Raw genomic sequence first — 112,657 nt, 5'->3', positions numbered from 1 at the left:
CCGGGGCACGAGCCTCGCGGAGGCGGTCACCGAAGTCCCCGGCAAGCTCGCCTACCGTGTGACGGCGAGGGCCGGCGACGGGCCGGAGGCCGTGGCCCACGAGGAGCCGATCGAGGCCCGCTATCTGGGTTAGCAGCGGCCTCGCGGGGCTGGGCAACGGCGCACTGCTGGTGGTCTCGGCGCTGATCGTCCTGGTACTCGCATGGCTGCTGGCCATGATCGCCCGCCGCGTGCTCGGCGTGCCCGTCGGCTGGCCGCGCTCGATCGCCGTCGGCGTCCTGATGATCCTTTCCTTCGGCGCCATGGCGCAGTACCTGGCCGCGAGCGCGGATATCGGCGGAGTGGACGGCTCGGCAGTCAAGGTACCGGCCGCCGTCGTACTCATGTTCCTCACCCTCGCGGTGGTCTGGGTGTTCGCCCTCGGCGTCGCGATCCTCGTGGGGCTGGAAGTCGCCGTCCCCACCGGCTCGCTGCCGAAGCTGAGCAGCTTCTTCCGCGGCTGGCGCGCGCGGCGGCAGCGGACCCGGCGCTATGCGGAAGTGGTCGGCATAGCGATGCGGCACGGCCTCGGGTCGCAGCTGCGCGGGCTCAACCGCAACTCGCGGCACGAGAACGAGGAGGAGACGGCGCTCCACCTGCGCCTGGCGCTGAACGAGGCCGGCGTGACCTTCGTGAAGCTTGGCCAGATGCTGTCCACGCGCCGGGACCTGCTCTCCGAGCCCTACATCCGCGAGCTGTCGAAGCTGCAGACGCATGCGGAACCGGAGCCGTGGTCGGCCATCGAGCCGGCGATCCGGACCTACCTGGGCCGGGACCTGGACGAGGTCTTCGCCTGGGTCAATCCCGAGCCGCTCGCCTCGGCGTCGGTCGCCCAGGTGCACGAGGGCAGCCTGCTGTCCGGCCAGGTCGTGGTCCTGAAGGTCCAGCGGCCGCTGGCCCTGCGGCAGGTACGCCGGGACATGGACATCGTCCTGCGGATGGCGCACTGGCTGGACCGCTCCGCGCCCTGGGCGCGCACCATCGGCGTCAAGGGACTGGCCGAGGGCTTCGCCGCGTCGCTGCGCGAGGAGCTCAACTACCACGTGGAGCTGGAGAACATGCGCAGCGTCGGTGCGTCGCTGGCGGAGGCCGGCGCTGGAGACGTCCGCGTGCCGCATGCGTACGAAGAGTTCTCCGGCAGCCGCCTGCTGGTGATGGACAAGCTGGAGGGGCGGCCGATTTCGCACGCCCGCGGCGTCCTGTCCGGCATGACCGAGGAACGCCGGCATGAGGTGGCGACGAAGCTGCTTTCGGCGACGCTGACCCAGATTGTCGACTCCGGCGTCTTCCATGCGGACCTGCACCCGGGCAACATTTTCCTGCGTGACGACGGCGGGATCGGGCTGCTGGACTTCGGTTCCGTGGGGCGCCTGGACCCTTCGACCCGGCAGTCGCTCGGCACGCTGCTCTACGCAGTGGAGAAGGACGACAGCGTCGCCGCCACGGATGCGCTGATCGAGCTGCTGGACCGGCCCGAGGAGCTCAACGAGCGCGCGCTGGAGCGCGGCGTGGGCCAGTTGCTGACGCGGTACCGGACCGGCTTCGGCGGCCTCGGCAGCCGCAGCATGTTCACGGTGCTGCTGAACCTGCTGGTCCAGCACGGCTTCGCGGTCCCGCCGCAGATCGCCGCGGCCTTCCGGGCGCTGGCGGCGCTGGAAGGGACGCTCGGGCAGGTGTGCCCAGGGTTCGACGTCGTTGCAGCGGCGCGCGCGGAGGGCAGGCGCATGATGGCCCACCAGTTCCGGCCGGGAAACCTGAAGGACCAGCTCGAGAGCCGGGCCCTCCAGCTGCTGCCGCTGCTGGAGCGGATGCCCCGGCGGCTGAACAAGCTGACCGAGGACCTGGAGCAGGGCCGCTTCTCGATGAACATCCGGATGCTGGCCGACAGCCGGGACCGGCATTTCCTGGACACCCTCGTCCAGCAGGTGGTGGTGGCCCTGCTGGCCAGCGCGGCGACGCTGGGGGCCATCATCCTGATCGCGAGCGACACCGGGCCGATGCTGACCGAAAGTGTACGGATGCACGCGTTCTTTGGCTACACGCTGCTGTTCGCCGGCTTCGTCCTGTCCCTGCGGGCGGTGGCCCTGGTCTTCCGCCGCCATCCGGAAAACAGCGGCTAAGGTAATTGCGATGTCTGACCTGTACGAACTCACGGCCGTGGAGCAGCGGCAAGCGATCCGCCGCGGCGAGGTCGGCGCCCGCGAACTCACCGAGCACTACCTGGCCCGGATCGAGTCGCTCAATCCCGAGCTGGGCTCCTTCATCACGGTCACGGCGGAGAACGCCCTGGACCGGGCGCGGGCCGCGGACGAGTTCCAGGCGCACGGCGGGCAGCTGCGGCGGCTGCACGGGCTGCCGCTGGCCTTCAAGGACCTGACCGACGTGGCCGGCGTGAAGACCACGCACGGCAGCTGCGCCGTTGACCACGTGCCGGCGAGCTCCAACCACACCCTGGTGGAGGTGCTGGAGAGGGCCGGCGCGATCAGCCTGGGCAAGACACAGGTGCCCGAGTTTGGCCTGACCTCCTACAGCGAGAACCGGGTGGCCCCGCCGGCACGCAATCCGCTGGCACCGGCCACCAGCGCCGGCGGATCCTCGGGCGGCAGCGCGGCCGCCGTCGCCGCCGGCATGCTGCCCTTCGCCCCCGGTTCGGACGGGGGCGGATCCATCCGGATTCCCGCCGCCGCCACAGGGCTGGTGGGCCTCAAGCCCGGCCGTGCCCGGGTGCCGGCAGGCTCCTCCGGGGACGATCCCGGCCGTCTCGTGGTCGCCGGGCCGCTGGCGCGCACGGCCGAAGACGCCGGGCTGCTCCTGGATGCAATGGTTGACGAGCCCCTGGCCCGCTCCCAGTTCGGCCCGGAACCCGACTTCCTCGGCGCCGCCCGGCGGGCCGAGGGACGGTTCCGGATCGGGGCGAGCACACTCTCGCCCTTCGCCACCCGTTATCCGCTGTGGCTTGAACCGGAGGCCCAGGCCGCCTTCGACCGGGGCGCCGCCCTGCTGGCCGGACTCGGCCACGACGTGCTGGACACGGATTTCCGCTACGACAACCGCTACCCCGAGGCCTTCACGACGGCCTGGACCTCCAGCCTGGCGCACCTGCGGATCCCCGCCAGCCACGAACCGCAGCTCATGCCGCTGACCCGGGCCTTCCGCCGTCGTGCCCTGGGACGGAGCCCGGCCGAGCTGGACCAGGCCCTCGCCGTCCTCGCGAAGTTCCAGGAGGACACCATCGCGCAGTACTCGCGGTTCGACCTGGTGCTGACACCGGCCCTGGCCATGACCCCGCGTCCCGTCGGCTGGTACACCGAGCAGACGGCCGAGGTGGACTACATGCGCCAGTGCCAGTACTCGCCCTACAGCTCCATGGTCAACGTGTGCGGGCTGCCGGCGATCACCGTGCCCGTGCTCACCACCCCGGCAGGGCTCTCGATGGGCATCCAGCTGATCGGCCGGGCCGGATCGGAAGCACAGCTGCTGGCCGTCGCCGCGCAGCTGGAAACAACGCGCTGACGAGGGACGACTCCCTATCATTGGTGTCCGCGGGCAACCAAGAATATGACAATGAATGAACATCGGTGGCAAAATTGACCGAATGAGTCAAATTTCCCCGTCTACCCGCGTGTCACAAGCCGCGGGAGGCAAGACGTTCTTCGGGCACCCCCGAATGCTCGCCAACCTCTTCTCCGTGGAACTCTGGGAGCGCTTCTCCTTCTACGGAATGCAGGGCATTCTCCTGTACTACATGTACTTCTCGGTGGCCGAAGGCGGCCTCGGGATGGACGAAGGCCTGGCCACGGGACTGGTGGGCGCGTACGGCGGCGGCGTGTACCTCTCCAGCATCCTCGGCGCCTGGATTTCCGACCGGCTGCTCGGTGCGGAGAAGGTGCTCTTCTACTCGGGCATCATGATCATGTTCGGCCACATCGCGCTGGCCCTGGTCCCGGGCGCGGTCGGACTGGCCATCGGCCTCGTCCTCGTCGCCATCGGTTCCGGCGGGCTGAAGGCCACGGCCACCTCGCTGGTCGGCTCGCTGTATGCCGAGAAGGATGAGCGCCGCGACGCCGGCTTCTCCATCTTCTACATGGGCGTCAATATCGGCGGCCTGATCGGCCCGCTGCTCACCGGCCTGGCCCAGGTCAGCCTCGGCTTCCACTACGGCTTCGGCCTGGCCGCCCTCGGCATGGCCATCGGCCTCGGCCAGTACGCGCTGACCCGCAAGAACCTGCCGGAGGAGTCGCACTACGTCGCCAATCCCCTGCCGCGCAGCAAGTACGGCCGGATCGCCGCAGTGGCGATTGCCGCCGTCGTTGTCATTGTGCTGGCCGTGGCACTGGGCCTGGTCACCGCGGAGAACCTCGCCCCGATCATGGCGTGGCTGGCGATCATTGCCGCCGCCATCTACTTCGTGGTGATCCTGTCCAGCAAGCGGGTCACGCCCGTGGAGCGCGGCCGGGTCTACGCCTTCATCCCGCTCTTCATCGCGTCCGCCGCGTTCTGGGCGCTGTTCCAGCAGCAGTTCACCGTGGTGGCGCTGTACGCGGACAAGCAGCTGGACCGCACGCTGTTCGGCTGGGAAATGCCGGCCACCTGGGTGCAGTCGATCAACCCGGTCTTCATCATCATTTTCGCGGGCATCTTCGCCGCGATCTGGACCAAGCTCGGCCCCAAGCAGCCCGGTTCGCCGCTGAAGTTCGCGCTGGGCCTGGCCATCATGGGCCTGGCCTTCCTGGCGTTCATACCGCTGGCCGGCGGCGGCGCCAACAGCACCCCGCTGCTGGCCATGGTGGGCATCCTGTTCCTGTTCACGATGGCGGAGCTGTTCCTGTCCCCGACCGGCAGCTCCATCTCCACCAAGCTCGCCCCGGCGGCCTTCAAGACCCAGATGGTGGCGCTGTTCCTGCTCTCCATCTCGCTGGGCACCACGCTGGCCGGCATCCTCGCGGGCTACTACGATCCGGCCAACGAGGCACCGTATTTCGGCTTCATCGGCGTGACCGCCATGATCCTCGGCGCCGCCCTGGCCGTTGCGGCTCCGGCCATGAAGAAGATCATGGGCGGGGTCCGCTAGGTCCCCATAAACCGTAAAACAACGACGGCGGTCCAAGCCGGAAGCATCGCGTCTTCCGGCTTGGACCGCCTTGGTTTACGGGGCCGAAGGTCAGGATCCGGACATAGCGCCGAGGACGCCGATCATCAGCAACAGGGTCCACAGGCCAACCACCACGTAGCCCATGATGAGCCCGCCCAGCGCCATGCCGCGGCCCGCCGGCTCGCGGCCGAGCGCGATGTGGCCGAGCACGATCGCGGCGATCTGCGGCAGGAAGAGGAAGCCGAAGGTCACCACGCCGACGATGCCGCAGACCAGCGCACCGATGCTCAGGCCCTTCGGCTGGCTGTAACCGGGGCCGCCGTACGGGTCGTGCTGCGGTGCGCGCTGCATGCCGGGGCCGGGCTGGTAGGAATAGGGGCCGGCCCCGGGCGCGGGCTGGCCCTGCCGCCCGGCCTGCGGATCGGTGTACCAGTCCGGATGTTTGGGATCGTTGAACGGCGGATTCCTGTCCGCGCCCGCGCCTGACATGCTCTTTGCCCCCTCGTAACAGTGCTCCGGCACCCGCAGACCGGCGGGTACCGCTACCAGTCTAGGACCGCGCGGACGGGGCGGGCGCGGCGGTCACCGCGCCCGCCGGCTCTTTCGATCCGATCAAGGTCAGCAGCAGGCCTTGGCCGCAGGAACACCGGCTGCCTGATCGGTGCAGCAGGTCTGAGGTTCGGCGTGCGAAGTGGCGGAGAATGTCTGGCTGTCGGCCAGGACCGTGTAGATCTCCCACCGCTCGCCGTTCGGGGTGTTCCGGACCCAGAATTTGTCCTGCTTGGCGTAGCAGCAGGTGGTTTCGCGCTCATCGGTGGTGGCGAAGCCATCTTCTGCCAGCCGCTTCTGTTCGGCATTGACCGCGTTCGTGTCCTCGACTTCCACGCCGAGATGGTTGAGCGAGCCACCCTTGCCGGGGTTCTCGATGAGCACGAGTTTCAGTGGCGGCTGGGCCACGGCGAAGTTCGCGTAGCCGGGCCGGCGCTTGGCCGGCCCGGTGTCGAACAGCCGCGAGTAGAACGCGACGGACTCTTCAAGGTCATCGACGTTGAGCGCAAGCTGCAGGCGGGACATGACAACTCCTAGAGATAGATGGATGTCTATATCCCGCAGATTGCCACTCATATTGATCTCTGTCAATATTGATGAGTGTCTAAATCTCTTCTCGAACTGACTCCGGTTGAGGCGGTCGCCTGCTGCACGCCGATGACCCGTGAGCCGATGACGGCCGGGCAGGCGGAGCGGGTCTCCGGGCTGCTGAAGGCCCTGGCCGATCCGGTCCGGCTGCAACTGCTCTCTCTGGTTGCGTCCCACGAAGGCGGGGAGGCCTGCGTGTGCGACCTGACCGAGGCTTTCGACCTGTCCCAGCCAACGATCAGCCACCATTTGAAGGTGTTGCACCAGAGCGGGCTGCTGGAGCGCAGCAAGCGCGGCGTGTGGGTTTATTACAAGGCCCAGGCGGACGTCCTGGATTCGCTGGGGAAACTGATCTCCAGCGCGGGCGCATGAGCGGGTTGGCCCGGCGGGCCCTGGCCGAACTGGTCGGGACCGCGCTGCTCGTAGCCACCGTGGTCGGGTCGGGCATCGCTGCCAGCCGGCTCTCTCCCGATGACGTCGGCCTGCAGTTGCTCGAAAACGCCCTCGCCACGGGGGCGGTCCTGATCGCGCTGATCATCGCCCTGCAACCGGTCTCGGCGGCCTTCAACCCGGTCGTGACGCTGGCCGAACGATGGCTCGGCGTCATCGGCTGGCGTGAAGCCGGAGCACTGATCGCCGCCCAAATGGCCGGCGGCATCCTCGGCAGCGTGCTGGCCAATCTCATGTTCGAGCTGCCCGCGGTCACCATCGCGGCCACGGAGCGCACCGGGACGGGGCTGTGGCTGGCCGAAGCCGTGGCCACGGCCGGGCTGCTGCTGGTGATCTTCGGCGCCGCCCGTTCCGGCCGCAAGGACATGGTCGCCGTCGCCGTAGGCGGCTACATCACCGCCGCCTACTGGTTCACCAGTTCCACCAGCTTCGCCAACCCGGCCGTGACCGTCGCGCGGATGTTCTCGGACAGCTTTGCCGGCATCGCCCCGTCCTCCGTCCTGCCGTTCATTGCCATGCAACTGGCCGGCGGCGTCCTCGCCGCCGGACTGATCCGCCTCCTGTACCCGCACGCCGAACAGGCCGCTGCCGAAATCACCACCGAAGGACAGACCCGATGACCAGCAAGCCCAGCGTCCTCTTCGTCTGCGTGCACAACGCCGGCCGCTCCCAGATGGCCGCCGGCTACCTGCAGCACCTGGCCGGGGACCGCGTCACCGTGCTGTCGGCAGGCTCGGAACCCGGCAACCAGGTCAATCCTGTCGCCGTGCAGGCCATGGCCGAGGAAGGCATCGACATCAGCCGCGCCGTCCCGAAAATCCTCACCACGGGCGCCGTCCGGGAATCCGACGTCGTGATCACCATGGGCTGCGGCGACACCTGCCCCTACTTCCCGGGCAAGCGGTACGAGGACTGGGTCCTCGACGACCCGGCAGGCCAGGACATCGACATGGTCCGCGGCGTCCGCGACGACATCAAAAACCGGGTACAGGCCCTCATTCGCAGCCTGGACGCCTGAGCACCGGGGGCAGGAAGTTGCCCCGGTCTCACGGCCAGCCCGGCCGGGTCCAGTCCAGCCGCCGTCCCCGGACTCACACGGCGCTGAGCACCGGCCGGTCCGGCGCGGCTGCCAGCGCCGCCTCGAGCCCGGCCGCAAGGTCGGCGCGCAGGTCCGCGACGTCCTCCACGCCGACGGACAGCCGGACCAGGTCCGTCGGCACCGCCAGCTCCGTTCCGCGGACCGAGGCGTGCGTCATCTCGGAGCAGTAGCAGACCAGCGATTCCACCCCGCCGAGGCTTACGGAAAGCGCGAACAGCCGCGTGGACTCGGCAAATGTCCGGGCGGCGGCCTCGCCCGCGGCGAATTGCAGCGAGACGATCCCGCCAAAGCCGGACATCTGGCGGGCGGCCAGTTCATGCCCCGGGTGCTCGGGCAGACCCGGGTAGAGCACCTCGGCGATGCCGGGCTGGTCCCGCAGCCATCGGGCGAGGGCCAGGGCGTTGCTGCCGTGCCGCTCCATCCGCAGGCCCAGGGTCTTCAGCCCGCGCGCGGCCAGGTAACAGTCCTGCGGTCCGGCCACGGCGCCGCCGGCGAACTGCTGGTAGCCGACTGCCTCGGCCAAGGCCTTGCCGCGGAATGCCCGGTCCGCCACCACCACGGCGCCGCCGAGGACGTCCGAGTGCCCGCCGATGTACTTGGTGGTGGAGTGCACCACCACGTCGGCGCCCAAATCGAGCGGCCGCTGCAGGTAGGGCGACGCGAAGGTGTTGTCGACCACAAGGAGGGCCCCGGCGTCGTGCGCCACCCGGGCCCACCCGGCGAGGTCGGCGATCCCCAGCAGAGGGTTCGACGGCGTCTCCACCCAGAGCAGCGCCGTTTCGCCCGGTCGGACCGCCGCCGCAACCGCGTCCAGGTCCGTGATGTCCACTGCCGTGTTGGCCACGCCCCACGGCCCCAGCAGGTGGTTGACCAGCCGGTTGGTGCCGCCGTAGCCGTCCCCGCCGAGCACGATGTGGTCGCCCGGCCGCAGCAGCGCGCGGAGCAGGGCGTCCTCCGCGGCCAGGCCGGAGGCGAACGCGAAGCCCGCCGCGCCGTGTTCGAGCGCCGTCAGCTGTGCCTCGAAGCCGTTGCGGGTGGGGTTGGAACCGCGGCTGTACTCGTGCCCCGCGCGCAGCACGTTGATGCCGTCCTGCACGAAGGTCGAGGTCTGGTAGATCGGCGGAATCACGGCGCCGGTCAGCGGGTCCGGCTCCTGGCCGGCGTGGATGGCGGTGGTGTTGAATCCGGGCATGTCGGGCCTCCGTTCTTGCGTTTCGGTTCAGGCGTTGACGACGGCGGCCGGGGCACCGGAGGCCGGCAGGGTTGCGGTGAGCGGGTCCAGCGCCCGGGCCAGGTCGGCGACCAGGTCCGCGGCTGATTCCAGCCCGATCGAGAGCCGGATGGTGGCCTCGCCGATGCCCGCCGCGGCCCGCTGCCGGGGCGAGAGCCGGCAGTGTGTCATGGCCGCCGGGTGCGCCACCAGCGACCGCGTGTCCCCCACGTTGGCCACCAGTTTGAAGAGCCGCAGCCGGTCGATGAACGGCCCCACCTCGGCGGGGTCCGCGGCCAGGTCGAAGGAGAACACGCTGCCGGTGCCGCGCGGGAAGTCGCGGGCGGCCAGCGATGCCTGCAGATGCCCCGGCACCGAGGGGTGGTGCACCGCGGCGACGGCCGGATGCCCGGCCAGGAAGTCGGCCACCTCCCGCGTGTTCTCCCCGTGCCGCGCGACCCGGATGTCCAGCGTCTCGAGCCCCTGCAGGACCTGCGCCGCGTTGTACGGGGAGAGCGAGGGGCCGAGGTCGTGCAGGTACTTGCTGCGCGCCAGCGCCAGGTAGGCGCCGCGGCCGTGCCGCTCCCACAGGGTGTCCCCGCCGTAGCGGCGCTTGGGCCGGGTGAGCTGCGGCCATTTCTCCGGGTAGGCGGAGAAGTCGAACCGGCCGCCGTCCACCACCAGCCCCGCGAGCGAGGTGCCGTGTCCGCCGAGGAACTTGGTCGCCGAATGGACAACGACGTCGGCGCCCAGTTCCAGCGGCCGGTACAGCACCGGGGTGGCCAGCGTGTTGTCCACGACCAGCGGCACCCCGGCGCCGTGCGCGACGGCGGCAATCGCCGGCAGGTCCTGCAGCGTGGCCAGCGGATTCCCGATGGCCTCGGTCAGGAACGCCCTGGTCTGCGGACGCACCGCCGCGGCCCAGGCCCCCGCGTCGGCCGGATCGGCGAAGCTGACCTCGATCCCGAAGTCGCCGAACGTGTCCGTGAGCAGGTCCACGGTTCCGCCGTACAGCTTGGAGGAGGCGACCAGGTGCTGGCCGCCGCGCACCAGCGCCAGCAGGGCCACGGCGACGGCGGCCTGTCCCGTGGCCGTGGCCAGGGCACCCGTGCCGCCCTCCAGCGCCGCCACGCGCTGCTCCAGTACGGCCACGGTCGGGTTGCCGGTCCGAGTGTAGGTGAAGCCGGCCTCCTTCAATGCGAACATTCGCCGGGCCGATTCATAGTCGGGGAACTCGTAGGCCGCGCTCTGGTAGAGCGGCACCGTCACCGGCCGGTGCGGGGCCTGCGGTTCGTAGCCGGCATGGATCTGCGCGGTGGCGGTACCGCCGTCGGGAATGCTCATGGAAGGGGTTCCTCATCTGGACGCGGGGGCCGGGGCCGCTAGGCGCGGACGGCCAGGGTTTCGCGGGCAGCCTTCGCGGCGGCGACGACGTTGCGCAGGGACGCAGCGGTTTCCTCATAGCCGCGGGTCTTCAGCCCGCAGTCCGGATTAATCCACAGCTGGCGGACCGGGATCGCGGCCAGCGCGGTCTCGATCAGCCCGGCGATCTCCTCGCGGGAAGGAACCCGCGGCGAGTGGATGTCGTAGACGCCCGGGCCGATCCCGCGGCGGAACCCGAAGCCGGCCAGGTCGGCCACCACCTCGAGCCGCGAACGGGCGGCCTCGATGCTGGTCACGTCCGCGTCGAGGGCGGCGATCGCGGCGATGACCTCGCCGAACTCCGAGTAGCACAGGTGGGTGTGGATCTGGGTCGCGTCCGAAGCGCCCGAGGTGGCGAGCCGGAAGGCGCGGACCGACCAGTCGAGGTAGGCGGCTTGGTCCGCCGCGCGCAGCGGCAGCAGCTCGCGCAGGGCAGGTTCGTCCACCTGCACGATGCCGGTTCCCGCGGCCTCCAGGTCCGCAATCTCGTCGCGCAGGGCCAGGGCCACCTGGTTGGCCGTCTCCGCCAGCGGCTGGTCGTCGCGGACGAAGGACCAGGCGAGGATGGTGACCGGTCCGGTGAGCATGCCCTTCAGCGGCCGCCGGGTCAGCGACTGTGCATACCTGGTCCACGGAACGGTGAACGCCGCCGGCCGCGACACGTCGCCCCAGAGGATGGAGGGCCGGGTGCAGCGGGAGCCGTAGGACTGGACCCAGCCGTTGCCGGTGGCCGCGAAGCCGTCGAAGTTCTCGGCGAAGTACTGGACCATGTCGTTGCGCTCCGGCTCGCCGTGGACCAGCACGTCCAGCCCCAGCTCCTCCTGCAGCGCCACCACGCGGGCGATCTCCTCCTTGAGGAACTGCTCGTATTCCGCCTCGGTGATGCTGCCCTTCTGCGCGGCGGCACGGGCGCGCCGGACCTCGCCGGTCTGCGGGAAGGAGCCGATCGTGGTGGTCGGCAGGACGGGCAGTCCCAGCCTGGCCTGCTGCAGTTCGGCGCGGCGCTCGGCCGGGCCCCGGGTGAAGTCTGCCTCCCCCAGCGCCGCGGTGCGCTGCCGGACGGCCGGCGACACCACGCCGTCGTACTTGGCACGCGACCTCAGGGCCGCCTCCGCGTTCTGCAGTTCCGCGGCAATGGACGACCGGCCTTCGGCGAGTCCGCGGGCCAGCACTGCTGCCTCGCGCACCTTCTGGTCCGCGAAGGAGAGCCAGGCCGGCAGGTGCGCCGGCAGCACGGACTCGGCGGCAACATCGTGCGGCACGTGCAGCAGCGACGTGGAGGTGCCGACCGAGACGGCCGCGCCGGACTGCGCCTGCAGGTCCTCGAGCACGTCCAGCGAGGACAGCAGGTTGTTCCGCCACACGTTGCGGCCGTCCACGATGCCGGCAACGAAACGGGTGCCGCCGAGCGCCCGCAGCGCTTCGGCGGACGGCAGCGAACCGCGGACGAGGTCGGCGTGGACGGCTTCGACGCCGACGGCGGCCAGCACGGCCAGGGCCTCGCCGGCGCGGGCAGGGTCCCCCGCGGTGCCGTAGCCGGTGGTGACCAGCAGGGCCGGGCGCCCGTTCGCGTGGCGGCCCGGGGCCGCGACCGGGGCCTCGGCCAGCTTCCGGTAGACCTGCTCCACCAGTCCGCCGGGGGCGGCCAGCGCCGCGCCGGCGTCGGTGGAGAGGCCCGGCTCGTCGAGCTGCACCCACTCGGCGCCGGCCTCGGCCAGCTGGCCGAGGATCCCTACGTAGGCCGCGACGGCATCGTCGATCCGGGTCAGCGGGTCGAAGCCCGCGGGCGCGCCGTCCTCGGCCTTGGCGAGCAGCAGGTAGGTCACCGGGCCCACGAGGACCGGCCGCAGCACGGCGCCGCGGTCCTTCTGCCGGCGGACGATCCCGGCCAGCTGGTGGGCGACGGCGGCGAAGCAGGTCTCCGGGCCGATTTCCGGCACGAGGTAGTGGTAGTTCGTGTCGAACCACTTGGTCAGTTCCAGGGGCGGGCGTTCGCCGTCGCCGCGCGCCAGCACGAAGGACGCGGCGGTGCCGACGCCGCCGTCGCTGTCCGCGAGATCGGCGAAGCGGGACGGCAGCGCGCCGAGGGCGGCCGTGGTGTCGAGGACCTGGTCGTAGAGCGCGAAGTCGGCGGGGATGGAGGAGTCGGCGGCGTCCAGGCCGAGCTGGACCAGCCGCCGGACCGTCCGGTCCTGGACCTTGCGGGCCTCGAAGAGCAGGCCGTCCTCGTCGAGCCGGCCGCTCCAGTGGGCCTCGAGGGCCTTCTTCAGTTCGCGGTTGGGGCCGATTCGCGGGTAGCCCAGGATGGTGGCGGCGGGAAAGGTCTTGGCGGTCATGGTGTTCTCCTTTTCAGGCGGGTTCAGGCGGATACGGAAGCGGAAAGGGTACGGGTGGAGGGCAGGTCGAGCGCCTCGACCACCTCGACGGAGGCGCGCGCGTCGTTGAAGGTGTACAGGTGCAGGCCGGGCGCCCCCGCGTCCAGGGCAGCGCGCGCGAGTTCCGCGGCGGCGGCGACTCCGATCCGTCGCCGCTCGGCGTCGGAGGATGCCGTCTCCAGCCGGTGCAGCAGCGCCGGATCCGGACGGACACCTGTCATCACGGCCAGCCGCTCCAGCCGGCGCACGCTCGACATGGGGATCACCCCGGGAATGATCGGGATCGTCACGCCGGCCGCTCGGGCCGCCGCCACGAGGCGGACGTAGTGGGCCGGGTCGAAGTAGACCTGGCTGATCGCGAAGTCGGCCCCGGAGCGTTCCTTGGAGACAAGCACCTCGATGTCGTGCTCGAAGGACGGGGACTCCGGATGCCGGTTCGGATAGGCGGCCACCCCTATGGCCATCCGGCCCCCGGCCAGCGTCGCGGAATGCCGCCCCTCGACCCGCCGGATCAGCTCCACCAGGTAGCGGGCGAAGGGCAGGTCACCGCGGCAGGCCTGCGCATCGGCGGGCAGGTCCCCGCGCATGGCCAGCACGCCGCGCACGCCCAGCCCCACGAACTGGCAGACCAGCAGTTCCAGGCTGTCGCGGGTTTCCCCGACGCAGGTCAGGTGTGCCAGCGGCCGCAGCCTGGTGGCGCCCACCAGGTGCTCGATCAGCTGGATGGAGGCGCGGCGCCGCTCGGGCGTTCCGCTGTAGGTCACTGAAACATAGTCGGGATGGGTGCCGCCAAGCTCCTCGATGGCCCGAAGCACGGCGGCTTCGGCCTGCGCGTTGGCGGGCGGATACAGTTCGTAGGACAACGACGGCGGGACGGCTGTCCGTGCTGCCAGGGTCATGTACGCTCCTCGGTCCTGCCGACGGAGGGCGCCGCTGCGCTGCTGAAAGAACCAGCCGTTTTCCACACGGACAGGTCAAGGCCCTGGTGGTGTCGCTGGCGCGTCTCCATCGGTCCTGGCGGTAGCACCGTTCCGGTCCGTCTCCTCGCGGAGGCTTCCCGGATGGTTGCTGCGGCGTCAACGAGCCAGATCTCTCGGCCGCTCTGGATGGCTAATGCGTCCACTCTAGGAAGCCCGGGGGCGCGGAGGGCAAACCTGCACCGGATACGTCGAAGTGTTGCTCCCCGGCACGGAATGTTTCGTCACGAACCGCAAGTCCGCCGTCATCCGGCGCAATAAAGTTCCGGCCGCGGAAGCGGCCGAGCGCCGCGGCCGGCCGCCGGTTCAGGCGGGATTTACGACGGCGGACGCCAGGCCGGGATGCAGCTGAGCGCCGGTGAGCCAGGCCGTGAGCGACCGGTTGAACAGGCCAATGTCCTCGATGTTCCACTGGTGGTGCATGCCCGGCGCCATGGCCGTACGGATGCCGGGGATCTCCCGCGCGGCTATCGCGGCAGAATCTTTGATGAGCCGTGCGTCCTTGCCGCCGGTCACCAGCAGCAACGGAGCGGTGATACTGCGCAGCACCTCCACAGGAAAGGTGCCGAAGACCTCTGCGAAGATCCGGTCCCGGTTGTCCTTGGAGACGCCCAAGGCAGTCTCCACGAAGACCTCCAGGCCCTCGCCGGTGAGGCCGTAGCCCCGGCCCGCGCTTTTCCAGAACCACGGCTGGTCCCAGGCACGCAGCTGGAGGCGGGCCAGCAGACCCGTGGCCAGTCGGGGTGCGGTCAGCGGGGGCCCGGTAAGGAATCCGGAGCTGACCACGTCCGGATGCCGGCCGGCCAGCTGCAGCCCGACCACCGCTCCGAGCGAGAGGCCGACGATGTGTGCCCGGCCGCCGCGGGCACGGGCGCGGATGAGGTCCGCCAGCAGGCCGGCGGTCGCTGCCAGGCTTTCCCACCGCATATTCCGGCTGCCGCCGTACCCGGGGAAGTCCGGGACCAGGCAGTGGTAGTCCCGGACGGCCTCATGCTGCGGCTCCCACATCCATCCGGCGACATTGCCGCCGTGCAGGAAGAGAACGGTTTCCGGGCAATGGGAGTTCAGTTCCTGGCAGAACATTTCAGGCTGGGCCATCGTAGGCTCCTTTCCTGCCGGCCTTCACCGGCTGCACTCCGCCCTGGGCTTCCAATACCTTCAACAAGTTGCCGATCAGCCGGTCCAGCTGTTCCGCCAGCAGCCGCTCGTCAATGCCCTTTTCGACGTCCGCGAGGTCCCGGTCGAGGCCTTCCCACGCCGCGGCCACGAGCCGTTCGCCGGCCTCGGTCAGACTGATGAGGTGGGCGCGGGAATCTTCCGGATCCGTCACCACCGAGAGCAACCCCTGCTGCTTGAGCGCGCTGACGCGCTGGGTAATCGATGCCCGGCTGACGTCGAGCGCGGTGGCGAGCCGCTGCTGCGTGGCCGGCCCGACGACCTTGGAAATCAGCAGCACCAGGAACGGCGCGTACCGGATCCCGTGATGGGTCCGCAGGTAGTTGTCCGCCACGCGGTCGAGCAGCGCTGTGGCCTGGTGGAGCTTGAACGAGGCATACTGGGTGATTTCCATATTGTTAAGTACTTAACAATATTCCGTGCTAGGCGTCAACCCTCCGCAGCCGTAATGTTGTGAACTTCTGGTAACCGACGCGGCTCTCCCACTGTGATCTTTGGCATGCTTGGGACATGGCAAACCGTGCGGGCACAGTGGCCCAACCCAGCGACCTTGTTGACCTGACCGCGCTGCTCGACGCGTACTTCGACGTGAAGCCCGATCCGAAGGAGCCGACGCAGCGCGTGGCCTTCGGTACGTCGGGCCACCGCGGCAGCAGCCTGAAGGGTTCCTTCAACGAGGACCACATCGCCGCCATCACGCAGGCCATCGTGGAATACCGGGCCGGCCAGGGCATCGCCGGCCCGCTGTTCATGGGCAAGGACACGCATGCGCTCTCCGACCCGGCGCAGAACACGGCGCTGGAGGTCCTGGCCGCCAACGACGTCACCGTCTGGGTGGATTCGAGGACCGGCTGGACCCCGACGCCCGCCGTCAGCCACGCCATCCTCAAGCACAACACCGCGAATCCGGACGGGCAGGGCGACGGCATCGTCATCACGCCCTCGCACAACCCGCCCGGAGACGGCGGCTTCAAGTACAACCCGCCGCACGGCGGCCCCGCGGATTCGGATGCCACGGGCTGGATCGCCAACCGCGCCAACGAGCTGCTCGAGTCGGGCCTGCGCGGGGTCAAGCGGATTCCGCTCGGCCAGGCCCAGTTCTCCGGCGCCGTGGGCACCTACGACTTCCTCAGCAACTACGTGGACGACCTGCCGCAGGTGCTGGACCTGGAGGCCATCCGCAACGCGAACGTGCGCATCGGCGCGGATCCGATGGGTGGCGCCTCGGTGGACTACTGGGGCGCGATCGGGGAGCGGCACAACCTGGACCTGACGGTGGTCAATTCAACGGTGGACCCGCAGTGGGCGTTCATGACGCTGGACTGGGACGAGAAGATCCGCATGGACTGCTCCTCCCCGTACGCCATGGCGTCGCTGATCGGACGTTCCGCCGAGTTCGAGATCGCTACCGGGAACGACGCCGACGCGGACCGCCACGGGATCGTCACCCCGGACGCGGGGCTGATGAATCCGAACCATTACCTGGCGGTGGCGATCCAGTATCTGTACACCCACCGGCCGCAGTGGCCCGCGGGGGCCTCCGTGGGCAAGACCCTCGTCTCGTCCTCGATGATCGACCGCGTGGCCGCGGACCTGGGCCGCAAGCTGGTGGAGGTCCCGGTCGGTTTCAAGTGGTTCGTGCCCGGCCTGCTCTCCGGCGAGGGCGTCTTCGGCGGCGAGGAGTCGGCCGGCGCGTCCTTCGTCCGGTTCAACGGGCAGCCGTGGTCCACGGACAAGGACGGCATCCTGCTGGCCCTGCTGGCCTCCGAGATCAAGGCCGTCACGGGCAAGTCCCCGTCCGAACTCTACGGTGAGCTGGCCGCGAAGTTCGGTTCGCCGTCGTACGCGCGGATCGACGCGGCCGCCACGCGGGAACAGAAGGCCGCCCTGGGCAAGCTCTCCGCCTCGGACGTGACGGCGACGGAGCTGGCCGGCGAGCCGATCACCGCCAAGCTGACGGAAGCACCGGGCAACGGCGCCGCGATCGGCGGACTCAAGGTCACCACCGAGAACGCGTGGTTCGCCGCCCGCCCGTCCGGCACCGAAGACGTCTACAAGATCTACGCAGAATCCTTCAAGGGCGACGAGCACCTGAAGCAGGTGCAGGCCGAGGCGAAGGCGCTCGTGGACGGGGTCATCGGCTGACCCCGCCCTAAGCCGACCGCCGGTGGGCCGGCGCGCGGGGCGGGACGGGCGGCAGTAGGATTCTTCCAGACCAAGTCATCCCACGTCCCGAGAGGCCCGCCATGAGCACGCCCGTGAAGTCCTCCCCCTTCCGCTGGAAACTGCACGGCGACGGGAAGAGCATTGCGCCCGGCGCCGTGGTCGCCCCGCAGGAGCGGCTGTCCTGGGACCGGACCATCGGGATCGGCGCGCAGCACGTGGTCGCCATGTTCGGCGCCACCTTCCTGGTGCCGCTGATCACCGGATTCCCGCCGTCCACCACCTTGCTGTTCTCGGGAATCGGAACGATCCTCTTCCTGATCATCACGGCCGGCAGGATCCCGAGCTACCTCGGCTCCAGCTTCGCGTTCATCGCCCCGATCGGGGCCGCCATGAACCAGCACGGGATGGGCGGCGCGCTGGGCGGGCTGGTCATGGCGGGGGCTGTCCTGTTCGTCATCGGCCTCATCGTGCACAAGGCCGGCTCGCACTGGATCCAGGCCGTGATGCCGCCGGTGGTGACCGGCTCCATCGTGGCGCTGATCGGCCTGAACCTGGCGCCGACGGCGAAGACCAACTTCGAGCAGGGCGCCGTGACCGGAGTGGTCACCGTGGTAGCGATCCTACTGGCCGCCGTCCTCTTCCGCGGCCTGCTCGGGCGGCTGTCCATCCTGGTCGGCGTGCTGGCGGGCTACCTGACCGCCGTGCTGCGCGGCGAGGTCGACTTCACCGCCATCAACAGCGCCGCATGGGTGGGCCTGCCGCAGTTCCACACCCCGGAGTTCCACATCTCCCTCATCGGCCTGTTCGTCCCGGTGGTGCTGGTGCTCGTGGCGGAGAACATCGGGCACGTGAAGTCCGTGGCGGCCATGACCGGGCAAGACCTCGATCCCTACACAGGCCGCGCGCTCATGGCGGACGGCCTGGCCACCGTCCTCGCCGGCAGCGGCGGCGGGTCCGGCACCACCACCTACGCCGAGAACATCGGCGTGATGGCGGCGTCCAAGGTCTACTCGACGGCGGCCTACTGGGTCGCCGGCATGATCGCCGTGCTGCTCAGCCTGTTCCCGAAGTTCGGCGCTCTCATCGCCACCGTCCCCCCGGGCGTGCTGGGTGGGGCGGGCGTGGTGCTCTACGGCATGATCGGCATCCTCGGCGTCCGGATCTGGGTCCAGAACCGGGTGAACTTCGCCAATCCCATCAACCTCTCCGTGGCCGGTGTCTCGCTGGTGATCGGCATTGCCAACTTCACCTGGTCCATCGGCGAGCTGACCTTCGAGGGCATCGCCCTCGGCACGGCCGCGGCGCTGCTGATCTTCCACGGCATGGGCCTCGTCGCCCGCTGGCGCGGCACCGAGCCGCTGGATTCCGCCGAGGACACCGGCGCCACGCCCTCCAAGCTGGGCTGAGCAGCCCTTGGATGCAGCCCTTAGACGGTGGCGTGCATGTGCCCGTGCAGCGGATTGCCCAGCTCGCGAATAGGCGTGCGGTAGGTTTCCCGCGCCCACAGCGCACCGATGACGGCAAGCACGGATGACCCCGCCACGATCCAGGCAGCCGGCCCCCAGTTCGCCGGGTCGCCGCCCACCAGGGCGGTGCCCAGCAGCGGGGTGAACCCGGCGCACAGGATACCCACCTGCAGGCCGATCGCCATGCCGCTGTAGCGCACCCGGACGTTGAAGAGCTCGGAGAACCATGCAGGGTAGATTGCGTTGGACATGGCGTAGGTACCCGCAGTGATGAGCGTGCTCACGAAGAACACCAGGCCTATCTGGGCGGTCGAAATGGCCCAGAAGTAGACAAAGATCAGCAGGCCGGAGCCCAGCACACCGCTGATGAAGACCGGCCTCCGGCCGAACCTGTCCGAGAGCATGGCCATGGCCGGCTGGCTAACGATGGCGACGACGTTGCCCAGGATGCTGACGAACAGCATGGTCTGCGCGGGGATCCCCACCGAGACGGCAAACGCCAGCCCGAAAGCCTGCATAAAGGTATTCGTCACGGTCTCGAAGGACATAAGGGCCACCTGGAAGAACTGGGCTGGATGCGTGCGGAACATCTCCACGAAGGGCAGCTTGGCGCGGTCGTGCTGCTTGGCGGTCTCCTCGAAAACTTCCGGTTCCTCAAGCGAACGCCGGACGAGGTAGGCCACGACCAGCACGACGAGGGAAAGCAGGAACGGGATGCGCCAGCCCCACGCCAGCCGGTCTGCTTCCGGCATCGCGGCGACAGGCAGGAAGGCCAGGGACGCCAGGACAATCCCGGCCGAGATGCCGCTCATCGCGAAGGACGGGAAGAAGGCCCGGCGGCCCACCGGCGACTCCTCCATGGTCAGGGCCGACGCCCCCGCGGTCTCCGCACCGGCGGAGAGGCCCTGCAGCAGGCGCAGCAGGACCAGCAGGGCCGGCGCCCAGTAGCCGATCGTGTTGAAATCCGGGAGCAGGCCGATCAGGAAGGTCGCCCCGCCCATCAGCACGAGCGTCAGCACCAGCGTGTTCTTGCGGCCGATGTGGTCCCCCAGGTGCCCGAAGACGACCGCCCCGAAGGGACGGGCGATATAGGCGACGCCGAACGTGGCGAATGAGGCGATCAGGGCCACCGTCGGGTCGCCCTCCGGGAAAAAGATCTGCGAGAAGACCAGCGAGGCGGCCGTGGCGTAGACGAAGAAGTCGTAGTACTCGAGCATGCCGCCCAGGAAGGCCGCGAGGGCCGCCTTCCTGGCCCGCTTCAGGCGGTACTGCTGCTTGGCCTCAGGGAGCGCTTCCACTGGCTGGCGTCCTGTCTCGTGGGACATGGGTTTCCTTCGATGAGTGCGGGTTGCAGTCCCGCGGCGGAAGATTGCTGGTGTTGTGCGCATTGCGCACATTTGTTCGGATTCCGACAGAATGAGGATAGAGCATGTGCCGCCAATCACAAAGAGGTTTTTTCGCCAGCCGTGGCGGCGCGGCTGCCGCATCCTTGGTTCCGCGGTCGGGGAAAGCCCTAGACCCGCGGCGGCAACGCCGCTAGCGTGGCAGGCACGTGCCCCGGGGTCCGACCCGGGCCCATCCGCAAGGAGGAAGCATGGCCAACCACGTCTACAACGTCACCGAAATCGTCGGCTCGTCCCCCGACGGCATCGACGCCGCCGTCTCCAACGCCGTCGCGGAGGCCTCCAAGACGCTCCGCAACCTGGACTGGTTCGAGGTCAAGGAGGTCCGCGGCCATCTCAAGGACAACGCCGTGGCGGACTGGCAGGTCACGATCAAGCTCGGCTTCCGGCATGAGAGTTCCTGAGCATCACTCGGCAGGAGTTCCAGGGCAGGAACTCTAGGCGCCGCCGGCCCGGGCCTCCAATGTGCCCGGGCCTTAGTGCGCCCGGGCCGGCATCGTCCGGATGAACCAGGCCGCCGCCCGTTCCGCGACCACGTCCAGGGTGCCCGGCTCTTCGAACAAGTGCGAGGCTCCTTCCACGATGTACAGCTCATGCGGCCCGCCCAGTTGAGCCGCGGCGCTCCGGTTCAGCTCGATGACCTGCGTGTCCCGGGAGCCGACCAGCAGCAGCGTCGGCGCCTTCACGCCGGACAGGTCCGGAGCGAGGTCCGGCCGGCCGCCGCGCGACACCACGGATGCGACGGCTTCGGGCCTGGCCGCCGCGGTCCCGAGGGCGGCGGCGGCGCCGGTGCTGGCCCCGAACAGACCGATGGGAAGCGCCGCGGTATCGGGCCGCGTCCGGACCTCGTCCACCACCGCCGTGAGCCGTTCGGTGAGGAAGCCGATGTCGAACCGGAGCGATGCGTCGACGGCATCCCGGCGTTCTTCCGAGTCCGTCAGCAGGTCGAACAGCAGGGTGCCGAGCCCGGCATAGTGCAGGGTCCGGGCCACCTCGATGTTGCGCGGGCTGCGCCGGCTGCTGCCGCTGCCGTGGGCAAACACCACGATCCCCCGGGCACCGGCGGGGATATGCAGGTCCGCCGCCAGGGCGGGCCCGCCGGAGAGCACGGTCATCTGTGCGGACATGGTTTAAGTCTGCCAAAAAACCCGTCCGCTTCCTACGCCCTACCCGTTGTGCGCACGCGCCGCCGATGGTTGGCTGGGGTGATGACCCAGCAACCCAGCGAAGACCTGCCCCGGGACGAACACCTGCGCGAAGACGTCGGGGTTCCGGCGCCCGAGCAGGAATCGGCCGCCGAGTTCGACGAAGATACCTTCACATCAGGCCAGCTGAATGCCGGCCAGCGGGTCCCCGGCCTCAGCCCGGAGGGCGAATACAAGGCCTCCGAAGACCCGGAACGCGGTGCCGAGCCGGGCCAGGATGGTTTCCTGCCGCCCGGATCCGCTTCCCGCGCCTAGCCTCAGGCGCCTTCCAGCGCCTGCTGCGTGGCCCACGTGACGTACTTGGCGGCCTGGGCGAACGCCTCGTCGGGGCTGCCGGCGAGGTCGAGCAGGCTTACGGCCGCCTCGACGCCGTGGGCCGCCAGGCGGCGGGGATCCAGCGTGATCTTTCCGGCAACAACGACGACGGGGAGTCCCCTGGCGTGCGCACGGTCCGCCACACCCAGGGGTGCCTTCCCGTATTCGGACTGCTCGTCGAGGGCACCCTCCCCGGTGATGACCAGGTCCGCCTCGTCCAGCGCCGCGTCCAGGCCGGTGAGCTCGGCCACCAGCTCGAATCCGCTCTCCAGCCGGGCCTCGGTAAAACCGAGGAAGGCGGACGGGAAGCCGCCTGCTGCGCCAGCCCCGGGGACGTTGACGTCCCGCCCGGTCGCCTCCTCGATCAGTGCGGCCCAGCGCCGCAGGCCCGCGTCCAGCACCTCCAGCGAGGTCAGGTCCGCGCCCTTCTGCGCCGCGAAGATCCGGGCCGCACCCTCCGGTCCGTAGAGCGGGTTCTGCACATCGGCGGCGATCCGCAGCACCGTCGTCTGCAGCCGGGGGTCCAGGCGGGTGCCGTCCACCCGCCGTGCCAGCCCGAGTTCCGCTCCACCGAGCGGAAGGCGGGCACCGGCGCCGTCGTAAATCTCCAGCCCCAAAGCGCACAGGGCGCCCGCGCCGCCGTCGGTCATGGCGGAACCGCCCAGACCCAGCACGATCTCGTCCGCCCCGGCGTACAGTGCCGCCGCAATCAGCTGGCCGCTGCCGTAGCAGTGCGCGGCCAGGGCGGTCTGGACCGACGGCTCGGCCAGCAGCATCCCGGAGGCCCTCGCCGTCTCGATCACTGCCGTCCTGGTGCCGCCCCGCTCGAGCATCGCCCAGGACGCCGTGACATCCTTGTCCAGCGGCCCGCGCACCCGGGCGGTGTGCTCCTGCGCTCCCGCGGCAAGGGCCGCCTCCAGCGTTCCTTCGCCGCCGTCCGCCACCGGCACGGTCCGGACCTCGGCGTCCGGATAGACGCGCAGCACTCCTTCGGCCATCGCCGCGGCGGCCTCCGCCGCGGAGAGCGTGCCCTTGAACTTGTCCGGTGCCACCAGAACCTTCATGCCCGTCCCCTCTGCGGCCAGAAGCCGCGTTCATCCATTACCTGCGCCAGTATGTCCGCCCGGTCCGACATGATGCCGTCCACGCCAAGGTCCAGCAGCCGCTCCATTTCGGCGCGCTCGTTGATCGTCCAGACATGCACCTTGAGCCCGGCGGCATGGCAGCGCCGCACGAACGCGGGCGTGACCACGATGATCCGCCCGTACCGGACCGGTACCTGGACCGCGTGCATGCGGGCGGCGCGGCCCACGGCGCGGGTCAGGCCGACCCGGCCGAGCCCCACCAGCGCCGCGAGGGACGTGACGCCGCCCGAGCTCGCGGCGGGCAGGGTCAGCCCGCGGAACGCCGCGCGCCGGCGCCGGTCGGAGAAGGACGTGACGAGGATCCGGTCGTGGGCCCGGTGTTCCTCGATCAGTTTCGCCAGCAGGGGGCCGCCGGCCGCGTCCTTCACGTCCACGTTCAGCTTCAGGTCCGGCCACCGGGTGAGCACGTCCTCCAGCCGCGGGATTGGCTCCACGCCGCCGATCCGGATCTGCCGCAGCTGCTCGGCCGTGTGGCCGGACAGCCGGCCGGTGCCGTCCGTGACGCGGTCCAGCGTGTCGTCGTGGAACACCATCAGTTCCCCGTCGGCGCTGGTGCGCACGTCCGTTTCTACGTAGCCGAAGCCGAGCTCGACGGCCGCTTCGAAGGCTGCCATCGAATTCTCCAGCCCCTCAGGAGAGAATCCGCGGTGCGCGAAGGCCAGCGGCCAGGGCTCGGAGCCGGCGGGCCCGCCGAAAGAGTTGCTCAGGTACGGAAAGTCGCCGGTCACGGCCCTTCCAGTTCCGCCAGCCGCGCCTCGAGCACCTGGGCCACGCCGTCCTCCGCGAAGGACGGTGCCTTGTAGCGGGCGGCGCCGATCGCCTCTGGGTGGCCCGAGCCCATGGCATAACCGGAGCCGGCCCACTGCAGCATCTCGATGTCGTTGGGCATGTCGCCGAAGGCCACCACGTCCTGGGGTGCGATCTGCAGGGACGCCGCGTATTCGGCCAGGGTGACGGCCTTGTTGATACCCGGCTGCGCCATCTCCAGCAGGGCCTCCGTTGGCGCGGAACGGGTCACCGAGACGAGGTGCGAGACGGCTTCGTGGACCTCGGCCAGAAAGACATCCGGGTCCTGTTCCTTGCCGCGGGCCAGGAACTTGACGACGGCGTCCTCCGCGGCGAGCGAGGCCTCCAGCGGCGCCGGGGTGATTCCGTCCAGCAGCTCCACGGACCCCGAGTCCACGAATCCCGGTTCCAGCAGGAAGCCCGAAGTCGTCTCGGCGGCGAACGTCGTCGTCGGATGCAGGTGCAGGATGGCGTCACGGGCGGCGAAGATGTTGCGGTGCGGCAGCGCCTGGGCAGTCAGGACCTCGCCCGCGGCCAGGTCGTACATCACCGCACCGTTGGAGCAGATGACCTTGCCCTCGTGGCCGATCCGCTCGCGCAGCGGGTCCAGCCAGCGCGGCGGGCGCCCGGTGACAAAGACTATTTCGACGCCGGCCGAGGCCGCGTCCTGGAAGGCGCGCACCGTGCGGTCGCTGATTTTTCCGTCCCGGCCAATGATGGTCCCGTCCAGATCACTGGCAATCAAACGCATAGTGCCCATCCTAGGGCGGTCGTCCGGAGGCGCTGCGCCAGGTGCCGCCGTGTCCCCTGCCGCCGTGTCGCGCGCCGGCGCGGCGCTGCCTCCCCGCGCTGCGGTCACTCGCCCAGGCCGAGTTCCTGGCGCGTGGGCGGGTTGGCCCCGGGCCGCGACACCGTGACGGCGGCCGCGCGGGCGGCAAAGGCCAGCACTTCCTCGAGCTGCTCCGCGGTCAGGGCCTGCAAGGCGTCCCGCCTGCCGGAGCCACCGAAGCCGCGCTCCATCAGGGTGGCCAGCAGCGCGGCCATGAAGGAGTCCCCGGCGCCAACGGTGTCCGCGACGTCCACGGACGGGGCGGCCACTTCGGCCGCGCCGTCCCGGACGACGCCCCACGGTCCCCGGGCGCCGCGCGTGACCACGACCATCGCGGGGCCCTCGTCCAGCCACGCATGCGCGGTGTCCTCCGGGTGCCGGTCCGGGTAGAGCCAGCGCAGGTCCTCGTCCGAAGCCTTCACCAAGTCGCTGAGCGACACGAACTTCTCCACTTGGCGCCGGGCGAAATCCCGGTCGGTGACGATGGTCGGCCGGCAGTTGGGGTCGTAGCTGACCAGGGCGCGCGGGTGGACGCGTTCGACGGCGGCAAGCACCGTGTGCGCGCCCGGCTCCAGCATCGCGGCGATCGAGCCGGTGTGCAGCCACTGCGTGTCCTCGAACAGCCGGGGCGCCGCGCGGTCCAGTGCGGGCAGCTCCCAGAGCAGGTCGAAGCTGTAGTGCGCGGCCCCCGTCTTGTCCAGCCTTGCCAGGGCGACGCTGGAGGGCTGGGAATCCGGCTCCAACGGCGTCAGCACCGAGTTCCGGCGCAAGTGGTGCAGGATCATGTTGCCGTAGTCGTCCCGGCCGTAGCGGCCCACGAACTGCACGGGCTGGCCCAGCCGCGCGAGCCCCACGGCCACGTTCAGCGGACTGCCGCCCACATGGGGCCGCGGCGCGGTGTTGTGGCTGGAGACGACGTCCACCAAGGCTTCCCCGATTACTGTCAGCACAGTGTCAACGTAGCAGAGCAAGCCCGCCGGCGGCAGGCCTACGGCGGACCTGGATCCAGGCGGCGGAGCACCCCCCGGACCATCCCGAACGCCGGGCTGGCGGGATCGATGAGGTCCATGTGGCCGCCCGGCACCGGGACCAGTTCCGCCCGGCCTCCGGCAGCCCGGGCGGCGGAGACGTAACGCTCGGACAGCTCGAACGGCACCGCCTCGTCCTGCCTGCTGTGGAACGCGTAGACGGGCACCGGCAGCGGCAGCCGGCGCACGGGGTCCGCCATCGCGAACCTGTCCGGCTCGTCTTCCGGATCGGAGCCAAGGAAATTCCGGACGGCGTGGTCGCTCAGCCCCAGTTCCCACGCCCGGCGCAGATCCAGAACCCCGGCCTGGCTGAGCACCGCGGCCAGCGGCACCGCCGGGTCCGCTCCGGGGCTTCCGTGCGCCAGCCCGCCCCGTCCGGCGGCCCAGGCCGCCAGCTGCCCGCCGGCCGAATGGCCCAGCCCGACCACCGCGTCCAGCCCCAAGCCGTGTTCGGCCGCGGGCCCGGCCAAGGCATCGATGCCGGCTGCCACGTCCTCGAAGGTCCGCGGCCAGCCGCCGCCGTTGCCCGCGCGCCGGTACTCGAGGTTCCAGCAGGCCCAGCCGCGTGCCGCCAGGTCGCGGGCCGTGGCCTGGCCCAGTTCGGCCGTATAGCGGGCGCGCCAGTAGCCGCCATGGACAATAACGACGACGGCGCGCCGGGGTTCGGCGGGCAGGTACAGCTGCGCGTACTGGCTGGGATCCGGGCCGTAGCCGTAGCGGATGGGCTCCATCCGCAGTACTCTAGCTGCCCGTCCCTGCCCCCACGATCGGGCTGTCGTTGCCGTTCGATTCCGAGCCCGCGACGTTGTGCGCCGTCGTGCCGCGCAGGTGCAGCTTCCACGGAACCGGGACCCGGCGGCCCTCCTGCGGCCCCTTTCCCTGCAGCCGCTGCAGCAGCAGGTCCACCGCGATGTGCTCGCTGGGATCCGGTCCGACTGTGCTGAGCGTGGGGTTGGACTCCCGCCCCAGTTCGGAATTCTCCACGCCGATGATTTCCAGGTCCTCCGGAATGTTCAGGCCCTTCAACGTGGCCGCGCCGGAGACGCACAAAGCCTCCATGTCCGCCGTCGTGAAGAAGGCCGTCGGCGGTTCCGGCAGGCTCAACAGCTCCATCGCATCGTTCACCGCAGTGCGCCAGTTGCCGCCCGAGGCCCGGACCAGCCGGTCATCGAGCTCGACGCCGGCCTTTTGCATCGCCGCCCGGAACAGCTCGAACCGCGTGCCGCGCCGGCTGGCCGTCGCCAGCCCCCGGTGGATCACGCCGATCCGCTGGTGCCTCGCGGCCAGGTACTTGGCCGCCTCGGCCAGCCCGCCCTCGGCATCGATGGCCAGCACGTCGAAGCCCTTCGGCTCCAGGAACTGCGAAACCACCACCTGGGCCACGCCGCGCCGGGCCAGGTCCTCGATGGTCCGGGTCTCCTCCTCCGACTCCGAGCTGAAGCCGAGGATGACCCCGTCCGCCCCGCCCGAGAGCATGAAGTTGCGCCAGGCGTCCTGCCCCAGCAGGATCACCACCCGCAATCCGTGTGCCGGCAGGATCTGGTTGGCGGTCTCCACCAACGCCCGGTCCCACGGCGACTCCAAGGACTCGATCACGACCGCGACCGTATCCGTGCGGCCACGCCGCATGCCCTGCGCGGCCCGGTTCGGGACGTAGCCCAGGTCCTTCGCCGCCTGCAGTACACGTTCCTTGGTCGGCTCGCTGATCCGCGTGGATCCGCCGCTGCGTCCCGACAGCACATAAGAAACTGTCGCTAGTGAAACGCCGGCCTTCTCCGCGACATCACGGATGGTCGGCTTGAATAGACTCCCCATGGCCTGTTCGCTCTCTCCCCCAACAGATTGGCCCCCCTGGGACAAGCGTAACGATTCCGCGACCATTTGACAGGCCCGGACCTTGGAGAAATATTGAAACGTTCCGCTTACAGGCTCCAGTCCGCTATTTCCGCAGGATCCTCGCCGAACTCCCGGGTGTGCCGCCGCGCCCGCATCCGCATGTCCTGCAGCCGCTGGCGCAGCCCGGTCTGGGCCGAGCCCAGCGAGGGAACCCGGTCGATCACGTCGATGGCCAGCTGGAAGCGGTCGATCCGGTTCATCATCGCCATATCGAACGGCGTTGTCGTGGTGCCTTCCTCGATATAGCCGCGCACGTGCAGGTTGTCGTGGTTCGTGCGCCGGTAGGTCAGCCGGTGGATCAGCCACGGATAGCCGTGGTAGGCGAAGATGATGGGCTTATCCGTTGTGAACAGCCGGTCGAAGTCCCGGTGCTCCAGTCCGTGCGGATGCTCCCTGGCATCATGGAGCCGCATCAGGTCGACCACATTGACCAGCCGGACCTTCAGCTGCGGCAGCTGGCGGCGCAGGATCCGCGCCGCGGCCACCGCCTCGGTGGTCGGCACGTCCCCGGCGCACGCCAGGACCACATCCGGTTCCTCGCCGGGCCGCTCGCTCCCCGCGAACTCCCACACGCCGATGCCCCGCTCGGCATGGTTGCGGGCGTCCTCCGGCGCCAGCCAGGTCAGTGACGGCTGCTTCCCGCAGACGACCACGTTCACGTAGTCCCGGGACGTCAGGCAGTGCTCGGCCACGGCCAGCAACGTGTTCGCATCCGGCGGCAGGTAGACCCGGACCACCTCCGGCTTCTTGTTCATGACGTGGTCGATGAAGCCCGGGTCCTGGTGCGAAAAGCCGTTGTGGTCCTGCTGCCAGACGTGGCTGGAGAGCAGGTAGTTCAGCGACGCCACGGGCTGGCGCCAGGGCAGTTCCCGGTGCACCTGCAGCCACTTCGCGTGCTGGTTGAACATCGAGTCGACGATGTGCACGAACGCCTCGTAGCAGTTGAAGACGCCGTGCCGCCCGGTCAGCAGGTAGCCTTCCAGCCAGCCCTGGCAGAGGTTCTCGCTGAGCACCTCCATCACCCGCCCGGCCCGGGCCAGATGCTCGTCCACGTCCTCGATACGCTGCTGCCAGACCTTGTCCGTGGCCTCGTAGACCGCCTGGAGCCGGTTGGAGGCCGTCTCGTCCGGGCCGAAGAGGCGGAAGGTATGCGGATTCAGCCGGATGATCTCGCGCAGCCAGCCGCCCAGGTTCGCCATCGGAGAGACGCGTTCCGTGCCCGGTTCCTTGACGACGACGGCGAAGTCGCCGTACCCGGGAAGCACCAGGTCCTGCAGCAGCCGGCCGCCGTTGGCATAAGGGGTAGCGCTCATGCGGCGGTCGCCGGCCGGCGCCAGGGCCGCGATTTCCGGGCGCAGCCTGCCGGTTCCGTCGAACAGTTCCTCCGGACGGTAGGACTGCAGCCACTGCTCCAGCTGCTCCAGGTGCGCCCGGTTGGTCCGCACCTCGGACAGCGGCACCTGATGCGCCCGCCACGTGCCTTCCACCGGCTTGCCGTCCACGGTTTCCGGGCCGGTCCAGCCCTTGGGCGAACGCAGCACGATCATCGGCCAGATCGGGGCGCCCTCGCCCGCCGGCCTGCCCCCGCCGGCCGACCGGACCTCGTACTGTATGCGGTGGATGCCGGCCAGGCAGGTCTCGAGGGCACGGGCGAACTCCTCGTGCGCCCGGGCGGTGTCCCGCGGATCCGCCACCGTGACGAAGTGCGGCTCGTAACCGTAGCCGGCCAGCAGCGCGGCCAGCTGCTCCTCGGGCATCCGGGCCAGCACGGTGGGGTTCGCGATCTTGTAGCCGTTCAGGTGCAGGATGGGCAGCACGGCGCCGTCCACGGCCGGGTTGAGGAAGGAGCTGGAATGCCAGCTGCCGGCCAGGGCCGCCGTCTCCGCCTCGCCGTCGCCGATGACGCAGGCCGCCACCAGCTCCGGGTTGTCGAACACCGCCCCGAAGGCGTGCGCCAGCGAGTAGCCGAGCTCGCCGCCCTCGTTGATGGACCCGGGCGTCTCCGGGGCGGCGTGGCTGGGGACGCCGCCCGGATAGGAAAACTGCTTGAACAGCGCGCGCATCCCGACTTCGTCCTGCCCCACATGGGTGTAGATCTCGGAGTATGTGCCCTCCAGCCACGCGTTGGCGACGTTGGCCGGCCCGCCGTGGCCCGGCCCGGTGATGAAGAGGAAGTCCTGCCCGGTCTCGGCGATCACCCGGTTGAGGTGCGCGTACACAAAGTTGAGTCCCGGCGTCGTTCCCCAATGCCCCAGCAGCCGCGCCTTAACATCCGCCGGTTCCAGCGGCCGCCGCAGCAGGGGGTTGTCCCGCAGGTAGATCTGGCCGGCGCTCAGGTAGTTGGCCGCACGCCACCACAGGTCGACCCCCTCAAGCCCGCCTCGACTGCGCCGCTCGGCACCCGGTTTCGTCAGTGCTTCCTGCTGTTCGGTCACGTGCTTACTCCTAATGGGATTGGCGGTGGGATCGGCGGTGGGGTTGGTGGTTCAGGCTTCGGCTGCTGCGGTTCCGGTCCGGGCTTCGGTTTCGACGACGACGTCGGACGGCTTTTTGTCCGGGCGGAAGCCGCGCCAGACCGGGTGGCGCAGCTTGCCGGCCTCCGTCCGTTCGCTGAACTGCACCTCGCCCACCAGCGCGGGCCGGACCCAGTGCGCGTCGGCCGCGTCGGCGGAGGGAACGCCGGCCAGCGGCGGTGTCTTGCGGGCCATCTTCTTCAGCCGCGCCCCCACGGCGGCCAGGTCCCGCTCGGTCAGGCCCGAACCGACCCGCCCGAGGTAGCGCAGCTCCGGCCCGTCCGGGACCGCCACGAGCAGCGAGCCTATCTTGCGCTCCCTGCTGCCCTTGCCCGGCCGCCAGCCGACGATCACCACTTCCTGGGTTGTCTGGTGCTTGATCTTGATCCAACTCCTCGAACGTGCCCCGTCCGTGTACGTGCTGTCCACCCGTTTGGCGATAACACCCTCCAGGCCAAGCTCCTTGCTGGTGGCGACGGCCTGCGCCAGGGTGAGGTCCATGTCCGGCGGAACGTGCACGTGCCCGCCGGCTTCAACGGCCTTCGCGAGGATCTCCCGGCGCTGGCAGTACTCGAGGCGCAGCAGCGAGTGCCCGTCCAGATGCAGCAGGTCGAACAGCATCAGGTGTACCGGAGTGCTCTTGGCGGCCTGGTCGATCTCCCGCTTCTTCGTGAGGTTCATGCGGGTCTGCAGCAGGCCGAAATCCGGGCGGCCGGCCTTGTTCAGCGCCACGATCTCGCCGTCCAGCACCGCCGTCGAGGCGTGCACCGAGTCCGGCAGGTCGGCGAGCTCGGGGTAACCCGACGTGAGGTCATTGCCGTTGCGGCTGATGAGGCGGACGCCGTTGTCCTCGATGATCGCGATCGCCCGGATGCCGTCCCACTTCATCTCGAACGCCCACTCGTCCTCGTCGGTGATGTCCGCGCCGCCGCCCTGGGTGGCCAGCATCGGCTTCACAAACTGCGGCTCGGCGTCCTTCGCCAGGTCGTCGTCCTGCCGCTCGTGCGGCGTCCCCTTGCGGTAGGAGCCCGGCGTCTGGTCCTTCATCAGGTGCATCAGCCAGTTGTTTTCGCCGCGCTCCCCGCCGGTATGGATCAGCGCATAGCGCCGCGGCCCCGCCGGTCCGCCGTCCCGGCTGAGCCCGCCGTCCTCGCGCCCGTGCAGGATGACGATGATTTCCTTGCCGTCCCGCCATTTCTCCAGGTCGTAGGTGCCCGCGTCCCAGATGGTGACCTCGCCGGCCCCGTACTCGCCCTTGGGAATCGTGCCCTCGAAGCCGCCGTATTCCAGCGGGTGGTCCTCGGTCTGCACCGCGAGGTGGTTCTTGCCCGCGCCCGGCGGAGGCCCCTTCGGCACCGCCCAGGACACCAGGACGCCCTCGCGCTCGAGCCGGAAGTCGTAGTGCAGCCGCCTGGCGTGGTGCTCCTGGATCACGAAGGTGTTGCCGGCCCGGTCCACCGGGCTGGCCTGTGGCACCGGCTCGGGAGTGAGCGACGCATCCCGCATGGAGCGGTACTTGCTCAACCGGTCCGCTGCCGGCCCCGCACCGCCGTCGTCCCCCTCCCCTGCTGCAGCGTCCCGGGCCTCCTCCAGCGACTCCTCATCCACCGTGCCGGAACCCATCCCGGTCAGCACATCGCCCAACTCCGCCACCCGGTCCAGCACCTGGCGGTAGTCCAGGTGGCCGAGGTCCGGGTCCTCCAGCTCCTCCCAGGTCCGCGGCGCCGCGACCATGGGATGCAGCCGGCCACGCAGCGAATACGGGGTGATAGTCGTCTTGTTCCAGTGGTTCTGGCTCCAGTCGAGCAGCACGCGTCCCTGCCGCAGCGCCTTTTTCATGTCGCTGACCACCAGGTCCTTGTGGTCCGCCTCCAGCATGCGCGCCAGTTCATGCGCGACGTCGGACACCTCCTCGGAGGTCTGCCTTCCGTCGAGCGCTGCGTAGAGATGGATGCCCTTCGAACCGCTGGTCACCGGCCGCGGGTCCAGCCCCATGTCCTCCAGGATCCTGCGGACCATCCGGGCCACTTCGGCGCACTCGGCCAGGCCGGCGCCCTCGCCCGGGTCCAGGTCCAGCACCATCCGGTCCGGATTGTTCCGCTTGCCGCGCGGGCCGAATTTCCACTGCGGCACATGGATCTCCAGCGCGCTGATCTGGGCCAGCCAGGTCAGCGTGGCCAGGTCATTGACCATCGGGTAGACGTTCGTGCCGCTCTTGTGCTCGATCGCGTGCCGCTTGATCCACGAGGGAGCCGAGTCCTCCAGGTTCTTCTGGAAGAACACCTCGCCCGGTTTGGCGGCCGTGCCGACGCCCTCGACCCAGCGCTTGCGCGTGACCGGACGGTTGGCTGCGTGCGGAATCAGGTACGGCGCGATGCTTGAGTAGTAGGACAGGACGTCCGCCTTGGTGGTGCCCGTTTCGGGGTAGATGACCTTGTCCAGGCTGGTCAGCCTCAGGCGGTGCCCCTCCACCTCGACGATCTGCCGCTGGGCACTGCTTGTCCTGGCCATAGGCTTAGTCTTGCCAATTAGCGGCCCGATAGCTAGTAATTGCCAGCATGCTTGGTGTTGACTGGACCCATGCGAGCCATCTGGAAAGGGGCCGTGGCCTTCGGGCTGGTCAACGTCCCGGTCAAGCTGTACAGCGCCACCGAAGACCATGACGTCAAGCTCCACCAGGTCCATGAGAAAGACGGCGGACGGATCCGCTACCAGCGCCGCTGTGAGGTCTGCGGGAAAGTCGTGGAGTTCAAGGACATCGACAAGGCCTTCGACGACGGCGAACGCACGGTCGTGCTCACGGACGAGGACCTGGCCTCGCTGCCGGTGGAGAAGAACCGGGAAATCGACGTCGTGGAGTTCGTCCCGAGCGACCAGATCGACCCGATCATGTTCGACCGCAGCTACTACCTGGAGCCCGACTCGAAGTCCACCAAGGCCTACGTGCTGCTGCGCAAGACGCTCGAGGACACGGACCGGACGGCCGTGGTGAAGTTTGCGCTGCGGCAGAAGACCCGGCTCGCGGCGCTGCGGGTGCGCGGGGACGTGCTGATGCTGCAGACACTGCTCTGGGAGGACGAGGTCCGCGAGGCCAGCTTCCCCTCGCTGGAGGAGACCGTGCGGATCTCGGCGAAGGAGCGCGAGATGTCGGCCGCGTTGGTGGAGTCCTTCTCCAGCGACTTCAAGCCCGACGAATTCACGGACGAATACCAGGAACAGCTCCGCACGCTGATCGAGGCCAAGATCGAACAGGGCGAGTCGCTGGACACCGAGGCCACGTTCGGCGAGGAAGGCGAGGAAGAGGGCGGCAAGGTCCTGGACCTGATGGAGGCGCTGCGGCGCAGCGTGGAGAAGAACCGCGAGGGCAAGAAGCCCGCGGCAGCGAAGGAGGAGGCGGAGTCCAAGGCCAAACCGGCATCCAAGACGTCCGGGAGGAAGACCGCCGCGAAGAAGGATGAGGACGAAGAGGCCGCGCCGAAGCGCCCCCGGGCCAAGGCCAGCAAGGGCGCCTGAGCCAGCCTACTGGCGGTAGCCCTCCACCTCGTCGACCGGGCGGACGCGGGCCTCCTCCGGATCGTCGCCGGCCTTCCGTTTTGCGCGGCGCTGGCGCAGCAGGTCCCAGGACTGGTCCAGCTGTTCCTCGAGCCGGGCCAGGTCGGCTGCCCGTGCCTCGGCCTGTTCGCTGTCCTCCGCGCCGATCTCGCGCAGCCGCTGCTCCTGCTGGATCAGGTCTTCGATCCGGCGGTGGATATCGTCGTCCATGTTGGGCCTCCTGCTCGCTGTGGCTTGCTGGCTCGGTTATCAGGCTACTGAGCCTCGCCGCTGGCGGCCAGCAGTTTTTCCACCTCCGCCTCGCCGAGTACGGGCTGGCGGTATTCGTCGCTGAGGATGGTCCGCATTGCGTCGGCGTATTCTTCGTTGGTGGAGGCCATCGCGTCCGCCGCGTACACCACGCGGAAGTTGTTCGCGAAGGCGTCGGCCGCCGTCTGGGCCACGCAGTTGTGGGTCGCCACCCCCGCCAGGACCAGCCGGCCCGCCCCGAAATTCCGCAGCCGCAGCAGCAGGTCCGTGCCCATGAAGGCGCTGTCCCGGGTCTTCACCATACGCGGCAGGCCCTCGTACCTCAGGCCGTCGACGAACTCGGCCTGCTCGCTGCCCGAGAAGATGAAGCCCTGGTCGTCGTCGAGCATGCTCAGCGTCCAGGTGGATTTGTCCCGCTCGTGCTCGGTGCAGACCAGCAGCACCGGCACGTCGTTGGCGGCGGCCGCGGCGACCAGCCGGTTGCAGGCAGCCACCACCTCGTCCTGCCTGCTGCGGAGAGCCTCCGCCTCGAAATAGGCCTTCTGCATGTCGATGACCAGTACGGCCGTCCCGGAGCTGTCCATGGATCCTCCCAAGGTTGCCAACCATTTGGAAGCAAGCTTAGCTATCCCTTGACGGCCCGCGTCCAACAAGGTGGGGTGGGAGTTGACCGTGCAGGAAAGGACAAGTGGATGAAATCGCTCTGGCTGGATACCGCGCCCGCCATTCCCGCCGATTCCTTCGAGCCGGGTGCCGAGTACGACACCGTCATCGTCGGCGCCGGTCTCACGGGCCTGGCCACCGGCGTCCTGCTCTCGCGCGCCGGCCAGCGCGTCGCCGTCCTCGAAGCGCGCAGCACCGGGGCGGTGACCACCGGAAATACGACGGCGAAGGTCTCGCTGCTGCAGGGCCGCCAGCTCTCCCGGATCACCGCGCACCACGGTGCCGGCACCGCCCGGGCCTACGTGGAGGCGCAGCGCGAGGGCCAGGCATGGCTGCTGCGGTTCTGCGAGGAGCACAACATCGCCTACGACCGGCGCGACGCGTTCACCTACGCGGCCACCGGGCAGGGCGTCGCCGACCTGCGCGCCGAACTGCAGGCGGCCACCGACGCCGGGCTCGGCGGTGAGTACGTCGAAGCAGCGCCCGAACTGCCCTTCCCCGTCGCAGGGGCACTCCGCCTCGCGGACCAGGCCCAGCTGCACCCGATGGAACTGCTCGCCGGGCTGGCCGCCGAGCTGCGCGAACGCGGCGGAGTGCTGATCGAGCGGGTCCGTGCCACGAACGTTTCGGTCACCAGGGACGCCACCGGATCCCGCCGCGCCGAGGGCGGGCAGGCCGGCCGCAGGCTGACCGTGCACAGCGCGGCCGGCCAGGTCACCGCGGATCACGTGGTGCTCGCCACCGGGACGCCGATCCTGAACCGCGGCGGGCATTTCAGCGTCCTCAAGCCGCAGCGTTCCTATGCCGCCGCATTCAACGTGCCCGGCGGCATTCCGTCCGGCATGTACCTCTCCATCGACGCCCCCACCCGCAGCCTCCGCACGGCCGCGCACGCCGGGCGGCAAGTGCTCATTGTCGGCGGCAACGGGCACAGCGTCGGCCGGCAGCAGCACACCAAAGGCAACCTCGAGGACCTCGTTCGCTGGACCCGCGACCAGTTCCCCGGCGCCGAACTGACGCACAGCTGGTCCGCGCAGGACTACGAGCCCGCCGCGGCGGTCCCCTACGTGGGCCGGCTGTCCTTCGTCGAGGACCGGATCCTGGTAGCAACCGGCTTCAACAAGTGGGGCCTGACCAATGCGGCGGCCGCGGCGCTGGCCCTGTCCTCCACCCTGCTCGGCGGCTCGAAGCCCTGGGCCACGCAGCTCTACAAGGCAGGAATCGCGGCCCAGGACGCGCTCTCCACGGTCCAGACCAACGCCGAGGTCGGCCTGGAACTGGTCTCCGGCTGGCTCGGCGGACTGGCGCGCACCTCCCAGACGGCCCCGCCCGAGGGCCAGGGCACCGTGGTGCGCGGGAACGCGCGGCCCGTCGGGGTGAGCACCGTGGACGGGACCACCCGCCGGGTCAGCGGCATCTGCACCCACTTGGGCGGCGTGCTGAACTGGAACGACGCGGAGTGCAGCTGGGACTGCCCGCTGCACGGCTCCCGCTTCGCGCCGGACGGCACAGTACTGGAGGGACCGGCGACCCGGGACCTTGAGGCGAAATAGCGCGGTGACCCCGGCGGCCGCCCTCGCCGCGGCCCTGGCACTGGGCGGCTGCGCCACCACGGAAGGCGGCGTCAATGGCACGCTGGGCCGGGCCTTGGAGCAGACGTCCTCGGCCGCCGCTACGGCCGAACTCGCCCTCGACGTCCACCTCCGGGACCGGAGCATCAAAGGATTGACGGACTCGGCCCTGCAGAATGCCCTGAAGGAGACCACGGACGCAGCGACCACCATCGCCGAGGCCGAGCCGAAGAACCGCAAGGAGGCCGAAGACCGTGCCGCGGCGAGGGACCTCGCGTTTACCGCCGACGCCCTGCTGAACCAGGCCCAGGACCTAATCCAAGCGGATGACCGGGGCGCACAGACGGCAGCCGTCACCGCGGAACCCGGGCGGCTGACGGCACGCCTTGACGCAGCGGCGAAGGAGTGGCTGCCGTGAAACGCATCCTAGGTCGCGTCCGCCGCTCCCCGGGACGCTGGCCGAGGCGCGGCTGGAAGGCTTCATCGTCAGCCCGCACAGCGGGACGTCCTTCATGGGCAACGAACGTTCCAGGGTGACCGCGCCGTGGCCGCTCGCCCAGCTGCTGAGATGGCGGCACCGCGGCGCATTCCTGGTGGCGTGGGAAGACGTCGAGCGGATCGACCGGCGCCGGGTTGTACTCCGCCCGGGCTTCCGGCGGCGCAGCCCCATGCTGCCCTGAGCGCCATCCAAACTTCGCTCCCTGTTCACTGCCTGTTAACGCTAGGCTCAAGGTGATGGCACGCAAAAAAATCCGCCCGATCTTCCTCGCCGCCGCCCTGCTCGCACTGCCGCTCGCGGGCTGCGGCTCCGACTATCCGCTCGGGGCCGAACAGGAGGCCGCCGCGCAGCATGGCTCCAATCTGGAAGGCACGCTGTCCGGCGCCGGCTCTTCCGCACAGAACGCCGCCATGGACGCCTGGCGCGCGGAATTCGCCCTGCTGAACCCCAAGGTCCAGATGCAGTATTCGCCTGACGGGTCGGGCGCCGGACGCACGGCTTTCCTGGCCGGGGCGGTGGACTTTGCCGGATCGGACGCCTACCTGGACGACGAAGAAATGGAACTCGCCAAAGACGTCTGCGGGCCCGGCGGCGCCTACAACGTTCCTGCCTACGTTTCGCCGATCGCGGTCGGCTTCAACCTTCCCGGCATCACCGAGCTGAACCTGGATGCGGCGACCATCGCGCAGATCTTCAAGGGCGAGATCGCCACCTGGAGCGATCCGGCCATCGCCCGCCAGAACCCCGGCGTGGACCTGCCGGACCTGCCCGTCTCCCCCGTCACCCGCGGCGACGACTCGGGCACCACCGAGAACTTCACCGAGTACCTGCATGCCGTGGCTCCCAAGGCGTGGACCGCCGATCCTTCCGATTCCTTCCCCGCGGAATACGTCGGCGAAAACGCCCAGGGCAATGCCGGCGTCGTCAGCATGGTCGCACGCACCAAGGGCGCCGTGACCTACGCCGACGACTCCGCCGTCGGACCCCCGCTGGGCAAGGTGAACCTCAAGGTCGGCGACGACTACGTGCCGGTCACCGCGGAAGCCGCAGCCAAGGCGCTGGATCAGTCGAAGCCCGTCGAGGGCCGGCCCGAGGGCGACCTGGCGCTGGAACTGAACCGGACCACGACGGCGGCGGGAGCCTACCCGCTCCTGCTCGTCTCGTACCACGTGTACTGCAGCAGCTACGAGGACGCACACAGGGTCGAACTCGCCAAGACTTTCGCCAAATACGTGTTGAGCCAGGAAGGCCAAGCCGCGGCCGCCGAGTCCGCCAAGTCCGCGCCCCTGTCGGAGCGCCTCTCGGCACAGGCGATCGAGACGGTGGACCGGATCAGCGTCCGGTAGCTCCGCCTTCCGGCTCCCCCGCCGCCTCCGGAACCGAGCCGGCGCCGCGGGCCCGGGCGGCATCCGCGGCCCGGTGGCGCGGGGTAGCCTCGCCCATCTCGCCATGACCGCCCGGCTGGTCCTTGGCCGCCGCCGGGTCCTGCATGGGAATGTCCGGCAGTTCCGTGACGCCCGGCGGGAAGCCGCCGCCGGCGGTGCCGCCGAAGTAATCGTGGCTGCCGAGGCCGTGCTCCGGAACCCCGTGGTGGGTGAGCGTGCCGCCGGACTCGGCAAAGTTTTTGAAGCGCCAGAGTTCGTTGCGGACCTCCCGGTGGTCCGACCCCATGCGGTGGCCGGCCTTCTGCACCACGGACCCGGGCTGCCAGTCGATCGACGCGGACATCCGGGTATTCCCGTTGTCGATGGGAGTGAAGACCATCACGCCGCTGTGCGGCATGTCCCCAGTCCCCTCCCAGGCCACGCGTTTGCCCGGATCGTCCGAGGTAATGCGCGTGTCGAATTCGCGGCGCCGGCCCGCAATCTTGACCACCCAGTGGTGGGCCCCGTCGCCGGTGCGGATCACCCGCTCGACACTGCGCATGAACAGGCTGAAGGCTTCAAAATGCATCCACTGGCCGTACGCGTCATCCGCGCCGAGCGTTACGTCGATGGTCTCTTCGATGCGTGCCATGGGAATCCCTCCACTGACGATAAATCAACGGTACCCAGCACCGGCACGCGCGGCAATGGTCCGGCCGCGGCTCAGGCCCCGCCGACCTCCGGCTCGTTGTCCGGGTCGTTCAAGGTGCCGCCCGGGACGTCCTGGGCCGGTGCGGCGCCGTCGGGCTTGTCCGACTTCGCGGCCGGATCCTCGATCGGCAGGTCATCCTGGCCGCTGGCGCCGGGCGGGAAGCCGCCGGCCCCCGTTCCGCCGTAGTAGTCCGTGCTGCCGTTTTCGTCCTTCGCCTTGCCGCGGCCGCCCGCGTCCGGTTCGCCTTCGCCCCTGTGCCGCATGTCCTGGCTTCCTTTCGTTGTCTTTCAGGCTTCGCGTTTCGTCCCACCGTACGCAACCAGCCACGCACCGGCAACGGAATCCGAAGGTGCCGGCCGTTTCCGCAGCTTAAAGTACGACGGCGGACGGTTCCCTTCGCTGCGGGAGGGAACCGTCCGCCGTCGTCACTTGCCTTGCACGCTACGCGCCTGGCGCGAGGGGTGCGGGCCTAGTTCGAGGGCAGGACGAACGCGGCGTCGACGTTGATGGTGACCTTGTCTCCGACCAGCACGCCGCCGGCCTCCAGTGCCGCATTCCAGGTGATGCCGAACTGCTTGCGGGAGATCTGGGTGGTGGCGGAGAAGCCGGCGCGGGTGGCACCGAACGGGTCCACGGCCATGCCGCCGAACTCGACGTCGAAGACCACGGGCAGGGTGGTGTCCTTGATGGTCAGGTCGCCGGTCAGCTTGAACTCTTCCGGAGTGCCCTCGACGCCGCTGGCTTTGAAGGTCATGTTCGGGTACTGCTCGACGTCGAAGAAGTCCGCGCCCTTGACGTGGGCGTCGCGGTTGTCATCGTTGGAGTCGAAGGACGCGGTCTTCACCACGGCCTGCACGGACGAACCTTCGAGCGTCTCGCCGACCACGAGGGTGCCCTCGGCCTCGGTGAACTGGCCGCGTACCTTGCTGATGCCGGCGTGGCGGACGGTGAAGCCGACCTCGCTGTGGGCCAGGTCCAGGTTCCAGGTTCCGGGGGTGAGTTCGATGGCCATGAGTGCCTCCTAGGGTTGCTTATCCGACAGCATTTTTCATGCGTTCGTATATAACTTTAGCGGCGCATTAGTTGATGCGTCAACATAATATGCATCACACTACGTCCATCGCAATACTCCCGCCCGATCATGGAGCAGAGGCGACGGACAGGCTACTTCCCCGTGAACTCCGGCTTTTCCTTGGCAAGGAAGGCCCGCGTGCCGATCCTGGCGTCCTCGGTCCCGAAGGCGCCGGCGAAGGCATCGCGCTCCAGCTTCAGGCCTTCGGCGGTCGGCAGGGCAGCGACGGCATCCACCGTCCGCTTGGCGCTGGCAACGGCTGCCGGCGACTTGGCGGCGATTTCCGCACCGGTGGCGGCAGCCGCCTCCAGCATCTCCTCACGGGTGTCGAAGACCTGGTTGACCAGGCCGATTTCGAGGGCGCGCGCTGCGTCGATGGCGCGGCCGCTGTAGATCAGCTCCTTGGCCCGGGCCGGACCCACCAGCTGCGGCAGGCGGACCGTTCCGCCGAAGCCCGGAATCAGGCCGAGGTTGACCTCCGGCTGGCCGAACTTGGCGTTCGCCGTCGCGTAGATGAAGTCGCATGCCATCGCCAGTTCAAGTCCGCCGCCGAGGGCGAAGCCGTTGACGCAGGCGATCACCGGCATCGGCAGCTGCTCGAGCGCCCGCGTCACCTCCAGCATCGCGCCGCTGTAGCCAGCGGCCTGCTCCCCGGTCATGTCCGCCAGTTCGCGGATGTCCGCACCGGCGGCGAAAGCCTTCCCGCCCGAGCCCGTGAGCAGCACGCAGCGGATGCCGGCAGCCTCCGGCGACCGCAGCTCCTCCACCAGCTCGGCCAGCTCGGCCACCACCCTGCTGCTCAGCGCATTCATGGCCTCCGGCCGCTCCAGCGTGACGGTAGCCAGCGCCTCGGCCCGCTCGATCTTCAGTGTCTCGTACTGCTGCATGCGGTCCTGCCCTCTTTCGTCCGGTTGGTACGTCTTGAACTACGCCTGCGACTGGAGCAGCCGCACCGTGTCGGCCACCTGCTGCTGCCCGCCGGCCACGTGCCAGCGGTATCCCTTGACCTGCACGACGGCGGTGTCCCCGCCGGCCGCTTCCACCAGGGCCTTGCCGGGGAGCCAGTCCCATTCCGGCAGCCCCTGCTGCAGCCAGACCCCGAAGATGCCCGCGGACGTGGCGGCGAGCTCGCAGGAGGCGGAGCCCCAGGTGCGGTAGGTGGCCGCCCCGAGCACGGCTGCGAGGTACGGCTCCGCGGCGTTCCCGTCCCTCAGGTAGGTGTGGTGCAGGTAGGCGGCGGCGCAGCTCTGGTCCAGCGGGGCGCTGGCCTGGACTGACGCCGGGACCCCGTTGCGCGTGGTCGGACGGTCCTGCCCGCCCAGCCAGAGGGCGTCCTCCGCGGGGTGGTACACGGCACCCAGCTGCACCCCGCCGTCGTCCTTGAGGGCCAGTGCAGCGCACCAGTACGTCGCCCCGGTGAAGAAGTTGTAGGTTCCGTCCACCGGATCGATCACCCAGGTCCGGCCGGACGTGCCGGTGTACTCGGACCCCTCCTCGCCGAAGATGCTGTCCTGGGGCCGCACCCGGCGCAGGGTGTCCACCACCAGCTTCTCGGCTGCCATGTCCGCCGCCGTCACCACGTCGGAGATGCTCGTCTTCTCCTCGAACGTCGTCACGTCGGAGCGCATCCGGGCGGCCAGCCGGGCGGCGGAGCGCACCAGCCAGGCGGCCAGCTCGGCATCGTCAAGGTGGTCAGGGTTCTGCGGCAGCGTCATGGCACCAGCCTAACCGCGGCCGGTCACCGTCCGTGACGCTTGGGGCGCCGGCCCTTCGGCGGCTGCCCGCCCTTGGGGCTTTTGCCCTTCGCCCCCTGGCCGCCCTTGCCGCCGCTCTTGGGGGTACCCCTGGTGCCGCCCTTGGCGCCCGCCGTGCCGCCATGCCCGCCGGCCGCTCCGGCTCCCTTCCGGCCCCGGGAGTCCTTCTTCGCCTCGGCCTCGCGGCGCACGGACGGCTGGCGCGAGCTGTTGGCCGTGCGTCCGCGCACCACCCCGATGAATTCCTCGATGACGTCGTCGGTCCGCTCGGTGAGCCAGGCGAGGCCGACCTTCGTTTCCGGGTAGCCGGCAACGATCCGGCTGATGACGTCCTTGCGGCTGTAGTGCCGGGCCACCGCCATCGGCAGGACCATGACTCCGGCCCCGGAAGCCACCACTTCCACCCCCGTCCTGGCTCCGCCCATCTCCGCCGGATCCAGCACCGTGAACGCGGCCAGCTCGGCGGCCGGGACCTCCTCGTCATAGAGCTCAAGCTCGTGTTCCTTCGGCGCCACCACCACCGGCCGCTCGGTGTACAGCGGGATCAGGCTCAGTTCCTCGCGGCCCGCGGGCGGCTCGGCGTCCGCAGCCTGCCGGATGAAGCACATGTCCGCCCGGCCGTCGCGCAGGACCTGCAGCTGCTCGTCCTCGCCGCAGGCCAGCACGCGCAGGGGGACGTCCGGCATGCGCTCCGCCCAGCGGCGGGTCCACTTGTCCGGAATGACACCGGGGACCAAGCCGATGGTCAGTGTCCGCTGCCCGGGGGTGTCCGTGTCCATGCGTTCCTCTCGGCTGCGCGCCCATCGGGGGCCCGGTCCTTCAATAGATTAGCCGAGGGCGGCTACGCTGGTCCCATGACAAGCGCGCGACCGTCCCAGACCATGAAACCCGCAACAGCAGCCAAGAAGCTGGGTATCTACCTGCCGGCAGCGCCGCAGGAATTCCAGGACAACCCCGTCTCGCGCGAGGAATTCGACCAGCTCCAGGCCAACCCGCCGCAGTGGCTGCAGGACCTGCGGCGCAACGGGCCGCACCCCCGGCCGGAGGTCGCCCGGAAGCTGAACGTCTCCATCGGCGGCCTCGCGCGCGGCGGCATCACGGATCCGCTAACGACGGCGGAGATCACCGCGCTGCTGCAGGATCCGCCCCAGTGGCTGGTCGCCGAGCGCGCGTCCTTCGCCGCCGTCCGCGCCGAGGAGCAGCGGCTCAAGCAGCGCACCGACATCCGGCCGAGCTAGGGCTCCGCGAAGCCAGGTCGGCGGAACCGGCGCGGAGCCGGCGCGGAGCCGGCCGGCCGCGTCAGTCCTGGTGCAGCTGGACCAGGTTGCCGCAGCCGTCGTCGAACACCGCGGACAGGATGCCCGAGGGGTCCGGCTGCGGCTCGGCGGTGAACTTCACGCCCCTGGCGACCAACCGCTCATACTCTGCCTGCACGTCCGGCACCCCGAAGACGATGGTGGGCATGCCGGCGTCGTACACGCCCTTCATGTACGCCTCGCCGAGCGGATTGTCGCTCGGTTCCAGCAGCAGGCCGGTCCCCTGCCCCTCCTCGGGCGACTTCACGATGTAGAGGAAGTACTGGGGCATCGCGACGAGCTCCTCGAAGCCCAGCACCTCGGTGTAGAACTTGAACGCTTCCGCCGGGTCTTTCACATGGATGCTGCACATTTTGATCCGCATTGTGCGAGCCTACCGCGGACCCGCGTCCAACCGGAGTAGCGCCGTATAAAGCCGGAGAAAAACGAAGGGTCCCGGTCCGAAGACGGGGACCCTTCGTGTCGCATCCGGGACCCTTCGTGTCGCATCCGGGACCGGCGGCCGGCCTGGCCTCCGTCCGCCGGTCCCGTCCGGCTAGCCTGCCTGGCCCTCGGCGGCCCTGCGCACAGTAAACGGCAGGACCAGCCGGGACTGGTGGGCCGCGTCGCGGTAGATCTTATGGGTGACGGGCCGGCCGACGGGAAGGTGGAAGGCGTCCGGCGGCAGCAGGGCGTTGTGCTCGTCGGCCAGCGGCTCCGCGTTCGACAGTTCGACCGTCAGCTTGTGGCCCGGCCTGAACGTGTTGGCGAACGGATAGAGGCGGAGCACGTACTCCTCGATCTGCCCGGGCTCCACCGGGACCGCCCGGGTGTGCGGGTGGTACGGATTGTGTTCGGTTGTGCGGTCGTCGAGCTCGCGGTGCGAGGCCTTCAGGTAGCCGCTGGTGATGAGCTGGCGCTTGCCGTTGGGGGCGTAGTCCCACAACCGCAGGATGAAGTTGGTGTCCGGCTGGTCGATCTCGGCGAAGATATGGGCGGCACCGGCGCCGATCATCTCGGTGTCCTCCTCGAACGGCGCGGTGCTCCAGCTGATGATCTCCACCTTGTCGGTCACCGTCAGCGGCGCCTGGTAGAAGCCGTCCGGGGCGGCATATTCGGAACCCATCGGCTCCGGTTCGGTCGAGAGCTTGTGGCGCGGACGCAGGTAGAGGGAGGTGTATTCGACGTCCTTCGGCGGCCACTGGTCCGCGGTGATGATCTCGCGGGAGCCCTCGACGAAGACGCTTACGGCCGGCTCGTCCATGACACCGTTGTCGATGCCCTTGAGCCAGTAGTCGTACCAGCGGAACATCTTGTCGTGTTCCTCGATGAAGGGGCGGGACTGCATCGGCGGGTAGGGGCCGACGGTCAGCTTCTTGGGGCCCTTCAGCGCGTTGTACAGCTCAATGGTCCCGTCCAGCGTCCAGCCGCGGCCCTGGTCGAGCTGCAGCCAGACCGGGATGTCGATGTTCGGGGCCAGCGTGATGGGGTTCCGTTCCTCGTACCATTCCCCGTCCAGCTCGTTCATGACGATGTCGAACCAGGCCTCATGGTTCTTGGGGTAGTTCAGCACGTGCACGAGGTTCGGCCAGGCGGCGACGTCCGGGTCCTGGAGGCGCTTCCCGACGAGCGTCTTCAGCTCCTCGGGAGAGTACTTTTCGATCATGCGGGACTTGACGTTGTCGGTGAACGCCCACCCGGAGTCGCCGCCACGGCCCTCGCGGGCGGCACGCGGCATGAACCACATGACGCCGCCGTGATAGGTCGTCTCATAGAAGTCGTAGTGTCCGCCCGAAACGAAGATCGCCTTCAAGTGCGGGGGGCGTTCGGCCGCAGCCAGCACCTGCATTGAACCGAAGTAGGAAATGCCAACCATGCCGACATTGCCGTCGCACCACGGCTGCGCCGCAACCCACTCGATGAAGTCGTAGGCATCCTGGCCAAGGGAAACACCGCCGGCGTTGTAGTTGCCGATGTGCTCGCCGCCGGACGCGCCGGAGCCGCGCAGATCGCCGATGACGTGGACGTAGTCCTCCCTGACGATGCGGGCGATGTCCCCGGCCTCGATGCAGCCGTCCCACATCGGGCTGGGACGGCGCTGCGGCGGAGTGGTGAGCGCCAGCGCCTGCAGTTCCTTACCGTAGGGGCTCAACGCGACCAGCGCGGGACGCGGTTTGTCTTCGAGGCCCTGGTAGGTGTCCGCGGCGAGCTCAACGCCGTCCCGCATCGGAATCCGCAGGTCCTTGCGGATGGCGATCTTCTCCGCGCCCGCATTCCACGTCGTGAAATCAGTCATGAGTGTGCAGCTCCTTAGCAAACGTTGAGGGTCCCGCCTGCGCAACGAGTGATCCGGGCGTGACTCCAGCATATTATTATAATAAAGTCAGCGGTTGCAAGGGTGGAGGCCGTTGCGATCAGCTCGCGGCACTGAGAGGCTCGGAGGGACATGCCCCCTCCCCCGCCCTGCCGCCGACCATCCGACCCGGAAAGGGTCCCGGAGCCGAGGAGAGAACGATGACGCAAGAAGTGCAGGTCCATCCGCTGGTGTCGCCTTGGGGCCGCTTCGGCCTCTACAGCTTCTTCATCGACGCGCCCGAGCCAGCCATCGTGGACACCGGAGTCACCTCCTCTCCCGCCGAGGGCATGGCACCGGCCCTCGAAGAGTTCGGCCGCAGCATCGAAGACGTGCGCTGGATCCTGCTGACCCACGGCCACATCGACCACCTCGGCGGCGCCCGGGCCCTGTGGGAGCTCACCGGTCGGCGCGCGCAGGTGGTGATCCACCAGGCCGACGCGCCCCTGCTGCGCTCCCGCCGCGCCCACGTGGACCAGTACCTCTCGGTGCGGCAGCAGTACCTGCAGGACCCCGAGGCCGAGGCCAAGCAGACCGGCATGGCCCAACAGGCCATCTCGGGCGAAATGGAGCCCACCCTGCTGGTCAAGGGCGGCGAGACCCTCTCCCTCGGCGGGGACGTCTCCGTGTCGGTGCGCCACATCCCGGGCCACACCGCCGGATCCGTGGCCTACGTCATCGACGGGCAGGACGACGTCTTCGTGGGGGACGCGGTCCAGGCCCACGGCGCCGCCAACGGCTTCCCCGGTTATGAAGACCCGGCAGCCTACCGCTCGAGCCTGGAATACCTGCGGGACGAAGTCCGGCCGAACCGCCTGCTCCTGGGCCACCCGTACCGCGGCCCGGACGGAGCGCCCTACGAGATCGGCCTGGACCGGGACGGCGCCCGCCAGGCCCTGCAGCAGAGCATCGACCTCGAAGCCCGCATCGCCGACGCCGCCCGCCGCTGCCTGAAGGAAGGCCTGCAGGACACGGACTCCCCCTACTCCCCGTTCGCCCATGTGGCAGAGGAGCTCGGCTACACCGGCGACCCTACGCTGGAGCCTTCCCCGTTCTTCACCAGCCTGCACGGCTACCGGCAGCGGTTCGAAGCGGGGCACTAACCCTCGCAGGCCACGGCTTCCCGGCTCCCGGCCCGAGGAACTCCGGCAATAACGACGGCGGCGCGCACCTTCCTCAGGTGCGCGCCGACGGTTGTGGTGCCGCAAGGCGGACACGTAACGATGAAGTGCGGTTAAGGCACGACGGCGGCACGAGCCCGGAGGACTCGTGCCGCCGCAGTGGGGGTTGGGGAGGGGCTCCCCGGTGGGCTCAGCTCCGGTTCAGGAACTCGCCCGTCTCCTCGAAGGCCCGGTAGAACTCCGGAATCCAGGAGAAGTTTTGGACGAAGCCGTGGTTGGCCCCCGCATAGCGGCTGACCTTCGCGTTGACGCCGGCGTCCTTCAGCCGCTGCCCGTACAGTTCTCCCTCGTCGCGCAGCGGGTCGAACTCCGCCGTGATGACCAAGGCCCGGGGCAGCCCGGAGAGGTCCTCGCGCTTGATCGGAGAGACGCGCGGGTCCGCCGGATCCGCGCCGCTGTCGATGTAGAAAGCGTTGAACGGCTTCAGGCCGGCCGTCTCCAGGCCGTAGCCTTCCGCATTCCCGCGCAGCGAGGCGTACCGGTCGACGTCGAAGTCCAGGTCCAGCGAGGGGTAGAAGAGGATCTGGTGCGTGATCCGGTCGAACCCGTCGTCGTGGGCCATGGCAGCGACGGCGGCTGCGAAGGTGCCGCCCGAGCTATCACCCGCGATGGCGAGGTTCTGCCCGTCCCAGCCCAGGCTCCCGCCCTGATCCGCGGCCCAGCGGACCACTGAGTAGCAGTCGTCCAGGCCGGCGGGGAAGGCGCTCTCCGGCGCCAGCCGGAAGCCAACGGAGATGACCTTGTAGCCCGTCTCCTTGGCCAGCGACCGTGCGACATGGTCGTGGGTGTCCAGGCTGCCGAGGAAAAAAGCTCCGCCATGGAAGTACACCAGCACTCCGTAGGCATCCGCCTCGGCCGGCGTGTAGATCCGTACCGGCACGTCGCCGGAGCGCGTCGCAGCCATGGCGTCCTCCACTGCATACAGCGGAACCCGGTCCTCCAGCGGCGGGACCTGCGCCACCTCGCCGGCGCGCACCGCCTCCGGGTCCAGGGGCGAGCCATCGGGCGCCGGGAGGGTGCTGAGGACCTTGGCAATTTCGGGATGGATCGGCACGGCGTTACGCCTCCTGGCGGGCAGTGGGGCTCTGGGACGCGGGCTTCTGGCCGGGGAAGACATCGTTGACCTCGTCTTCGCTCCAGCCCTGGCGCGAGATGCGCTGCAGTTCGTCAGTCACCGGTTTGCGGGTTGCCTGGAAGAGGGCCAGTGCCTCCTTGACGGAGCCGGCCTCGGCAAGGGCGTCGGCGAGGGCGCCTGCATCCTCGATGGCCGAGTTAGCGCCCTGGCCCTGGTGGTGCAGCATCGAGTGGGCCGCATCGCCCATGATGACGACGGAGTCCGTGTGCCAGTTGTCGACCGGGTCGATGTCCCAGACCGAGCGAATGGTAACTGCCTTCACGTCAAGGCCGCGGGTGATCTCCACAATCCGATCGTCGAAGCCGGCGACGGTTGCGACCATGTCCTCAGAAGAAATGGCGGGAGCCCAGGCGCCGTCCGGGTTCAGCGCGGTGATGTCGAAGGACAACTGGTTGCGGTGGCGCAGCGGCAGCAGGTAGACCTTCGTGCCCCTGCCGATGTACATCCGGAGGTTGTCATCGCCGACCATGCCCTGCGCGTCGTCCATGGAGATGACCGCGCGGTAGGCATGCTCGCCCGAGAACACGGGTTCCTTCCCGCTGAACAGCTGCTTGCGAACGGTGGACCTGATGCCGTCGGCACCGACCACAAGATCCGCCTCGACGGTCTTGCCGTTGGCGAAGGTCAGGACGGAGGTCGCACCCTTGTCCTCGATCTTCTCCAGCTTGTGGTCGAGCTGCACCATGCCCTCGGGGAGCACACCGGTCAACGCCGCGATGAAGTCCCCGCGGTGGATCAGGTAGGTCTGCTTCTCCGTGCCCGCCTCCGGCCAGGTGTCCTTCATGATCGGCTCACCGGTGGCGGTCAGGATCTCGAAGAAGTCGCTCGGCGAGCTCACCTTCGCGATGGCGTCGAAAACCCCCCACTGGCGGAACCGGGCCATGGTCGCCGGACGCAGGCCGATGCCCGCCCCGACCTCGCCCAGCGCGGGCGCCTGCTCGTACACCGTGACGTCCGCACCCAGGAGGCTCAGGGCCTTGGCAGCTGCGGCGCCGCCGTAGCCTGCGCCGACGATCGCGATCTTCAGGTTCTCGATTTCAGAAGCCTTCATTGTCCATTCTCTTTTCTTGCCCCGGGCTGTGCCCGGAGAAACGTGGGTGTGTGGTGGCTCGTGGGCGCGGTCAGTTGCGGATCGACAGGAAGTCGGCGGCGTTCTCGACGAAGATCTTGTTGATCGTCGCCTCGTCCACGCCGTTGGCTCGCAGGTCCGGGATGAGCACTTCGAAGATGTAGTTCACGGTGTGGCCCTTGACGCCGGGCCAGCCCAGCGGGCTGCAGTTGGCGTCGGCCGAGGCGAGCACCTTGTCGGCATGGCCGCCCTGGACGAAGCGGAGGAAGTGCTCCATGCGGTCCTTCCGGGGGCGGGCCCAGAACGGCGGGTCCGGCAGTTCGGTTTCGTAGCCGAAGGTGTCGAAGCCCAGCCGGCCGCCTTGCTCGATGATCCAGGTGTCCGGGGTGCTCTCCGCGTTCACGCCGTCGTCCACGTGCCCGAAGAGCACCCGGTCCAGCGGGAGTCCTTCTTCATTGAAAATGTCGATGGCCGGCCGTGCATCGATGGCCAGGTGGGTCAGGATCGGCACCCCTGTGGCGACGGCGGCGCGGGCAGCGGCGCGGTAGATGCGCTTGTCCAGTTCCGTCATGCGCCCGCCGCGGCTCACGCCGACCTTGATGACGCCGGCCTTGCTGCCGGTGTCGCCGATGCCGACGGTGATCTCGTGGATGAAGTGGCGTGCCAGGTAGTCGACGGATGCCCGCGCGAAGTGCGGCAGGGCCGTGTCGCCGCCGACGAAGCCGGTGCAGGCCACGATGTGCACTCCGGTCTTGCGGGAGAGCGACTTGTAGTAGTCGATGTCGCGGCCGTTGCAGATGCCGGTGGCGTCGACGAACGTGCCGCCGCCGTTCTCATGGAACTTCCGCAGCTTCGGCACGGTCTCCTCGTACCGTTCCTCCGGTGTCTTCCACCACTTGGTATCCAGTTCGGAGCCCGGCATGCCATAGCCGATGTGCTCATGGATGGCAACGAGGCCGAGTTCCTCCGCTGAGATCGGTCCCAGCACTGTGTTGATTCTCGACAAGAGATTCACCTCAAAAAAGTTTGAAAAGGATGTGTGGGCGTGGCTGGTCTCAACGCAGGGTCAACAGGTCGCGGGGGTTGTCCACGAGGATCCGCCGCGCATCCTCGTCGGAGAGCCCCTGCAACTTCGCGAACGGGACGAACTTCGAGACGACGTAGCTGAACGGCAGGTCGTAGTCCGGCTGGCCCTTGGCCACCCCGATCGCGTTGCTCGAGAGCAGGATGCGGCTTCCGTGGCCGGCCTTAACCAGGTCCAGGACCAGTGCGGCACGCTCACGGTCGGTGAGGTAAGCGTCGTCGTCGTCCAGTCCCACATGGTCCAGCGCCACGAAGGCGCCCCGCTGCGCGACCTCGAGCGGTGCGCCGGCGGCCGCCGCGTCCCTGCGGTCGAGTCCGCCGACGACGATCCGGTGGGCCGGCAGTTGCTCGTCCAGGACCACGCCCAGATCTCCCAGTGCGTCCTTGCCGTAGCGGATGGAGACCGGGACACCCGTGTTCAACGCGGTCCGGGCGGCCCCGCGGAAGAGGCTCTCGTCCGTGGCGGTCATGCCCTCCGACGTCGCGGTGCTGGCCACGAGGCCGGCAGCACCCCGGCGCTCGACACGCGGAACCACCATGCCCTCGGTGACCTCCTTGGTGAAGAGGTCGGCGAACTTTTCGGCGGGCCACGGCGTCGGCGGGTTGGTCTGCGGCGTCAGGAAGTAGCCGCCGAGCATCTCCTCCGGGCCCATGCCGGTGGAAGCGACGATGTGCACTCCGGTCGAGCGCGAGAGTGCTTCGTACAGGTTCACGTCGCGGCCGTGGAACATGCCGGTGCTGTCCACGATGGTCCCGCCGCCGTGGGCGCGGAAGTCGCGCAGCTTGCCGGCCAGGACCTCGAAGATTTCCGCGCGATCCATGCTGATGTCATACGCGTGCTCCGCGCCGGGCACCACCGAAAGGAGGGCCTCATGGACCGCTACTACACCCAGTTCATCGGCGGGGACGGGCCCTAGGACCGTATTGACGGTGGGAGTGGAAGTTGTTGTATCCGTCATTGGCACAACCTTTCGTCTGCGCGGCGTACACGTCGCCGCGCGGTGGAAGGATCATGCACCGCGACCTCTGGATTGATTCCTCGCCGAACTCGGTGCAGGCAGTGGTAATCGAAGGATGCGAAACTCCATGGAGCTGATGGATGAGCCGCAGCCCGCCATCAAATGTGACTCCGATTACCTGTCCACTAGGTTTACACGGTGTTGCGCGAAAGTCAAGAGTGTCCGGAGGCCCCCACAGGTGCCGCAATTAGTCCAGAAAAAGGTCGACGCCGGGCCGGGGTTCAGCGGCTGGTGGTGAACCGGTATTTGAAGTCTTCGGCCCGGTGGACCGCGGAACGCCAGCCGGCGGGTCGGCCCCCGGTCGTAAAGAAAATGGTCTCGATGACCAGCAGCGGGCTCCCCTCGCTTACACCGAAGGTTGCCGCGCGGTCAGCTGTCGCCGCCGTCGCCCAGGCTTCATGCTCGGCGCGGTCGAGCGTTATGCCGAACCGCCGCTCCAGCAGCTTGAAGGCCGAGCCTTCGTCTTCCAGTTCCTCGGCCGTGGGGGCGAAATCTTCGGGAGCGCGCATATACACACTGGCCTCAAGCAGCGGTTCGTCCGCAACCGAGATCAGTCGGGTGAAATGCAGCAGCCTCTCCCCCTCCTCGAGCCCCAGGCGGTCTCCGATCGCGGCGGGCGCTTCCACCCGTTCAATGCCGAAAACCCTCGATGCCGGATGCAGCCCGCTCTCGGAGAGGTATTCATACAGGGCACCCGGCTGCACGTCGGCGGGACGCCGCACTCGGGTGCCTGTGACGGGAAACGTCCCCTTGCCTTGTTTCCGGTAAACGTATCCTTCGCTGGCGAGCTCCTGCAGCGCCTGCCGGATAGGCGCACGGCTGACCGCGAAACGGTCGAGGAGCTGTACCTCGGTCATCGGTTTCCCGGGATCCGCAGTCCCGTCGGCGACTTCCCTGCGCAGAATCTCCTTGATCTGGCGATACAGAGGTACGCCCGACGAGGGGTCGAGCTCGCCATATGCCATGAATCTTCCGTCCTCCAGGTCGGTCCGCCGGGTTCTGCCCTGCAGGCAGTTAACCATGGAACCGGCGGGGCCCGGGACAACAAAAAACCGGCCACCCCATCGGGGTGGCCGGTTTTCATCGCACTTCGGGACCATCAATCGTCCCGGTAGTGCGCGAGGGGGGATTTGAACCCCCACGCCCTTTCGGACACTGGCACCTGAAGCCAGCGCGTCTGCCGTTCCGCCACTCGCGCAGATTTCTTACCGAAGAGTTTCCGTAAGAACAGCGAGATCAATACTAGGCGAAACCCGCCGGAATTCCCAAATCGGGCCACCGGGCCGGCGATTACCCCTCTTCGGGGACCGGTCGCCACAGACGGGTGCGGCGCAGTCCGCAGGCGCGTGCCCGACTAAACCCGCAGGTCGGAAGCTGGTGCGGCGGTCCGAATACAACCATCGCCCGCCAGGGCCTCGGTGCCGCCGGCCCGGCGGGCCCGCCATCCCCGGCCTCTCGTCCGGGCCTGGAATCGCCACGTGACCTTGCGCACAGGCAGGCACTTTTTTCGGACCGCGGCTCGTTGCCGGTTAAGGCCATTTGGATGAGTCGCAAGTAGTATCGGTTTTGGAGCACGTCGCAGCGGCGTGCCCCGCGGCCCATGCCGCGCCGGATCGACGACGGAGAGGAGGCAACTCTAGTGGGCTTACTGGACAACGTGGAACGTGGCATCGAAAAGATGGTCCGCGGCGCCTTCTCCGTGGGTGGCAAGAACCAGGTCCAGCCGGTGGAAATCGCCAGCCGGCTGCGCCGGGAACTGGACAACCACTCGATCACGCTGGCCCAAGGACGCACCCTCGCTCCTAACGTCTTCGACATCAGGCTCAGCGGATCCGACTATTCGATTGCGCAGCAGTGGGGCGCTACCTTGGCGGAAGAGCTCTGCGACGTGGTTATCAATCACGTCAATAGCCAGAAGTACACACTGCAGGGGCCGGTGCGCGTCTCGTTCAACGAAGACGAAAGCCTCAAGTCCGGCGACTTCGAGATCGACTCATCCGTGGAGAAGTCCGGCTCGGCCCCCCAGCAGCAGCAACGTCCGGCGGGTCCGCCGGCACCAGCCCGCCAGCCGACCCGGCTCCAGCCGGTACTGGAAATCAACGGCCAGCGCTATTCCCTCAACGCCCCTTCGGTTGTACTGGGACGGTCCTCGGAGGCAGACATCCTGATTGACGACACCGGCGTCTCGCGCCGCCACCTGGAAATCCGCACCTCGGGCGGCTCGGCCGTCGCCGTCGACCTTGGCTCGACGAACGGCAGCTTCGTCAACGGCCAGCGCATAGGACAGCCCGAGGAACTCTCCGACGGAACCGTTATCACCATGGGCCGTACCCGGATCACTTTCCGGCTGCTGCCGGCGGGGAGCGGCGGACACTGATGCTCAGCGACCTTGCCGTCACCGCCCTGCGTTTTGGATTCCTGATCCTGCTCTGGATCCTGATCATCAGCATTGTTTCAGCACTGCGCCGCGACCTGATGATCGGCCAAAAGGTCAAGACCGGACAGCCCAGCGCCCGCGAGGTGCGCAAGAATCCCGAGCTCGCCGCCCAGCAGCCGAGCCCGCCGAAAGTGCAGGCGCATCGCCTGTCCGTGATCGAGGGTCCGCTGGCCGGCAGCGAACTGCCGCTGGCCGCCAGCCCCATCCTGTTGGGCCGCGCCCAAGAGGCCACGCTGGTCCTCGAGGACGACTATGCCTCGGGCCGGCATGCGCGGTTGTTCCCGCAAGGCAGCCGCTGGTTCATCGAAGATCTTGGTTCCACCAACGGAACCTTCCTGGGGGATACACAGCTAACTCGTGCACTGCCTGTGGAACCCGGTGTACCTATCCGGATCGGCAAGACGGTCATTGAATTGAGGCCGTAGCCATGGCACTGATTCTGCGCTATGCGGCGCGGTCGGATGTCGGCAAGTCCCGCTCCAAGAATGATGATTCTGCCTACGCCGGCCATCATCTGGCTGTCGTCGCCGACGGCATGGGCGGCCACGCCGGGGGCGACGTCGCTTCGGCCTCCACGGTCCTCGACCTGATCCATCTTGACCGCACAGGGCATGAGGACCCCGCCAACGTCCTGGCAGACGAAATCCAGACCGCCAACTCGATCCTTTCCGAACTGGTGCGCACCAGCCCCAAGCTCGCCGGCATGGGCACCACCGTCACTGCCCTGCTGCTGCACGATGACAAGCTCGAGTTTGCCCACATCGGCGACTCCCGTGCCTACCGGCTCAAGAACAACGTGTTCGAACAGGTCAGCGTGGACCACACGTTCGTCCAGCGGTTGATCGACGAAGGCCGGCTCCGGCCGGAGGAAGCCGACGTGCACCCCCACCGCAACGTCCTCATGCGTGTCCTCGGGGACGTCGATGCCAGCCCCGAACTGGATCTGGCGTCCCATCCGGCCGAGGCCGGAGAACGGTGGCTCCTCTCCTCCGACGGCCTGGACACGGTGGTACCCGACCACGTCATCGAAGACGCGATGCGCTACTCGGACTCCCTGCAGGATGCCGTCGACCGGCTGGTGCAGCTCACCCTCGACGGGGGCGCCCCGGACAACGTCACCGTCGTCATGATCGAGGTGGCGGAAGCCACCAAGGAGGAACTCGCCGAGGCCGAGGCCCTGGCTGCCGGCGCCAATCCGGTGGAAACGGTCCGCGACGGCGGAGCCAACCCTCCGCCTGCAGCAAAGAGTCCCGAGGGAAATAACGACGGCGGGGGCAGCCCTGACCCAGCCGCCGACGAGTCCGACGGCTCCACCGAAGGCCCCGCCGAAGCGGTGCGTGCGGACCTCATCCGCCTCGAACTGGCCACCAAACCGCATGTGCTGGTGGGTGCGGCCGCGCTGGCGACCCACACCGGCCAGATCCCGATCGTCACCAAGCACTCCACGGAGCGCCGGGCCGCCGCCCTGCTGACCCACAAGGCCGCTTCGAGCCAGCCGGCGGACGGCGACGATGCAGACGAGACCACACCGGTGCGCCGCGGATGGATAGTGCCCACCTTCGTGGCCGTCATGTCCCTCCTGGTCGTAGCCGTCCTCTGGTTCGGCTATCTCTGGACCCAGACTCAGTACTACGTCAGCCAGTTCGATGGACGCGTCGCGATCTTCAACGGAGTCTCCCAAGACCTTGGGCCGATCCACCTTTCGCGGCTGGACACCGCATACAACATCCCCCTGCAGAGCCTTCCGCTCTACCAGCAGCAGCGCCTTGATTCCGGCATCGCGGCCCGCGACCTGGATCATGCCGAAACCATCGTGGAGGAATTGCGTATCACCAGCAGGCGCAACTGCCCCGAACCTGTCCCGGCCGCCACAGCCTCGCCGGGCGCCTCGGCGTCCGCCAAGGCAGCCCCGACGCCGAGCCCTTCCCTTCCGCCCGAGTGCATAGGTGGAACCAATGAGTGAACTGCAAACCGCCCCTAAGTCCCGCCGCAATACGGAACTTCTGCTCCTCCTGCTTGCCCTCGTTGTCGGCGTGGGAGCGAACATGCTGGTGGGCCTCGACCAGGACCGGGCCTTCGATCAGGACTTCTTCGCCCAGAGCATCACGTTGGCTGCGGTGGCGCTGGCCGTGCACGTCGTGCTGCGGCTCAGGGCAAAGTATGCCGATCCGGTAATACTCCCAATCGTGATTGCCCTCAACGGCATAGGACTGGCGATGATCCACCGGCTGGACATCGCCACCGGGGACGCCGCTGCCGCCCGCCAGCTGATGTGGACGGGGCTCGCAATCGCCGCCATGATTGCCCTGATCTGGCTGCTGCGGGACCACCGCGTCCTGCGCCGGTTCACGTATATTTCGCTGATTGTCAGCGCCGTCCTGCTGATGCTGCCGCTGCTTCCGGGCGTCGGCGTGGAGCTCAACGGCGCAAGGATCTGGGTCAACCTGGGGTTCGCGACGTTCCAGCCGGGTGAGATCGCCAAGATCACGCTGGCTATATTCTTTGCAGGGTATCTATCCACGAACAGGGACTTGATCCTGCTGGCGGGCAAGAAAGTGGGCCCGCTGCAGCTACCGCGCTGGCGCGACCTCGGCCCCATGGTCGTGGCCTGGCTGGTCAGTATCGGCGTGCTGATCTTCCAGCGTGACCTTGGCTCCTCGATCCTGTTCTTCGGCCTCTTCATGGTCATGATCTACGTGGCCACCAGCCGCATCAGCTGGATCCTGATCGGCCTGCTGATGATCGTCTTCGGCGGTTTCGTGGCGTTCAAACTCTTTCCGCATGTCACGGCCCGCATCGACGGCTGGATCAATGCCTTCGATCCCGAGGTGTACAACCGGATCGGCGGCAGCCACCAGATCGTCCAGGGCCTCTTCGGGCTGGCCAGCGGCGGTCTCACCGGCACGGGCCTCGGCCAGGGCCGCCCGGACATCGTCACCTTCGCGAACAGCGATATGATCATTGCCGCGCTTGGGGAGGAGCTGGGACTGGTCGGCCTGTCGGCCATCGTGCTGCTCTACGTCCTTCTGGTGACGCGCGGCGTCCGTGCCGCACTGGGGACGCGCGACTCATTCGGCAAGCTGCTGGCGACCGGCCTGTCCTTCACGCTGGCGCTGCAGTGCTTCGTGGTGATCGGCGGCGTGACGCGCCTGATCCCGCTGACGGGCCTCACCACTCCGTTCCTGGCGGCGGGCGGATCCTCGCTGCTGGCCAACTGGCTGATCATCGGGCTGCTGCTGCTGATCTCCGATGCGGCCCGCAGGCCGGCCGTCCCCGGCCCCTCCGGCGCCAGCCACGCCCCGCGCCCCGTCTCCGGAGTGCGCGGGCGCAGCACGACGGGCCGGGCGCGCACTGATGGAAACCGAACGCACAACACCAGGGAGGTGAAGCAACCATGAACCAGGCCATCCGCAACACCTGGATCATTGCCATCGCCATGTTCGCCCTGCTGTTCGGTTCGCTCACCGTCGTCCAGTTCTTCGAGGCGGACAATCTGAACGCCAACGACTGGAACAGCCGGACCCTGTACAAGGACTTCGACAAGAACCGCGGGGCCATCCTGGTGGCCGGCAACCCGATCGCCGAATCGGTGCCGTCGTCCGACGATGAGTTCGAATTCCAGCGCGTCTACAACGAGCCCGAACTCTACGGTCCACTGACCGGCTTCTACTCGCTCGTCTACGGCGCCACTCAGATGGAATCGGCGATGAACGAAGAACTGTCCGGCAGCAGCAACGATTTCTTCTACGACCGCATCCTGCAGCTCTTCTCCGGCTCGCAGGTCGCCGGTGCATCGGTCGAGCTCACCATCGATCCTGAGCTCCAGAAGCTCGCCTACGACCTCCTTCCCGACGGGGTGAAGGGCTCGATCGTCGTGATGGACCCGAAGACCGGCAACATCCTGGCCATGGTGTCGAAGCCCAGCTTCGATCCGAACCAGCTGGCGGGCCACAACACGGACGACGTCGCCGCCAACATGGCAAAGCTCGAGGAAGTACCGGGGCTGTCCCCGTTCACCAATCCGGCAACCGAGAGCCTGCTCGCCCCGGGATCGGTCTTCAAGCTGGTCGATACCGCCGCGGCGCTCGAATCCGGCAAGTATGACGAGAACAGCAAGCTGGACAATCCTGCCGAACTGCCGCTGCCGGGCACCAACATCAGCCTGCCCAACTTCGTCAACGGCGGCTGCAGTGCGCGGACCACGGCGGACTTCTCGTTCGCACTGGAGCAGTCCTGCAACACGCCGTTCGCGCAGATAGCGATGGACCTGGGCGAGGACGCCATCGCCGACCAGGCCGCGAAGTTCGGCTTCGGCGAGTCCTACAACATTCCGACCAACGTCACGGCCAGCCAGTTCCCGACGGGCATGAGCGACGACCTGCTGGCACAGGCCGCCATCGGCCAGTACGACGTGCGCGTGACGCCGCTGCAGGTCGCGATGATGACCAGTGCGATCGCCAACGATGGCATGTTGATGAAGCCCAACCTCGTCCGTACCGTCAGGGCACCGGACCTGCGCGTCCTCGACAGCCCGAAGCCCGAGGAGCTGCAGCGCTCCCTGTCGGCCGAGAACGCCCAGCTGATCCAGCAGTGGATGGTCAACGCCGTCGACCGCGGCATTGCGAACCGCGCCGCCATCCCGGGCGTGAAGGTCGCGGGCAAGACCGGAACGGCCGAGCTGCTGGCCGGCAGCGAAGGCAACAACTCCTGGTTCACCGGGTTCGCGCCGGCGGATGACCCGCAGGCCGTGGTGAGCGTCGTCATCGAAGACGTCGATCTGGCCACCGGGTCCCAACTGACAAGTCCAAGCGCTCGGCAACTCCTAGAGGCGGTGTTGAATAAGTGAGGCCTACATCAGGTATCACGTTAGGCGGCAGATACCAGCTCACTGAACGTATCGCTATCGGCGGTATGGGCGAGGTCTGGAAGGCGCAGGACCAGGTCCTGGGGCGCCTTGTCGCCATCAAGATCCTCAAGGAGGAATACACGGGGGATCCGGGATTCCTGAACCGCTTCCGCGCCGAGGCCCGGCACACGGCGCTGCTCAACCACGTGGGCATCGCCAACGTCTTCGACTACGGCGAAGAGGAGGGCTCGGCCTACCTGGTCATGGAGCTGGTGCCGGGTCCGCCGCTGTCCACGATCATCGAGCGCGAAAAGGTGCTCTCGCCGGACCGCACGCTCTCCATCATTTCGCAGACTGCGCGTGCCCTCGCCGTGGCGCACGCGCAGGGCCTCGTGCACCGGGACGTCAAGCCCGGCAACCTGCTGATCACGCCGGACCGCCGGGTGAAGGTCACTGACTTCGGCATCGCCCGCCTCGCCGACCAGGTGCCGCTGACCGCCACGGGCCAGGTCATGGGCACCGCGCAGTACCTGGCACCGGAACAGGCCACCGGCCAGACCGCCACCGGCCAGAGCGATATCTACTCGCTCGGGGTCATCGGCTACGAATGCCTTGCCGGGGCGCGCCCGTTCTCCGGAGAGTCACAGATCGCCATAGCACTGGCGCAGGTCAACGACACACCGCCGCCGCTGCCCGAGAGCTTGCCGCGGCCGGTACGCGCCCTGCTGATGTCCATGCTGGCCAAGGATCCGGCGGACCGTCCGGCCAACGCGGAGAAGCTGGCCGAGGCCGCCGACGCCATCCGCGCGGGCAATATCCGCGCCGCAGAAGCGGCCGTGCCCGGCATGCTGCTCTTCGGCGGTTCCGATTCGCCCACCAGCGCGATGACCGCGCCGGTGCCCACCGCCGGCACCTCGCCCACCCGCGTCGTCGACTCCGGCACGTCGCAGTTCCCCGCCGTCGGTGCTGGGGCCGCAGCCGGCGCTGCCGCAGGCGCTGCCGGGGCAGCAGGAGCCTCCGAGGCCGCCGAACGCCAGTTGGGCGCCGAACGCGCCTGGCGCGAGGCGGACCTCGACGACGACGGCGAACAAGCCCCGCCGGCGGCTTCCAAGCCCAAGCGCCGCAGCCCCTGGACGTGGCCGTTCGTGGCGCTCATCCTGCTCGTGCTCTTCGCGCTGCTCGGAGCCTGGCTGGTGCCCATGCTGACCGGGGACAGCGAATCAACCGAGTCCGCCCCCGCGACGCGGACCACTACGGCTTCCCGCTCGGCCTCGCCGACCACCACGAGCGCCGAGCCAACGCAGGAAACGCAGGCACCCACCACCCAGCCCCAGACGCCGGAGACCATCCAGCTGGTCGCGGCGGCCTACCAGGGCCGCCCGTTCGACCAGGTGCGCAGCGAACTGTCCGGGATGGGCTTCGCGGTGCGCGGCGAGCCGGTGGAGAACTCGGCGGCCGAGGGCACGGTGCTGGACATCGATCCCGCCGGAGCCGTCCAGCCCGGCGCCACGATCACTGTCACCTATTCCCAGGGCCCCGGGACCATCCAGGTTCCCGGCGGCCTGGCCGGACAGGATGAGCAGCAGGTCCGCGAGGCGCTGATCTCCCTCGGCCTGGTCCCGCAGAAGGCCGGCGAAGAGGCCAGCGACCAGCCGGCCGGAACCGTCCTGAGCGTAGACCCGGCCGAAGGCTCCGAGGTCTCCGAGGGCGCCACGGTCAGCTACGTCGTATCCAGCGGTCCGTCCGAGGAGCCTACGCCGTCGGAGACGCCCTCGGAATCGACAACCCAACCCACCCCGGAAAGCTAGCAGCCGAAGGCCCGCGCTGAAGCGAACATGGAAGGTAAGTATTCGGTGGAATCGCCACAGATCCTCAACGGACGTTACGAAGTAGGTGAACTCATCGGCCGCGGTGGCATGGCCGATGTGCACCTCGGCCGTGACATCCGCCTTGGGCGTACCGTGGCGATCAAGGAGCTCCGCGCCGACCTGGCCCGCGACCCGGTCTTCCAGTCGCGCTTCCGCCGGGAGGCCCAAGCCGTCGCAGGGCTGAACCACCCGGCGATCGTCGCCGTCTACGACACGGGCGAGCAGGAACTGCCCGGAGGGACGTCGCAGGACGTCAAGGTCCCCTTCATCGTCATGGAGTACGTCAGCGGCCGCACCCTCCGGGACCTGATCAAATCCGGCGAACTGAGCATCGACCAGGCCATCGATTATGCCTTGGGCGTCCTCTCTGCCCTGCAGTACAGCCACCGCTCCGGCATCGTCCACCGGGACATCAAGCCGGCCAACGTCATGGTGACGCCTGACGGGAACGTCAAGGTCATGGACTTCGGCATCGCCCGGGCGCTGGCGGACTCCGCCGCGACCATGACCCAGACCCAGGCGGTCCTGGGCACGGCGCAGTACCTCTCGCCCGAGCAGGCCCGCGGAGAGACCGTGGACGCCCGGAGCGACCTGTACTCCGCTTCCTGCCTGCTCTACGAGATGCTCGCCGGCCGGCCGCCCTTCGTCGGCGAAAGCCCCGTCTCGGTCGCCTACCAGCATGTCCGGGAGCAGCCGGACCCTCCGAGCCGGTACAACCCGAAGGTCAGCGCGGCCCTGGATTCGGTGCTGGCCCGCGGCCTGCAGAAGGACAAGGCGGACCGGTTCCAGGACGCCGCGTCGTTCACAGCGGCGCTCGAAGGCGCCAAGGAGGGCATCGCCGTCGTCAGTACCGCAGACGCGCGGACCGAAGCGATGCCGGCGCAGCCCGCACCCACCGCCGCCCTGAGCGCGGCCCCCTACCCCGTTCCCGTCCCCCAGGCGGGGGGCCGGATGGCGCCGTACACCCCGGAGGCCGCCGTCTCGCCGGAGGAAGCGTACGACGACGAGGGCTTCACCGGCATGGACTCAGGCGAGCAGCACACGGCCGCCCTGTCCCTCGGGATGGAGCCGGAGGATGACGCGGAAGAAGCCTCCCGCCGTCGTTCCCGGCGGCGGGCCTGGATCACCACGCTGCTCATTGCGATGTTCTTGCTGCTGGCCGCCGGCGCGTTCTTCCTGGTGAGCTTCCTGCAGAACGCCGAGCCGGATCCCGTCGCCGTACCGTCGATCGCGGGCATGGAAGAGACGGACGCCGCCAATGCCATCACCAGGGCCGGCCTCCGGCCCATCGTCGAGGAGCAGTTCAGCGAGGACGTCGCGGCCGGCGAGGTGATCGACTCGGATCCCGCTGCCGGCGCGATGGCGCTGCCGGACAGCGAGGTGCGCGTTTTGGTCTCGCAGGGCAAGGAGTTCGCGGAAATTCCGGACAACCTCAGCGGGCGCACGGAGGGCGAGGTCCGCGACATGCTGCGCCAGATCGGCGTAACACCGGGGGAGAACATTTCGGCCAACAGCGCCACTGTACCTCGCGGCAACGTGGTGGGCACGGACCCCAGGGCCGGGGAGCGGGTCAAGACAGGTTCCACCGTGGACCTGGTGATCTCCACGGGCATGGTCACCGTGCCCGAACTCGTGGGCAGGACGGAGGAGGAGGCCATCAGCCTGCTGAAGGACGACCCCGCCGTAGCGCTCCCGTACCACGTGGTCCGGGTCGAGAACGAGGTAGTGCCCCCCGGCACCGTCGTCGCCCAGAGCCATCCCGCGGGCGGCGACGTGGACCAGGGCACCGAGATCACGATCAGCGTCGCGATCGAGCCGGAGAAGGAAACGTCGAAGCCGACGCAGAAGCCCAAGGAAACCAAGGAAAGCCCGAAGCCCACGGAGACCAAGGACAACTCGGGCAATAACGATGATGGGGACGGCGGCAACTAGCCGCTCCGGCAAGGCGCTGCCGGGCTGCTGGGCCCCTCCAGGAGCTACTTGGTGATGAGCGGGCTCAGCTCGGCCGCCCTGGCCGCGGCGCCCTCCATGCCGAGGGACTCCAGCCAGTTGCCCAGCATCAGGTAGCCGGACTCGGTCAGCACCGACTCCGGGTGGAACTGCACGCCCCACAGCGGCGCCGAACGGTGTGCCAGGCCCATCACCACGCCGCCCTCGGTCTCCGCAGTGATCTCCAGCTCCGCGGGAATCGTTTCGCGCACGGCGGCCAGCGAGTGGTAGCGCGTGGCGGTGAACGGGCTGGGCACTCCGGCAAAGACGTTCTGCCCGCGGTGCAGCACCTGCGAGGTCTTGCCGTGCATCAACTCGGGGGCGTGCGTGACGGTGCCGCCGTACGCCTCCGCCAGCGCCTGGTGGCCCAGGCAGACTCCGAGCATCGGCTTGCCCCGGCCGCCGCACCACTTGATCAGGTCGATGCACACGCCGGCCTCGGCTGGGTTGCCCGGGCCGGGGGAGATGAGGACGCCGTCGCGGGACGTGGCCAGTTCGGCGGCTTCTTCAAGGGTCACGTCGTCATTGCGGACAACGGTGGTCTCGGCTCCAAGCTGCTGGAGGTAGCCCACCAGGGTGTAGACGAAGCTGTCGTAGTTGTCGACAACCAGAATGCGCGGGGTCGTGGTCATGGTTATTCAGTGACGCCAATCGTCGAGTCGGTCAGGGGGTTGAATTGCGAGAGCCAGGGGAAGGCGTACTCCATCAGCAGCACCACGGCGGCGGCCACCAGCAGCACCGACAGGATGATCCGCACCCAAAGCGGTCCGGGCAGATGCCGGAAGATCCAGGCGTACACGGATCAGCCTCCCTTTCCATAGAACTCGGCGACGCGCTCCGCTATTTCCTTCGGCGGTCCCTCCGAGGCCGGCTGCCAGCTGTCCATGACGGCGTAGGCGATGATCCGTTCCTCGGCGCCGAACCGCGGGTTGCAGCTGGTCATCGTCAGGAACCGCTCGGTCGGCTGGGCGTCAGGCCGCGTCGGCACCGGCGCGATCACGTCCACCTGGTCCGGCATCACAATCTGGTTGTTGCGGAACACGTAGGTGTAGAAGCCGTCCTTGGTCTGGATGTAGATCTTGTCGCCGGGCACCAGGGTGTGGATGAGGTCCAGCACCTGCCCATGGGTCTGCCGGTGGCCCGCGACGGCGAAGTTCCCGACCTCCCCGGGCATCTGCGTGCCGGGATAGTGCCCCAGCCCCAGCGTGTCGAGCACGTCGAGGCCGACCCCGCCGGTCAGCGGCCGGGCGTGGTTCTCGCCGAACCGCGGAATGTAGATGACGCCGAAAGTCTCGCCCTCCGCCGGTTCGTCCAGCACCGGCGGGTCGGCAGGCTCAGGGGAGTCTCCGCCGTCGCTGTTCTGCGGCACCGGCACGGCGGGTGCCTGCTCGAACTCCTCGAACAGGCTGCTGAGCGCTTCGTCCTGCTTCTGGTTCGATTCGATGTTGGTCCACCACAGCTCCCAGGCCACGAACAGCAGCAGCACGATCCCGGCCGTGATCAGCAGCTCGCCGAACACCTGGACGATGACCTGGAACGGACTGCGGCGCCGTCGCTCGCTTGCCTTGGCTTTGCCGTGGGCAGCCCGGCGTGTCGGCGCAGCCGCATCCTTCACGTCCGTCATGGTCCTCCACGCATCACCCGTCTGCCGCGGCCGCGGGCATACGCCCGTGTGCTGGCGCCGGCCGCCGGCAGTATTAGCTAGACTGAAACCGCAAGAAGGTGCTGGTTTTCCAAAGTCTCACTATGCAGAATACCTTGTACGGCCAGCCGCCATTGCCCGTTTTTCCCACAACGACGGCGGCCCGCCCGGCTGGGTGCCGGACCGCAAGGAGGATCAGTGCCAGAGTCGAAGCCCCGTAAGCGGACCGAGCGCAGGCCCGAGGCGGCGGCTGCACCGCAGTACAAGCCGAACCCCGTCTGGTTCAAGCCGGTGATGTTCGGCCTCATGGTGATCGGCCTGCTCTGGATCATCGTGTTCTACATAACCGAGGCTCAGTGGCCGATAGCGGCGGCGGGCTCCTGGAACATCCTCATCGGGTTCGGCATCGCGATCGTGGGCTTCCTGATGACCACGCGCTGGCGTTCCTAAGACGGCGGCGGCCGTGGCGCTGACCGGGAACAAAATCTTCGTCGACGGCGTCCGGGTGCTCAGCCCCGGCAGCCTCGATGAGGCCTTCCAGGCGCGCCGCCGGCTTTCCGGCATCAGTTGGATCGGCCTGCACAAGCCCGATCCCGCCGAACTCGAGGCCGTGGCCAAGGAATTCGGCCTTCCCGCGCTCTTCGTCGACGCCGCCCGGCTGGGCCATCCCCGGGCGCGGCTGGGTCATTTCGAGTCCACGCTGCTGGCGGTCCTGCGGCCGGCCCGCTACGCGGAGGACGGGAACCGCATCAGGTTCGGCGAACTCCACGTCTTTCTGGGGCCGGACTTCATCATTACCGTCCAGCAGGACGAGTTCCCCAACCTCGACCAGGTCTTCCAGACGCTGGAGGCGAATCCGCACCTGCTGCGGCAGGGACCGCTGGCGGCCTTTACCGGCATCCTCGATCGTGTGACGACCGATTACGAGCCGGTCCTCGCCGGGCTGCAGCAGGACATCGACCAGATTGAAGAGCAACTGTTCCTCGGCCAGACCGATGTCTCCCGGCGGACCTACGAACTGCACCGCGAGGTGCTGGCCTTCCTCCATGCCACCGGACCGCTGGAGGAAACCGTGGCAGCGATACATGACCAGCTGGACGGCCCGGAGTCCAACCCCGTGGTGCGGCACCGGCTGCGGCATGTCCAGGACCTGGCCGTACGCCAGAAGCGGCAGGCCCAGGCTTTCCGGTCCCTGCTGCAGAACGCGTTGAGCCTCAGTGCCACGCTGGCGGCCGAACGCATGACGGCAACCTCTGTGCGGCAGAACGAGCAGGTCAAACGGATCTCGGCCTGGGCGGCCATCCTCTTCGCACCCTCCCTGGTCGGGACCGTCTACGGCATGAACTTCCGCTTCATGCCTGAGCTCCGCTGGTTCTGGGGGTACCCGCTGGCGCTGCTGCTGATGCTCGCCATGAGCGTCGGGCTGTACGTCGCATTCAAACGCAACAGGTGGCTTTAACGGCCGGTGCCCGCCGCTCTTCGAAGAGGGGCGGGCACCGGTCCGGAACGTTGGCTCTAGGCCTTGGCGTCCTCGGCCGCCGCGCTCACGGCCGCGGTGACGGCCGGGGCCACCCGGGGATCCAGCGGGCTGGGAATGACGTAGTCGGCGCTCAGTTCCTCCGTGGCGATGCCGGCAATGGCGTTGGCCGCGGCCACCTTCATGCCGGATGTGATGCGCCGGGCACCGGAATCGAGGGCGCCCCGGAAAATGCCCGGGAATGCCAGCACGTTGTTGATCTGGTTCGGGAAGTCGCTGCGGCCGGTGGCGACGACCTTGGCGTACTTCGCCGCGATCTCCGGGTGGACTTCCGGATCGGGGTTGGACAGCGCGAAGACGATCGCGTCGTCGGACATCCCTGCCAGCGCCTCCTCCGGGATGGTGCCGGCGGAAACGCCGATGAAGACGTCCGCGCCGTCGAGCGCCTCGACGATGCCTCCGGTCGTACCGCGCGGGTTGGTACGCGCGGCGTATTCCGCCTTGACCGGCGTCAGGTCTTCGCGGCCGGTGTGGATGACGCCTCGGGAGTCGAGGATCGTCACGTCGGCGATCCCGGCGGCCAGCAGGATTTCGGCCACCGCAATGCCGGCAGCGCCGGCGCCCGAAATGGCGACCTTCAGCGACGAGAGCTCGCGGCCCACGAATGTGGCCGAGTTCGTGAGGGCAGCGAGGACAACCACGGCCGTGCCGTGCTGGTCGTCGTGCATCACCGGCATGTCCAGCGCTTCGATCAGGCGGGCTTCGATCTCGAAGCAGCGCGGTGCGGAAATGTCTTCCAGGTTGACGGCGCCGAAGCTCGAGCGCATCCGCACGACCGTCTCGACAATCTCATCCACGTCGTTGGACTCGATGACCAGGGGGATGGAGTCCAGGCCGGCGAACTGCTTGAACAGCGCGGACTTACCCTCCATGACCGGCAGGGAGGCGCTGGCGCCGATATTCCCGAGGCCGAGGACGGCGCTGCCGTCGCTGACGACGGCAACGAGCCGCGAGGCCCAGGTGTACTGGCGGGCGAGCTCGGGCTCGCTGTGGATGGCCCGGCTGACCTGGGCGACACCCGGTGTGTAGGCGATGGACAGGTCGCGCTTCGACTCCAGTGGTGCCGTCAGTCCGACGGCGAGTTTTCCACCTTCGTGCGCGGCGAAGATTTCTTCGCTGGTCAGTTCGATCGGAGAGGTGCTGATGGCTTCGGCAGTCACTTGAATTCCTTTTCCTCTGCTCCGGCTATCCGGAAGAGTCATCATGGTCGGGCAACGCGGCGCGTGCATACGGCTTGAAATACAGGAGGGCTGTTCCTCTACCTTGCAGGGCGCCGCGGCTGGCGGCTGTCCACAGATGCGGTACGCACAGCGTTACTTGCTCGACCGCCGCCCGGTTCTGCCGGCGACCGTCTGGAGGGTCCGGCTGGTCGAGCCGGACACTGGTTGTCCTACGTTACTGGATCGCCGCGGCCCGCCTCGTCACATTTCCGATTGTTATGCCAATTATTCGGAATGCAGGCCCTCTGTCCCCGGGTCTTCCGGTTCCGCTCCTCTTGCTCCGCCTCCTGGGTCCGCACGTTCAGGACACTGTTGGAACGGGGGATCCCGGTGTGCTGCTGAAAGCATTCAGCAGTCGACGGCAAGGAGATTCTCAAACATGTGGTTTGCACAGATGTGCACAGAGTTATCCACAGCAGTGCAAAACTCCGGACGCTGCAGACCCCGATGTCCTTTCGTGAGGCCCCAGAGAACGGTTTTAAGGGGAAACTACAGGTTTGTAAGTTTTCCACGCTGTGCATAAGTCGTGTGGATAACCCCTCCCGGATGTGAAGCAGGCTGGGGAAATCCAGATCGGGCCTCCGGAATCCACCGCATCGTAGCGGCAGGAACGGAAGACCCCGGCGCCTACCGTCTCGTGCTGAGGCTCGGCCGGGTGGGCCGCTCTCCAGTTGCTTCGCACGGGTGGCAACCCGCCTTCACCAGGCTCCCGCTCCGGCAGCCGCAGTTCGTCCGGCAAGCCGGACCGGAGCGCAGTCGGGCCGGCACATCCGCGCCGGGCTCTGTGGAGGACCGGCCGGTGCCGGGACGAACGAGTTTGCCCCATGGCGGCCACGGCCGGTCGAAGGACAAACGCGCTTAGGGGCCTCCAGGGGATCAAGCCGACCGGCCGCCGAGCCGTGGGCCCGCGCAGCCTCCCGCTCGTCCGCGGCATGGCGGGTTCCCTGGCCATTTCCACGACCTGCGGGGCAGCGGCGAGAACAGGGGCCACCCTGCAGTCCTGCCTCCCGCTTGTGCACACTTGTGCACAGAGTTTTCCACAGGCGTGCATAAGTTGGGCCGGCCATCGTCGTCCCCAGGCCTTAATCGGCGCCATGGCGGTTTCCACACGTGTGGAATCACATGTGTGTAAGTTATCCCCGCTGTGGACAAGCTGTGTGGATAACTCGTGGCGGGAAGTCCAGTGGCCCCTGCCCGACGCGGCAAGGGGCAAACGTGCGGAGGTAGCTGCTTAAAAAGAATGGCCGGCCTGTACCCGCCCGAAGGCGCGCGCAGACCGGCCGCAGGGCCCGTCCTAACCGATCGCGGTGAATGCGGTGACCCCCGCCAGGATCAGGAACAGAAGCACGAGCCCACCGCTCTGGAGGAGCGTCCGCTTCTTGCCCCGCGGCGCGTACGCCAGCACGAGGGCCGCCAGGGCCCCGGTGACCAGGCCACCCAGGTGGGCCTGCCAGGCGATGCCGGAGACTACAAAGCCAAGCACCACGTTGATGCCGATCAGGATCAACAGCGATTTAACCTCTCCGCCGCGCTGCCGCTGGACGATGAACAGCGCTCCGAAGAGGCCAAAGACGGCTCCGGAGGCCCCAAGCACCGGAACATTGGGCGCGGAGAACAACAGGACGGCGACCGAACCGCCGATAGCGGAAAGCAGATAGAGCGCCAGGAACCGCACCCGGCCGAGTAGCGGTTCGAGATGGCTGCCGAGGATCCACAGGGCATACATGTTAAAGGCGATGTGCAGGAAGAATCCCTGGGAATGCAGGAAGGCGCTCGTGAGCATCCGCCACGGCTCGGCGTCGTAGACGGGGTTGGGCAAGGTGTAGAGCGGGGCATACCAGAACATCTCCGTGAAGCCGGGCACCACCCACTGCAGGAGGTAGGCCCCGGCGCACATGGCAATCAGTACGATCGTCACGAGGGGCCTGCCGGGAGCAACGGCTCCGCCGTACACCGTGCGGGCAACAGGAATGCTGCGGGAGGCTTCCCGCACGCAGTCGACGCACTGAACTCCGACGGCGGCGCTGCGCTGGCACTCCGGGCAGGCTGGCTGGCCGCACCGCTGGCAGCGCACGTACGAAACGCGGTCCGGGTGGCGGGGACACACGGGCACCGCCGACGTCGGTGGCTGCGCCTGCATTCCATAGGACATGGGAAGGTTCTCCTGCAAAAAAGTTATCCCCGCCCGGTCATGGGAGACGGGGCGGGGACAAAGAGGTGGCTAGAGCTGCTCGACGCTGATGTTGTTGATAACCACATCTTCGAGCGGCTTGTCCCGCATGTCCGTGGCAACGTTGTTGATCTTGTCGACGACGGCGCGGGACGCTTCGTCCGTCACGTCACCGAAAATGGTGTGCTTGCCCTGCAGCCAGGTCGTCGGCGCCGTAGTGATGAAGAACTGGGAGCCGTTGGTGCCGCGGCCGCCCTGGATTCCCGCATTGGCCATCGCGAGCTTGTACGGCTCGGTGAAGTCCAGGTCCGGGTTGATCTCATCGTCGAACTGGTAGCCGGGGCCGCCGACGCCCTGGCCGAGCGGGTCGCCGCCCTGCAGCATGAAGTCCTTGATGATGCGGTGGAAGATCACGCCGTCGTACAGGGGCGCGTTGGATTCCTCGCCCGTGGCCGGGTGCTTCCAGGTGATCTCGCCCGTGGCCAGTCCGACGAAGTTCTTCACGGTCTTGGGCGCGTGGTTGCCGAACAGGTTGACCACGATGTCGCCGTGGTTCGTGTGGATAGTGGCTTTGGCTGTGGGAATAGCAGTCATAGGCTCATTCTTCCACGCAAGACGCGGGAATCGTCGCCTCTCCGGCGGTTCCGCGCTCAGTGAAACTCCCGAATATTCCGTGCGGTGCATAGCACCTCTGCGGGGCACAACGTAGGCTAAGAAGGAACCGTTGCCATCTCCGGGAGGTAGTAGTGAAGAGAAACGAACGAATTACCCGTGACCTTGAAGGCACCGTGGTCGCCGGGGTGGGAAGCGCGAAAGAGTGGGCCACCCCCCGGGTGGAAGCAGCCCGCAACTGGGCCGTGCCCCGCATTGAAAAGGGCATCGAGACGGCGTCTCCCCGGATCCAGGAAGGGATCCAGAAGGCCGCGCATGAGCTGTCGCTCGGCGTCGCCACCGTGACTCCGAAGATCCAGGAAGAACTGGAGAAGATCGCTCCCAAGATCTCCCAGATCGTCGACGACGCGGCTCCGCGCCTCCAGGTCACGCTGGACAAGGCCGCGCCCGCGCTGACCCACGCCAAGGACAAGGTGGTCGGCGGCTACATCCCGACCCTGTCCACCGCGCTCGGAACGGCTGCGGACAACGTTTCCCGCAGCCTGGACAAGGGCTATGGCGCTGGCAAGGTCGAAAGCGCCGTCGTCAAGCTCACGGGTTCCAAGAAAGCCGTCCGCAAGGGCCGGAAGGCGGCCGAAGCGGCTGCAAAGCAGGCCGCCAAGGACCTGCGGAGCCAGCAGAAGTCGGGCAAGGGCAAGGCTTGGCTGATCGTGGGCGTCATTGCTGCTGCGGTTGCCGCAGGCATCGCCGCCTGGCGCGCGGCCCGTCCGGTCGAAGATCCGTGGAAGACGCCTGTGACCCCGACTCCCGCCGCCGTTCCCAGCACGTCGAGCACCTCCAGCACGTCGGCCACCTCGGCTTCACCGGCTGGTGAAACCGCGAAGACCGTCGGCTTCACGGCACCGTCGGAGACCAGCACGTCCACGGCAGCCGGCACGGCCCGCCATGCCGCGGATGCTCAGGAAGGCGCTGCCAAGAAGTCCGCCGAGGCTGCACACGAAGCCGCTGCGTCCTCCGGTGATGCCAGCAGTGCTGCTGCCGATGCAGCCAAGACCAGCAGCGCGGCGGAAGGCGCGGCCCATGTGGCGCGTGCCTCGGCCGACGAGGCTGCCAAGGGCAAGGAGGAGGGCAAGGACTCCTCGCTGTAGGACCTGCCGTTCGAATCGGGGCCCCTGCTTCAGTGAAGCAGGGGCCCCTCTTTGTCCCCGATAGCCGGATTGGTAGATTCGGGGCGTGGAGCCAGCCAAACCGAGCATCTCGATCGTGATTCCCGCTTTCAACGAAGAATCCGTCATCCGCCAATGCCTCTTCGCCGCGCTTTACCAGTCCGTGCCCGCCGCCGAGATTATCGTCGTCGACAATAAATCAACGGACGCTACCGTCGACCTCGTCAGACAGGTGCAGGCCGAGTATCCCGATGCACCTCTGAAGCTGCTCCGGCAGGACGAGGAGCAGGGCCTGATCCCTACCCGCAATTTCGGCCTGGACCAGGCGGAGGGCGACGTCCTCGGCCGCATCGACGCCGATTCCATCCTGGAACCGGACTGGGTCGAGCAGGTCCAAAATGCCTTTGCGGATCCCGACGTCATGGCTGCCACCGGCCCTGTGCTGTACTACGACATGCCGCTACGCCGCTTCGGCCTGCAAGCCGACGACCAGATGCGCCGGTTCGTGCTGAAGCTGGCAAAGAAGCAGTACCACTTCCTTTTCGGGTCAAACATGGCCCTCCGCCGTGAAGCCTGGACGATCATCCGGAACGATGTCTGCCGCGATGAGGCCGACGAGATGCATGAAGACATCGACATCTCCGTCCATCTAACCGACCACGCGCTCAAGATCCTCTATGTCCCGGAGATGGTGAGCGGAATGTCCGCGCGGAGGCTCGAGGATTCGCCGAAGGACTACCGCTACTACGTCACGCGCTTCGACCGGACCTACGCCAACCACAAGATCAGGAACCGCGTCGTGCGGGCGCCGAGGCTCATCTTCATGGGCGTCTATTACCCCGCAAAGCTCCTGCGGAGGGTCCATCAGGCCCGGACACGCCAGGTCGTGCCGCGCGGCGGGATCTGAGCCGCAGCGGCCGGGAGCCGCCTGCTCGGAGGCCGGGCAGGAGATACCCGCGGACAGGAACCAGGATCAGGCCGGATAGCAAAAGATCCCGGTCCGCGTGGACCGGGATCTTTTCTCGGTGGAGGCAAGGGGACTCGAACCCCTAACCCCCTGCTTGCAAAGCAGGTGCGCTACCAATTGCGCCATGCCCCCGAGGGGATTTCCGCTGGCCGTGCCGGCGGAGGTTGAGCTAGTCGACCTTGTCGGTCGCCTTGCTCCATGCGGACTTCTCCGCTTCGGATTCCTGCCACTTCTTGTAGGCGAGGGCACCTGCGACCGCCGCTGCCAGTACCAGCAACTTCTTCACAGCGTCCTCCCGTGGAATCGGAAACAGGATTTCCGTGGGCGTACCAGGACTTGAACCTGGGACCTCTTCGTTATCAGCGAAGCGCTCTAACCGCCTGAGCTATACGCCCTCTTGCCTCTCGGGCCGAGATAAGACTCTACAGCACACCTCCGCCGAACTTCAAATCGGGGGTCCCGCGGATGCCGGAACCCCTCGTTAAAGCGGTAGGCCCCTCTCGCCGAGAGGGGCCTACCGCTTCAGGATCCTAGTCGTCGGTCAGCGTGACGCCGATGCCGCCTACCAGCGTGGCCGAGATGTTGTAGAGCACCGCGGAAAGCATGGCCAGCGCGGTCAGCAGGACCACGTTGACGACGGCGATGATCGTCGCGAACGAGGCGACCTGTCCCAGCGAGGCATAGGCCCGCAGATCGAAGGCTCCGCCTTCGGTACCGGCGATCTCGGTCAGCAGGTCATTGACGCGATCGAAGATGCCGGTGATGTCCAAGGTGGTCCACAGGACGATGGAGGCGACCACCGTGACGATGCCGAGGGCCACCGAAAGCAGGAAGGCCATCTTCAGCACCGACCACGGATCGACCTTGCTGACCAGCAGGCGGGCGCGCCGGGCTTTGGCCTTGGGCGCCGGCCGAACCAGTCCGGGCCGGCCGCCCTGTCCGCTGCTCGGCCGCTGGGCGGGACGCTGAGGTGCCTGGCGTGCGGCGCCCGGCTTCTGGGGCGCACCGGCGGAGGGACGTTGGGTCGGCTTGGCCGGCGTGGCAGTGCGAGTTGTTCCCGCCCGTGGTGCATTAGCCGGCCGGGCACCCGGCCGTGGCGTATTAGGCGTGCTCACTCATTACCTCCGTCTTCGGGCCCCTGCTCGGCACCATCTGCCTCAGCCGGCAGCTGATCTGCATTCAACGGTACTTCATCCGTAGCCTGCTGCGCAGATTCCGGCACGACCGAGACCTCTACCAATCCCTCGGCCGCGTGCTCGTCGTCGTCCTCCACCGTGAGGGTCCGTTCGGTGTTGCGTGCGACGGCGATAATGCGGTCCTTCTTGTCCGGTTTCGCAAAGATAACGCCCATGGTGTCCCGGCCCTTGGCAGGCACGCCGGTCACGCTCGAACGGACCACCTTTCCACTTGCCATGACTACCAGGACCTCGTCTTCTTCCTGGACGATGAGGGCGCCGACCAGGTGGCCCCGTTCTTCCTGGTACTTGCCGACCTTGATGCCGAGGCCGCCGCGTCCCTGCACCCGGTATTCCTCGACCTTGGTGCGCTTGGCGTAGCCGCCGGCCGTAACGATGAACACGAAGGACTCATCGGTCACCACGTCCGCAGCAAGGAGCTCGTCGTCCTCGCGGAACTTCATGCCCGTGACGCCGGAAGTCGCCCGGCCCATCGGGCGAAGGGCTTCGTCCGTCGCGGTGAATCGGAGCGACTGCCCGCGGCTGGAAACCAGCATCAGGTCATCCGTCTCGGAAACCAGCCGCGCCGACACCAGTTCGTCGCCCTCACGCAGGTTGATCGCGATGACGCCGGCCGACCGATTGGTGTCGTAGTCCTCCAGCCGGGTCTTCTTGATCAGACCGCGCTTCGTCGCCAGGACCAGGTACGGCGCCTGCTGGTAGTCCCTCAGGTCCAGGACCTGGGCGATCCGCTCGTCCGGCTGGAACGCCATCAGGTTCGCCACGTGCTGGCCCTTTGCGTCCCGGCCGCCTTCGGCCAGTTCGTACGTCTTGGCCCGGTATACCCGGCCCAGGTTCGTGAAGAACAGCAGCCAATGGTGCGTCGTCGTCACGAAGAAATGCTCGACGATGTCATCGCCGCGCAGCTGGGCGCCGCGGATGCCCTTGCCGCCGCGCTGCTGCGACCGGTAGTTGTCGCTGCGCGTGCGCTTGACGTATCCGCCGCGGGTAATGGTGACCACCATCTCCTCTTCGGGGATGAGGTCTTCCATGCTCATGTCGCCGTCGTAGCCCATCATGATCTGCGTCCGGCGGTCGTCGCCGTACTTGGCCACGATCTCGGCGAGCTCGTCGCTGACGATGCCGCGCTGGACCTGCTCGGATGCGAGGATTCGGTTGAACTCCGTGATCATGCGCTCGAGTTCGGCATGGCGGTCCTGGATCTTCTGGCGCTCCAGGGCGGCCAGCCGGCGCAGCTGCATATCGAGGATGGCACGGGCCTGCAGCTCGTCGATCTCCAGCAGCCCCATGAGGCCGTCGCGCGCTTCCTCGGTGGTGGCCGACGCGCGGATCAGCGCGATGACCTCGTCCAGCGCGTCCAGGGCCTTCAGCAGGCCACGCAGGATGTGCGCCTCTTCCTCCGCCTTGCGCAGCCGGTACCGGGTGCGGCGGACGATGACTTCCAGCTGGTGGGTGACCCAGTGCCGGACGAAGGCGTCCAGCGTCAGCGTGCGCGGCACCCCGTCGACGATCGCCAGCATGTTGGCGGCGAAGTTCTCCTGCAGCTGCGTGTGCTTGTAGAGGTTGTTCAGCACGACCTTGGCGACGGCGTCGCGCTTGAGCACGATGACCAGCCGCTGGCCGGTCCGACCGGACGTCTCGTCGCGCATGTCGGCAATGCCGCCGACCTTGCCATCCTTGACCAGGTCCGCGATCTTGACCGCGAGGTTGTCCGGGTTGGCCTGGTAGGGCAGTTCGGTGACCACCAGGCACGTGCGGCCCTGCAGCTCCTCGACATTGACCACGGCGCGCATAGTGATGGAGCCGCGGCCGGTCCGGTAGGCGTCCTCGATGCCCTTGTGGCCGAGGATCTGCGCACCGGTCGGAAAGTCCGGGCCCTTGATCCGCTGCAGCAGTGCCTCGAGCAGCTCCTCGCGGCTGGCCTCCGGGTTGTCCAGGTACCACTGCACGCCATCGGCCACCTCGCGCAGGTTGTGCGGCGGAATGTTGGTGGCCATACCGACGGCGATGCCCGAGGAGCCGTTGACCAGCAGGTTCGGGAAACGCGCCGGCAGGATGGTCGGTTCCTGGTTCTTGCCGTCGTAGTTGTCCTGGAAATCGACGGTTTCCTCATCGATGTCCCGGACCATCTCCATGGCCAGCGGCGCCATCTTGGTCTCGGTGTAACGCGGTGCGGCCGCGCCGTCGTTGCCGGGGGAGCCGAAGTTCCCCTGGCCGAGGGCCAGCGGGTACCGCATGATCCAGTCCTGGATCAGGCGCACCAGGGCGTCGTAGATGGCCGAGTCGCCGTGCGGATGGTACTGGCCCATGACTTCGCCGACCACGCGCGCACACTTGTTGAAGGCCCGCTCCGGCCGGTAGCCGCCGTCGAACATTGCGTACAGGACGCGCCGGTGCACTGGCTTCAGCCCATCCCGCACGTCCGGCAGGGCACGACCCACGATGACGGCCATGGCGTAGTCGAGGTAGGAACGCTGCATCTCGGTTTGCAGGTCCACCTGCTCCACCCGGTCCGTCAGCACCTCCCCTTCCAAGGGAGCGTCTCCGCCGGTTGCGTTCTCCGGCAGGTCCGGGGTCTCTTCGTCGCTCATAAATCAGTTCCTTCTGTGAAAGTCAGGGGTGCCGAGGCAGGGGGCCGGATGCCGGCCGGACTAGATGTCCAGGAACCGCACGTCCTTCGCGTTCTGCTGGATGAAGGTGCGGCGCGACTCCACGTCTTCGCCCATCAGCACGGCGAAGATCTGGTCCGCGGCGGCAGCGTCCTCCATGGTGACCTGCAGCAGCGTGCGGTGCTCCGGGTCCATCGTGGTGTCCCAGAGTTCCGTGTAGTCCATCTCGCCCAGGCCCTTGTAGCGCTGGATGCCGTTTTCCTTGGGCAGGCGCTGGTTGTTGGCCAAGCCCTTGCGGACGCACTCGTCCCGTTCCCGGTCGCTGAACACGTAGTCATGCGCGTGGTTGGACCATTTGATGCGGTACAGCGGCGGCTGCGCCAAGTACACGTAGCCTTCCTCGATCAGCGGACGCATGTAGCGGAACAGCAGGGTGAGCAGCAGCGTGGTGATGTGCTGGCCGTCCACGTCCGCATCCGCCATCAGCACGATCTTGTGGTAGCGGGCCTTTTCGACGTCGAAGTCCTCGCCGATGCCGGCGCCGAACGCGGTGATCATGGCCTGGACTTCGGCGTTGCCGAGGGCCCGGTCCAGCCGCGCCCGCTCCACGTTCAGGATCTTGCCGCGCAGCGGAAGGATCGCCTGGGTTTCAGGGTTCCGGCCGCGTACGGCCGAACCGCCGGCCGAGTCACCCTCCACGATGTAGATCTCCGACACGGAAGGATCCTTCGAGGAGCAGTCCTTGAGCTTGCCCGGCATGCCGCCGGATTCCAGCAGGCCCTTGCGGCGGGTTGATTCCCGGGCCTTGCGCGCGGCCAGCCGGGCCTGCGAGGCCTGCACGGACTTGCGGATGACGTCCCGCGCGGGGCCGGGGTTGCGCTCGAGCCAGTCGCTGAGTTCTTCGCCCATGACGCGCTGGACGAAGCCGCGAGCCTCAGAGTTGCCGAGCTTGGTCTTCGTCTGGCCCTCGAACTGGGGCTCGCCCAGCTTCATCGAGATCACCGCGGTCAGGCCCTCGCGGATGTCCTCGCCGGTGAGGTTGTCTTCCTTCTCCTTGATCAGGTTCTTCTCCCGCGCATAGCGGTTGATCAGGGTGGTCATGGCGGCGCGGAAGCCCTCTTCGTGGGTGCCGCCCTCGTGCGTGTTGATCGTGTTGGCGTAGGTGTGGACGCTCTCCGAGTAGGACGTGGTCCACTGCATCGCGACCTCGACCGACATCCGCCGCTCGGGGTCCTCGCTCTCGAACGCGATCACCTCGGGGTGGATCACGTCCACCTTCTTCGAGGAGTTCAGGTGCGTGACGTAGTCCAGCAGGCCGTTGTCGTACTTGTAGACGACCTTGCGGTGCTCGGGCGTCATCTCCACGTCCGTCGCCGGAGCGTCCAGGTTGACGTCCTCGTCCTCGGAGATGTTGAACTCCGGGTTGCGCTCGTCCGTCAGCGTGATCCTCAGGCCCTTGTTCAGGAACGCCATCTGCTGGAAGCGCGCGCGCAGCGTCTCGAAATCGAACTCGGTGACCTCGAAGATCTCCGGGTCCGGCCAGAACGTCTGGAGGGTGCCGGTCTCTTCCGTCGGCTCGCCCTTGCGCAGGTCACCGACCGGCTTTCCGCCGTCGGCAAACGACTGGTGCCATGTGAAACCCTGGCGCCGCACTTCCGTCTCGACCCGGCGGGAGAGCGCATTGACCACGGAGATGCCCACGCCGTGGAGGCCGCCGGAGACGGCGTAGCCGCCGCCGCCGAACTTGCCGCCCGCGTGCAGGATGGTCATGACGACCTGAACCGTCGGCCGGCCCTCGGTCGGGTGCAGGTCCACCGGGATGCCGCGGCCGTTGTCCTTCACCCGGACGCCGCCGTCCGCCAGCAGCGTCACGTCGATGGTGTCGCAGTAACCGGCCAGCGCCTCGTCCACGGAGTTGTCCACGACCTCGTACACCAGGTGGTGCAGGCCGCGCGGCCCCGTGGAACCGATGTACATGCCCGGGCGCTTACGGACTGCCTCGAGCCCCTCGAGGACGGTGATGTCTCCGGCGCCGTACCCGTGCGCAGGGGTTTCATTCTGCTCCGGAGATTCCGGGCCGGTGTTTGCCTGCTCGTTGTCCTGCGCCACAGTTGCCGTCGACTCCTCAAGTTCCGTCTCATGTACCGGCGCCCTCCCGGTACGGGAAAGGCGCCGCACCCGTAATTCTACCGTGTCGCGGGGTCGAATCTTGCCTTATATGCCCCTGAACGGGCAAGAACATGGCATATGCGGCAGTTTCCGGGTGCCGGATGGGGGCCGGTATGTCCGGAGGGCTCCGCTCCGCTCTACACGCCGCCTGCGCATTCCGCCGCAGCGCCGGCCACGATTGTGGATATCGCTGTGGAAATCAGCCGTAAGTATCGCGCGGCCCGCGGCCGCCCACGGTCCGTTTTCCCTTGCGCCAGTTCGGGGCAGCCGGTGCCAGGACCTGGATTTTGGTGACGACGCCGGGGCCCAGCGCTTCGTCGAAACGCTTCAGCAAGGGGGTGGTCAGCAGCCGCAGCTGCGTTGCCCAGGCCGTGGAATCGCAGCGCACTTGCACGGTGGAATCCTGGAAGCTCTCCGGCCGGCAGTGCGCCGCGATATCGCCGCCAACGAGCTCTTCCCAGCGCGAAATGACCGAGCCCACGGCGACGGGGGACGCCCACCCCCGGTCGCGGACCAGCCGGCCGAAGACCGTCCCAAGGCCCTGTGGATCACGCCCTCCGCTGTGCGAAAGGGTGCCGCGTTCAACCGGGGATTTGCCTGAAGTCCGACGGCGGTTTCCGCCGCGGGCGCGCACCTCGCCGCGGTTGGTGGCCGCCTGCCTGACCCGGTTCAGCATCGCCTTGGCCGCGTCGATCTCGTCGCGCTCCTCCGGACGAGGTTCCTCAGCTGGCACCGGCGGTCACACCCCCGGAAACCACCACCAGCTGTGCGCCCTGGAGCGCAGCCGGAATATCCTCCGCGACCGCTGCCGTAACGATGACCTGCTCCGCTCCCGAGACCACTTCGGCCAGCCGGTTCCTGCGGCCGGTGTCCAGTTCGGCGAAGACATCGTCGAGGATGAGCACCGGCGTCGCGCCCGGCGACCGGTCGTCCTCGCAGAAGACGTGGTAGCAGGCGAGCCGGAGCGACAGTGCCATCGACCAGGTCTCGCCGTGCGACGCATACCCCTTCGCTGGGGCCGGCCCCAGCAGCAGCTCCAGCTCGTCACGATGGGGGCCGACCAGCGAGATACCGCGCTCGACTTCCTTTTTCCGCTGGCGCTTGAACTCATCGAGGTACTTTTGCGCCAGTTCGGGAACGGTCAGGTCCTCCAGCAATCCCTGTGAGGCGCCGCCGTCGTTCTCTACCTCTCCGTCATCCGAGAGCTGGGTGTCGATCGTGGACCGGTAGATGGCCTGCGCGGCCTTGGAGCCGTCCGTCAACGAGGCATACGCCGCCCGCAGGTGCGGCTGGAGCAGCCGCACCACATCCAGCCTGCCGCGCAGCAGTGCGGCACCGGCCTGTGCCATGTGCTGATCCCAGACCTCAAGCGTCGACTCGTGGGACGCCGTGAAGCGGCCGCTGGCACGCGCGGATTTGAGCAAGGCGTTGCGCTGCTTAAGCACCCGTTCGAAGTCGCTCCGCGTCGCTGCGTGGTGCGGAACCAGGCTTGTGAGCAGTTCATCGAGGAAGCGGCGCCGGTTTCCGGGGTCGCCCTTCACAAGCGCCAGGTCCTCCGGCGCGAACAGGACCGTCCGGAGGATGCCCAGGGAATCGCGGGCCCGCACCGGATGGGCCCGGTTGATGCGTACCCGGTTGGCTTTACCGGGATTGAGCTCAAGCTCCAGCGACGTGGCCTGCCCGCCGCGGACCACTTTGGCCCGGACCAGCGCCTGCCCGGCTCCGAACCGGACCAGCGGCCCGTCCGAACTCACGCGGTGGGAGGATAGCGAGGCCAGGTATCCGATGGCTTCGACGATGTTGGTCTTGCCGATCCCGTTCGGGCCGACCAGCACGGTTGTTGCCGGTTGCAGGGCAAGGTCGAGCTGCTGGTAGGTCCGGAAATCGGTCAGCGATAAGTACTCTACAAACACCTGGAACGGGCTACTTCTGGTTGGTCTCCCGGCCTTGGCCGGGCTTGCGTACGGCATGGCCGCCGAACTGGTTGCGCAGGGCGGCGACCATCTTCATGGCCGGAGCATCTTCCTGCCTCGAGGCGAACCTGGCGAAGACGGCGGCCGTGATGGCCGGCGCCGGGACCGCGTTGTCGAGGGCTTCCGCGACGGTCCAGCGGCCTTCACCGGAATCCTCGACATAGCCGGCGGTTTGGGCGAGGCCCGGATCTTCGTCCAAGGCCTTCACCATCAGGTCGAGCAGCCAGGACCGCACCACGGTGCCCTTCTGCCAGGCCCGGAAGGTTCCGTGAACATCCTTGACGATGTCCTTGGTCTCGAGCAGTTCGTACCCTTCGGCATAGGCCTGCATAAGTCCATACTCGACGCCGTTGTGCACCATCTTCGCGTAGTGCCCGGCCCCGACTTCCCCTACATGGACAAAGCTCTCTTCGCGAGGTCCTTCCGGCCGCAGCGCGTCGAACAGCGGCATTGAGGCGGCGACGCGCTCGGGGCTGCCCCCGGCCATCAGCCCGTAACCGTTGGCCAGGCCCCAGATGCCGCCGGAAACACCAACGTCGATGAAATCGATTCCATGAGCTGCGAGCAGCTCATAGTGTTTCTGGTCCTCGGTGTACTTGGAATTGCCGCCGTCGATCACCAGGTCGCCCGCCGCCAGCTTGTCCGCGAGGTCGGCGATAACCGACGCCGTGACTTCGCCGGCCGGAACCATCACCCAGACGGTCCGCGGCACCGTAAGGGCTGCGACCAGCTGGTCGAGGGTTTCGACGTCGCTCACGTCCGGATTGCGGTCAAATCCGGTGACATCGATCCCGCCGTCCCGGAGGCGCTTGCGCATGTTGAAACCCATCCTGCCGAGGCCGATCAGGCCAATGTGCATGTGGATCCCTCTTTCGCGGTTGTGGCCGGAGGTGCAGGCTGTGGATGCGGCGTGGCCTACTGGTTGGGCAGGCGGACCGGCATGAGCAGGTAGCGGTAATCTTCCCGGTCCTGGCCCTCGAGGTCGTCCTGTGCAGAGAGGACCGCAGGTTTCGGCGGGGTCGTAAATGAGAACCTGACGTACTTGCTGCTGAAGGCGTTCAGGCCTTCGGACAGGTAGTGCGGGTTGAAAGCGACCGTGATGTCGTCCCCGATCAGTGCGGCTTCAAGGACCTCGGAGGCCTGCGCGTCCTCTCCGGTGCCCGCATCGAGGGCCAGCTGGCCTTGGGTGAAGGCAAGCCGTACAGGGGTGTTGCGCTCGGCCACCAGCGAGACACGCCGGACGGCCTCAACCAGGACCGACGTTTCCACGGTGGCATGGATCGGGGTGTTATCCGGGAACAGCGAACGGATTTTCGGGTAGTCCCCGTCCACGAGCAGTGACGTTGTCCGCCGGCCGCCGCTTTCGAAGCCGATGAGTTCGCTGTTCTCCGACAAGGCGATGCTCAGGTCACCCGCGCCGCCAAGAGTCTTTGCGACTTCGCTGAGGGTCTTGGCCTTAACCAGGGCGCTGGTCGAAATGCCGGGTGTAGCAGGCCGCCAGTTCAGTTCCCGAAGGGCAAGACGGTAGCGGTCGGTCGAGAGCAGCGTGATCTGGTCGTCCTCGATCTCCATGCGTACGCCGGTGAGGATCGGCAGAGTGTCGTCGCGGCTGGCAGCGATGATGACCTGGCTGACGGCTTCGGCGAAGGCGTCTCCGTCGACAATTCCGCTGGTTTCCGGCAGCGCAGGGAGTTCGGGGTAGTCCGCGACCGGCATGGTGGCCAGGTTGAACCGGCTGCTGCGGCACGTGAGCGTGACCTTGGATCCGTCCGTTTCGATATCGACCGGCGCCGACGGCAGGCTGCGGGAGATATCGGCCAGCAGCCGTCCCGAGACCAAAATCGTTCCTTCTTCGCTGACTTCGGCGGGGATCTGGAGACGTGCCGAGATTTCGTAGTCGAAGCTGGCCAGGCTCACCGTGCCGTTTTCGGCGTTGATAAGCAGACCCGAAAGCACGGGGACAGGTGGGCGAGGAGACAGCGAGCGGGCTGTCCACGTAACGGCCTCAGCCAGGACATCCCGATCAACTCTGAACTTCACTGAAGTGTGCCGCCTTTCGCAACGAACATGCCGGGGAAGGTCACCGGCGTTCCTCCGCCGACGCCGGTTGGGGCGGAGCGGCAGTGGAAGGGCCGATGACAACAATTCTCTGTGCAAGCTTAGCCGCCGCGCGGCGGTTCACGCATCGAGGGGTAGCGGTCTGGGGGTTCGGAAAGGTTCGAGGCAGGTGGGAGCGCAGATGTTATTTGGCAAAGCCCAAAAAATGGGATTCGTAGTGTTAATAACTACTGTGGAAACTGTGGATAACCCAACTTGGGCCCGTCAGGGCGCGAAATTCGGGTGTTCACAAGATGTGCATCCATAGAGGGGTTCAAGAGGCACATCTTGTGGATGGAAAATCCCGGCGTTCCGCAGATCCACAGAGACCCCCTCGGTTTTCCCTCGACGGGCCGTGGTTCTCCACTTAAGAATCCACAGCTTTGTCCACACCTGTTAATTTCGGCCTGCGTGGAGCAGCGAGGGGACGGATAGGCAGGCGGAGGACTCGGCAGAGGCCGGACCTCGGCCTCCGGGACGTTGTTGCGTCCCCTTCGTCCGGGTAGCTCAAGCCAAAGTGTTGGTTCAGCGGCTTCCCGTGCATCGGCCCGAACAGGAATGCAGAGGCGCGCTGGAACACAGAAGGATTCCTTCAGTAATGGAAGGGTCTATTCGTGGCGGCCAGGATTTGGGCCACCTGCGCCCGGCGAACGCCAGGATCCGGAACCGGGGAGCGTTTGAGGTACCGCCACTGCCGGCCGCTCCGAAGTCTCAGCTGTCGCGCTGCTGCTGCTTGATCAGGTTGGTTAGTTCCGTCACCTGGTTGTAGATGGCACGCCGCTCCGCCATCAGTTCGCGGATTTTCCTGTCCGCGTGGATCACCGTGGTGTGGTCGCGTCCTCCAAGTTCCTGACCGATCTTGGGCAGGGACATATCGGTCAGCTCGCGGCACAGATACATCGCGATCTGGCGGGCCGTGACCAGCGTGCGGGTCCGTGACTTGCTCTTCAGTTCATCGAGGCTCAGCTTGAAGTAGGCGGCAGTCTGCCCCAGGATCGTGGCCGACGTGATCTCCTGGGCGCCGTCGTCCGTGATGAGGTCCTTGAGGACGATTTCGGCCAGGCCCATATCCACCGCCTGGCGGTTGAGGCTGGCAAAGGCCGTGACGCGGATCAGGGCGCCCTCGAGCTCCCGGATGTTCGTCGAGATCTTGGTGCCGATGTATTCCAGGACTTCGTCAGGTACCGACAGTCCTTCGCTGATTGCCTTCTTGCGGAGGATCGCGATCCGGGTTTCCAGTTCGGGCGGCTGGATGTCGGTCAGGAGTCCCCACTCGAAGCGCGAACGCATCCGCTCTTCGAAACCCGACAGCTGCTTCGGCGGCAGGTCGGAGGTGATGACCACCTGCTTGTTGTGGTTGTGGAGCGCGTTGAAGGTGTGGAAAAACTCTTCCTGCGTCGCGTCCTTGTTGGCAAGGAACTGGATGTCGTCGATGAGGAGAATGTCTACGTTGCGGTAAAGGTGCTTGAAGCTTGCACCCTCGTCGTCGCGAATCGAGTTGATGAAGTCGTTCGTGAATTCTTCCGAATTGACGTAGCGGACACGGATGCCGTTGTAGAGATGCCTGGCGTAGTGGCCGATCGCGTGAAGCAGGTGGGTCTTCCCCAGCCCGGAATCCCCGTAGATGAACAACGGGTTGTAGGCCTTCGCGGGCGCCTCGGCCACCGCGACGGCAGCGGCGTGGGCAAAGCGGTTGGAAGAGCCAATAACGAACGTGTCGAAAATGTACTTCGGATTGAGCCGGCCGAACTCCTGCGAAGTGCTGGGCGGTGAAGGCTGGGCGCGGTTCTCGGCGGCCGCCGAGGCACGGTTTGGAACGGGAACCGGCTCCGGTTCGGGTTCCGGTTCCGCCGCCATCATGTCGGTGTCGACTGAAAAAGCGCAGAGGATGTCGTCTTGGAAAACCTCCCGCAGTGCTTCCTGCAGTGGGCTCTTAAGCTGCTGCGACTGGTAGACCTCTCGGGTCAACTCATTGGGAACCGCTACCAGCAGTGTCGTGCCGATGAGGCCTTTGGCCTGGGCAAGCCCCACGAAACCGCGGTTTCGCGGGCTGATCCTGTCGTCGCGCTCCAGCGTCCGAACCACTTTGCGCCAGGAACTTCCGACGTCGTTGATCTGGTCCGCGTCCACCTAGTACCCCTCATAACTGTCGTGCAATAAACCTCCACGTCCGGTTGTACCGGATTCGGGGCCTTCATCCACAGAGTTATGCACAGACAGTGGATAAAGTGCTCCTGCAAGGGTAGATGATGAATCAGGCATAAGACAGCCGGGCAGTTTAGGGCGGGAAGGGGCGCCTTCGTCGCCCGGGCAGGTTCAGACCGCTCTAGTTGTCCACAGGTGTTAATCCACTGGTGGATAATGTGTTGTGGACGCCTCATTTGACGGGGAGGCCGCCCAACCCCTAACGTTATGTAGTCCTTGTGTCTGTTTCGTGCGCTCATGCATGCCTTTTGAGGGTCACTGATTCAGATGCCCAATAGAGCGCCATCCCGTTCCTGCACCTCCGGAGCAGCGCGGGATCAGGCAAATCTGTCGATCGTCTTGGAGTAACCACCGTGAGCAAGCGGACTTTTCAGCCGAATAACCGCCGTCGTGCCAAGAAGCATGGCTTCCGCCTTCGCATGCGTACCCGTGCAGGCCGCGCCATCCTGGCCGCACGCCGCAGCAAGGGCCGCAGCGAACTGTCGGCCTAATTAGCGGCAGTTTGTCGAATCAGGCCGCTACCTTCCAACTGCGGCCCGGCATCAGATAGGCGGTCATGCTTTCCAGCAGGAACCGGATGCGGCGTTCGACGGACTTCTCCCATACTGTACGTTCCGGCGCCCGTTCTGGGCGCCGGAACTTAGTGTTATATGCGACAAGTCGGCAAGCCGACCTGCCCTCAGCTTTTGGCTTCATCGTGTCCAAAGCGATCGGGAACGCCGTAACCCGGAACCTCGTTAAGAGGAGACTTCGGGAAATAGCTGCACAGATTCTGGAAGAATATCCCCGTGGACTCTCCGTAGTCGTGCGTGCGCTGCCGGCGGCGGGTGCAGCCGATTTCAACGCTTTAGCAAAGGACTTCCGTAAGGCGTTCTCTACAGTAGTCTCGAAAGCCAGGCCGGCCGCGCCGCGAGTTGAACAGAAGGGATCCGCCGAATGACCGTTTCAGGCCATTCCCCGGAGCACGCGCTTGATGGCAAGACCGTCGCGCGGTTCATCTGGTCCCTGCCCCAGAAGGCCCTCATCCTCCTGCTCATGGGCTACCGTAAAACGGTTTCGCCCCTCTACGGGCAGGTCTGCCGGTTTTTCCCTTCCTGCTCCGCTTATGCACTGGAAGCAGTGACCGTACACGGCGCCGTCAAGGGCAGTTGGCTTGCTGGAAGACGGATTTTGCGCTGCCATCCGTGGAATGCGGGCGGCGTGGACCACGTGCCGAGCTCTCCCGGTTTCGAACGGAAACTGCGGGAGAATCCTTCGCTGACCCCACGGATTTTGGTACTCAACCACCCGGTGATTCCGGCTGACGATGATGGCCGCCCCGCGGCCTGAGGAGCTAGAAGAAAAATCATGGACTTCATCAACGCGCTACTGACGCCATTCACGTGGGTCGTGTCCTGGATCCTGAAGGCCTTCCACGAGGCCTTCAGCTGGCTGGGTATGGATCCCGCGAACGGCTGGACCTGGACCCTGTCCATCATCGGCCTGGTTCTGGTTATCCGGGCTGCCTTGATCCCTGTCTTCGTCAAGCAGATCAAGGCGCAGCGCGGCATGCAGGCCCTGCAGCCCGATTTGCGCAAGCTCCAGCAGAAGTACAAGGGCAAGACCGATCAGCTCTCGCGTCAGGCTATGACCCAAGAGCAGATGGCTCTTTATAAGAAGCACGGCACCAACCCGTTCTCCGCCTGCCTGCCGCTGCTTATCCAGATGCCGTTCTTCTTCGCACTGTTCAATGTCCTGAACAACACGTCGAAGGCGAGCGGGGGCGGTGAGGGCATCGGTGCGCTGACTCCCCAAGACATCCGCCAGTTCGACGAATCGTCCATCTTCGGCGCGCCCCTGTCGGCTTCACTGCTTCATGGGGGCGGAGGCGAGAACCAGGTCAACGTCGTCGTCCTCTCCATCCTCATGATCCTGGCAATGACAGCGTCGCAGTTCATTACGCAGAAGCAGATCATGGCGAAGAACATGTCCGAAGAGGCTTTGGCGAGCCCCTTTATGCGACAGCAGCAGATGATGCTGTACATCCTGCCCTTGGTCTTCGGCATCGGTGGCATCAACTTCCCCATCGGTGTGCTGATCTACTGGACCACCACTAACCTCTGGACCATGGCGCAGCAGTTCATCGTGATCCGCCGCATGCCTACGCCGGGATCGCCAGCCGCCAAGGCACTTGCCGAACGTCGGGCCAAGAAGGGTCTGCCCATGGTCCCCCTGCTCGGTGAGAAGAAGTCCGAGGAACCCGCAGTCGAGGCGCCGGCCGGTCCGAAAATCCAGCGCCAGCAGCCGCAGCGTAAGAACAGGAAGAGAAAATGAGCACTGAGAGCGTCTCGGAAACGTCGGCTGAGCCGACGGTAACGGAAATTGCTGACGAGGAAGCCACGAGCAGTTCAGCGGCGGGCCGTCTGGAAGAAGAAGGCGACGTTGCAGCCGATTATCTCGAAGAACTGCTGGACATCGCTGATATCGACGGCGATATTGACATCGAAGTCCGCAATGGCAGGACCTATATTTCCATCGTCTCCGAAGAGGACGACAATGAGGCTCTGGAGGGACTTATTGGCCGCGATGGCGAGGTGCTGGAGGCCCTCCAGGAGCTCGCGCGCCTGGCAGTCCTGACGGCAACGGACAACCGTTCCAGGCTCGTCCTGGACGTGAGCGACTACCGCAAAGAGCGCAGCGTCGAACTGCATCGCATTGCGGAAGAGGCTGTCGCCAAGGCCAAGGAATCCGGCGAGGATGTTGCCCTGGAGCCGATGAGTGCCTACGAACGGAAGATCGTTCACGACGCAGTGGCGGATCTTGGGCTTGTGAGCGAGTCCGAGGGCGAGGGCGATAACCGCCACATCGTCGTATCCGTCGATTCCTGATCCTCAGATCCGCTTAACGGGAGAAAGTCTGCGCGTGGTCGAAATTACGGCACAGGAGAAGTCTGCTGCCGAAGTAGTGTTCAAGGACCGTCTGGACCTAGCGGAACGCTATGTCGGACATTTGGCGACTTCAGGCATGGAGCGGGGGCTGTTGGGTCCTCGCGAAGTTCCGCGTCTGTGGGGGCGCCATGTCCTCAATTGTGCGGTTGTCGCGGACCTGATTCCGGCCGATGCATTCGTCGCCGACGTCGGCAGTGGGGCCGGGCTTCCCGGCCTGACGTTCGCGTTGGCCCGTCCTGATCTGAAGATCACTCTCATTGAACCCTTGGAACGGCGCGTCAACTGGCTGAATGAGGTTATCGAGGACCTCGGACTTGAGAATGTCAGTGTATTGCGTGCACGTGCAGAGGCTGCAGTTGGCCAGGTCAAAGCTGACGTTGTTACCGCGAGGGCCGTGTCCGCGCTGAATAAGCTCGCCCCGCTCACCATCCCGCTGCTTGAGGGTAAAGGCGAAGTGCTCGCGATCAAGGGGAGGAGCGCTGCCGAAGAGCTTGAAAAAGCGGCGAAGGTGATCAGGAAATTGGGCGGCGTCGACACGTCTGTCTTGAGCGTCGGATCCGCGCTGCTCGAAGAACCGACGACAGTGGTCCGTATCGTAGTCGGCCACTAATTCCCTGGCGCTCCGCGACTCTCTGCTAGGGCCGGACGGCGTGCTTGGACGGCTCCTTGGGTATATGCGGATAGGCTATAGACACTGAGGCCACGAGAACGGAAGTGAGCAGGTTCAGGTGCGATTCGAGTTAACCATCTTTGAAACTGGCTGCCAGCCAGTGGCTAAGACTGTCGATCGTCCCGGCCGCAGACAACTAGATGGGGTTGTTTGCGGTGAATGAATCGGCCGTTTCACGTGAAACACAAGACATGGGCGATATACACACAGCAGAGGTTATGGTTCCCAACGTTATGGATACGATCGACGAAACTACTCCACTGGCGCGGGAACTGGCCAATGAGAACCGACGTCGCGAACGACTCCGGGGCCGTCCCCTGCCAAGGCCGACCAGGACCCGCCTGCTGACTGTCAGCAATCAAAAGGGTGGAGTCGGCAAGACGACTACGACGGTGAATCTCGCCGCTGCCCTCGCGAATGCGGGCCTCAACGTCCTCGTAGTGGACATCGATCCGCAGGGCAACGCCTCGACGGCATTGGGCGTAGAGCACCACGCTGAGGTGGACAGCATCTACGATGTACTCATTAACGACATGCCGCTCGCGGACGTGGTTGCCCCCTGCCCGGATATCAGGAATCTGATCGTCGCTCCTGCAACCATCCACTTGGCCGGAGCCGAGATCGAGCTGGTCTCTCTCGTCGCCAGGGAACAGCGGTTGCGAAGGGCCATCGAAGTCTATGGGCGTGAGCGCGAGAAGGCCGGCCTGGAGCGCTTGGACTATGTTTTCATCGACTGCCCGCCCAGCCTCGGATTGCTGACAGTCAACGCTTTCGTTGCGGCCCAAGAGGTGCTCATCCCCATCCAGTGTGAGTACTACGCCCTGGAAGGTCTCAGCCAGCTTCTGAACAACATCGAAATGATCCAGAAGCACCTGAACGCTGAACTGGTTGTGTCGACCATTCTCCTGACCATGTATGACGGAAGGACGAATCTGGCCGCCCAAGTGGCCGCGGAAGTTCGGGAGCACTTCCCGGACCAAGTCCTTAGCGCGGTCGTACCGCGGTCGGTCCGCATTTCCGAAGCTCCCAGCTACCAGCAAACCGTGATTACATACGATCCATCGTCTAGCGGTGCACTTTCGTATCAGGAAGCGGCTGCGGAAATAGCAGAACGCGGTGTTTAGTTCCGTATTGGTGGCAAGTGCCCCCAGTAGAATGACTGCTTAGATCGCAACAATGCATGTAGGCATGCATTCAGGAAGGATCCTTGATGAGTGAGAAACGCCGCGGTTTGGGCAGGGGCCTAGGCGCTTTGATTCCGAATGCTGCAACGGCCACGGAAGACTCAACCACGGAGGGTGGTTCGAACGCTCCGAAGGGGCGGCCTGTCGACGTCTTCTTCCCCTCAGCTGGCACTCGTCCCTATCTCGAGGGAACGGGAGAGACTGACCGTGCAGCGGGACGTCCCTCTTCATCAGCCGCTCAGGTCGCAGAAGTACTGCGCGGGCCCCGCCGAACCGCCGCGGGAGGCCGCAAGAGCGGCACTGCGGGCGGGGCCAAGGCCGCGAAGGTCGGCAAGAGCGAGACGGCACAGGAGTCGGTAGAAGACGCGAATGCGGACGCGCTTGAGGCGGAGACCAATCTCCAACCCGCCTCGCCCAGCACGGTGGTTCCTGGCCAGTTCAGTGGGAAAGTGGAGAACGCTGCACCCAGCGGCGCCGGCGCTCAGTCGAACGTCGGTTCGGAGGATTCACGTGAAACTCTCGTGGAAGTCCCGGGTGCAAAGTTCGCCGAAGTCCCTGTGGGTTCTATTCACCCCAACCGCAAACAGCCCAGGTCGGTCTTCGATGAAGAGGACATGGCCGAGCTCGTTCATTCGGTGCGGGAGATCGGTATCCTTCAGCCCATCGTTGTTCGGCCTTCGTCTGAACAAAGTGATCAGGAGTATGAACTGGTCATGGGTGAGCGCCGTTGGCGTGCAGCCCAGCAGGCGGGACTCGAAGCAGTGCCTGCAATCATCCGTTCTACCTCGGATGATGACCTGCTACGTGATGCCCTACTCGAGAACCTCCACCGAAGCCAACTCAATCCGCTTGAAGAAGCAGCTGCTTATCAGCAATTGCTCGATGATTTCGGGTGCACACACGACGAGCTGGCCGATCGTATCGGTCGTTCACGGCCTCAAGTCTCTAACACAATCCGTCTGATGAAGCTGCCGCCGTTGGTGCAACGTCGAGTAGCAGCGGGTGTGCTCTCGGCAGGGCATGCGCGTGCGCTGCTTGGCTTGGCGGATCCTGCCGAAATGGAGAAGCTTGCGCAGAAGATTGTGGCCGAGGGACTATCCGTGAGGGCAACCGAGGAAATTGTTGCCCTCAGCGACAGTCTCCGCCGCCCGAAGCGCGACACGAAGCCTCGCTTGGGTGCCCGCCATGAGAGACTTGATTTCCTGGCAACATCCTTATCGGATCGACTGGATACTAACGTGAAGATCACATTGGGTGCCAAAAAGGGACGCGTCAGCATCGAGTTCGCTAGTGTTGACGACCTCAATCGCATTATGGGTGTGCTGAGTCCTTCGGAGAACTAGGTCGTATCAGCAGAAGGAGGGTGGCTCCGCGCAGGCGGAGCCACCCTCCTTCTGCGTAGCACGACTTGCCTACCGAACATGGCCGATGTCCTGGACACGCGAGGGCAGCTGATCGGTCTGCGAAAACGGTCGTTGCTGTTTCACGTGGAACCAACTCGGGATAATTCTTCATCCAAGCCCGGGCCGGCCGAATCACTGGTCTTGGAGCGAGGGGTTCCCACCCCCACGACGGCCAACCCATGCCTAGGGCCGCTGCGGTACAGACCTTTCGGACCATGGGTGATCGAGGCGACGCACGCCCGCGTCCACGTGAAGCCAGCGTTAGGAGCAACTGAAGCTCCCGAAGTACTACATGATCACGCCGTCGTTGCGTTGATCGAATTCAGTGCCGCGCTTTCCAATGCATGTCTATCCTCCCTTCGAAGAGTGATGGTGTTTCACGTAAAACGATGACGTCTCAGTTCCCCCGGAAGGGTCAATTGCCTCGTCAATTTAGTGGGGACGGTTTTACTGAAACTCCCCACTGTCCGCGGGTGCAGGTCAGATTGATGGCTCCAAATGGAGAAGAGCGAAGCGTCGTCGCTATTCATTAGCCCACGGCGTGTGCCGATCCTGACGCCACTCCCTATTGGCCCAGCTATATAGACGGCCTCCAGGAGCGGATCATCTGGGGAACGGCTCCTATTGCGCTGCGGGAGTCAAAGAGCTGACTTCACGCAGCTGGATCTTCATATCGTCTATCCGTAGCTAGGTGAGGCGCCAGGAGTTTCGGGGCCATGGCTCCGGCTCAACTCTTCAGTAGTCGAGGTCGAGTGTCACCTGGACGTAAGACCGCGTTGGGTCTTGTCACCGTTCCACGTGAAACGCCTGTGGGAGCATATCGGTCGCCTAGGTGTCTCGACGATACTGATTTTTCCGGTTGCGTGCGAGTGGGTTATTCCGGTGCTGTGCCCTTGCCAGGTCTGATGGATGTCGACGTCCGAGCTGTGGCCGATTTGGTCAAGTTTCGATCAGCCAGGCTTTTTCAACTGGCTCACCTGCGTAGCAGACGCGAACCCAGCAGCTTGGCCCATGTCCAGTGGCACTCGCAGACCTCGACGTTGGTTCATTGGACGCTCATTGCGGGCTTACCAGCTGGTTCCACGTGAAACGACGCCGCCGAGGCCCTGTGTAGTTGCGTCACGGAGCGGAAGGGCGACGAGAAGCAGGTGCGCCTGGCATGTAACTACTACGGCTGTCTGCTATTCATGACTCTGCTAGGTCAGGCTGGAAACCTGCACTGCATTCATGCGGTGGTCAGTGCCCGAAGTGGTGCGGGGGTGTAATCGTCTCTGGCAGGGCTTAGGTGTAGTGTTCGGGACGGACCCGCGTCCCGAACTCCTTTACTGCAGATGCTAGCCGCCCCAGGTGTAGTTCTGGTAGATGCTTGCCGACGCCTCAGGCTTCGAAGTCGAATGCAACCCCATTCTCGACCTACCCGCTGGGTCGCCAGCAGCTTGATGTACGGCGTGGGCTCGGCACTGAGTAGTCACAGCAATTGTATTTCTCAGCTATCAAACCTGCGAGTCGGGAACACCGTCGCCGCGGGCCTCTCAGCAGCGATGCTGTCGTCCGCCAGCGATAGTGAACAAAGTTGCACGTCGTTTCACGTGAATCCGCACCAACAATCCCAGGCTCAAGTGGAGCACAAACGTGAGCATCGACCGCCGCCGATCCGATCTCGGCCACTAGCCGTCCCCGGTGGTTGGGTTTGTAGGCAGGCTGCTGATCGAGTGCGACCTAGCTGAACTCAGAAAGACTGGTCGATATCATGGGCAGACCACGCCAGATAGGCTCAGCATCGCATCACGCCGGAGAGGGTTCTTAGTGTTGGTGGATCCGGGAGTGGGTCTGCTCAGCCATGATCGGTGCGCACACCCAGGTCATTCCGAGTCCGACTATGCTGCAAATCGCATATCCGGTGCATTGCCACCTAGTTTCGTTACACAGCACTTTCGCCCTCTCCCTGAGTTGTCGCGGTCGCAAGGGCACAGAGCTTGGTTAGCAGCTCCGTCACCGGCAGGATCTACTCCTTGAGCCGGAGAGTTGCTGAGCCTTCACCTGACCATGGCCATTTCACTCGGCACTGGCCAGTCGAAGAGCTTTGACCCGATGGGACTAGGCGGCACGGCATGGCGACCGAATCATCCGAAGTAATGTCCGATCGACATGGCTAAGTCGGGCCGATCCCGTGTCAAGAGTCAAGGAACCTTCGGCTTCTAGGGAGTGCTCGCTTAAGCTGTGGTGGTTGGTCCATGGCGTCAGGACTCATCCATGTTCCTACAACACTCGTCGTCGTGCCCCTACCGGGACTCGGACGGTGCCAGAGCGCTCCCGGCGAATAGGTGCATCGTTTTATGCACAACTGGGCGCATGGATCATGATCAGTCGGGCCGGCCTACTCACGATCTTCCGCCGCGAGAATCGGGCTACGAATATGTAAATGACGACGCTGGCTTCGTCGTGGCCTTGTGTGCCGTAGCTGTATGCCATGCAGGTGCAAAGTTTCACGTGGAACAGCCACTAAAACTTTGAGGCGCGTAGTCAGCACGACTGCCCGCGAGCGGAGTGGCCCGCTGCGGGTGCAGAGTTCGACAGCTCCGTGGATGTGCACAACGGACGAGCGTCCAAAAGCTCCGGCTGGCGGGCAACCGTCGGACCATCCGCTCTTTAAGCGGCCTGAGCTCTGTGCGACGCATGCTCTGGACGGCGCGCGCCAAGTGACCTGTTGCAGGGGTTCCGGTCGCACCCGTTCATGGTCCCAGCGTGGGCGCCTCCAAGTTGCACGTGGAACGGGCCGCCTTGCGTTCAAGAAGGATGGGTCCGGGACTAGTCAGTGCGAGGTCTTCCTCGTGCAGACCGCTTCTGCTCCACCGAAACGGACGGGCGATAGATCGTCCTGGCGCGGGTGAAGGACGATACTCATGTTTTGCTTCTTCGCCCGATAGATACACGCAGTGGCAGACCGATTTTCGATCCGATGGTGAATAGGCGCAGGGAAATCACTCGCACGTACGCAATCGTCTGTGATATGCACGTTCGAAGCCCACTGGAACGCACGACGGCACTACGGTCCTCTTAGCAAGCCGAGCATGTACCCTGGCGGATGCTTCACTGACCTAGCTCGGGCAGCTAAAGTTGCGGCGTCGCTTCCGACCGGTCACTGCTGACGGAATTGGGTCGAGCTGATCGCCGGCAGTCCGCTCACGCCTACGATGCCTTCCGCCTATGCCGGCTTCTCTGGCGCGGTGGTTTCACGTGGAACTGGACCACGGGACCGTGCTGCCCTTATGGATCGCTTGTTCGCAGTCCGCTGAGCCCGAGTTTTTCATGGCCTGACCGAACAGGCTCCGAGAACCCGGGCATGCTGTACGTGTACCGCTGACCGATATCTGGTCCAGTAGACCCCTCTCCTTCGGGTCACGCGCCGTTATCAGTGCGATGGCCTTTCGCCACTTCGATGAGTAGCCGGCAGTGACAAATCACGGTAGCTTTTCGCGGGCGCGCCGGACGTACTCTGAAGGGGTTTGATGGGGCGACTTTCGTCGTCGCCACAGGCTAAGACGCGTCTGTGGAAGCCCTATCTAGGGGCAGCCCCCGGCAGAAACAGCAAAAAGGTGTCGGTGACATTCGCTTGCTAGTTCCTGATGCGATCCTACGGGCGGACGTGGAGTGATTTTGCGCGTTCCACGTGAAACGCCGGAATCGACGAGAGCCAAAGGTTTTTGTCGAACCCGGTGGGTCTGCGCCATTGATTCGCGCAGGCCGCTCCTCTTCTCGCGCTGACCGTGACTCCTCCAGGGCTGTTCCTTTCGGGACTTTTGCGCCTATATGGCAGGGATTCGGAGTTGACACGTCTGGGCGGATAAGCCGATAGCGGGATGACATCGCTAGTGCGTCTCCCGGGCTCAAGCGTCCTATGAACTGGCTGACCCATTGTCTGTCGCGATCATGATCTTGATCTTAAGCTGCCCACGCTCGTATATGTTCGCGTTCCAGAAGGCGGACCATTGTTTGGTTGCGTCCCGCTGTGGCGCTACTTTGCGTTCGACCAGTAAACCCCTGCTTGTGTAGCGGGACTGATAAAGGGTAGATCAAGCAAAAAGCAGCTAGATAGCGGTTTCTGCTCAGATCAACGACGTGGCTCTGATGCACCCAAGCAGGCGGAGTTGCGAGACAGCCCGATGTGTAAACGGGAAGTAGGTGTATCAAAGGGCCGTACCGAGTGCGTCCATGAAGGCGACCGTGCCTGTAAGGACCAAAGGGAATTCCGCGGATTTCCCGTCAGAAGATGCCTTCCACTCGCCAGAGAGGCCATCCGCATTCTGATACTACGGAGCCATGTGCAGCTGAACGATCAGCGTTTCACGTGGAACAGAGCAACTGCAAGCGATCCAGCAGCCCTCGCAGCCTCCAAGCGGCCTGCAGTTTCCCCTACGGGATGGTCACTTCTTCGGGGCGATGTCGGAAGCTGACTGCGCGTGCATCAGAGTGAGTCGCAACTACCCTAGGGAGGATCTCAGAGGCCGGGATTGAAGCGTAGGACGTCGTCGAGAGCGAGCGTGCCGGTCGGCTCATCCTCGTCTTCCAAGAGGTAGAGCCGCTGAATCGCAATGACTACGGCATCCGCCAGGACCTGGCGGAAGACTGGGTCGGCGAGCCGCTCGCTGTCGACAGGGCTGCTGAGGTAGCCAAGATCCAGTTCAATGGACGGCACGGACGTCATGCGCAAGATATCCCAGCTTCTGCCGTGGATACCAAGGTCGGTCATGGACGTTCGTGCCAGGACCTCTTTGAGGACCAGCTCGGCTGCACGGTGCCCGATGGGAGAACGGATCTCTCCGGTTTCCGGCCTGCCCCAATAGAAGGCTGATATGCCGTTAGCCGCCGGTTGATCCAACCAGTCACAGTTGATTGTCACGCTGAGGCTCGCGTTAGATTCCTTGATTCTTCGCGTGCGCTCTGCGTGGGGCATCTCGGCCGTGTCCCCGATGACGGTCACGTCGGCGCCGAGTGCCGACAGGATGCTTTCGATGCGGTGCGTGATGTCCGATGCCACGGACCATTGGGACAATGCCCTGCCGCTTGCCCTGTCGATGGCATGTTCGGCCGTCGCCGACCCCTGCCCCACTCCTAGGCAGACGACGCGGCCTTTCAGTGCGGCCGAGGACTGATGGAGGTGTTCGTAGTCCCGCAGGGAGAAGGCCTGGCTCGGGCTGATGGTCCGGCTGACGCGGGCCATGGCGCCGATCAGCGGCGCGTCGCAGACTCCCGTTACTTCCAGGCCAAGGTTCATCTGGAGCTCACGCACGGCGAAGTAGCAGCGTTCGCCGAATTCGCCGTCGATATGGCCGTAGTAGAAGCCCAGGTAGGACAGCTGTCGTTGCAGCTCGGCGACGTCGTCTCCGCGGATCACGTCTGCGCCTGGGAACCAGGCAAGCTGGCGGTCGCCTAGGTTGAACTGTGCCTCCGAGAGAGCCCGCAGAGTCTCCGGGCCGGCGACTCCGTCCACCATGAGGCCCCGCGCCTGCTGGAAAGTCCGGACGGCAGCGTCGACATGGTCGTCGAAGATGGCGGCGTCGTTAACCTGATCCGGCGCCAGATGGGCCATGGAAACGCCCGCGCGCAGCAGCCTCTCACGGAGGGCTACTACGCGCGGGCTATTGTCGGAACGGCGCAGACTGCGGTCTGCAGCGTCAGATTCCATCATCCAATTAGCCGAGGAACTCAGCGAATTCCTGCTCGATGACCTGCTTCGGCTTAGCGCCGATGGAGGTTGCCGCGACCTGGCCGTCCTTGAAGACGTAGACGGCCGGGATGGAGGTGATGCCGTACTGGGCTGCGGTGGCCGGGTTGTCGTCTACATTAAGCTTGACGACCTCGACCTTGCCTGCGTGCTCCTTCGCGATGTCGTCGAGGATCGGCGTCAGCATGCGGCAGGGGCCGCACCATTCAGCCCAGAAGTCCACGATGACGGGCTTGTCCGACTTCAGGACGTCCGCGTCAAAGCTGGCGTCAGTAACGTCTTTTGCAGTGCTCATGGCTATCTCTCTTTCCGGGGTTGAGTGTCAGACCGCAGCAGTCTCGGTGACCAGCTCGGGCAGGTCGCTTACCTCTGCAAGGTAGTGTTCGACGTCGATCGCGGCCACACAGCCGGAGCCCGAGGCGGTGATTGCCTGGCGGTAGGTCGGATCGATGACGTCACCGGCGGCGAAAACGCCGGGAATGGAGGTCCTGGACGAGCGGCCCTGGACGGCGATGGTGCCTTCAGGAGTCAGCTCCAGCTGGTCCTTGACCAAGGCGACACGGGGGTCGTTTCCGATAGCGACGAAGGCACCGGTGACCGCGAGCGTGCTTTCCGTGCCGTCAGTGGTGTCTCGCAGGCGGAGCGCGGTGACCTTGTCCGTGCCGTCGATGCCCACGACCTCGGAGTTCCAGCGGAAGTTGATCTTCTCGTGGGCGAGGGCGCGGTCCTGCATGATCTTGGACGCGCGCAGCGAGTCGCGGCGGTGGACGACGGTGACCGAGTTGGCGAACTTGGTCAGGAACAGGGCTTCCTCCATCGCGGAGTCCCCGCCGCCGATGACGGCGATGTCCTGGCCCTTGAAGAAGAAGCCGTCGCAGGTCGCGCACCAGCTGACGCCGTGGCCGGAGAGGCGCTTCTCGTCCTCGAGGCCCAGCTCGCGGTAGGCAGAGCCGGTGGAGATGATGACGGCCTTGGCCTCGAACGTCTCGCCGGTCCCGATCGTGACGCGCTTGACCGGGCCCTGGAGGTCCACGGACGTTACGTCTTCGAAGAGGATCTCGGTGCCGAAGCGCTCGGCCTGCTTCTGGAACTGGTCCATCAGGTCGGGGCCCATCACACCGCCGGGGAAGCCCGGGAAGTTCTCGACGTCGGTGGTGTTCATGAGCTCGCCGCCGGCTTCAACGGAGCTGGCGATCAGCAGCGGCTTCAGATTGGCTCGTGCGGTGTACACGGCGGCCGTGTAGCCGGCCGGACCGGAGCCGACGATGATAACGTCGCGCACGGACTGGTTGGTTTCTGTGCTCACTGCGTGTGAACCTCTTCCTGTTCTGCTTACGTTGCGATGGGGCCTGGCATTGCGGCCCGGGCAGCCACTCCTCACAACGAGCGGCCTGCCCAGCTTATTCCGCGCCATCATGCAGGTGCAGCGGCTGCCTGCGGGGTCAGGAGATTTCGATCTCCGCCATGCGGATGCCGAAGGGCGGCCCGCCCTGCGGGTTGGCCAAGCGGGGCAACTGGGTGAAATCGATGATGACGTACTGGGCCTTGGGAGCCGCGCCGTCCGATTCAGGCACCGGAATGGTGGTGTTCTGGGCCGTGAAACTGCCTTGGGCAACTGGTGTGGCGCCCTCAAGGGATGCCGTGTCATTGAGCATCACGGAGAACTTTCCGCCGCTGCCGCTGAGCTGGGTCAGCTCGATGGAGCTGATGCTTGAGGATTCCTTCAGTTCGACGACCAGCGCGAGGTTCGATGCGTAGCGGCCGAAGTCATCCGACTGGTATTGGAAGCTCGTCCAGTAGGTTGCCGGGTTCCCGTCGATGGCCTGGGGCAGGCGGCCGTCGTTTTCGGCATCCAGTGCCGGCATGTCCGGGACGAGGCGGGTCAGTCCGGCAATTTCCGGTTCGACGGCTTCCTCCGCGGGGGCACTGGTCTCCTTGCCGCCCTGGGCTTCGGTCGCCGGAGCGGAGTTGTTCGTCTCCTGGGTGTCCCCGGCTACAGGGCCGCCGCGGAACAGGTTGAGCTGATTCACGGCGATGACGACGGCGACGATGAGGAGCACGGCGAGGAGCCCGCCGACCAGCAGACGCGAGGTCCGCGGGCGGTTGCGCTCGTCGTCGTCGTAATCGTAGTCATAGTCATCCGGCTGCGTCGGACCGCCGCCGGAACCCGCGGGGAACGCGGAGGCGGCGCGGCCGTGATCATCCCCGCCGCGGCGTGCAGCGGGGAGGGCAGGCCCGGCAGCGGGGGCATGGTCTTCCTGGTCCTGCCAGAGACTGACTTTGGGACGCTCGGTGGTCTGCCGGCCGACGGGCGCCGTTGCAGGGGCGTCGGCATCCGCAGGGATGTGCGGAGGGGAAGCAGGAGGCGGCGGCGCGACGGTCTGCCGTGACGAGGCAACGGGTTCATGGCGTCCGGTCTCCGCATGGTCCTGCCAACCGGTCTCCACACGGTCGAACTGCCCGGTGTCCGCCCGGCCCTGTCCTGCAGCGGAGGCCGCCGCCGCAGCAGCTCCGGCAACGCCGGCTCCGGCAGCCGCGCCGGCACCCGGGCGACGTCCGAACAACGGCTTGCCGCCGCCGTCGTCAGTGTTGCCCCGGCCCAGCTTGGGCAGCTCCAGCCGGTTCAGGCGCTCCCGCAGGCTGGTGCGGGGCTCGTCCTCTTCCTCTTCGTCGTAGTAGTCCTCATCCTCGTAGGTCTCCGGCTCGTAGGTACGGGCGTGGCCGAAGATTTCCGAACCGAGGGTCTCGGTGAAGAAGGGTTCGACGTAGGGGGCGTCCTGCTGGATGACGAGATCCAGCAGGTCAGCTGCCTCGGCCTGGTTGGTGATGAGGTACGTGTAGCCGTCCGTGATGCCAAGATCCAGCACCTGGACGTTGCCGGCCCGCTCACCCGTGGCGATTTCCCGCGCGCTCATGGCCGCCTGGCTGGCGTTCTCCGGGGCGGCCACCAGGATGCTTACCGGCCGGTTCAGCACCTGGTCGATGCCGTTGAGCACCAGGTCCTGTTCGGCGGATGCGAGAACTTGGCCGGTAACCTTGTAGCGGCCTCCAAGCAAGGTCCCCACATCTACTGGTAGTGGCACGGGTGTTCCTCCAGGCGGGTAGTCGGCAGGCTGGCGCCGATGAGTAGGTACTTTGTTTCCATGCTACCGGGTGGTACTCGGGGGACGGGGCGCATTCAGGCGCGTCCCGGCAGCCGCGCGAGAATCGGGGCCAGGAACTCGTCCAGCTCGGAGACACGCAGCAGCTTGAGCAGCAGCAGGTAGGCGGCGGCCATGACCGTGCCGCAGATGGCGAGGCTGATGACGGCGCTGACGATGCTCCCCATGGCGAAGCCGCCGGACTGGTATCCGCCGAGCAGCCACAGGGCGGCCGCGCCGGCGGCGGCAGCCCCGAGTGCCGCGTAGCCAAGGCGGATATAGCTTTCAGCGACGCCGGCGGTGCCGTAGTCCCCGAGGCGGCGGACGGCGAAGAAGTGCGCGAGGGCGGCGGAGAACAGGTGGAAGACCGCGAACAGGACGGCCAGCGCGAAGACAATCTGGGTGGAGGGCAGCAGCCGGCCCAGGACGATCGCGATGACGGCGCAGCTGCCGGAGAGGATCGACTGCATGATCAGCGGCGTCTTCGCGTCTTCCTCGGCGTAGAAGACGCGGCTGAGGAAGAAGTAGATGCTCATGAAGGGCATGGCGGCGCCCAGTACCGCAACGATCTGGCCCATTGCGCCCGCCGAGGCCTCCGCCGTCGGACCGGAACCGGCAAAGAGCCTGGCCAGCGGGCCGGCCAGGACCACTAGTACCGCGGCGCCGAACATGGTGGCCACTCCGATGGTGCGCAGGCCGGAGTTGATGGTCCCGCGTACCGCATCCAGGTCGCCCGTCGCCTGGGAGCGCGAGAGCTGGTTGAACAGGACAGTGGCCAGCGAGAGCACGAAGACGGAGTGCGGCAGCATCGCGATCAGGGTGCCGGTGTTCAGCGCGTATTCACCGGCAACGCCGGCTCCGCCGTTGGCCAGTTCCTGCCGGCCGGCGGTGGCCGCGGAAGCGATGGTGCCGTAGAGGAGGTAGGCGGAGTTGCCGATGATCATGGTGCCCAGCGTCCAGCCGGCAACTTTGCCTGCCTGCCGCAGCCCGATTCCGCGCCAGCCGAACTTCAGCTTCAGGCCAAGGCCCAGCCGGCTCAGCGGCCACAGCAGGACCAGGCTTTGCAGCACGATCCCGAGAGTGGTCCCGCCTGCCAGCACCAGGGTCTGCGGCGACGTCCAGGCCTCCGGATGGTCACCCTCTGGGGTATACGTGCCGAAGAGGAAGATGTACAGCACCAGGACAGAGATGGCGACGACGTTGTTGACCACCGGGGCCCACATGTACCAGCCGAAGCGTCCGTGGGCGTTGAGCACCTGGCCGAGGACGGCATACAGGCCGTAGAAGAAGATCTGCGGCAGGCACCAGAGTGCGAAGATCGTGCCCAGTTCCAGCATCGGCTGGGTCCAGCCCTTGGTCAGCGTCGAAATGATGGGCCCGGCCAGCGCCGTCGCCGCGAGGGCGATGCCTCCCAAAACCAGCACCGTGAGGGACAGCAGGCGCGAGACATAGTCCGCACCGCCGTCGTTATTGTTGCTGGCCTTAATGATCTGCGGCACCAGCACCACATTAAAGACGCCGCCTGCGAGCAGCAGGTAGATGATGTTCGGAATGGTGTTGGCTTTTTCGAAGATGTCGCCCATGGTCGTGTTCGCGCCGATGGCGACGGCGAGCAGCGACGTGCGGACGAAGCCGAGCACGCGGGAGACCATGGTGCCGGCGGCCATAATGGCGCTGGCGCGGGCTGTGCTATGGGGACGGGAAGCAGGCATCGTTGTCTATCGTCTCATTTAGGGCCGCCGCGGCCGTCCAGACAACACCCAGCTGATCGTGTCCCGGGGCTGTGGGCCCGCCGGCGGCAGATCAGCCCGCAGTTTAGAGGTACTCGGGCAGGACTTCGCGGGCCAGATCGACGATGCGGCGCTCATTCGGAAAGGAGAGCTTCCGGCCCAGTTCGGCCAGCGGAACCCACGCGACATCGACGGCCTCGTGGTCCGGGTCGTTCTCGATGGTCAGCTGGCCGCCGGTCGCGCGCAGCAGGAAATGGTGAACGGTCTTGTGGACGCGGTGGCCGCTCACCGTGAACCAGTAGTCGATGCTGCCGAGGGTGGCCAGGACCTTGCCTTGGATCCCGGTTTCCTCTTCGATCTCGCGGACTGCCGCTTCCTCATTGGTCTCCGCGTTCTCGGGGTGGCCCTTCGGCAGGCACCACTCAAGCCGGCCGCCGCGGTTGAACCGCGCGATGATGGCGACGCGGAGCTCCTCCGTGGCTGTGTCCACGACGACGCCGCCAGCGGAAACTTCCTCCACGGTGGGCAGGGCATGGTGTCCGGGCGCGGCACTGCCCACTGCCGCTGTTAGCGGAGTGCGCTTTGGTGCGCTTGGGACCGGATATGCCATGCAGTCCACTCTAACGATTTTTGGTAGCCGCGGATGATGACACTGCGGGCCGCCGGAATTCTTCAGCGCGAGGGAGGGGTTTCTGGCACGCTTAAGTCACTATGGTTCACGTTTTTGGCCCGGCAAACGCCCCCGGGACTTCCGCCCTGCAGCTGCCCGACGTCGTCATGGAATTGGGGCAGCGTTTTGTGGACGCCGGCCACGAGCTGTCCCTGGTGGGCGGCCCGGTGCGCGATCTCTTCCTTGGCCGGGTGTCTCCGGATCTCGACTTCACGAGCGACGCCGACCCGGACGCCATCATCGCCGTCATCCGCAAATGGGCGGACAGCTTCTGGGAAATCGGGCGTGACTTCGGGACCATTGGGATGCGCAAGGGCGACTACACCATCGAGGTCACTACCTACCGCGCCGACGCCTATGACGCGGATTCGCGAAAGCCGCAGGTCGCATTCGGCACGTCGCTGGAGGATGACTTGTTCCGCCGAGACTTCACCATGAACGCCATGGCGCTGAGGCTGCCCTCGCTGGAGCTGGTCGACCCGTATGGCGGCGTCCGCGACCTGCACGCCGGTATGGTCCGCACCCCGGGGGAGCCATCGGCGTCGTTCTCCGATGACCCGCTGCGCATGCTCCGCGCCGCCCGGTTCGCCTCCCAGCTCAAGGTGTCGGTAGCCCCCGAGGTGGCTGGGGCCATGACGGATATGGCCGAGCGGATCGAGATTATTTCGGCGGAGCGCGTGCGCGATGAACTGGTCAAGCTGGTCAACGGCAAGGACCCGCGGGCCGGAATCGATCTGCTGGTGGAAACCGGACTGGCCGCGCACGTGTTGCCGGAGGTCGCGGCGCTCAAGCTTGAAATCGACGAGCATCATCGGCACAAGGACGTGTACCAGCATTCGCTCACCGTGCTGGAGCAGGCGTGCGAGCTGGAAACGGACGACGACGGTGCGGTGCCCGGACCGGACTTCGTCCTGCGGTTCGCGGCGCTAATGCACGACGTCGGCAAGCCGGCCACACGGCGGTTCGAGCCTTCGGGCGCGGTCAGCTTCCGGCACCACGACGCGGTGGGCGCGAAGCTGACGGCCAAGCGGATGAAGAAGCTGCGTTTCGACAATGACACGATCAAGGCCGTCTCGCGGCTCGTGGAGCTCCACATGCGGTTCTATGGCTATGGCGAGGCGGGCTGGACGGACTCGGCGGTCCGCCGGTATGTCACGGACGCCGGGCCGCTGCTCGAGCGGCTGCACCGGTTGACCCGTTCGGACGTCACCACCCGCAACCGGCGCAAGGCGGAGCGGCTGGCGTTCGCGTATGACGACTTGGAGCAGCGCATTGCGGCGCTGAAGGAGCAGGAGCAGCTCGATTCCGTGCGGCCGGATCTGGACGGGCAACGGATCATGTCGCTGCTCGGGATCAAACCCGGCCCGGTGGTGGGAAGGGCGTACAAGTTCCTGCTCGACGAGCGGATGGAGAACGGGCCGCAGGAGCCCGAGGTTGCAGAGAAGAAGCTCCTGGAGTGGTGGAGCCGGCAGCCCGAATCCGCAACACTGCCGGAGGAGTCATGAGCTATCTGCCTGTTAGCCATGACCACCCCAAGCTCTGGCTTCTGCGCCACGGCGAGACGGACTGGTCCAGGAGCGGGCAGTACACAGGGCTGACCGACCTCGACCTAACCGAAAACGGTGTGCGCCAGGCCGAAGAAGCAGGAAAAAAGCTGTCAGGACTGAAATTCTCGACAGTACTGTCCTCCCCTCTCAGGCGCGCGGTCCGGACCGCCCAGCTGGCGGGGTTCGCAGATCCAGAAGTGGTTCCATATGCGCATGAGTGGGACTACGGCGAGTATGAGGGTCTCCGCAGCGCTGACATCCGCGCCAAGGACCCGGCGTATCTGATCTGGACCCACGGGGTGCGCGGCGGAGAGACGCTCGAGCAGGTGGCGGACAGGGCTGACCATGTCATTGCCAAAGTGCTAGACAGTCCTTCAGATCCGCCGTTCCACACCGATTCCGCGGACCAACGCAACGTCCTCCTCGTGGCGCATGGCCATTTCCTTCGGGTCCTCGCCGCCCGCTGGCTGGACCTGCCGCCGGTTGAGGGGCGCCGCTTCGTCCTGGACACCGCTGCGGTCTGCAGCCTGGGGTGGGATAAGAAGACGCCCGCGGTTACCGGCTGGAACGTGTAGCACAGCCGCTTCCATCCTGCCTGCGCGTTCCGCGGGCGGCACGCTTCCCGGGGCCGCTACTGCATGTCGAGAAGCCTGCGGGCGGTGCCGGCATCGGTAATCAGCGAGTGAGCCAGCCCGGAGACCAGCACGGCGCGGATGGCCTGGGTCTTGGTTGCGCCGCCCGCCACGGCGATGACGTGCGGGATCCGGCGCAGCTGCACCTCGGGGATGGCGATGCAGCGGTCATCCACGTCGTCGATGACCTGCCCCTGGTCATTCACGAGGGTCGCGCAAATTTCCGCCCTGACCCCGCGGCCGATGAGGGCGTCCCGTTCCGGCCCCGCTAGGGCTGGATTCTCGACCATCTGCGAATCGGGCGGCGACCAGCTGCCGACGGCGACGACGGCGACGGTCACGCGCGCGTACTGCGCGAAGGTATCCACCAGCTCGTGCTGCCGGCGCAGGCCCTCGGCGGTGGCGGCGTCGCTGACGATCAAGGGGGCATAAATCGTCCATGGCCTGGTGCCGGCGACGGCACTGACCCTGCGGATGGTTTCGATCCCGGTCTCCTGGATGGGGCCGGCAATCCCTGCCAGCTGCACGACTTCGCAGCGCGGTAGAGAGCGCAGCGACCGGGCCAGCGCGTTCACCGTCCGGCCCGAGGTCAGGCCGAGGACGTCGTCATCGGTCAGGATCTCCGTCAGCAGGTCGGCGGCGGTGCTGCCCAGGTGCTGCTGGACGACCTCGGGCGTTTCCGAGGGCACATTGACCGCGATGGCCCGTTCGAGGCCGTAGGCCTTCTGCAGCTTAACCGACAGTTCCAGGTCAAGGGAGGACGGGCTTGCGATCTCGAACCTGACCACCCCCGTGGCGATTGCCTGCTCGAGGATCCGGCCGATCTTGAAACGGCTCAGGCCCGTCTCGGCAGCGATCTCGATCCGGGTCTTTCCCTCGATGAAATGCTGCTGGGCGATGTACGCGGTGCGCACGAGCGCATCCGGTCCTAGCTGTGCCATCCGTGTCTCTTGTCTTTCCTGTTGCCACCCCGTCTGGTTGCAAGACTACCTTCCCAAAATTTGCTCATGTGAGCAAGAGGTTGCACATATGTTGAGAGGTGGGTCATACTTTTGCTGGATCGGCCGCCGCGGTCTGCTGGACTCAATTCCGAGACCTTCCTGCGGCGGCTTGAGTACGAAGGGAAGTCAATCGGTGGAAGCAGTCTTGCCGGAAACCATGAAGGCCAGTGTCTTGGTGCAGCCGCAGTCCGTGGTGGTCGAAGACCGGCCCGTGCCCGCCCTGGACGCCGACGAGGTCCTGGTCCGTGTTTCCGCAGTGGGTGTCTGCGGTTCGGATGTGCATTACTTCAAGGAAGGCAGGATCGGGGATTTCGTCGTGGAATCTCCGATGGTGCTCGGGCACGAGGCCGCCGGAACCGTCGTCGCCGTCGGCAGCGCGGTGGATCCGGCGCGGGTGGGGGAGCGCGTCTCGATCGAGCCCCAGCGGCCCGATCCGCACTCCAAGCAGTCGCTGGCCGGCTGCTACAACCTGGATCCGGCCATGCAGTTCTATGCGACCCCGCCGGTTGACGGAGCGTTCATGGAATTCGTCAAGATCCAGTCCCACTTCGCCTTCGCGGTGCCCGACAGCATCAGCGACGAGGCCGCGGCCCTGATGGAGCCGCTGTCCGTGGGTATTGCCGCCATGCAGAAGGCGCAGGTCACGCCCGGCTCGAAGGTGCTCATCACTGGTGCCGGTCCGATCGGCATCATCTGCGCCCAGGTGGCCAAGGCCTTCGGCGCGACCGAGGTCATCGTCTCCGACCTCGATGAGGAGCGCCGCCGGAAGGCCCTCTCCTTCGGTGCCGACCGCGTGATCGATCCCAGGACCGACGACGTGGCCAACCTGGGCCTGGAGGTCGACGCCTTCATCGAGGCGTCCGGGGCCACCCCGGCGATCCTGACCGGCATCCGCAATGTGGCTCCGGCCGGCCGGGTCGTGCTGGTCGGGATGGGCGCCGACGAGGTGGCGCTGCCGGTCTCGCTGATCCAGAACCGCGAACTGGTCATCACCGGGATCTTCCGCTACGCCAATACCTGGCCGATCGCCATCGAACTGGTGCGCACCGGCCGCGTGGACCTGGACGGCCTGGTCACCGGGATCTACGGCATCGAGGACGTGGCCCAGGCACTCGTCGATTCGACCAAGTCCAGCAGCCTGAAGACGATCGTACGGCCGGGACGGTAATCCCATGCACACCACGCACACCCCAGAGGCGGTCGCCACCGCCGCGATTGAATGCCACGGCATCCGCATGAGCTTTGGCGGCATCCCCGTCCTGAAGGGTATTTCGCTCGTCCTCGAGCCGGGGACGGTCACTGCCCTGGCCGGCGAAAACGGCGCCGGTAAGTCTACCCTGATGAAGATCGCTTCCGGGCAGTACAAGCCCGACGAGGGAACCGTGGAGGTCCGCAGCGAGCACCTGCACGCCGGGGACATCCAGGCCGCGCACCGGCTCGGGGTCGCCATCGTTCCCCAGGAGCTGGCCTCGATCCCGGAAATGACCGTCTACGAGAACCTGTTCGTCGGCCGCGAGCTGCGCTCGCCGGTGGGCCTGCTGAACCGCCGGGCCATGATGCGCCAGGCCCGGGAGTTCCTCAAGCCGTTCGGTCTCGAGATCGACCCCGCCGCGCGGATGGGCTCCCTGCCGGTAGGCATCCGCCAGATCATCGAGATCGTCAAGGCCACCAGCCGGGGCGCCAAGGTCCTGCTGCTGGACGAGCCTACCAGCGCGATTGCCGAGCAGGAGGTCGAGCGGCTCTACTCGGTCGTGCGCTCGCTGCGCGACCAGGGCGTGGCCATGCTCTTTACCACTCACAAGATGGAGGAAATTCGGGCGATGGCGGACCGCGTCATCGTCCTTCGGGATGGCAATCTGGTCGAGGACAAGCCGCTGGACCAGCTCAGCGACGACGACATCGTCGAGGCCATGATCGGCCGCGAGCTGGAGGACATGTTCCCGGAGATCGGTGTCCCGAAGGACGAGGTCGCCCTGACCGTCCAGGACCTGGTCATCGGCCACGGCACCGAGCCGGTGAGCTTCTCGGTCCGCCGCGGCGAGATCCTCGGTCTGGCCGGGCTGGTCGGCGCCGGGCGCACCGAGCTGATGGAGAGCATCTTCGGGATGCGCCATCCCGCCGCCGGTTCCGTGGCCGTCGGTGGCCGGAAGGTCGCCCTGGGCAACCCCGCGGCCGCCATCGCCTCGAAGATCGCCCTCGTGCCGGAGGACCGCAAGGGCGCCGGCGCAGTGCTGTCCATGAGCGTGCTGGACAATGCCTCGCTGCCGCGGATCAAGTCCTTCAGCAATGCCGGCTGGATCAACAACCGGAAGCGGTCGGGCAGCATCGGGGACATCATGAAGTCGATGAACCTCAAGAGCCGCGGCCTCGGGCAGAGCATGGAAACGCTCTCCGGCGGCAACCAGCAGAAGGTGGTCTTCGGCAGGTGGCTGACAGGTCCGGTGGACGTGCTGCTGCTGGACGAACCCACCCGTGGGGTAGACGTCGGGGCCCGCAGCGAGATCTACAGGATCATCGTCGACCTTGCGGAGCAGGGCATGGCCGTCGTCATGGCCTCCAGCGACATGCCCGAGATCCTCAGCCTCTCCCACCGCGCCCTCGTCATGCGCGGGCTGACCGTGGCCGGGGAACTGAGCAAGACAGAACTGCTGGAATCCTCCGCGCAGGACAAGATTTTCCGGCTGGCCTCCGGTCTGGAAGCCTCCACAAAGAAGGAAACCGAGAACAATGACGACTGACCGAAGCACAATGCTCGAACCCTCACCGGGCGGAACGGCCACCAAGGACCCGACCAGGCGGTTCAGCTGGCAATGGCTCCAGGGATTCGCCGTCCGCCACGCCATGGTCGTGGTCATGCTGTTCGTGGTGGCGTTCTTCCTCTACAAGAGCGCGCGCTTTGGGACGCTCGAGAACATGACCACCATCCTGATCGCGGCCGCGCCCTTCGCCCTGATCGCCCTGGGGCAGACCCTGGTCATTCTGACCGGCGGCATCGACCTTTCCGTGGGCAGCGTCATCGCGGCCAGCGCCATGGCGGCCGCCTACGTGGCCAAGGCCTCGGACGGCAACCTGCTGCTCACGGTCCTTGTCGCGGTGCTCGTGGGGCTGGCGGCCGGTGCCATCAATGGCTTTGTGGTCAGCCGGATGAACGTGCCGCCCTTCATCGCCACCCTGGGCATGCTGACCCTGGCCTCCGGCGTCGCCTATGTCATCGGCGGGGGCGCGCCGATCAACGGCCTGCCGGCCAACTTCGGCGCCATCGCCAACACCGAGGTCCTGGGGCTGAAGATTCCCGTGCTCCTGATGATCCTGGCCATCGTGGGCCTCGCGATCATCATGAAGCGGACCTCCTACGGCATGCGCGTCTACGCCGTCGGCGGCAACCGTCTGGCGGCCGAGATCGCCGGCGTGAAGTCCAAGCGCGTGCTGTTCAGCGTCTACACCATCAGCGGCGTCCTCGCCGGCGTATCCGGCCTGATGCTCGCCTCCCGCGTCATCTCCGGCGCACCGAACCTGGGACAGGGCTACGAGCTGGACGCCATCGCCGCCGTTGTCATCGGCGGGGCTAGCCTCATGGGCGGCCGCGGCACCATCTGGGGCACCGCCATCGGCCTGCTGCTGATCCAGACCCTGAACAACGGCCTGGACCTGCTGATCGTGCCCTCCTACTGGCAGGACGTGATCAAGGGCGTGCTGATCGTGCTCGCCGTGGCCATCGATGTCTGGGCAGCCAAGCGCCGGACCAGTTAGAACTTCGCACCTTCCGCAGATACCTAGTTAGCAGATACCTAGTTAAAGGAACCCAAATGAAGATCACCCGTACCTCGAAAATGCTGCAGGTCGCAGGCCTCGGTGCCGCCGCGGCGCTGGTGCTGGCCGGCTGTGGCGCTGGCGACACCTCGGCCGGCAGCGGGGCCACCGACGGCGGCGACGGCGCCGTCACCGTGGGCGTCACCGTGTACGACATGTCCTCCTTCGTCACGCAGGGCAAGGAAGGCATGGACGCCTACGCCAAGGCCAACGACATCAACATGCTGTGGAACTCGGCGAACCTCGATGTCGCCACCCAGGCCAACCAGGTGGACCAGTACATCAACCAGGGCGTCGACGCCATCCTGATCAACCCGGTCCAGGCCGATTCCCTGCAGCCGCAGATCGCCGCGGCCGAGGAGAAGGGCATCCCGGTCATCGACGTCAACTCCGCCCTGAAGAGCGACAAGCTGGCCGGCTCCGTGCAGCCCGACGACGTCGCCGCCGGCGAGCAGGAAGCGAAGATGATGGTCGAGGCCCTCGGCGGCAAGGGCAACGTGGTCATCCTGGAGGGCCCGATCGGTGGTTCCGGCCAGATCGACCGCGGCGCCGGCATCGATAAGGTCCTCAAGGAGAACCCGGACATTAAGGTTCTGGCCAAGGACACGGCCAACTGGAAGCGTGACGAGGCCGTGAACAAGATGAAGAACTGGATCTCCGCCTTCGGATCCGACATCGACGGCGTGATCTCGCAGAACGACGACATGGGCCTGGGCGCCCTGCAGGCCCTAAACGAGGCCGGCCTCAAGGACGTCAAGATCGTCGGCATCGACGGCATCGAGGACGGCCTGAAGGCGGTCAAGAGCGGCGACTTCATCGGCACTTCGCTGCAGCACGGCACCGTGGAGATGGCCGCCGGCCTGGCCGTGGCGGCCAAGCTGGCCCGCGGCGAGAACGTGGAGGCGACCCCGAAGTACATCATGCCCGCCATCACCACGGAGAATGTGGACGCGGCCATGAAGAACGTGGTCACCGACCGCGAGGCCTTCCTGGAGAAGCTGCCGCAGATGGTTGACGAGAACCTCCAGAACGGCAACATCGCCTACGAGGGCCTCCCGGGCCAGGAACAGCAGTAAGCACGAGCCTGGCCGGGGTCCCGGGCGCATCGCCCGGGACCCCGGCCAGGTCCCGGCAGGCCAGCACCAACCACCACAGCGGAGCGTTCCTTGACCAAGCTATTCAATGACCCGGCCGAGTTCGCAGAAGAACAGTTCTCCGGCTTCCTCTCCTTGTATGCGGACCGGCTGCGCGGGGTGCCCGGAGGCGCCGTGGCCCTGCGCTCCGGCGAACCCCAGGTCGCCGTCGTCGTCGGCGGTGGTTCGGGCCACTATCCTGCCTTCTGCGGCCTGGTCGGGCCGGGGCTGGCCGCCGGCGCCGTGGTCGGCAATATCTTCACCTCCCCGTCCGCGGCCCAGGTCTACTCTGTGGCCAAGGCTGCCGACCAGGGCCGGGGCGTAATCCTGACCTTCGGCAACTATGCCGGCGACAACCTGAACTTCGGCATTGCGGCCGAGCGTCTCCGGAAGGAAGGGATCGACACCCGCATCGTGGTCGTGACCGACGACGTCGCCTCCGCGCCGGAAGAGGATAAGCGCCGCGGGATCGCCGGTGACTTCACGGTGTTCAAGGCGATGGGTGCTGCTGCGGCCGCGGGACTGGACCTCGACGGCGTCGAACGGGTCGGCCGGGCAGCCAACGCCGCCACCCGCACCCTAGGCGTGGCCTTCTCCGGCTGCACCATGCCCGGGGCAGACAAGCCGCTGTTCACCGTCCCGGAGGGGCATCTCGGGCTGGGCCTGGGCATCCACGGTGAACCGGGCATCCGCGATGAGCCGCTGCCCACGGCCGAGGAACTAGGCCGGCTGCTGGTTTCCTCCCTGCTCAAGGAGGCGCCGGACCAGGCCGGCAGGCGGGTCGGGGTGATCCTGAACGGGCTGGGCACCACCAAGTACGAGGAACTCTTCCTGCTCTGGAACACCGTGTCCCGGCAACTGGCCGAAGCCGGCCTGGAACCCGTGGACCCGGAGGTTGGCGAACTGGTTACCAGCCTGGACATGGGCGGCTGCTCGCTGACCCTGATGTGGCTCACCGACGAACTGGAGGCCTACTGGACGGCCGACGCGTACACGCCGGCCTACCGCAAGCAGAAGGCCGGCACGGCGGGACTGATCTCCGCCGAGCAGCAGCAGGCGGGGCAGGAAGCGGAGCAGGCAGAGGCGCCGCAGGCGACGCCCGCGGCCCGGGACCTGGCCCAGCTGGTCCTGGCCGGACTGGGGACAGCCCAGAGCACCCTGCACGCCAACGAGACGAAGCTGGGCGAGATCGACGCCGTCGCCGGCGACGGTGACCATGGACGCGGCATGGTCAAGGGCATCGACGCAGCCGTGGCCGCGGCCCAGTCCGCCGCGGCGGACGGAGCCGGCGGAGCCTGGTTGCTGACCCGTGCCGGCCAGGCCTGGGCCGCCTCGGCCGGCGGAACCTCCGGAGTGCTGTGGGGTGCGGCTCTCGAAGCGGCCGGCGCCAGCCTCACCGACGGGCGCGATGGCTACGCCGCTGCCGAAGCGGTCGACGCTGTGTCCGCCTTCGCCGGGGCGATGACGGATCTGGGCCGGGCGGTGATCGGCGACAAGACCTTGGTGGATGCGTTGCTGCCGTTTGCCGAGGAGCTGCGCGCGGCGGTCGACGCCGGGACGGCCTTGTCCGAGGCCTGGGCAGCGGCGGCCGGGACGGCCACCGAGGCGGCCGATGCCACCGCCAACCTCAAACCCCGGCTGGGCCGCGCCAGGCCGCTGGCCGAAAAGAGCTTAGGGACTCCCGATGCGGGAGCGACGTCGCTGGCCCTCATTGTTACCGCACTCGGCCGTCGCTGACGGCCACGAAAGGAATCAAACGTATGAACGGGAAACTACGCCTCGTCGTCGGCTGCGACGATGCCGGCTTCGATTACAAGGAAATCCTGAAACGGGACCTGCAGGAAAACCCCGGCGTTGAGTCCGTGGTGGATGTGGGAGTGGACGCCGACGGGCACACCGCCTACCCGCACATCGCCGTTGAAGCGGCCACCCTGGTGGCCGAGGGCAAGTCCGACCGCGCCCTGCTGATCTGCGGCACTGGGCTCGGGGTGGCGATCTCGGCCAACAAGGTCAAGGGCATCCGCGCCGTCACCGCCCACGATTCTTTCTCGGTCGAACGCTCGGTCCTGAGCAACGATGCGCAGGTACTGTGCATGGGCCAGCGGGTGGTCGGTATCGAGCTGGCCCGCCGACTGGTGCGCGAATGGCTGACCTACACCTTCGACCCGGAGAGCGCCTCCGCGGCGAAGGTCGGCGCGATCAGCAGCTACGAAGGATGAGCGTGGAGCAGGAATTCCGAGGCAAAGTAGCCATCATCACCGGCGCCGCCAGCGGCATCGGCAATTCCGTGGCGCGGTATTTCGCCGAGCGGGGCGCCAGGATCGTCGGCGTGGACCTGAATGATTCGGTCACCGCGGCCATGGCGGAACTGCCCGGCGAGGGCCACCATGGCATCGCGCAGGATTTGACGAACGAGGGTGCGGCGCAGAAAGTCGTGGACGAGACGGTCAGCGTGGCCGGGACCGTGGACATCCTGGTCAACTCGGCCGGTGTGGTGATGCTGGACAAGGCCCTCGAGCTGTCCGAGCGGATGTGGGAAACGACCATCAGCGTCAATCTCAGCGCCAGCTTCAAAATGGCGCAGGCGGCAGGCCGCGTGATGACGGACAAGGGCCACGGCCGCATCGTCAATCTGGCTTCGCAGGCCAGCGTTATCGGCCTGGACCAGCACGTGGCGTACTGCGCGAGCAAGGCGGGCGTGGTCGGCATGACCAAGGTGCTGTCGATGGAATGGGCGCCGCAGGGCGTGACCGTCAATGCGGTCTCGCCTACGGTCGTCGAGACCCCGCTGGGCAAGCTGGCCTGGGCCGGCGAAAAGGGCGATGAGATGAAGAAGCTCATCCCGGTGGGGCGCTTTGCCCAGCCGGACGAGGTCGCCGCCCTGATCGCCTTCCTTGCCGGTGACAAGGCCGGAATGATCACGGGCGAAAACATCCTTATCGACGGTGGCTACTCGAGCATCTGAGCGCGGCGGCCGCGGCGAAGGCCCGGGTGTCCGTCGAAGCGGGCTGTCCCTGGGCTGGACCGCATTCACCGGCGAGGCGGCAGGATCGCTGGCCTGCCCGACTGTCGCATAGGATGACCTTCCGTGCGGCCCGGACGGGCCCGCCTTCCGGCGGCACGCCAGCTTGGAACTAATGATGCTGACGGGGCCGGGCACAGGCAGCTGCCGGTGCCTCCTGCCCTGCGGTTCCGGTGCCAGCTGCCATCCGGCCGAGAAACTGATAGGAGACAGCCCATGGCCTCTCGCACCATTGTCGCGGGGATCGACTCGTCCACCCAGAGCTGCAAGATTGTCCGGGTCGATGCGGAAACCGGGCAAATCCTGAGCAGTTCCTCCGCTCCGCACCCGGACAGCACAGCGGTCCATCCCGACCGTTGGTGGGAGGCCTTCCAAGCGGCCGGGGGAGCGGATCTGGGCGACATCGAAGCGGTGTCCGTCAGTGCACAGCAGCACGGGATGGTCGCCCTGGACGCGGACGATGCCCCGGTCTTCGATGCCCTGCTGTGGAACGATGTCCGCAGCGCACCGCAGGCCCAGCGGCTGCGGGACGAACTTGGGGCGCAGGTGTGGGCGGATGAAATCGGGATCGTGCCGGTCCCGTCCTTCACCATCACCAAGCTTGCCTGGCTGGCCGAGAACCATCCCGACCTTGCCGACAGGGTCAGCAAGGTCATGCTGCCCCACGACTGGCTCACCTGGCAGATCCTGGGGCGCGCCGGCTACCCGACGACGGATCGTAGCGATGCCTCCGGGACCGGGTACTACTCGGTCTGCGACGAGGCCTATCGGCTTGACCTGCTGGAATGGGCCTTCGGTAGGTCCCCCGATCTGCCGACGGTGATCGGGCCTTCCGCGACCGCCGGCACAACGCCGTCCGGCATGCTGGTGGGGCCGGGCTGCGGCGACAATGCGGGAGCGGCGCTTGGCCTGGCGCTGCGTCCGGGCGAAGTGGCGGTGTCGATCGGAACGAGCGGGACGGTCTTCACCTCCACCGATACCAAGATCAGCGATCCTTCCGGCGCCATCGCCGGATTCGCCGACGCTACGGGCCGGCAGCTGCCCCTGCTGGCCACCATCA

General features: G+C 66.8%; 101 protein-coding genes, 3 tRNA genes, 1 pseudogene and 1 riboswitch (2 of these 106 cut by a window edge). Of the genes and pseudogenes, 47 read left to right on the top strand and 58 right to left on the bottom strand.

Annotated elements, in window-relative coordinates:
* From AHIS1636_RS05880 to AHIS1636_RS05865, 4 genes are all read left to right on the top strand, one after another.
* Window positions 1–133: the 3' end of a Type 1 glutamine amidotransferase-like domain-containing protein gene (locus AHIS1636_RS05880; RefSeq protein WP_264794876.1), read on the top strand. It extends 611 nt beyond the left edge of the window; the window shows 133 of its 744 coding nt (coding positions 612–744); its start codon lies off the left edge, out of view; its stop codon occupies window positions 131–133.
* Between the two features lie 37 nt (window positions 134–170).
* Complete coding sequence (locus AHIS1636_RS05875; protein ID WP_264794875.1) at window positions 171–2,159, top strand: ABC1 kinase family protein; 1,989 nt, start codon at window positions 171–173, stop codon at window positions 2,157–2,159.
* A gap of 10 nt (window positions 2,160–2,169) precedes the next feature.
* Window positions 2,170–3,552, top strand: coding sequence for an amidase (locus AHIS1636_RS05870; protein WP_264794874.1), 1,383 nt, complete (start codon window positions 2,170–2,172; stop codon window positions 3,550–3,552).
* An 82-nt stretch (window positions 3,553–3,634) separates the two neighbouring features.
* A complete protein-coding gene (locus AHIS1636_RS05865) occupies window positions 3,635–5,110 on the top strand; it encodes a peptide MFS transporter (RefSeq protein WP_264794873.1) in 1,476 nt (491 codons plus the stop codon).
* Window positions 5,111–5,200: 90 nt separating this feature from the next.
* Here AHIS1636_RS05865 and AHIS1636_RS05860 read toward each other — a convergent pair whose 3' ends face one another.
* Together AHIS1636_RS05860 and AHIS1636_RS05855 are read right to left on the bottom strand one after the other, a co-directional pair.
* Window positions 5,201–5,620, bottom strand: coding sequence for a DUF4190 domain-containing protein (locus AHIS1636_RS05860; RefSeq protein WP_264794872.1), 420 nt, complete (start codon window positions 5,618–5,620; stop codon window positions 5,201–5,203).
* Between the two features lie 129 nt (window positions 5,621–5,749).
* Window positions 5,750–6,205, bottom strand: coding sequence for an ArsI/CadI family heavy metal resistance metalloenzyme (locus AHIS1636_RS05855; RefSeq protein ID WP_264794871.1), 456 nt, complete (start codon window positions 6,203–6,205; stop codon window positions 5,750–5,752).
* 132 nt (window positions 6,206–6,337) lie between these two features.
* Between AHIS1636_RS05855 and AHIS1636_RS05850 the strand changes: the two genes are divergently transcribed.
* Genes AHIS1636_RS05850 through AHIS1636_RS05840 form a run of 3 tightly spaced genes read left to right on the top strand, consistent with a single transcriptional unit; the run spans window position 6,338 to window position 7,736 of the window.
* Window positions 6,338–6,640, top strand: a complete 303-nt coding sequence (locus AHIS1636_RS05850; RefSeq protein WP_264794916.1) for an ArsR/SmtB family transcription factor — start codon at window positions 6,338–6,340, stop codon at window positions 6,638–6,640.
* On the top strand, window positions 6,637–7,338 hold the full coding sequence (locus tag AHIS1636_RS05845) for an aquaporin (RefSeq protein ID WP_264794870.1): 702 nt from the start codon (window positions 6,637–6,639) through the stop codon (window positions 7,336–7,338). Before AHIS1636_RS05850 ends, AHIS1636_RS05845 begins: the two co-directional genes overlap by 4 nt.
* Window positions 7,335–7,736 (top strand): arsenate reductase ArsC, encoded by a 402-nt coding sequence (locus tag AHIS1636_RS05840; RefSeq protein WP_264794869.1) that lies wholly within the window; start codon window positions 7,335–7,337, stop codon window positions 7,734–7,736. The genes AHIS1636_RS05845 and AHIS1636_RS05840 overlap by 4 nt, the downstream gene beginning before the upstream one ends.
* 73 nt (window positions 7,737–7,809) lie before the next feature.
* Here the strand turns inward: AHIS1636_RS05840 and AHIS1636_RS05835 are convergent.
* From AHIS1636_RS05835 to AHIS1636_RS05810, 6 genes and pseudogenes are all read right to left on the bottom strand, one after another.
* Window positions 7,810–9,018: pseudogene (locus AHIS1636_RS05835) on the bottom strand (cystathionine gamma-synthase); the annotation flags it as partial.
* Between the two features lie 18 nt (window positions 9,019–9,036).
* A complete protein-coding gene (locus tag AHIS1636_RS05830) occupies window positions 9,037–10,371 on the bottom strand; it encodes an O-acetylhomoserine aminocarboxypropyltransferase/cysteine synthase family protein (RefSeq protein WP_264794867.1) in 1,335 nt (444 codons plus the stop codon).
* Between the two features lie 38 nt (window positions 10,372–10,409).
* Window positions 10,410–12,785: a 5-methyltetrahydropteroyltriglutamate--homocysteine S-methyltransferase gene (gene metE, locus AHIS1636_RS05825; protein WP_264794866.1), complete on the bottom strand. Its 2,376-nt coding sequence runs from the start codon at window positions 12,783–12,785 to the stop codon at window positions 10,410–10,412.
* Between the two features lie 23 nt (window positions 12,786–12,808).
* On the bottom strand, window positions 12,809–13,723 hold the full coding sequence (locus AHIS1636_RS05820; RefSeq protein WP_264794865.1) for a methylenetetrahydrofolate reductase: 915 nt from the start codon (window positions 13,721–13,723) through the stop codon (window positions 12,809–12,811).
* A 103-nt stretch (window positions 13,724–13,826) separates the two neighbouring features.
* Window positions 13,827–13,937: riboswitch (SAM riboswitch) on the bottom strand.
* A 170-nt stretch (window positions 13,938–14,107) separates the two neighbouring features.
* Window positions 14,108–14,899 (bottom strand): alpha/beta fold hydrolase, encoded by a 792-nt coding sequence (locus AHIS1636_RS05815; RefSeq protein ID WP_264794864.1) that lies wholly within the window; start codon window positions 14,897–14,899, stop codon window positions 14,108–14,110.
* Window positions 14,886–15,371, bottom strand: coding sequence for a MarR family winged helix-turn-helix transcriptional regulator (locus AHIS1636_RS05810; RefSeq protein ID WP_264794863.1), 486 nt, complete (start codon window positions 15,369–15,371; stop codon window positions 14,886–14,888). The genes AHIS1636_RS05815 and AHIS1636_RS05810 overlap by 14 nt, the downstream gene beginning before the upstream one ends.
* Before the next feature lie 116 nt (window positions 15,372–15,487).
* On the opposite strand from AHIS1636_RS05810, the gene pgm reads away from it, so the two are divergent.
* Both pgm and AHIS1636_RS05800 read left to right on the top strand, forming a co-directional pair.
* Window positions 15,488–17,122 carry a phosphoglucomutase (alpha-D-glucose-1,6-bisphosphate-dependent) gene (gene pgm, locus AHIS1636_RS05805; RefSeq protein ID WP_264794862.1) on the top strand — a complete coding sequence of 545 codons (1,635 nt, stop codon included), beginning with the start codon at window positions 15,488–15,490 and terminating at the stop codon, window positions 17,120–17,122.
* Between the two features lie 101 nt (window positions 17,123–17,223).
* The gene (locus tag AHIS1636_RS05800; protein ID WP_264794861.1) at window positions 17,224–18,549 is read left to right on the top strand and encodes a uracil-xanthine permease family protein; all 1,326 of its coding nucleotides are present in this window, start codon (window positions 17,224–17,226) and stop codon (window positions 18,547–18,549) included.
* Window positions 18,550–18,569: 20 nt separating this feature from the next.
* Here AHIS1636_RS05800 and AHIS1636_RS05795 read toward each other — a convergent pair whose 3' ends face one another.
* On the bottom strand, window positions 18,570–19,934 hold the full coding sequence (locus tag AHIS1636_RS05795) for an MFS transporter (protein ID WP_264794860.1): 1,365 nt from the start codon (window positions 19,932–19,934) through the stop codon (window positions 18,570–18,572).
* 269 nt (window positions 19,935–20,203) lie between these two features.
* Between AHIS1636_RS05795 and AHIS1636_RS05790 the strand changes: the two genes are divergently transcribed.
* Window positions 20,204–20,416 (top strand): dodecin, encoded by a 213-nt coding sequence (locus tag AHIS1636_RS05790; protein ID WP_264794859.1) that lies wholly within the window; start codon window positions 20,204–20,206, stop codon window positions 20,414–20,416.
* A 72-nt stretch (window positions 20,417–20,488) separates the two neighbouring features.
* Here the strand turns inward: AHIS1636_RS05790 and AHIS1636_RS05785 are convergent, their stop codons facing one another.
* Window positions 20,489–21,139 (bottom strand): dienelactone hydrolase family protein, encoded by a 651-nt coding sequence (locus AHIS1636_RS05785; RefSeq protein WP_264794858.1) that lies wholly within the window; start codon window positions 21,137–21,139, stop codon window positions 20,489–20,491.
* An 81-nt stretch (window positions 21,140–21,220) separates the two neighbouring features.
* Between AHIS1636_RS05785 and AHIS1636_RS05780 the strand changes: the two genes are divergently transcribed.
* Window positions 21,221–21,472, top strand: a complete 252-nt coding sequence (locus AHIS1636_RS05780; RefSeq protein ID WP_264794857.1) for a hypothetical protein — start codon at window positions 21,221–21,223, stop codon at window positions 21,470–21,472.
* A gap of 2 nt (window positions 21,473–21,474) precedes the next feature.
* Here AHIS1636_RS05780 and AHIS1636_RS05775 read toward each other — a convergent pair whose 3' ends face one another.
* From AHIS1636_RS05775 to AHIS1636_RS05740, 8 genes are all read right to left on the bottom strand, one after another.
* Window positions 21,475–22,596, bottom strand: coding sequence for a glycerate kinase (locus AHIS1636_RS05775; RefSeq protein WP_264794856.1), 1,122 nt, complete (start codon window positions 22,594–22,596; stop codon window positions 21,475–21,477).
* Window positions 22,593–23,405: a glycerophosphodiester phosphodiesterase family protein gene (locus tag AHIS1636_RS05770; RefSeq protein ID WP_264794855.1), complete on the bottom strand. Its 813-nt coding sequence runs from the start codon at window positions 23,403–23,405 to the stop codon at window positions 22,593–22,595. Before AHIS1636_RS05770 ends, AHIS1636_RS05775 begins: the two co-directional genes overlap by 4 nt.
* Complete coding sequence (locus AHIS1636_RS05765; RefSeq protein WP_264794854.1) at window positions 23,402–24,214, bottom strand: HAD family hydrolase; 813 nt, start codon at window positions 24,212–24,214, stop codon at window positions 23,402–23,404. Before AHIS1636_RS05765 ends, AHIS1636_RS05770 begins: the two co-directional genes overlap by 4 nt.
* A 104-nt stretch (window positions 24,215–24,318) precedes the next feature.
* Complete coding sequence (locus AHIS1636_RS05760; protein WP_264794853.1) at window positions 24,319–25,242, bottom strand: carbohydrate kinase family protein; 924 nt, start codon at window positions 25,240–25,242, stop codon at window positions 24,319–24,321.
* A gap of 38 nt (window positions 25,243–25,280) precedes the next feature.
* The gene (locus tag AHIS1636_RS05755) at window positions 25,281–26,051 is read right to left on the bottom strand and encodes an alpha/beta hydrolase family protein (protein WP_264794852.1); all 771 of its coding nucleotides are present in this window, start codon (window positions 26,049–26,051) and stop codon (window positions 25,281–25,283) included.
* A gap of 10 nt (window positions 26,052–26,061) precedes the next feature.
* On the bottom strand, window positions 26,062–27,060 hold the full coding sequence (locus AHIS1636_RS05750; protein WP_373875787.1) for a LacI family DNA-binding transcriptional regulator: 999 nt from the start codon (window positions 27,058–27,060) through the stop codon (window positions 26,062–26,064).
* A 182-nt stretch (window positions 27,061–27,242) separates the two neighbouring features.
* On the bottom strand, window positions 27,243–29,651 hold the full coding sequence (locus AHIS1636_RS05745) for a phosphoketolase family protein (RefSeq protein WP_264794850.1): 2,409 nt from the start codon (window positions 29,649–29,651) through the stop codon (window positions 27,243–27,245).
* Between the two features lie 51 nt (window positions 29,652–29,702).
* Window positions 29,703–32,240 (bottom strand): ATP-dependent DNA ligase, encoded by a 2,538-nt coding sequence (locus AHIS1636_RS05740; RefSeq protein ID WP_264794849.1) that lies wholly within the window; start codon window positions 32,238–32,240, stop codon window positions 29,703–29,705.
* Window positions 32,241–32,309: 69 nt separating this feature from the next.
* On the opposite strand from AHIS1636_RS05740, the gene ku reads away from it, so the two are divergent.
* A complete protein-coding gene (ku, locus tag AHIS1636_RS05735; RefSeq protein WP_264794848.1) occupies window positions 32,310–33,242 on the top strand; it encodes a non-homologous end joining protein Ku in 933 nt (310 codons plus the stop codon).
* A 6-nt stretch (window positions 33,243–33,248) separates the two neighbouring features.
* Here ku and AHIS1636_RS05730 read toward each other — a convergent pair whose 3' ends face one another.
* Window positions 33,249–33,491, bottom strand: coding sequence for a DUF2630 family protein (locus AHIS1636_RS05730; RefSeq protein WP_264794847.1), 243 nt, complete (start codon window positions 33,489–33,491; stop codon window positions 33,249–33,251).
* A 44-nt stretch (window positions 33,492–33,535) separates the two neighbouring features.
* Window positions 33,536–34,114: a cysteine hydrolase family protein gene (locus AHIS1636_RS05725; RefSeq protein ID WP_264794846.1), complete on the bottom strand. Its 579-nt coding sequence runs from the start codon at window positions 34,112–34,114 to the stop codon at window positions 33,536–33,538.
* 108 nt (window positions 34,115–34,222) lie between these two features.
* Here AHIS1636_RS05725 and AHIS1636_RS05720 point away from each other — a divergent pair, with 108 nt between their 5' ends.
* The 4 genes from AHIS1636_RS05720 (at window position 34,223) to pstS (ending at window position 37,609) form a co-directional block, all read left to right on the top strand.
* On the top strand, window positions 34,223–35,746 hold the full coding sequence (locus AHIS1636_RS05720) for an FAD-dependent oxidoreductase (protein ID WP_264794845.1): 1,524 nt from the start codon (window positions 34,223–34,225) through the stop codon (window positions 35,744–35,746).
* A gap of 4 nt (window positions 35,747–35,750) precedes the next feature.
* On the top strand, window positions 35,751–36,182 hold the full coding sequence (locus AHIS1636_RS05715; protein WP_264794844.1) for a hypothetical protein: 432 nt from the start codon (window positions 35,751–35,753) through the stop codon (window positions 36,180–36,182).
* A gap of 94 nt (window positions 36,183–36,276) precedes the next feature.
* Window positions 36,277–36,444, top strand: coding sequence for a hypothetical protein (locus AHIS1636_RS05710; RefSeq protein ID WP_264794843.1), 168 nt, complete (start codon window positions 36,277–36,279; stop codon window positions 36,442–36,444).
* Window positions 36,445–36,499: 55 nt separating this feature from the next.
* Window positions 36,500–37,609: a phosphate ABC transporter substrate-binding protein PstS gene (gene pstS / locus AHIS1636_RS05705; protein WP_264794842.1), complete on the top strand. Its 1,110-nt coding sequence runs from the start codon at window positions 36,500–36,502 to the stop codon at window positions 37,607–37,609.
* Here pstS and AHIS1636_RS05700 read toward each other — a convergent pair.
* The 6 genes from AHIS1636_RS05700 to AHIS1636_RS05675 all read right to left on the bottom strand — a co-directional run bounded on the left by AHIS1636_RS05700 (window position 37,596) and on the right by AHIS1636_RS05675 (window position 41,944).
* Window positions 37,596–38,279: an SRPBCC family protein gene (locus AHIS1636_RS05700; protein WP_264794841.1), complete on the bottom strand. Its 684-nt coding sequence runs from the start codon at window positions 38,277–38,279 to the stop codon at window positions 37,596–37,598. The two genes, pstS and AHIS1636_RS05700, sit on opposite strands and share 14 nt — an antisense overlap.
* A gap of 71 nt (window positions 38,280–38,350) precedes the next feature.
* Window positions 38,351–38,602, bottom strand: coding sequence for a hypothetical protein (locus AHIS1636_RS05695; protein ID WP_264794840.1), 252 nt, complete (start codon window positions 38,600–38,602; stop codon window positions 38,351–38,353).
* 206 nt (window positions 38,603–38,808) lie between these two features.
* A complete protein-coding gene (locus AHIS1636_RS05690) occupies window positions 38,809–39,351 on the bottom strand; it encodes a YceI family protein (protein ID WP_264794839.1) in 543 nt (180 codons plus the stop codon).
* A 152-nt stretch (window positions 39,352–39,503) separates the two neighbouring features.
* Window positions 39,504–40,298 carry an enoyl-CoA hydratase/isomerase family protein gene (locus AHIS1636_RS05685; RefSeq protein WP_264794838.1) on the bottom strand — a complete coding sequence of 265 codons (795 nt, stop codon included), beginning with the start codon at window positions 40,296–40,298 and terminating at the stop codon, window positions 39,504–39,506.
* 39 nt (window positions 40,299–40,337) lie between these two features.
* Window positions 40,338–41,126: an inositol monophosphatase family protein gene (locus tag AHIS1636_RS05680; protein WP_264794837.1), complete on the bottom strand. Its 789-nt coding sequence runs from the start codon at window positions 41,124–41,126 to the stop codon at window positions 40,338–40,340.
* 23 nt (window positions 41,127–41,149) lie between these two features.
* Window positions 41,150–41,944: a LysR family transcriptional regulator substrate-binding protein gene (locus AHIS1636_RS05675; RefSeq protein ID WP_264794836.1), complete on the bottom strand. Its 795-nt coding sequence runs from the start codon at window positions 41,942–41,944 to the stop codon at window positions 41,150–41,152.
* A 75-nt stretch (window positions 41,945–42,019) separates the two neighbouring features.
* On the opposite strand from AHIS1636_RS05675, the gene AHIS1636_RS05670 reads away from it, so the two are divergent.
* Window positions 42,020–42,403 (top strand): DUF5997 family protein, encoded by a 384-nt coding sequence (locus AHIS1636_RS05670; RefSeq protein WP_264794835.1) that lies wholly within the window; start codon window positions 42,020–42,022, stop codon window positions 42,401–42,403.
* A 61-nt stretch (window positions 42,404–42,464) separates the two neighbouring features.
* Here the strand turns inward: AHIS1636_RS05670 and AHIS1636_RS05665 are convergent, their stop codons facing one another.
* Both AHIS1636_RS05665 and AHIS1636_RS05660 read right to left on the bottom strand, forming a co-directional pair.
* Window positions 42,465–42,845, bottom strand: a complete 381-nt coding sequence (locus tag AHIS1636_RS05665; RefSeq protein ID WP_264794834.1) for a VOC family protein — start codon at window positions 42,843–42,845, stop codon at window positions 42,465–42,467.
* Window positions 42,846–43,016: 171 nt separating this feature from the next.
* Window positions 43,017–44,756 carry a CocE/NonD family hydrolase gene (locus tag AHIS1636_RS05660; RefSeq protein WP_264794833.1) on the bottom strand — a complete coding sequence of 580 codons (1,740 nt, stop codon included), beginning with the start codon at window positions 44,754–44,756 and terminating at the stop codon, window positions 43,017–43,019.
* Between the two features lie 218 nt (window positions 44,757–44,974).
* On the opposite strand from AHIS1636_RS05660, the gene AHIS1636_RS05655 reads away from it, so the two are divergent.
* Window positions 44,975–45,916: an MBL fold metallo-hydrolase gene (locus AHIS1636_RS05655; RefSeq protein ID WP_264794832.1), complete on the top strand. Its 942-nt coding sequence runs from the start codon at window positions 44,975–44,977 to the stop codon at window positions 45,914–45,916.
* Window positions 45,917–46,124: 208 nt separating this feature from the next.
* On the opposite strand, the gene AHIS1636_RS05650 is transcribed toward AHIS1636_RS05655, so the two are convergent.
* The 6 genes from AHIS1636_RS05650 to AHIS1636_RS05625 form a co-directional block, all read right to left on the bottom strand.
* Window positions 46,125–47,048: an alpha/beta hydrolase gene (locus AHIS1636_RS05650; RefSeq protein ID WP_264794831.1), complete on the bottom strand. Its 924-nt coding sequence runs from the start codon at window positions 47,046–47,048 to the stop codon at window positions 46,125–46,127.
* Between the two features lie 4 nt (window positions 47,049–47,052).
* A complete protein-coding gene (locus AHIS1636_RS05645) occupies window positions 47,053–48,180 on the bottom strand; it encodes an FAD-dependent oxidoreductase (RefSeq protein WP_264794830.1) in 1,128 nt (375 codons plus the stop codon).
* A 70-nt stretch (window positions 48,181–48,250) separates the two neighbouring features.
* Window positions 48,251–49,213, bottom strand: a complete 963-nt coding sequence (locus AHIS1636_RS05640) for a phosphotriesterase family protein (RefSeq protein WP_264794829.1) — start codon at window positions 49,211–49,213, stop codon at window positions 48,251–48,253.
* Window positions 49,214–49,253: 40 nt separating this feature from the next.
* Window positions 49,254–50,240, bottom strand: coding sequence for a phosphotriesterase family protein (locus AHIS1636_RS05635; protein WP_264794828.1), 987 nt, complete (start codon window positions 50,238–50,240; stop codon window positions 49,254–49,256).
* Between the two features lie 281 nt (window positions 50,241–50,521).
* Complete coding sequence (locus tag AHIS1636_RS05630) at window positions 50,522–51,265, bottom strand: GntR family transcriptional regulator (protein ID WP_264794827.1); 744 nt, start codon at window positions 51,263–51,265, stop codon at window positions 50,522–50,524.
* 150 nt (window positions 51,266–51,415) lie between these two features.
* Window positions 51,416–51,498 (bottom strand) — tRNA-Leu (locus AHIS1636_RS05625).
* A gap of 441 nt (window positions 51,499–51,939) precedes the next feature.
* Here AHIS1636_RS05625 and AHIS1636_RS05620 point away from each other — a divergent pair.
* The 7 genes from AHIS1636_RS05620 to pknB are packed head-to-tail and all read left to right on the top strand — an operon-like array spanning window position 51,940 to window position 61,383.
* A complete protein-coding gene (locus tag AHIS1636_RS05620) occupies window positions 51,940–52,677 on the top strand; it encodes an FHA domain-containing protein (RefSeq protein ID WP_264794826.1) in 738 nt (245 codons plus the stop codon).
* Window positions 52,677–53,162 (top strand): FHA domain-containing protein FhaB/FipA, encoded by a 486-nt coding sequence (locus tag AHIS1636_RS05615; RefSeq protein WP_264794825.1) that lies wholly within the window; start codon window positions 52,677–52,679, stop codon window positions 53,160–53,162. The genes AHIS1636_RS05620 and AHIS1636_RS05615 overlap by 1 nt, the downstream gene beginning before the upstream one ends.
* 2 nt (window positions 53,163–53,164) lie before the next feature.
* The gene (locus AHIS1636_RS05610; protein ID WP_264794824.1) at window positions 53,165–54,700 is read left to right on the top strand and encodes a PP2C family protein-serine/threonine phosphatase; all 1,536 of its coding nucleotides are present in this window, start codon (window positions 53,165–53,167) and stop codon (window positions 54,698–54,700) included.
* A complete protein-coding gene (locus AHIS1636_RS05605) occupies window positions 54,693–56,135 on the top strand; it encodes an FtsW/RodA/SpoVE family cell cycle protein (RefSeq protein ID WP_264794823.1) in 1,443 nt (480 codons plus the stop codon). Before AHIS1636_RS05610 ends, AHIS1636_RS05605 begins: the two co-directional genes overlap by 8 nt.
* Window positions 56,132–57,583, top strand: coding sequence for a peptidoglycan D,D-transpeptidase FtsI family protein (locus AHIS1636_RS05600; protein WP_264794822.1), 1,452 nt, complete (start codon window positions 56,132–56,134; stop codon window positions 57,581–57,583). The genes AHIS1636_RS05605 and AHIS1636_RS05600 overlap by 4 nt, the downstream gene beginning before the upstream one ends.
* A complete protein-coding gene (locus tag AHIS1636_RS05595; RefSeq protein WP_264794821.1) occupies window positions 57,580–59,391 on the top strand; it encodes a protein kinase domain-containing protein in 1,812 nt (603 codons plus the stop codon). Before AHIS1636_RS05600 ends, AHIS1636_RS05595 begins: the two co-directional genes overlap by 4 nt.
* A gap of 45 nt (window positions 59,392–59,436) precedes the next feature.
* Window positions 59,437–61,383, top strand: a complete 1,947-nt coding sequence (gene pknB / locus AHIS1636_RS05590) for a Stk1 family PASTA domain-containing Ser/Thr kinase (RefSeq protein ID WP_264794820.1) — start codon at window positions 59,437–59,439, stop codon at window positions 61,381–61,383.
* Window positions 61,384–61,427: 44 nt separating this feature from the next.
* Here pknB and AHIS1636_RS05585 read toward each other — a convergent pair whose 3' ends face one another.
* From AHIS1636_RS05585 to AHIS1636_RS05575, 3 genes are read right to left on the bottom strand one after another with little or no spacing between them, the layout of a single operon-like run.
* The gene (locus tag AHIS1636_RS05585; protein ID WP_264794819.1) at window positions 61,428–62,072 is read right to left on the bottom strand and encodes an aminodeoxychorismate/anthranilate synthase component II; all 645 of its coding nucleotides are present in this window, start codon (window positions 62,070–62,072) and stop codon (window positions 61,428–61,430) included.
* A 2-nt stretch (window positions 62,073–62,074) separates the two neighbouring features.
* The gene (locus tag AHIS1636_RS05580; protein WP_264794818.1) at window positions 62,075–62,239 is read right to left on the bottom strand and encodes a hypothetical protein; all 165 of its coding nucleotides are present in this window, start codon (window positions 62,237–62,239) and stop codon (window positions 62,075–62,077) included.
* A 3-nt stretch (window positions 62,240–62,242) separates the two neighbouring features.
* Window positions 62,243–63,064 carry a class E sortase gene (locus AHIS1636_RS05575; RefSeq protein WP_264794817.1) on the bottom strand — a complete coding sequence of 274 codons (822 nt, stop codon included), beginning with the start codon at window positions 63,062–63,064 and terminating at the stop codon, window positions 62,243–62,245.
* Between the two features lie 216 nt (window positions 63,065–63,280).
* Here AHIS1636_RS05575 and AHIS1636_RS05570 point away from each other — a divergent pair, with 216 nt between their 5' ends.
* Together AHIS1636_RS05570 and AHIS1636_RS05565 are read left to right on the top strand one after the other, a co-directional pair.
* Window positions 63,281–63,532 carry a cell division protein CrgA gene (locus tag AHIS1636_RS05570; RefSeq protein ID WP_264794816.1) on the top strand — a complete coding sequence of 84 codons (252 nt, stop codon included), beginning with the start codon at window positions 63,281–63,283 and terminating at the stop codon, window positions 63,530–63,532.
* Between the two features lie 13 nt (window positions 63,533–63,545).
* A complete protein-coding gene (locus AHIS1636_RS05565; RefSeq protein ID WP_264794815.1) occupies window positions 63,546–64,541 on the top strand; it encodes a magnesium and cobalt transport protein CorA in 996 nt (331 codons plus the stop codon).
* Between the two features lie 56 nt (window positions 64,542–64,597).
* Here AHIS1636_RS05565 and AHIS1636_RS05560 read toward each other — a convergent pair whose 3' ends face one another.
* The 3 genes from AHIS1636_RS05560 to AHIS1636_RS05550 form a co-directional block, all read right to left on the bottom strand.
* The gene (locus tag AHIS1636_RS05560; protein ID WP_264794814.1) at window positions 64,598–65,779 is read right to left on the bottom strand and encodes an NAD(P)-dependent malic enzyme; all 1,182 of its coding nucleotides are present in this window, start codon (window positions 65,777–65,779) and stop codon (window positions 64,598–64,600) included.
* Between the two features lie 1,354 nt (window positions 65,780–67,133).
* Complete coding sequence (locus AHIS1636_RS05555) at window positions 67,134–67,757, bottom strand: rhomboid family intramembrane serine protease (protein ID WP_309298574.1); 624 nt, start codon at window positions 67,755–67,757, stop codon at window positions 67,134–67,136.
* Between the two features lie 303 nt (window positions 67,758–68,060).
* Window positions 68,061–68,603, bottom strand: coding sequence for a peptidylprolyl isomerase (locus tag AHIS1636_RS05550; RefSeq protein ID WP_264794812.1), 543 nt, complete (start codon window positions 68,601–68,603; stop codon window positions 68,061–68,063).
* A gap of 152 nt (window positions 68,604–68,755) precedes the next feature.
* Here AHIS1636_RS05550 and AHIS1636_RS05545 point away from each other — a divergent pair, with 152 nt between their 5' ends.
* Window positions 68,756–69,769 carry a hypothetical protein gene (locus AHIS1636_RS05545; protein WP_264794811.1) on the top strand — a complete coding sequence of 338 codons (1,014 nt, stop codon included), beginning with the start codon at window positions 68,756–68,758 and terminating at the stop codon, window positions 69,767–69,769.
* Between the two features lie 85 nt (window positions 69,770–69,854).
* Window positions 69,855–70,694: a glycosyltransferase family 2 protein gene (locus AHIS1636_RS05540; protein WP_264794810.1), complete on the top strand. Its 840-nt coding sequence runs from the start codon at window positions 69,855–69,857 to the stop codon at window positions 70,692–70,694.
* Window positions 70,695–70,813: 119 nt separating this feature from the next.
* On the opposite strand, the gene AHIS1636_RS05535 is transcribed toward AHIS1636_RS05540, so the two are convergent.
* The 11 genes from AHIS1636_RS05535 to dnaA form a co-directional block, all read right to left on the bottom strand.
* Window positions 70,814–70,886, bottom strand: a tRNA-Ala gene (locus AHIS1636_RS05535).
* A gap of 37 nt (window positions 70,887–70,923) precedes the next feature.
* Window positions 70,924–71,040 carry a DLW-39 family protein gene (locus AHIS1636_RS05530; RefSeq protein ID WP_005268244.1) on the bottom strand — a complete coding sequence of 39 codons (117 nt, stop codon included), beginning with the start codon at window positions 71,038–71,040 and terminating at the stop codon, window positions 70,924–70,926.
* A gap of 35 nt (window positions 71,041–71,075) precedes the next feature.
* Window positions 71,076–71,149: transfer RNA gene (locus tag AHIS1636_RS05525), tRNA-Ile, on the bottom strand.
* Window positions 71,150–71,284: 135 nt separating this feature from the next.
* Window positions 71,285–71,869, bottom strand: a complete 585-nt coding sequence (locus tag AHIS1636_RS05520) for a DUF3566 domain-containing protein (protein ID WP_264794809.1) — start codon at window positions 71,867–71,869, stop codon at window positions 71,285–71,287.
* Window positions 71,866–74,541 (bottom strand): DNA gyrase subunit A, encoded by a 2,676-nt coding sequence (gene gyrA / locus AHIS1636_RS05515; protein WP_264794808.1) that lies wholly within the window; start codon window positions 74,539–74,541, stop codon window positions 71,866–71,868. The genes AHIS1636_RS05520 and gyrA overlap by 4 nt, the downstream gene beginning before the upstream one ends.
* A 60-nt stretch (window positions 74,542–74,601) precedes the next feature.
* The gene (gene gyrB / locus AHIS1636_RS05510) at window positions 74,602–76,668 is read right to left on the bottom strand and encodes a DNA topoisomerase (ATP-hydrolyzing) subunit B (RefSeq protein ID WP_264794807.1); all 2,067 of its coding nucleotides are present in this window, start codon (window positions 76,666–76,668) and stop codon (window positions 74,602–74,604) included.
* A 259-nt stretch (window positions 76,669–76,927) separates the two neighbouring features.
* Window positions 76,928–77,461 carry a DciA family protein gene (locus tag AHIS1636_RS05505; protein WP_373875785.1) on the bottom strand — a complete coding sequence of 178 codons (534 nt, stop codon included), beginning with the start codon at window positions 77,459–77,461 and terminating at the stop codon, window positions 76,928–76,930.
* The gene (gene recF, locus AHIS1636_RS05500; RefSeq protein WP_264794806.1) at window positions 77,451–78,641 is read right to left on the bottom strand and encodes a DNA replication/repair protein RecF; all 1,191 of its coding nucleotides are present in this window, start codon (window positions 78,639–78,641) and stop codon (window positions 77,451–77,453) included. The genes AHIS1636_RS05505 and recF overlap by 11 nt, the downstream gene beginning before the upstream one ends.
* A 10-nt stretch (window positions 78,642–78,651) precedes the next feature.
* Window positions 78,652–79,560 carry a phosphogluconate dehydrogenase (NAD(+)-dependent, decarboxylating) gene (gnd, locus tag AHIS1636_RS05495; RefSeq protein WP_264794805.1) on the bottom strand — a complete coding sequence of 303 codons (909 nt, stop codon included), beginning with the start codon at window positions 79,558–79,560 and terminating at the stop codon, window positions 78,652–78,654.
* Between the two features lie 56 nt (window positions 79,561–79,616).
* Window positions 79,617–80,741 (bottom strand): DNA polymerase III subunit beta, encoded by a 1,125-nt coding sequence (gene dnaN / locus AHIS1636_RS05490; protein ID WP_264794804.1) that lies wholly within the window; start codon window positions 80,739–80,741, stop codon window positions 79,617–79,619.
* A gap of 768 nt (window positions 80,742–81,509) precedes the next feature.
* Entirely contained in the window at window positions 81,510–82,928 is a 1,419-nt protein-coding gene (dnaA, locus tag AHIS1636_RS05485) for a chromosomal replication initiator protein DnaA (RefSeq protein ID WP_264794803.1), read from the bottom strand.
* A 428-nt stretch (window positions 82,929–83,356) separates the two neighbouring features.
* Between dnaA and rpmH the strand changes: the two genes are divergently transcribed.
* From rpmH to AHIS1636_RS05445, 8 genes are all read left to right on the top strand, one after another.
* Window positions 83,357–83,494, top strand: a complete 138-nt coding sequence (rpmH, locus tag AHIS1636_RS05480) for a 50S ribosomal protein L34 (protein WP_005268235.1) — start codon at window positions 83,357–83,359, stop codon at window positions 83,492–83,494.
* A 65-nt stretch (window positions 83,495–83,559) separates the two neighbouring features.
* Entirely contained in the window at window positions 83,560–83,943 is a 384-nt protein-coding gene (gene rnpA / locus AHIS1636_RS05475; RefSeq protein WP_264794802.1) for a ribonuclease P protein component, read from the top strand.
* A complete protein-coding gene (yidD, locus tag AHIS1636_RS05470) occupies window positions 83,940–84,332 on the top strand; it encodes a membrane protein insertion efficiency factor YidD (protein ID WP_264794801.1) in 393 nt (130 codons plus the stop codon). Before rnpA ends, yidD begins: the two co-directional genes overlap by 4 nt.
* Before the next feature lie 18 nt (window positions 84,333–84,350).
* Window positions 84,351–85,316, top strand: coding sequence for a membrane protein insertase YidC (gene yidC, locus AHIS1636_RS05465; protein WP_264794800.1), 966 nt, complete (start codon window positions 84,351–84,353; stop codon window positions 85,314–85,316).
* Window positions 85,313–85,870: a Jag family protein gene (locus AHIS1636_RS05460; protein ID WP_264794799.1), complete on the top strand. Its 558-nt coding sequence runs from the start codon at window positions 85,313–85,315 to the stop codon at window positions 85,868–85,870. Before yidC ends, AHIS1636_RS05460 begins: the two co-directional genes overlap by 4 nt.
* A gap of 34 nt (window positions 85,871–85,904) precedes the next feature.
* The gene (rsmG, locus tag AHIS1636_RS05455) at window positions 85,905–86,540 is read left to right on the top strand and encodes a 16S rRNA (guanine(527)-N(7))-methyltransferase RsmG (RefSeq protein WP_264794798.1); all 636 of its coding nucleotides are present in this window, start codon (window positions 85,905–85,907) and stop codon (window positions 86,538–86,540) included.
* 200 nt (window positions 86,541–86,740) lie between these two features.
* Complete coding sequence (locus AHIS1636_RS05450) at window positions 86,741–87,724, top strand: ParA family protein (RefSeq protein ID WP_309298572.1); 984 nt, start codon at window positions 86,741–86,743, stop codon at window positions 87,722–87,724.
* A gap of 86 nt (window positions 87,725–87,810) precedes the next feature.
* On the top strand, window positions 87,811–89,127 hold the full coding sequence (locus tag AHIS1636_RS05445; protein WP_264794796.1) for a ParB/RepB/Spo0J family partition protein: 1,317 nt from the start codon (window positions 87,811–87,813) through the stop codon (window positions 89,125–89,127).
* 4,558 nt (window positions 89,128–93,685) lie between these two features.
* Here the strand turns inward: AHIS1636_RS05445 and AHIS1636_RS05440 are convergent.
* From AHIS1636_RS05440 to AHIS1636_RS05415, 6 genes are all read right to left on the bottom strand, one after another.
* Complete coding sequence (locus AHIS1636_RS05440; protein WP_264794795.1) at window positions 93,686–94,873, bottom strand: N-acetylmuramoyl-L-alanine amidase; 1,188 nt, start codon at window positions 94,871–94,873, stop codon at window positions 93,686–93,688.
* A 7-nt stretch (window positions 94,874–94,880) separates the two neighbouring features.
* The gene (gene trxA, locus AHIS1636_RS05435) at window positions 94,881–95,207 is read right to left on the bottom strand and encodes a thioredoxin (RefSeq protein WP_264794794.1); all 327 of its coding nucleotides are present in this window, start codon (window positions 95,205–95,207) and stop codon (window positions 94,881–94,883) included.
* 27 nt (window positions 95,208–95,234) lie between these two features.
* Window positions 95,235–96,218, bottom strand: coding sequence for a thioredoxin-disulfide reductase (gene trxB / locus AHIS1636_RS05430; RefSeq protein WP_264794793.1), 984 nt, complete (start codon window positions 96,216–96,218; stop codon window positions 95,235–95,237).
* A 136-nt stretch (window positions 96,219–96,354) separates the two neighbouring features.
* Complete coding sequence (locus AHIS1636_RS05425; RefSeq protein WP_264794792.1) at window positions 96,355–97,995, bottom strand: ABC transporter substrate-binding protein; 1,641 nt, start codon at window positions 97,993–97,995, stop codon at window positions 96,355–96,357.
* A gap of 95 nt (window positions 97,996–98,090) precedes the next feature.
* Complete coding sequence (gene murJ / locus AHIS1636_RS05420) at window positions 98,091–99,764, bottom strand: murein biosynthesis integral membrane protein MurJ (RefSeq protein WP_264794791.1); 1,674 nt, start codon at window positions 99,762–99,764, stop codon at window positions 98,091–98,093.
* 103 nt (window positions 99,765–99,867) lie between these two features.
* Complete coding sequence (locus AHIS1636_RS05415) at window positions 99,868–100,392, bottom strand: NUDIX hydrolase (protein ID WP_264794790.1); 525 nt, start codon at window positions 100,390–100,392, stop codon at window positions 99,868–99,870.
* Window positions 100,393–100,493: 101 nt separating this feature from the next.
* Here AHIS1636_RS05415 and AHIS1636_RS05410 point away from each other — a divergent pair, with 101 nt between their 5' ends.
* A complete protein-coding gene (locus tag AHIS1636_RS05410) occupies window positions 100,494–101,957 on the top strand; it encodes a CCA tRNA nucleotidyltransferase (RefSeq protein WP_264794789.1) in 1,464 nt (487 codons plus the stop codon).
* Window positions 101,954–102,574 (top strand): histidine phosphatase family protein, encoded by a 621-nt coding sequence (locus AHIS1636_RS05405; RefSeq protein ID WP_264794788.1) that lies wholly within the window; start codon window positions 101,954–101,956, stop codon window positions 102,572–102,574. The genes AHIS1636_RS05410 and AHIS1636_RS05405 overlap by 4 nt, the downstream gene beginning before the upstream one ends.
* 56 nt (window positions 102,575–102,630) lie before the next feature.
* Here AHIS1636_RS05405 and AHIS1636_RS05400 read toward each other — a convergent pair whose 3' ends face one another.
* Window positions 102,631–103,572, bottom strand: a complete 942-nt coding sequence (locus tag AHIS1636_RS05400) for a sugar-binding transcriptional regulator (protein WP_264794787.1) — start codon at window positions 103,570–103,572, stop codon at window positions 102,631–102,633.
* Between the two features lie 217 nt (window positions 103,573–103,789).
* On the opposite strand from AHIS1636_RS05400, the gene AHIS1636_RS05395 reads away from it, so the two are divergent.
* From AHIS1636_RS05395 to xylB, 8 genes are all read left to right on the top strand, one after another.
* Complete coding sequence (locus AHIS1636_RS05395) at window positions 103,790–104,800, top strand: NAD(P)-dependent alcohol dehydrogenase (protein WP_373875792.1); 1,011 nt, start codon at window positions 103,790–103,792, stop codon at window positions 104,798–104,800.
* Window positions 104,801–104,804: 4 nt separating this feature from the next.
* Window positions 104,805–106,370, top strand: coding sequence for a sugar ABC transporter ATP-binding protein (locus tag AHIS1636_RS05390; protein ID WP_264794785.1), 1,566 nt, complete (start codon window positions 104,805–104,807; stop codon window positions 106,368–106,370).
* Window positions 106,360–107,382 carry an ABC transporter permease gene (locus tag AHIS1636_RS05385; RefSeq protein WP_264794784.1) on the top strand — a complete coding sequence of 341 codons (1,023 nt, stop codon included), beginning with the start codon at window positions 106,360–106,362 and terminating at the stop codon, window positions 107,380–107,382. Before AHIS1636_RS05390 ends, AHIS1636_RS05385 begins: the two co-directional genes overlap by 11 nt.
* Window positions 107,383–107,438: 56 nt before the next feature.
* Entirely contained in the window at window positions 107,439–108,518 is a 1,080-nt protein-coding gene (locus AHIS1636_RS05380) for a substrate-binding domain-containing protein (RefSeq protein ID WP_275116367.1), read from the top strand.
* 90 nt (window positions 108,519–108,608) lie between these two features.
* On the top strand, window positions 108,609–110,312 hold the full coding sequence (locus AHIS1636_RS05375; protein WP_264794783.1) for a dihydroxyacetone kinase family protein: 1,704 nt from the start codon (window positions 108,609–108,611) through the stop codon (window positions 110,310–110,312).
* Between the two features lie 23 nt (window positions 110,313–110,335).
* On the top strand, window positions 110,336–110,794 hold the full coding sequence (locus tag AHIS1636_RS05370) for a ribose-5-phosphate isomerase (protein WP_264794782.1): 459 nt from the start codon (window positions 110,336–110,338) through the stop codon (window positions 110,792–110,794).
* Entirely contained in the window at window positions 110,791–111,540 is a 750-nt protein-coding gene (locus tag AHIS1636_RS05365) for a GolD/DthD family dehydrogenase (RefSeq protein WP_264794781.1), read from the top strand. The genes AHIS1636_RS05370 and AHIS1636_RS05365 overlap by 4 nt, the downstream gene beginning before the upstream one ends.
* A gap of 273 nt (window positions 111,541–111,813) precedes the next feature.
* Window positions 111,814–112,657: the 5' portion of a xylulokinase gene (gene xylB, locus AHIS1636_RS05360; RefSeq protein ID WP_264794780.1), read on the top strand. 560 nt of this gene lie beyond the right edge of the window; 844 of the gene's 1,404 nt are visible here — the first part of the coding sequence; the start codon lies at window positions 111,814–111,816; its stop codon lies off the right edge, out of view.

The sequence above is a fragment of the Arthrobacter mangrovi genome, from assembly GCF_026011795.1.
GTDB classification, from domain to species: domain Bacteria; phylum Actinomycetota; class Actinomycetes; order Actinomycetales; family Micrococcaceae; genus Crystallibacter; species Crystallibacter mangrovi.
The sequence above is the reverse complement of the archived record's forward strand: the minus strand, read 5'-3'. Positions and strand labels throughout refer to the sequence as shown.

What these genes read in the sequence shown, in the direction of transcription:
- AHIS1636_RS05870 (WP_264794874.1), top strand. Translation starts at nt 2,170, where the DNA reads ATGTCTGACCTGTACGAACTCACGGCCGTGGAGCAGCGGCAAGCGATC.
- AHIS1636_RS05865 (WP_264794873.1), top strand. Translation starts at nt 3,635, where the DNA reads ATGAGTCAAATTTCCCCGTCTACCCGCGTGTCACAAGCCGCGGGAGGC.
- AHIS1636_RS05860 (WP_264794872.1), bottom strand. Translation starts at nt 5,620, where the DNA reads ATGTCAGGCGCGGGCGCGGACAGGAATCCGCCGTTCAACGATCCCAAA.
- AHIS1636_RS05855 (WP_264794871.1), bottom strand. Translation starts at nt 6,205, where the DNA reads ATGTCCCGCCTGCAGCTTGCGCTCAACGTCGATGACCTTGAAGAGTCC.
- AHIS1636_RS05850 (WP_264794916.1), top strand. Translation starts at nt 6,338, where the DNA reads ATGACCCGTGAGCCGATGACGGCCGGGCAGGCGGAGCGGGTCTCCGGG.
- AHIS1636_RS05845 (WP_264794870.1), top strand. Translation starts at nt 6,637, where the DNA reads ATGAGCGGGTTGGCCCGGCGGGCCCTGGCCGAACTGGTCGGGACCGCG.
- AHIS1636_RS05840 (WP_264794869.1), top strand. Translation starts at nt 7,335, where the DNA reads ATGACCAGCAAGCCCAGCGTCCTCTTCGTCTGCGTGCACAACGCCGGC.
- AHIS1636_RS05830 (WP_264794867.1), bottom strand. Translation starts at nt 10,371, where the DNA reads ATGAGCATTCCCGACGGCGGTACCGCCACCGCGCAGATCCATGCCGGC.
- metE (WP_264794866.1), bottom strand. Translation starts at nt 12,785, where the DNA reads ATGACCGCCAAGACCTTTCCCGCCGCCACCATCCTGGGCTACCCGCGA.
- AHIS1636_RS05820 (WP_264794865.1), bottom strand. Translation starts at nt 13,723, where the DNA reads ATGACCCTGGCAGCACGGACAGCCGTCCCGCCGTCGTTGTCCTACGAA.
- AHIS1636_RS05815 (WP_264794864.1), bottom strand. Translation starts at nt 14,899, where the DNA reads ATGGCCCAGCCTGAAATGTTCTGCCAGGAACTGAACTCCCATTGCCCG.
- AHIS1636_RS05810 (WP_264794863.1), bottom strand. Translation starts at nt 15,371, where the DNA reads ATGGAAATCACCCAGTATGCCTCGTTCAAGCTCCACCAGGCCACAGCG.
- pgm (WP_264794862.1), top strand. Translation starts at nt 15,488, where the DNA reads ATGGCAAACCGTGCGGGCACAGTGGCCCAACCCAGCGACCTTGTTGAC.
- AHIS1636_RS05800 (WP_264794861.1), top strand. Translation starts at nt 17,224, where the DNA reads ATGAGCACGCCCGTGAAGTCCTCCCCCTTCCGCTGGAAACTGCACGGC.
- AHIS1636_RS05795 (WP_264794860.1), bottom strand. Translation starts at nt 19,934, where the DNA reads ATGTCCCACGAGACAGGACGCCAGCCAGTGGAAGCGCTCCCTGAGGCC.
- AHIS1636_RS05790 (WP_264794859.1), top strand. Translation starts at nt 20,204, where the DNA reads ATGGCCAACCACGTCTACAACGTCACCGAAATCGTCGGCTCGTCCCCC.
- AHIS1636_RS05785 (WP_264794858.1), bottom strand. Translation starts at nt 21,139, where the DNA reads ATGTCCGCACAGATGACCGTGCTCTCCGGCGGGCCCGCCCTGGCGGCG.
- AHIS1636_RS05780 (WP_264794857.1), top strand. Translation starts at nt 21,221, where the DNA reads ATGACCCAGCAACCCAGCGAAGACCTGCCCCGGGACGAACACCTGCGC.
- AHIS1636_RS05775 (WP_264794856.1), bottom strand. Translation starts at nt 22,596, where the DNA reads ATGAAGGTTCTGGTGGCACCGGACAAGTTCAAGGGCACGCTCTCCGCG.
- AHIS1636_RS05765 (WP_264794854.1), bottom strand. Translation starts at nt 24,214, where the DNA reads ATGCGTTTGATTGCCAGTGATCTGGACGGGACCATCATTGGCCGGGAC.
- AHIS1636_RS05755 (WP_264794852.1), bottom strand. Translation starts at nt 26,051, where the DNA reads ATGGAGCCCATCCGCTACGGCTACGGCCCGGATCCCAGCCAGTACGCG.
- AHIS1636_RS05740 (WP_264794849.1), bottom strand. Translation starts at nt 32,240, where the DNA reads ATGGCCAGGACAAGCAGTGCCCAGCGGCAGATCGTCGAGGTGGAGGGG.
- ku (WP_264794848.1), top strand. Translation starts at nt 32,310, where the DNA reads ATGCGAGCCATCTGGAAAGGGGCCGTGGCCTTCGGGCTGGTCAACGTC.
- AHIS1636_RS05730 (WP_264794847.1), bottom strand. Translation starts at nt 33,491, where the DNA reads ATGGACGACGATATCCACCGCCGGATCGAAGACCTGATCCAGCAGGAG.
- AHIS1636_RS05725 (WP_264794846.1), bottom strand. Translation starts at nt 34,114, where the DNA reads ATGGACAGCTCCGGGACGGCCGTACTGGTCATCGACATGCAGAAGGCC.
- AHIS1636_RS05720 (WP_264794845.1), top strand. Translation starts at nt 34,223, where the DNA reads ATGAAATCGCTCTGGCTGGATACCGCGCCCGCCATTCCCGCCGATTCC.
- AHIS1636_RS05710 (WP_264794843.1), top strand. Translation starts at nt 36,277, where the DNA reads ATGGGCAACGAACGTTCCAGGGTGACCGCGCCGTGGCCGCTCGCCCAG.
- pstS (WP_264794842.1), top strand. Translation starts at nt 36,500, where the DNA reads ATGGCACGCAAAAAAATCCGCCCGATCTTCCTCGCCGCCGCCCTGCTC.
- AHIS1636_RS05700 (WP_264794841.1), bottom strand. Translation starts at nt 38,279, where the DNA reads ATGGCACGCATCGAAGAGACCATCGACGTAACGCTCGGCGCGGATGAC.
- AHIS1636_RS05695 (WP_264794840.1), bottom strand. Translation starts at nt 38,602, where the DNA reads ATGCGGCACAGGGGCGAAGGCGAACCGGACGCGGGCGGCCGCGGCAAG.
- AHIS1636_RS05690 (WP_264794839.1), bottom strand. Translation starts at nt 39,351, where the DNA reads ATGGCCATCGAACTCACCCCCGGAACCTGGAACCTGGACCTGGCCCAC.
- AHIS1636_RS05685 (WP_264794838.1), bottom strand. Translation starts at nt 40,298, where the DNA reads ATGCAGCAGTACGAGACACTGAAGATCGAGCGGGCCGAGGCGCTGGCT.
- AHIS1636_RS05680 (WP_264794837.1), bottom strand. Translation starts at nt 41,126, where the DNA reads ATGACGCTGCCGCAGAACCCTGACCACCTTGACGATGCCGAGCTGGCC.
- AHIS1636_RS05675 (WP_264794836.1), bottom strand. Translation starts at nt 41,944, where the DNA reads ATGGACACGGACACCCCCGGGCAGCGGACACTGACCATCGGCTTGGTC.
- AHIS1636_RS05670 (WP_264794835.1), top strand. Translation starts at nt 42,020, where the DNA reads ATGACAAGCGCGCGACCGTCCCAGACCATGAAACCCGCAACAGCAGCC.
- AHIS1636_RS05665 (WP_264794834.1), bottom strand. Translation starts at nt 42,845, where the DNA reads ATGCGGATCAAAATGTGCAGCATCCATGTGAAAGACCCGGCGGAAGCG.
- AHIS1636_RS05660 (WP_264794833.1), bottom strand. Translation starts at nt 44,756, where the DNA reads ATGACTGATTTCACGACGTGGAATGCGGGCGCGGAGAAGATCGCCATC.
- AHIS1636_RS05655 (WP_264794832.1), top strand. Translation starts at nt 44,975, where the DNA reads ATGACGCAAGAAGTGCAGGTCCATCCGCTGGTGTCGCCTTGGGGCCGC.
- AHIS1636_RS05645 (WP_264794830.1), bottom strand. Translation starts at nt 48,180, where the DNA reads ATGAAGGCTTCTGAAATCGAGAACCTGAAGATCGCGATCGTCGGCGCA.
- AHIS1636_RS05635 (WP_264794828.1), bottom strand. Translation starts at nt 50,240, where the DNA reads ATGACGGATACAACAACTTCCACTCCCACCGTCAATACGGTCCTAGGG.
- AHIS1636_RS05630 (WP_264794827.1), bottom strand. Translation starts at nt 51,265, where the DNA reads ATGGCATATGGCGAGCTCGACCCCTCGTCGGGCGTACCTCTGTATCGC.
- AHIS1636_RS05615 (WP_264794825.1), top strand. Translation starts at nt 52,677, where the DNA reads ATGCTCAGCGACCTTGCCGTCACCGCCCTGCGTTTTGGATTCCTGATC.
- AHIS1636_RS05610 (WP_264794824.1), top strand. Translation starts at nt 53,165, where the DNA reads ATGGCACTGATTCTGCGCTATGCGGCGCGGTCGGATGTCGGCAAGTCC.
- AHIS1636_RS05605 (WP_264794823.1), top strand. Translation starts at nt 54,693, where the DNA reads ATGAGTGAACTGCAAACCGCCCCTAAGTCCCGCCGCAATACGGAACTT.
- AHIS1636_RS05600 (WP_264794822.1), top strand. Translation starts at nt 56,132, where the DNA reads ATGAACCAGGCCATCCGCAACACCTGGATCATTGCCATCGCCATGTTC.
- AHIS1636_RS05585 (WP_264794819.1), bottom strand. Translation starts at nt 62,072, where the DNA reads ATGACCACGACCCCGCGCATTCTGGTTGTCGACAACTACGACAGCTTC.
- AHIS1636_RS05575 (WP_264794817.1), bottom strand. Translation starts at nt 63,064, where the DNA reads ATGACGGACGTGAAGGATGCGGCTGCGCCGACACGCCGGGCTGCCCAC.
- AHIS1636_RS05550 (WP_264794812.1), bottom strand. Translation starts at nt 68,603, where the DNA reads ATGACTGCTATTCCCACAGCCAAAGCCACTATCCACACGAACCACGGC.
- gyrA (WP_264794808.1), bottom strand. Translation starts at nt 74,541, where the DNA reads ATGAGCGACGAAGAGACCCCGGACCTGCCGGAGAACGCAACCGGCGGA.
- gnd (WP_264794805.1), bottom strand. Translation starts at nt 79,560, where the DNA reads ATGCACATTGGCCTGATCGGCCTCGGCAGGATGGGTTTCAACATGCGC.
- rnpA (WP_264794802.1), top strand. Translation starts at nt 83,560, where the DNA reads ATGCTTTCCAGCAGGAACCGGATGCGGCGTTCGACGGACTTCTCCCAT.
- yidD (WP_264794801.1), top strand. Translation starts at nt 83,940, where the DNA reads ATGACCGTTTCAGGCCATTCCCCGGAGCACGCGCTTGATGGCAAGACC.
- yidC (WP_264794800.1), top strand. Translation starts at nt 84,351, where the DNA reads ATGGACTTCATCAACGCGCTACTGACGCCATTCACGTGGGTCGTGTCC.
- AHIS1636_RS05460 (WP_264794799.1), top strand. Translation starts at nt 85,313, where the DNA reads ATGAGCACTGAGAGCGTCTCGGAAACGTCGGCTGAGCCGACGGTAACG.
- AHIS1636_RS05450 (WP_309298572.1), top strand. Translation starts at nt 86,741, where the DNA reads ATGGGGTTGTTTGCGGTGAATGAATCGGCCGTTTCACGTGAAACACAA.
- AHIS1636_RS05445 (WP_264794796.1), top strand. Translation starts at nt 87,811, where the DNA reads ATGAGTGAGAAACGCCGCGGTTTGGGCAGGGGCCTAGGCGCTTTGATT.
- AHIS1636_RS05440 (WP_264794795.1), bottom strand. Translation starts at nt 94,873, where the DNA reads ATGGAATCTGACGCTGCAGACCGCAGTCTGCGCCGTTCCGACAATAGC.
- trxA (WP_264794794.1), bottom strand. Translation starts at nt 95,207, where the DNA reads ATGAGCACTGCAAAAGACGTTACTGACGCCAGCTTTGACGCGGACGTC.
- murJ (WP_264794791.1), bottom strand. Translation starts at nt 99,764, where the DNA reads ATGCCTGCTTCCCGTCCCCATAGCACAGCCCGCGCCAGCGCCATTATG.
- AHIS1636_RS05415 (WP_264794790.1), bottom strand. Translation starts at nt 100,392, where the DNA reads ATGGCATATCCGGTCCCAAGCGCACCAAAGCGCACTCCGCTAACAGCG.
- AHIS1636_RS05410 (WP_264794789.1), top strand. Translation starts at nt 100,494, where the DNA reads ATGGTTCACGTTTTTGGCCCGGCAAACGCCCCCGGGACTTCCGCCCTG.
- AHIS1636_RS05405 (WP_264794788.1), top strand. Translation starts at nt 101,954, where the DNA reads ATGAGCTATCTGCCTGTTAGCCATGACCACCCCAAGCTCTGGCTTCTG.
- AHIS1636_RS05400 (WP_264794787.1), bottom strand. Translation starts at nt 103,572, where the DNA reads ATGGCACAGCTAGGACCGGATGCGCTCGTGCGCACCGCGTACATCGCC.
- AHIS1636_RS05395 (WP_373875792.1), top strand. Translation starts at nt 103,790, where the DNA reads ATGAAGGCCAGTGTCTTGGTGCAGCCGCAGTCCGTGGTGGTCGAAGAC.
- AHIS1636_RS05390 (WP_264794785.1), top strand. Translation starts at nt 104,805, where the DNA reads ATGCACACCACGCACACCCCAGAGGCGGTCGCCACCGCCGCGATTGAA.
- AHIS1636_RS05385 (WP_264794784.1), top strand. Translation starts at nt 106,360, where the DNA reads ATGACGACTGACCGAAGCACAATGCTCGAACCCTCACCGGGCGGAACG.
- AHIS1636_RS05380 (WP_275116367.1), top strand. Translation starts at nt 107,439, where the DNA reads ATGAAGATCACCCGTACCTCGAAAATGCTGCAGGTCGCAGGCCTCGGT.
- AHIS1636_RS05370 (WP_264794782.1), top strand. Translation starts at nt 110,336, where the DNA reads ATGAACGGGAAACTACGCCTCGTCGTCGGCTGCGACGATGCCGGCTTC.
- AHIS1636_RS05365 (WP_264794781.1), top strand. Translation starts at nt 110,791, where the DNA reads ATGAGCGTGGAGCAGGAATTCCGAGGCAAAGTAGCCATCATCACCGGC.